We start from the raw sequence: 115343 nt of genomic DNA on the forward strand, positions 1-115343 counted from the left end.
CTGGCGGTGATCGCTGACCTCGGTGATGTCGGTGTCCTGCGACATGGGCGTTGCTCCTCGGCCGGCGATCTACAGGGGGATGTTGCCGTGCTTCTTGGGTGGCGTCTGGGTGATCTTGCGCTCGAGCAGTCGCAGCGCGGTGGCGATGTAACCGCGGGTGTGCGACGGCGGGATCACCGCGTCGACGTAGCCGCGCTCGGCCGCGATGTACGGGTTGACCAGCGTGTCCTCGTACTCCTGCTGAAGCTGCAGGCGCAGCGCGTCGACGTCGTGACCCTCTTTGGCCGCTTCCTTGAGCTGCTGGCGGTAGACGAAGCCGACCGCACCCGAGGCGCCCATGACCGCGATCTGCGCGGTCGGCCACGCGACGTTGACGTCGCAGCCCATGTCCTTGGAGCCCATGACGCAGTACGCGCCGCCGTAGGCCTTGCGGGTGATGACGGTGATCTTGGCGACCGTGGCCTCGCCGTAGGCGTACAGCAGCTTCGCCCCGCGGCGGATGATGCCGTTGTACTCCTGCTCGGTGCCGGGCAGGAAGCCCGGGACGTCGACGAGCATGACGATCGGGATGTTGAAGCAGTCGCAGGTCCGGACGAACCGCGCGGCCTTCTCGGAGGCGTTGATGTCCAGGCAGCCGGCGAACTGGGTCGGTTGGTTGGCGACGATGCCCACCGGGCGGCCGTCGATGCGCCCGAAGCCGACGACGATGTTGCTCGCGTAGCCCTCCTGGATCTCCAGGAACTCGTCGTCGTCGAGGATGCGCGTGATGACCTCGTGCATGTCGTACGGCTGGTTCGGCGAGTCCGGGATCAGCGTGTCCAGCTCGAGGTCCTCGTCGGTGAGGGTCTCCTCGATCGGGCCGACCGGTCCGGGCGCCGGGTAGCGGGGCGGATCGGCGTAGTTGTTCGGGGGCAGGTAGCTCAGCAGGTCCCGCACGTAGTCGAACGCGTCCTGCTCGCCGGAGGCGACGTAGTGCGCCAGCCCGGACTTGGCCATGTGGGTGTGGCCGCCGCCGAGCTCCTCCATGGTCACCTCTTCACCGGTGACGGTCTTGATGACGTCGGGTCCGGTGATGAACATCTGGCTGGTCTTGTCGACCATGATCACGAAGTCGGTGAGCGCGGGGGAGTAGACGTGGCCACCCGCCGCGGCGCCCATGATCAGCGAGATCTGCGGGATGACGCCCGAGGCCTTGATGTTGTTGTGGAAGATGCGGCTGTACAGGCCGAGCGAGACGACGCCCTCCTGGATGCGCGCGCCGGCGCCGTCGTTGATGCCGATGAGCGGACGGCCCGTCTTGATGGCCAGCTCCTGCACCTTGACGATCTTCTCGCCGTAGACCTCGCCGAGGCTGCCGCCGAACACCGTGGCGTCCTGGCTGAAGATGCAGACCTCGCGACCGTCGATCGTCCCGTAACCGGTCACGACACCGTCGCCCGACGGGCGGTTGGCCTGCAGGCCGAAGTTGGTGCTGCGGTGCTTGGCCAGGGCGTCGAGTTCGACGAACGAATCCTCGTCGAGCAGCGCGAGGATGCGCTCGCGCGCGGTCAGCTTGCCCTTGGCGTGCACCTTCTCGACGGCGGCCTCGCCGACCGGATGCTGGGCCTCTTCGGTGCGCTTGCGCAGGTCGGCCAGCTTGCCGGCGGTGGTGTGAATGTCGATCTCGTGGGCGCCGGAGGGCGCGGAAGGATCAGTCACGCTCGTCATGGGGGTTGATGCTATGCGACCTGTCTGCAGCGCTTTCACGATCCCCTTAGAAATCGGATCTGGCCGCGTGTCGACGCGCTTCCGCGGCCGGGTGGCGGGCGGCCGGCGGCCAGCAAACCGATCGTCGTGGGGTGGAGCACGGTGGCTGCGCGATGCCGATTTCGGAGAAGTCGCAGAATCGGCCGTTACTTGAATGAATATTCGTAATCGCTCGCGGGTACGGGAAATACATGGCGCGCAGATTTAGCGAACGGGCCGTTGACGGGCGCGTCGAATTGTGCCATTGACGGCAGCGTAAGTCAACCTAGGCAGGCCGTCAGTCGGAAATGGCGCAGCGTGAAGGCGTCTTTTGGGCACGTCGCGGCGCCGCTGCGGATCGCGCGCCAAAAAAGAAACATGAATTTACAAATTCACCGGTCGACTGCCGAGCGGTTCCGTGATCATCTTGAGATGATCGTGTGAGGTCGGTTAAAGTCGGGCGGGAGCAATTGAACATCGGGGGGGACCGCATGACCGCGGTGAATGACGATCTTGATCTGACAGCAAAGGTGGTAGCCGAGCCGGGCCGGGTGCCGCTGTGGCAGCGTGGCTACGCGCGCCGTCTGGTCGTGCTGGATTTCATCGCCGTCGCCCTCGCCGTCGGTGCAGCTCAGTGGCTTCGGTTCGGGAGCCTGCCCGGCGAGACCAACACCTATCCGAACTTCGCGTATTCGATCCTGTCGGTCGTCATCGCCGTCGCGTGGATGCTGGCGATGTCGATCAACCGGGCCCGGTCCCCCCGGGTGATCGGATCGGGCGCCGAGGAGTACCGGCGGGTCTGGCTGGCCACCCTCGCGGTCTTCGGCGGCGTGGCGATCGTCTCGATGCTGTTCAAACTGAACATCGCCCGCGGCTACCTGATGATCGCTCTGCCGATCGGCCTCGTGGCGCTGATCCTCTTCCGGTGGATCGCCCGCCGCGTCGTCGGCTCGGTGCGTGAGAAGTACGGCCGGTGCATCACCCGCCTGCTCGTGGTCGGCAACCCGCACGCGATCCGGGACCTCACCAGATCGCTTGCCCGCGAGACGAAGTCGGAGTACCTGGTCGTCGGCGCATGCGTTCCCAGCGGGTTCGCGAAGTCCGAGCTCGAGGTGCCCGGAGTCGGCTCCATCCCCACCTTCGGTGACGAGACGAACGTCGTCGGCGCCGTCACCGCCACCAAGAGCCACGCCGTCGCCGTCACCGCAACCGAACGGCTCGACGGCCGCGGAATGCGCGACCTGTCCTGGGAGCTGGAGAAGCTCGACATCGACCTGCTCGTCGCTCCCGGTGTCGTCGACGTCGCCGGTCCCCGGCTGACCATGCGGCCGGTCGCCGGGCTCCCGCTGATCCACGTGGAGAAGCCGCAATACAACGGCGCCAAGCGGTTCCAGAAGCGGCTGTTCGACATGGTCTTCGCCGGCTCCGTCCTGCTGCTCGGGGCGCCGGTGCTGATCGCCGTCGCGATCGCGGTCAAACTGACCAGCCGGGGTCCGGTCTTCTACCGTTCCGAGCGCATCGGCCTGGACGGCCGGCCGTTCGAGATGATCAAGTTCCGCACCATGGTCCAGGGCGCGGACAAGATGCTGCCCGAGCTGGCCGCGCTGAACGAGAGCGACGGCGGAGTCCTGTTCAAGATCCGCGAGGACCCGCGGGTCACCCCGCTCGGCCGGCTGCTGCGCAAGTACAGCATCGACGAGCTCCCGCAGTTCATCAACGTGCTCACGCGCGATATGAGCGTGGTCGGCCCGCGACCGCCACTGGCCAGCGAGGTCAAGACCTACGACGACCACGTCAAGCGCCGCCTGCTGGTCCGGCCCGGGATCACCGGCCTGTGGCAGGTCAGCGGCCGTTCGGACCTGTCGTGGGAGGACTCCGTCCGGCTCGACCTCTTCTACGTCGAGAACTGGTCGATGATCTCCGACCTGCAGATCGCGTTCAAGACCGTCAAGGCGATGCTGCGCCATTCCGGCGCCTACTGAGCCGAAACCGCCGCCGCGCCTGCGCCGCTGAGTACAGTGCTGCCGTGGGTTATCCGGACAACGTGCTGGCCAGGGACGAGCAGGTGGTCCTGCACCGGCATCCGCACTGGAAGAGGCTGATCGGCGCCGTGCTGGTGCTGCTGTTCACCAGCGCCGCCGCCGCCTTCGTGGCCGGCTACGTCAACACACTCGCGTGGGACGCCTCCGCCAAGAACGTCATCTTCCTCGTCATCGGCGGGATCTGGGTGGTGCTCGTCGGCTGGCTCACGGTGTGGCCGTTCCTGAACTGGTGGACCACGCATTTCGTCATCACCGATCGACGGGTGATGTTCCGGCACGGTCTGGTCACCCGGGCGGGGATCGACATCCCGCTCGCGCGGATCAACAGCGTCGAGTTCCGGCACGGCCTGCTCGACCGGATCCTGCGCACCGGCACGCTCGTCATCGAGTCAGCCGCGCAGGACCCGCTCGAGTTCCACGACATCCCGCGCGTGGAACACGTGCACTCGCTGCTGTATCACGAAGTCTTCGACACCCTGGGGTCCGACGAGTCGCCGAGCTGATCACGGGTGCGCCTGCGGGGACGCCGCAGCGGGGTGACGGTGCCGTCGGTCCGGCCGGCGTGTTCGGCGACGTCCTCCATCGCCTCGGCGATACCGCCGCTGGTGAATGTGGACTCGAGCGCCTTGTCCGGGGCGCGGCCGAACTCGTCCGGGAACACCCAGCGCCGGAACGCCCAGAATCGGAACGCCATCTGCAGCAGATTGCCCAGGATGTAGGCGGAGACGAAGTCGGCGATGTTCTCGATGGTCAGCGACACCTCGGGCACGCGCAGGCCCAGCACGTAGCTCGAGAAGTACAGCGGCAGCATGCTCAGGAGCACGCCGACACCGCTGAACCCGAAGAACAGCAGCGCCTCGTGATGTCGCTCACGTCCACCGCGATCGCGGAAACTCCACTCCCGGTTGAGGATGTAGGAGGCGATCACCGCGACGATTCCGGCGATGATCTTCGCCGTCACCGGCTTGGGCTCCAGGATCGTGAGCTTGAGGGTGAAGAAGATGACCGAGTCGATGACGAACGTGGTCGCGCCGACGATCGCGAACTTGATCAGCTCATGGTGCTGCTCGGCGTACGGCCGGATGGGCCGCGGCAGCCGCTTGATCGTCGCATCGGCGAAAGACACAAAGAGGAAGTCTACGGAACCGAGGGGGCCGCTGTCGTATCGCAGGCGTATCGCCGCTTCGCTCCTGCTCAATGCGGCCGAACCGGCCATGACACGATAGACGGCGTGCCGATTACTACCTCTTCGCCACCCGTGGTGGCCATGATCGGCGGGGGTCAACTCGCCCGGATGACCCACCAGGCGGCGATCGCGCTGGGCCAGAGCCTGCGCGTGCTCGCCACCGGTCCGCAGGAGCCGGCCGCCCAGGTGACCCCCGACGTGGTCATCGGATCACATACCGATCTCGACGCGCTGCGGCGCGCGGCCGCAGGCGCGACGGTGCTGACCTTCGACCACGAACACGTCCCCACCGAGGCCCTCGAGACGCTGGTGGCCGAGGGTGTGAACGTGGCGCCGCCACCTGCGGCGCTCGTGCACGCCCAGGACAAGCTCGTGATGCGCAGGCGACTCGAGGCGATGGGAGCGCCGATTCCGCGCTACACCCCCGTCGACACCGTCGACGACGTGGTCGTCTTCTCCGCCGAAGTCGGTGGGCCCGTGGTGCTCAAGACGATCCGCGGCGGATACGACGGTCGCGGCGTCGTGTTGGCGGCCGATGCCGACGAGGCCCGCGACGTCGCCGCCCGCTATCTCGCCGACGGCGTGCCGATCCTGGCCGAGGAACGCGTCGAGATGCGCCGCGAACTCGCCGCCGTGGTGGCGCGGTCGCCGTTCGGGCAGGGCGCGGCCTGGCCGGTGGTCGAGACCGTGCAGCGCGACGGCATCTGCGTGGTCGTGCTGGCGCCGGCGCCCGAGCTGTCCGACGAGCTCGGGTCGAGCGCGCAACAACTGGCGCTGAAGCTGGCCGCCGAACTCGGCGTGGTCGGGGTGCTCGCCGTCGAACTGTTCGAGACGACCGACGGCCGGTTGCTGGTCAACGAACTCGCGATGCGGCCGCACAACTCGGGGCACTGGAGCATGGACGGTGCGGTCACCGGCCAGTTCGAACAGCACCTCCGCGCGGTGCTGGACTATCCCCTCGGGGACACCGCGTTGCTCGCCCCGGCCACCGTGATGGCCAATGTGCTCGGTGCGCAGCAGATTCCGGCGATGGCGATGGACGAGCGCGTGCACCACCTGTTCGCCCGCATGCCGGACGCCAAGGTGCACCTGTACGGCAAGGGGGAGCGCCCCGGCCGCAAGATCGGCCACGTCAACCTGACCGGTGACGATCCGGAGGTGCTGCGCGAGCGGGCGGAGCGGGCGGCGCACTGGCTGTCTCATGCGGAGTGGACCGACGGGTGGGATCCGCACGGCGAGGCCGGGAAAGGACTCTCGAGGTGAACGCACCCGCCCCACGCGTCGGGGTCATCATGGGCAGCGACAGCGACTGGTCGGTGATGGCCGACGCCGCCGAGGCCCTCGCGGAGTTCGAGGTGGCCTTCGAGGTCGGTGTGGTGTCCGCGCACCGGACCCCCGGCCGCATGCTCGATTACGCGCGCACCGCCGCCGACCGCGGCATCGAGGTCGTCATCGCGGGTGCCGGCGGCGCCGCGCACCTGCCGGGCATGGTCGCCGCGGCGACGCCGCTGCCGGTGATCGGTGTGCCGGTGCCACTGGCCCGGCTCGACGGACTGGACTCGCTGCTGTCGATCGTGCAGATGCCCGCCGGTGTGCCGGTGGCGACCGTGTCGATCGGGGGCGCGCGCAACGCCGGCCTGCTGGCCGTGCGGATCCTCGCATCGGCCGACCCCGCGCTGCGCGCCCGGATGGTCAGGTTCCAGGCGGACCTCGAACAGATGGTGCTCGACAAGGATGAGGCCCTTCGGAACCGGCTAATCGGTGGGGACTGAGCGCAGGTAAAGTTACCGGTGAGTAGCAAGGAGGCCACGATGGCTGGTTGGACCGGGAACCCGTCGTTCGACGTGTTCCAGTTGCCCGAGGAGCACCAGGAGCTGCGCGCGGCGATCCGCGCACTCGCCGAGAAGGAGATCGCCCCGTACGCCGCGGACGTCGACGAGCAGATGCGGTTCCCGCAAGAGGCGCTCGACGCCCTCAACGCCTCCGGCTTCAACGCCGTCCACGTGCCCGAGGAGTACGGCGGACAGGGCGCCGATTCGGTGGCCGCCTGCATCGTCATCGAAGAGGTCGCACGTGTCGACGCGTCGGCGTCGCTGATCCCCGCGGTCAACAAGCTCGGCACCATGGGCCTGATCCTGCGCGGCTCCGACGAGCTCAAGCAGAAGGTGCTGCCCGACCTCGTCGGAGGTCAGCTGGCGTCCTACGCGCTCTCCGAGCGGGAGGCCGGCAGCGATGCGGCCTCGATGCGCACCCGGGCCAAGGCCGACGGCGACGACTGGATCCTCAACGGCGCCAAGGCCTGGATCACCAACGGCGGCAAGTCGTCCTGGTACACCGTGATGGCGGTGACCGATCCCGACAAGGGCGCCAACGGTATCTCGGCGTTCATGGTGCACATCGACGACGAGGGTTTCACCGTCGGACCGAAGGAGCGCAAGCTCGGCATCAAGGGTTCGCCGACCACCGAGTTGTACTTCGAGAACTGCCGCATCCCGGGTGACCGGATCGTCGGCGAACCGGGCACCGGCTTCAAGACCGCGCTCGCGACGCTCGACCACACCCGCCCGACCATCGGGGCCCAGGCCGTCGGCATCGCCCAGGGCGCGGTGGACGCGGCGATCGCCTACACCAAGGACCGCAAGCAGTTCGGCACCTCGATCAGCGACTTCCAGGGTGTGCAGTTCATGCTCGCCGACATGGCCATGAAGGTGGAGGCCGCCCGGCTGATGGTGTACTCGGCCGCAGCGCGCGCCGAGCGCGGTGAGGGCAATCTCGGCTTCATCTCCGCGGCGTCGAAGTGCTTCGCCTCCGACGTGGCGATGGAGGTCACCACCGACGCGGTGCAGCTGTTCGGCGGCGCCGGCTACACCGCTGACTTCCCGGTCGAGCGGTTCATGCGCGACGCCAAGATCACCCAGATCTACGAGGGCACGAATCAGATTCAGCGCGTGGTGATGTCGCGCGCCCTGCTGCGCTGACGCACCGGCTCAGTAGGCGCCCTGGCCGCGGGCGACGGTCAACGCCGTCCTGGCCAGGATCCGCAGATCCTGATCCATCGACCAGTTCTCCACGTAGTACAGGTCGAGGCGGACGCGGTCGTGTTCGCTGATGTCGGAACGTCCGGACACCTGCCACAGCCCGGTCATCCCCGGCTTCACCAGGAGCCGGCGCTGGACGAACCCGGGGAACTCGGCGCCCTCGCCGTCCACCATCGGCCGGGGTCCGATCAGGCTCATCTCGCCGGCGATGACGTTGACGAGCTGGGGCAGTTCGTCGAGGCTGGTGCGGCGGAGCCACCTGCCGACACGGGTGACCCGCGGGTCGCGGGCCCACTTGTAGAACGCGTCGTCGGACTTGCCGGCCAGTGCGCGCACCTCGGCCAGGCGGGCGTCGGCATCGGGGTGCATCGAGCGGAACTTCCACATCCGGAAGGGTTCTCCGTGCCTGCCGACGCGGGAGGGCCGGTAGAACACCGGACCACCGTCCTCCAGTTTGATCAGTGCGGCGACGACCACGAACAGCGGTGCGGCGAGCACGAGCAGGACAACGGACAGGATGCGGTCGAACAGCGCCTTCCCCAACGCGGACAACGACGAGTAGCCCGGCTCGTCCACCCGCAGCAGTGAGAGACCGTTGAGGCGTTCCAAACTCAGTTTCGGCTGGGCGACCGCCGCCACTCCCGGCACCACCATGAGGTCGATACCGTACGGGTGCAGCGCCCAGCGCAGATCGCGCAGGCACTCGTCGCTCAGTCGGTCGGCCGAGGTGATGACCACCGACTGCGCTCGACGCACCCGGGCGAGCTCCGTGATCTCGGCGGTGTCCACCGCCGGCTCGTCGGCGCCGTCCTCGCACACGGATCTGCCTGCGGCGCCCACCAATTCGGCGGTCCGCGCGCCCAGCGGGTGGAACGCGGCCACCTCGTACCCGGCGCGCGCATCACCGGCGACCGCCGCCGCGACACGGTCGGCCTCGGCGCGGGTGCCGACCAGGAGCAGTCGGGTGCGTTGTCCGTGCGGCCGGGTTCGCTGCCGCACCAGCACGACGGTGCTCAGCAGATGCGCCGCGACACATCCGCCGAGCCCGGAGGCGATCGCGATGAGCAGGGTCTGACGCGGCAGCGGGCTGCCGGTGACCAGGAGAACCACCGCGACGAGCCCGAGGAGCTTTCCGGTGGCCACCAGGACGCGTTTGAACTCCTCGAATCCGCGGCCCAGGATCTTGGGGTCGCTGGAGCGCTGCGCGGCCAGCAGCACCGCCCACGCCACCACCATGCCGACTCCGAAGGTGACGCGCACCCAGGTCTCCTGGTGTACGGCCACATCGGAGCTGACCGCGACCGCGAACGCGGTTCCGCCGAGCACGCTGAGGATCTCGGCGGCCTGCACCTTGGCGCTGCTGTCAAGCATTGGCCACCGTCCGGCGCCGGGCGGCGTCACGGGTGTCGATCACCTCACGGACGACGCGGTCGGCGAGTCCCACCGACGAGTTCCAGCTCGTGACATCGGGATAGATCTGCGCGGTGGTGGCCAGGAAGACGTTCGTGCCGTGTACCCGGCTCGGCGGAATTCGTTCGTGGTATCCGAGCGTCGGAATCGGTTCCACGAAGGGCGCTTTGAACACGCGCACCTCTTCGACGGCCGACGCATCGGCCAACCGGTCGGGGTAGAGCGCGCGCAGCTGAGCGGTCCAGCGCCGTGCGATCTCGGTGTCCGATTCGGCGAACAACGCCGAATCCCGCCCGCAATAATGCATCACGTACACCAGCGACCGACCGTGGTAGCGCTCCGTGCCGGTGAGCGCCGACATCTCCACCACTCCGTCGAAGTCGGTGCCGCAGTTGATGACCGGAGCCCAGTAGTGACCGTCGAGCGGTCGGTCGAGCAGGAAGACCGCGTTCACCACGCCCTGGTAGTCGAGCCGGATCTGCGGCAGCGCGTCTCGGAGCGGCCCCTCGGCGAGCGTGCGCAGCAGCGGGATCGGCACCGTCGACAGGACCGACTGCGCGACGATCTCCTCGCCGGTGGCCAGACGGACGGTCGCACCGTCTTCGTCGGCAGCGACGCTGCGCACTTCCACGCCCAGATGTATACGCCCACCGCCCGATTCGATGGCCGCCCGCAGCCGATCGGCGATCGCGCGGTACGTCCCCGTCGGATATCCGCGGGTGGCGACGTTGCTCTCCCGGCCGAGGCGCTGATACAGGTACCGGGCAGGCACCTCGCCGAAGGCGTCACCGAACTTCGCGCCGAACAGCGGTTTGAGCAGACGCTGCCACACCGTGGACCCGTACACGCTGCGGAGCCAGTCCTCGGTTCTGGTGTTGTCCAGGTCTTTTACGCGGCCGAGCCGACGCAGCAGCAGCGAGACGGCCCCGAACCGGATCCGGTGGCGCAACCGAAGCGGAGTGAACCGCAGCAGATCCACCGCGCTGTTGAAGGAGAAGCGGTGACCGTCGATGTTCATGCCCATCGTCGTCTGCTGCCAGCGGATGTCGCGGACGAGCCCGAGTTCCTCGAGCAGGGGCAGCAGATGTTCGTCGGTCGGCATCACACAGTGGTAGAAGCGTTCGATCTCGACACCGCCGATCTCGCCGCCCATACCCAAGCCACCGAGTTGTCCGGCACTTTCGACGAGGTGGACCGGCACCGCCGCGCGGGTCAGCCGGTAGGCCGCCGTCAGCCCCGATATCCCGCCGCCGATGACCACCACCGGTCTCGGCTCGACCGCTGCGGACATCTAGACCTGCCGGTAGGGCGCGGGGGTGAAGGACTCGCGCACCAGCAGTTTGAAGTACTGCTTGAGCGTGCGGGCCAGCTTCAACTTGCTCGCGCCCTGTTTGCGGTCGTACTGCAGGACCAGGGGCACCTCAGCAATCCGCGGATTGCAGTGCCGCAGCTTGAGAAGCAGTTCGACCATGCAGGCGAAGCCCTGCTCGACGACGAGCCGCTCACCCCAGTGGCCGGCGGCCCGGCGCAGCAGCGACACCCGGTACGCGCGGTAACCACTGGTGAAGTCGCGGACCCCGTCGACCTTGGCGACCACGCGGAACATGTGCGCCGCGCCGCGCGACATCACACGCCGCAGGGGCGGGGCCGTGGTGTCGTCACCGCCGTCGGTGAACCGTGAGCAGATCGCGATGTCCGCGCCGTTGTCGATCTCGCGCACCAGCGCGCCGACGAGCATGGGGTCATGGGTGTCGTCGGCGTCCATCACCACCAGGACGTCGTCGTCGGAGGCGACCGCGAGGACCGACCGCAGCCCGGTCTGGATGGCCTGTCCCAGGCCGAGGTTCACCTCGTGGGTGACCACCTTCACGTCGAGCCCCGCGGGACCGCTCGCGGCGACCGTCGCGGTGTCGTCGGCGGATCCGTCGTCGATGACCCAGACGGTAAGTGGCTGAGACGCCGCCAGCCGGTCGATGCGCTCGAGGAGCGGACGCAGGGACCCCTCCTCGTTGTAGGCCGGCAACACGATGTGCACCTGCCCGAGTCGGACCGCGGTGTCGACGTGGTCGCGAACGAGCGTGTCTGTCATGGGAGTCCTTCGGTGTTCGGCGCCACGCGCGGACGTGACGATGCGGGTAGGGTCATCGGCTCACCTGCACCGGTCACGGCAACGGCCCGGCACTGTCAGCAGAGAGCCCCGGTGCCGGTGCCGACAATCGTCCGTCGGCGCAGGCTCCGCCGCCCGCGCCGGAGGGCAACCATGGGTACCGACCGTGTTGGTGCTCGCATTTCGTGTTCGCTCATGCGAATACAGCTAATAAGTACACCAAGCGAACCGTGATCGCACAGTGGTGAGACCCATGTCACAAGGTCACGGGGCGGATCGTTTGCGTGTGAGGTGGCGTGCCTGGCCGTAAAACGCAGTGAAGTGCGCTTTATTGACGGTGGCGATCACATCAGGGATTGCCGAAATCGCACGCATGCGCTAATTCAGGGACGCGATACTCCGGGCTCCAGCCCTTCATGGAGCGCAACGTGCCGCAATTCAGCATCGATGGTTGATGGTGCTGGGTTCGACAAGCCCGCTGCGGCGACTGGAAAGTCATCGGAGAGCTGGGACTTTACATCCGCAAGGGGACAACTCCGGGGGTTCGTCGAAAACATGACACCGAGGTGCGATTTCAGCAAATCGACACGGTGAGGGGGCCGTCAGCCCCCGTGGGCGTCGGGGCTCGGACGCAGATGGGTGATGTCGCCGGCGGCGACGGTGACCGAGTCACCGCCGATGGCGAGCGTCAGCCTGCCGAGACCGTCGATGTCGCCGGCCGTCCCGGTCAGGCGTCGATCGCCCGGCAGGGTGGCGGTCACCTGGCGACCCAGGGTCAGGCTGTGCCGGCGGTAGTCGGCGACCAGGGTCGGGTCGGCGCCTCCGGCGCGGCGCCACCGGGCGATGCGGTCGCCGAGGTGGCGCAGGATCGCCGCGGCGAGCGCAGTGCGGTCGTGATTGCGGGCGCCGAGCATGGCCAATGACGTGGCGCGCGGATCGGGCGCCTCGGCGGCGCTCAACGTGACATTGAGCCCGATGCCCACGATCACCACCTGCTGTGGGGCCGCGACTTCGGCGAGGATGCCGGCCAACTTGCCCTCGCCCACGAGCACGTCGTTGGGCCACTTGAGGCCGGCGTCGACTCCCGACACCTCGGCGACCGCGTCGCGGACCGCCACGCCGGTCAGCAGCGGCAACCACCCCCACGCGTCGGGCGGTACGCCGCCCGCCTCCACCGCGACCGACATCGCCACCTGTGACCGCGGGGGAGCGGTCCACTGGCGACCGTGCCTGCCGCGCCCGGCGCTCTGGTACTCGGTGAGCAGCACGCTCCCGGCGACGTCCTCCCCGGCCGCCGCGCGGGCCAGCAGGTCGGCGTTCGTCGAGCCCGTCTCGTCGACCACGTCGACCGTCCGCCAGCCGGCGCCGAGGGAGGCCCGGAGGATGCCGACGTCGAGCGGCGGTCGAGCGGACTCGATGTCCATGGCGGGAGCCTAGCCGAGCGGGGCGGTCTGCCTCCGCGGCGACGATGCGGTGCCGTCCGCATCCCGGTCCACGGCTGGCCGATGCGGGGACCGCCACGTGCCGGCGACGAGGAGTGCGATTCCCAGGACGACGAGTGCCCGCATGAACCAGATGGTCGAACCGTCCCCGAACAGCAGCTCGAGGCGGTGCCATCGAGACGCCCAGCACGCCAGCGCCAGAGCCGCGAGCCCGGGTGCGGCGAGGGCGGCGGCCCGCCGCCCGCCGGTTCGCAGCATCTCCGTGGCCGCCAGCGCGACCGGTGCGACCAACCACATCGCGTCGTAGCTGATGTGGTAGAAGGCCACCAGGCCGATGCTCAACCCGACCACGACCGCGGTGTGGGGCAGCAGCCGGCGGTGCAGCCGGCCTGCGAGCAGATAGGCCGCCGCCAGACCCGTGAGCAGGACGACGAACGAGGTCCAGCCAGGAACGGGTACGCCGGCGTCCAGCAGTGCCCCCACCAGGTCCACACGTTCGTCGAGGTAGTCGACGGTGCGGACCGCCTCGGCCGAACTCGCGTTACCGACCAGCGTCTCCACCCAAGCACCGACGCCGCCGCCGCGGCGGGCCAGGAGCAGCGCCGTGGCCACCGACACGACCCCGGCCAACGACACTGCGGCCGCGGCGGTGCGCCATCTCCGCTGGGCGAGCAGGATGACGATGACGAACACGCCGATCTGGGGCTTCAGGCAGGTGACCGCGGCGAGCAGGGCGGCCACCCAGGGCCGCCGGGTCAACAATGCCGGCGCGGCCAGCAGCGCATAGACCACCGAGGGTTGGCCGTGGCTCACACCGTCGGCGGCGGTGCGGGCAAGCCAGACCAGGGCGACCCCGAGTGAGCCGGCGCCCAGGAGTTCGGTTCGGGTCGGTGCGACGGGTGCGGACCACAGGCGCCTCACCCGGACACCGGCCCAGGCGCCCACCGCGGCGACGACGGCGACGTTGAGGAGGACGTCGGCGGCGGCCGCGACGTCCCAGGGCAGACCGCCGAACGGTGACCAGAGCGCCAGGTGGGCCGGCGCGTACGTCGGATAGTCCTGCGCGTAAGGGAACTGCGCCGAGTAGAGCGCGGTGTTGTAGGGGTCGTGACCGGTGAGCAACCATCGGGTGGGCAACCACACCGTGTCGCGGAAGTCCACCAGGGTCCCGTCCAGGCAGCCTGGCATCCGGCACGGTGCGGGAGTGGTCGCGGTGATGCGTCCCGTCCACAACTTCGCCGCGTAGAACACACTCAGTGCGATCGCCAGGGAAATGCCGACCACCGCCGTGAGGGTGCCCGGTGGCGGGCGGCGGAGCACGTGGGGCACTGTCGGGGTCCTTCGCACTTCGGGCGCCGGCGGTTGACGGTGCCTCGTTCGACATGGGCAGCTGCCGTGCGCTGTTCGCTCCTGCCAGTGACGGCAAAAGCTTGGATCGGTGATGCAGTCCGTGAACAGCGGCACCAGCGCCTCGCGGCGGACAGCAGCTTACCAATGATATTTTGCTCGAATGGCCGAAGAGTCCCACACCGGCGGCGGGCCGCTCATCTCGCTGATCTGTTCCACCATCGGACGCCCGGACGCTCTGCGCCGGCTGCTCACGTCCGTGGCGGCCGCCGATCTCGCCGAGCGCGTCGAGTTCATCCTCGTCGACCAGAGCCCGCAGCAGTCCTGCGCGGCCCTCGTCGACGGCTTCGGGCTGCCGGGCCCGCACCGCGTGGCCAGGAGCGGTCCCGGCGTGTCGACCGGTCGCAACGCCGGCACACCGCTCGCGCAGGCACCGATCGTCGCCTACCCCGACGACAACTGCTGGTACCCGCCGGACACCTTCCGGGCGGTCATCGAAAGACTCGGCGGACGAACGGATCTCAGCGGTGTCAGCGGTATGCAGGTGACACAGGCAGGTGTTCCGTCGATGCTGCGATGGCTGCCGGGACCGACGACGGTGACCCGGCGGAACTTCCTGCGGACATCGGTCAGCTCGACGATCTTCCTGCGTCGTGACGCCCTGCCGTCGCCCACTCCGTTCGACGAGGGCGTCGGTGTCGGATCGCCCGGTCGCCGTGGCGCCGGTGAGGAGTCCGATCTGCTGCTGCGGTTGATCGCGTCCGGGCACACGGTCGAATACCGTCCGGAGATCCGGGTCCTCCAGGACGACGACCGCGACCAGATCACTCCCGCATTCGTCGACAAGATGGCGAAATACGGTGTCGGACAGGGCTATCTGTGGCGGCGTCACTCGCTGCCGGTCAGTGGCCTGGTCTACTACTCCGCGCGCAAGATCGCCGGGGCCGGCCTGCGCGCCGCCCGCGGGCAGACGCTGCACGCCCGCGCGGACCTGGCCTTCGTCCGCGGTCAGGCCGCCGGCTGGCTGGGTGTCGAGGGGTGACCGTCGCCGTCGGCGGCGCCACGTCGGAGATGCGCCGCAGTTTCGGATGGCGTACCGCCGCCGCCGGGGCGGGTCTGCTGTCGACGCTGCTGTTGACCGTGGTCGTCTACCGCATGCTCGACGCCCGGGATGCCGCGGTGTTCTTCGCGATCCTGGCCGCGCTGTCGATCGGCCCCTTGGTCGGACGATTGGGTCTCGGCCCCAATGTCATCCGACTCGTCGCGGCGGAGCCGAGCGGACTCGCACGCCGGGCGATCGCGTCATCGCACCTGGGCGCCACCGGCGCGCTGTCGGTGATCAGTGCGCCGGTGGTCGCGGTGTTGGCCACCTGGGCGTTGCGCGACGCGGCGCACTACCTGCCCGTGGTGCTCCTCACGACCGCGGCGATCGTCGCGGAGTCGCTGCGCCTGACGCTCAGTGACATCTTCGCCGCCACCGGCCGCGTCGGTGCGTCGGTCGCCACCACCCACCACCTCCGGAGCCTGCTCGTGCTGCCGGTGGTCGGCGCGATCGCTCTGACGGTGTCCGACCCGACGCTGCTGGAGGTGATGGTCTGCTACGCCGCCGTATCGTGCCTGCAACTGGGCGTGGCGTTGATCTTCGCCCGCCGCGACATCGCCCTGCGGGCCGGAGGGAGCGCGGCGACGGTGCGGCAGGCGTTGTCCGCGGGGTCGAGGCTCTTCACGCTCGACCTCGCGGCGTTCCTGTGTCTGCCGGGCACCGTCTGGTTGGCCAACGTCGTGTTCGTGCCACAGACTGCCGCGCTCTACTCCGCCGCGGCGACATTGGCGCTGCAGGTGACCATCGTCGAGAGCCTGGCCGCGCTGGCCGTGACGCCGGCGGCCGCGCGCCTATGGGCCGCCGGCGAACGGGAGCAGGTGGTGCGCGTGCTGTCGGCGCTTGCCACCCTCAGCACGGCGGTGACCGTCGTCGCGGTCGGCGTGCTGGCCGTGGCCGGCGCGCCCCTTCTCGGCTTCGCCTACGGGCCCTCGATGCGCGAGGCCGCCGTCCTGCTCGTGATCATGGCGGCCGGCGGTATCGCCAAGACCGCGTTCGGCGTGAACATCACCCTCCTGATCGTCAGCGGCCACATCACCGAGGCCGCCCGGACGGCGGTGCTCGTGCTGGCGGCGTCGGTGCCGGTCGCCGTCGCGGCCGCAGTGGCCGGCGGACCGGTGTGGCTGGCGGCCGCTTCCGCGGCGGCGACGATCGCGGTGGCCGTGGCGCAATGGTGGTCGGCCCGCAGGGCGGTCGGCATCGGCCCGCGGGCGGGATGGCGCGTCGGTGTCGCATGGCAAAGTATCCGACATTCGCCGTGACGACATATGAGTGCACATGACGGCGCAGTTCTCGACTGATTGACGGCTGATAAAGCCAGTTTCGAGGGCAAAGTAGCCAGCCAGTTGCCAGTGGCATAGTATGCGGAGCAATACACCAGCAATGACCCGAGCACCGTGGGGTCGACGCATGCCGATCCGTTGAGGAGCGCGAACCCGTGGCTGTCCAGCTTTCCCCGATCCAGTCGTCAGTCCTCTCGGCGATCACCCGAAGGTCCTCCAGGACGTGGCTTGTGGTGCTCGCGGTGGGCACGTCGATCGGCGTCGTGCTGGGTGCGTTCGCCGGAGGCGCGGTGTACCTCAACCGCAACGCGGACCCGACGTCGAGCGCGCAGATCAGGGTGACGCCACCGGTCGACCTGGTCGCCATGGTGACCGGTGCGCCCATCGACTTCACGCAGAGCCACATCAGCGACTACGTGTCCGGTGAGGTGGCCTATCTCGACGGCGCAGGATTCGCCAGGGCGGTGAACGACCGCCTCCGGCGCCCGGGGGCCGCGCAGCTGACGATCACCCAGAACGGCACATCCCAGGTGCTGACGATCTCGTCGACGGGGGCGACCGCCCTCGAATCGACCAACACGGTGCGGACCGCGCTGAACCTCTACGAACAACGGCTCCGCCAGCTCACCGACCTGCAGTTGGACAGCGCGCTCGGCGCGATCGACGAGCGCATCAGGGCGGTGAGGGCGACCCGCGACATCGGTCGGCTCAACGACCTGACGCAACTGCGGTCCAACGTCGAATTGCAGGCCGCGCAGCCGACCGGGCTGCAGATCCTCAACGCCCCGCTGACCGATTCCTCGGTCGGGTCGGACCGTTGGCCGCTCGGAGCGCTGTTCGGCGGACTCCTCGGCGGGCTGCTCGCGCTGGTCGCCTTGGGCCTGTACCGAAGCCGCTCGGGCCGGGTGGTCGCCGTCACCGACATCGTCGACGCGGTCGACGGCATCCTCACCCCCGAGGTCGCCCTGCGCGGCAACCAGGGCGCGAGTACCGCAGGCGCGCAACGACACTTGGCGCGGACGCTGTTCGCGCAGTGCCCCGGCACGGCCCCCAACCGGATCATCGCCGTCATCGGGGCGTCCCGGTCCTCGGGCTCCGCACTGGTCGCGGCGCTGCTGGAGACGGCGGCAGCGGAACAGGGGCCGACGGTGCTGGCCACGTTGGCCGAAGGTTCGGTCACGCTCCCGACCGGATCCGAGCACGATCACACGCTGATCCTCGACATCGGCGCGCTCGGCGACTCGCCTTTGGCCACCCAGGCGATCGCCGCGGCAACGGATCTGATCCTGGTGACCCGCCTGAACGTCGACTCCGTGGCGGCGGTGTCCGCGGTGCGCGCCGCGACCGCGTCGAGCGCGGTGCCGCTGCGAGCGGTGGTCACCTACCGGCCGCTGTTCACCGTCGGCGGTGCGACCACGCCGCCGCGCGCCACCGGACACGCGACCACACCCGACCGCGGCGCGGCCGATCCCGCCGTCGAGTCGGCCGCGGCAACCGCCCCGTGAGGCACGACGTCACCGCCCGCCGCACCAGGGTCTGGTGGGTCGGGCCCACACCGGTGATCCTCATGGTGGCGACGATGTCGATCCTGTTGACCGCGGCGGTCGGTGACGAGCGGTTCCGTGCGCTGTGGAACACCCCCAAGTCGGTGACCGGGCATGTCCTGCTCCTGATGTTCTGCGGGGCGCTTGCGCTGGCCGTCGGCGCCAGCGCGATCGGGGCGATGCGTCCGGTGCGGATCCCCGCGCAGCGGTGGCCGAATCTGGCCCCCGGGGCGGTCGTGCTGCTCTGCCGGGCCAGTTCGGTTCTGGTCGCCCTGACGGTCCTCGGTTACCTGGGGTTCGGGTATCTCCTGGCGCGGGCAGGCATCGGTTGGTCACAGATCGCCGGTGCCTCGGGCTACTCCGGTTCCGCCCCGATCAAGACTCTCGTCGGCACCATCCCCGGGGTGACCACCATGACGCAGTTCGGCATCGCCGCGGTGATCGTCTCCAGTATCGTCCTGGCGCAGCAGAATTCGCGGACCGAGCTGCTGAAGATCGTCGCCGTCGTGGGGATGTCCGTCCCGCGGGCCTTCATCTTCGCCGAACGGCTGGCCATCCTCGAACTCGTGGTCCCGATCGCGATCGTGGCGTGCTACCGCGCCGCCGAGACGCCCAGGATGCGGTCCGCCGTGCGACTGGTGCCCGTGGTGGCGCTGCCCGCGGTGGTCGTCGTCTTCTCGGTCTTCGAGTACTTCCGCAGCTGGGAGTTCTTCCGCGGCAGCGGGCAGAGCTTCTGGCAGTTCTCCTTCGAACGGGTCGCCGGCTACTACGCCACCGCGGTGAACAACGGCTATCTCGAGCTGAACCACCTCAACGTGGCCGGCAGGGAACCGCTGACCACACTCGAATTCCTCTGGGACGCACCGGGTGTGCGCCAACTACAGCTCTACGACCAGCTGGCCGGGAACTTCCCGGGGCGCAACGGTGTGGTGACCGACGCCGACTACGTCGCGATGCTCGCCGACTACGGAAACCCGGAGTTCAACAACGCCACGGGCTTCTCGATCCCGTATCTCGACTACGGCACGGTTGGCGGGCTGGTGTTCTTCCTGGTCGCCGGGGTGATCGCCGGCCTGCTGTACCGGTCCTTCCGCGAGGCGTCACCGGCCGGCCTGCTGATGTATCCGCTGTTCTTCGTCGGGCTGATCGAACTCCCGCGCTACATGCACTGGACGCAGGGACGGTCGCTGCCGTCGTGGGTGGCGTTGGGTGTGATCGTCCTGCTGGTCGCCCGCGTCGACCGTCGGTGGCACAGCACCCGACGAGACGATGGTCAGGAACCGGTCGCCGCGCTGAGCGCAGCGGCGGGCACGCCCAACACCCGGGTCAGCACCGTCTCGGCCGAGCGCTCCCACGAGTAGCGCTGCGCATTGACGAGCCCCCGCTCCCGCAGGTCGGCCGCCAGTGCGTCGTCGCGCTCGAGTTCGTCGAGTCGGTCGAGCAGGGCGGCGCTGTCGTCGGGATCGAAGTACAGGGCGCCGTTGCCGCCGACCTCCGGTAGGGAGGCCGCCGACGAGCTGACGACCGGGCACCCCAGCACCTGCGCCTCGAGCACCGGCAGTCCGAAGCCCTCGTACCTCGAGGGGAACACCAGCGCGCGCGAATTCCGGTACAGCCACACCAGTTCGGCGTCGGTGAGGCGGCCGGCCACGGTCGCCGCCGATCCCAGATCGGACATCGCGGAGAACACCTGGTCGTTGCCTGCGGCCCCGACGACCACCACCTCACGCCCGGAGCCGGTGAGCGCGGCCACGGCGCCGGTGAGGTTCTTGTGTCTGGCCAGGGTGCCGACGACGAGATACTGCCCGCCTGCGACGTCGAGGTCGGGGCGCACGGGTGCGATCTGCGCCAAACCGTCTGCGGCGCAGGGGACCACCAGGAACCGCCGCCTGTCGACCCGCAGCACCGTGGCCAGTTCGCCCGCGCTGAACTCGGATACGGTGAGCAGCCGCCGTGCCGTGTGGGCCAACAACAGATACATCACGAAGTAGAACGCGACGAACGCGCGCCGGAAGGTGCGCGGGTACCGGAACGCGGTCGCATCGTGCATCGTCACCAACTGCCTGCGTTTGAGAAGCGGTGCGGGACCGGCGAAGTTGAGCAGCATCCGGCCCAGCGTCACCACCGGCAGGTACAGCTGTTCGAACACCACGCCGCCGACCGGGGCGGGGCGGATCTCCACGCGCGGCGCCGTCGCCCACTCGGGGGCGTCGGCGCCCTTGGGCACATGGAGCACCAGGTCCACGGCGTCCGCCGCGACGAGGCGGCGCACCATCTCGGTGGCGTACCGCTGCGTGCCGGTCAGCGGTTGAGCCAACCACTTGCCGTTGACGTGCACCGGATCCATCAGCGCGCCCCGGCGTACGGGCCGTAGAGCTCCTTGAGCGCGACCTGCTGGCTGCCGTCGCAGTTGTCGGCGAAGGCGACCCTGGTCGCGTCGCGGGCGGCGGCCCGCGCGGACGCGGTGCCGAGCGAGGTCAGCACGTCGGCGAACTGGGAGGGCGCCGCGACGGTCAACGGCAGCCGCAGTCCCTCGAGGTAGGGCCGCGCGCGGGCGACGACCGGGAGACCGGCCGCGTCGGCCTCGAGGATCGAGATCGGGAGCCCCTCCCACACCGCGGTGTGCAGATACACGTCCCCGCGGGCGAGTTCGGCGAGCGCCTGCGATCGGGGTAGCCAGCCCGTCACCTCGATCTGGCGGTCGGTGAGGTACCGGACGTACTCGGCGTCACCGTCGCCGATCCACACCGCCCGCAGGTCCGGGTGCGTCGATCTGGCGTGCGCCACGGCGTCGGCGAAGAAGCCGGGGTCCTTCTGCGGTCCCAGCCTGCCGTTGCCGACGACGCACAGACCCTGTGTGGGAGCGGATCTCGTGCCCGACGGGACCGTGCAGGGTCCGGCGACGTTGGGCACCGTCACCACCCTGGTCCTGGCCAACGGCCAGCGGGACAGGGCCGCTTCGCGCGGCGAGCAGACGCCGAAGCCGCTGGTGTTCAGCGACAGCGCCCATTCGGCGGCCCGGAATGCCGCGCGCACCGGCGTGCCGACGTCGCGGCGTTCGAACGCGTAGCAGTGGGGGGAGTAGACGATCGGACGCCTCGCGGAGCGGCGCAGCGCGACGCGCGCGTACACCCCGCCCTTGCTGGAGTGGGCGTGGATCACCACCGGCCCGCGAAGGCCCCTGGCGTAGCGGCGGAGGAACCGCAGCCGGGCGACGTGCCCGTCGGGCAGTTCGGCCACCCCGGCGAAGCCGACGAATTCCGCGGGGCTGACCGACGCCTCCGCGCGGCGGGCGTACACCAGACGGTGTTCGGCCGAGGGATAGTTGCGCGCGAAGTCGCGGATCGCCGCGGCGGTGCCGCTGGCGAACGACTCGGTCACATGCACGACGGTGAATGCGGTGGTCACGGTGCTCCTCTGAGTCGGCTGGTCATCGGACGTCGACCGGTGTGCCGTCGACGGTGAAGTCAGAGGCCTGGACGGCTCCGGCGGGCGCTTCGACGAGAAGGGGGCGCAGTGCGGTGTCGCGCAGCTCGATTCGGTGCAATGCGATGGCGTCGACGGTTCCCGGCCGGGCGATCACGCCGACGTTGCGTTCTGCGCCGGGCGGCGTCGCGGCGATGGTCAGGCCGGAGATCGAGACATCGCTCACCGACCGCCCGGCGTTGCCCGAGTAGACGAGCACGGCGCCGTGGATCACCGAGGGGTCGGTGTTCGCACCGGTGATGGTGCCGCCGGTGACGCGGACCCCGGCGACGCTGTCGGTGAAGTACGGGGCGCCCTCGGAGGCGACGTAGAGCCCGGCGCCGCTGGTGCCCGACACCGTGAGATCACGCACCGACACGTCGCGGCCGCCGACGACGGAGATGCCGCGCCCCCAGCGGGTTCCGGCCACCACGGGGGCGGTGATGGTGATGCCCGCACACGGGGCGTCGGTGCCGTAGGAGACCACGGCCACCCCGTCGTCGCCGGTGCGTTCGGTCCTCGGGTTGTCGAGCCTGCCGTTGGTGGCGCCGTCGGTCATGTGGATGCCGTCGGCGAGGGTGTCGCGCACGGTGACGCGGGTGAGGCGGAAGTCGTGGGCGCCGTCGACGAACACCCCGGCGGCCGCCGAACCGTCGATCGTCACGTCGGTGAGCGAGACCCCGTCACCGCTGACCACGAGCTTGTGCTGCTCGAGGCCCGTGAGGCGGGGGCCGTCGGTGGGTGCGGTCAGCGTGACGTCGGCGACGCTCACCCCGGGTGCGTCGATCTGCAGCGCCGAGGCCGGGGCGTTCGTGGCGGCCAGCGTCGCCCCGTTGCCCTCGATGCGCACTCCCGGCACCGCGACGCGGATGACCCCGGCGTGGGAGTACGTGCGTCGGTCCAGTCGGATGGTGTCCCCTGGCCGAAGCTGGTCGAATCGCGTTTGCAGCGCGGCGGTCTCATCCGGTGGAGCGCTGTGGGCGGCCTGGACACCCGCGATGACGAGGACGGCCGCCACCGCCGCGGCGACGAGCGCGGCGGGCACCGATGCGCTCGGTGTCCGGCGGCGCCGCGGGGGATCACGCCACTGAGGCATGAGGATGTCCCGCATCGAGCGCGTGCATGACGTGGTCCCGGGTCCCGAGCACGGTGAAGTGGCGTTGCATCGTCGCCAGCACCCACTGCATGAACGCGTACTTCTCGCGGGCGGGCACCGACATGCCGGGAAAGAAGTCGAGTGCGGGCGCGTCGCGGCGGTCGAGCAGGTCGGTGGGGTGCAGGAGCATGGTCAGCCCGATGCGGCGCGCGCGACACAGCCGCACGGCGGTGCCGAAGTAGATCCGCGCCACTCTCGGTGAGATCGAGTACAGCTGCATCAGATAGGACCCGTGGATCGGAATCCGCAGCAGCGGCATGGTGGTGACCGGCAGTTCGGCGATCCCGCTCGCCGCCCGGTGCGGACGCAGGGGCAGCAACGCCTGGTCGAGTCCGCCGAACAGGTGCGCGCGCTCCTCGCGCTGCGCGGTGCTCAGGTGCGCGGTGCGGAAGTGATGGGCGCGTGCCAGCGGCCCGATCCAGGTGGGAAAGGTGCTGGCGTCATAGGTGTATCCGCGTTCCACGAGCAGTCGTTCCAGCGTGGGGCTGGTGCTGTAGCCGGGTCCGCGGAACCCGGTGGGCGCCGGTGCGCCTGCGGCCACGATCGCGGCGTGGGTGCGGTCGACCTCCGCGGCGAGGTCCTCGGCGCGGTAGCGCTGCAGCCACGGTTCGTGCTCGTAGGAGTGGTTGCCGATCTCGTGCCCGGCGGCGGCGAACGCACGCACCGCCTCGGCGCCGTCGTCACGGTCGGCATCCGCACCGATCACGAAAATCGTTGACCGCGAGTTCATCTCACCGAGGAATTCGACGATCCGTGGTGTCGCGACCTCGAGGTAGCTGGGCCGGGACTCCCAGGACGGATCACCGTGGGTCTTGAGGAACGACCACACGTTGTCGAGATCGAACGACAGACTGGCGACGGGGAGTGGAGGGGTCATCGGGTTCCCTGCGTGATCGGTTGGGCTGACGGTGCGAGATCCGGGCGGCCCTCGGTGACGACCGTGCCGACCCGGCCCATGACGAGCACGCCGGCGACGATGAGGATCAGACCGGCGATCAGCCACGCCGCCCGGCCTTCCGCGATCTGATCGCCCACCAGCGCGATACCGGCCACGGACGCCACCACCATGGTCACGGCGTCCATCGCCGCGCCGGCCGAGGTCGTCGACCCGCGCTGCAGGGCCGCGGCAAGCAGGACCTGCCCGACGGCCGCGGACGCCAGCGTCAGATACGCCAGCGGATGCAGCAGCAGGGCCGTCCACTCGAGGGACGGCAGCGGGCGACTCGCCACCGCCAGGACGGCGAAGGCCGCACCGGCGAGTCCGGCCAGAGGCACCGCCCCCCTGGCCCGCCAGGCCGCGGGCGCGAGGACGACACAGGCTGCCAGCACCGCGGCGAGCGCCCAACCCGTCGCCGGCGGCACCGAGGTGATCCGCGACGGTTCGGCGGCCCCGGCGAGCAGGACCAACGCCAGGGTCAGCACCGCGAGCACGGCCAGTTCGGGGCGGGTGACCCGCCAACCCAGGACGACCGCGCCCAGCACCGCCGCGACGCCGACTGCGGCGCAGGCGGCGGCCTGCACGAGGTAGACCGGCAGCGTTTCGCGGGCGAAGAAGGCCAGCAGGAAGCCGGCCACCTGGGCGGCCAGCCCGGCGGCATAGCACCGGTCGGTGACGAGGCGCCTCACCAGGCCGAGGTCCATGGTGTTGCTGATGCTGATTCGGCGAGCAGCGGTGCTTTGCAGAATCAACCCGGCAGCGTACGAAAACATCGACAAGACGAGCAGGAAGTAGGCAAACACCGGTTTTACCTGCCATTTCTGGTCGTCGGGTTGGGTGGCGGGCGATGTCCGACGACATCGGCCCGCTCTTTGCTAAGCGAATTTACAACACTTCACTGAATCAGGCATAGTGGGCGGCGTGACCGAAGTCCACCTGGTGGCGGGGACCCGCCCCGAAGCCATCAAGCTGGCGCCGCTGGTGCCCGCCCTGCGGGCGCAGGGCATGACGCCGGTGTTCGTCGCCAGCGGCCAACATCCGACGATGGTTCATCAAGCTCTCGATGCGTTCGGCCTGGAACCGGACGTCACGCTGAGCATCGACCGCGGCAGCGGCAGTCAGGCCGAACTCATGGCCGCGCTGACGGTGCAGCTCGAAAACCATTGGCGGCAGCGAACTCCCGCGGCCGTCGTGGTTCAGGGGGACACCACGACGGTGTTGGCGGCGGCGATGGTGGCCTTCTGGGCGAAGGTGCCCATCGCCCACGTCGAGGCAGGTCTGCGCTCACACGATCTGGCGGCGCCGTTCCCCGAGGAGGGCAACCGCAGACTGGTCGGGCAGATCAGCCGCCTGCATCTGGCGCCCACCGTCGAGGCGCGGGCGAACCTCGAACGGGAGGGCACCCGGTCGGGGGACATCGTCGTCACCGGCAACACCGTGATCGACGCGGTGCTCGGCATCGCCGCACGAAGCGGGCCGGTCGCAGACGCCCGCGTGGCCGAGTTCGTCGAACGGGCCGGATCCGGCCGCAGCAGGCTGGTGCTGGTGACGGCGCACCGCCGTGAATCGTGGGGTGAGCCGCTCGACCGCGTGCTCACCGCGGTCGCGCTGCTGCTCGACAAGTACTCCGACGTCGAGGTCGTGCTCCCCGCTCATCCAAATCCCGCTGTCGCGGCCCAGGTCCGGTCCGTACTCGGCGCGCATCCGCGGGTGCTGGTGACCGAACCCCTGGCGTATCCGGTGCTGGTCGCGACGCTCGCCGCGGCCACGCTGGTGCTGTCGGACTCCGGGGGGATCCAGGAGGAGGCGCCCAGTTTCGGCGTCCCCGTCATCGTCCTGCGGGAGGTCACCGAGCGGATGGAGGCCGTCGACGCGGGGTGCGCGGTGCTCGTCGGAACCGACCGCGATGCGGTGCTGGCCAACGCCTGCCGTCTTCTCGACGACCCCGACGAGCGGGCGGCGATGGTCTCGAAGGGAAACCCGTTCGGAGACGGGCGAGCAGCCGAACGGTCCGCCGCAGCGATCTCCTGGATGCTCGGGCGGACCGATCGGCCGCCGGCGGAATTCCGGTTCTGACCGCCGCCTCAGACCGTGCGGTCGGCGGCCGGGGAGAGGGTCTCGATCGCCGCCGACACCGATTGCTGACTGCGCGGCACCGCGTCGAGCGCGTTGAATCCGTAGACGAAACACCCCATCGACACGACGGTCCAGGCGTTGCCGAGCGCCCACTCCCAGGCGGTGTTGCTCGGGGCGGTGGTGAGCCAGTACAGGGCGATGATCAGCGCGGGATATCCGGAGAGAACGAAGAACCTGCCGTCGGGGCTCACCCGCCAGCCGGGGTGGCGGCGGTTGTGCAGATGCCAGAGCGCGAGCGCCACCATGGTGGCCACTGCGGTGACGGGTCCGGTCATCGAACCACCTCCGCTCTCGACGGCATCGCGCGACGGCCGGCCGTGTCGCCGACGAATTCACCATTCAGCCGGCGCTACTCTATTTGGCCACGTTGAGAAAAGGCTTAGAACTCCGGGGCCGTTGCTGGGGTCGACCGCCGGAACTCAGTTCAGTTCGCGAGTGACCTTTTCCATCGCCCGGCGGCGTTCCAGCGCAGCCGGATCCGGATGTGCGACCTGGACCAGGGAACCGCCCACCGCGTAGACCGCCAGCAGCCGCTCGACCACATCGTCGGCCGTGGCCCAGGCGGCGGTGGACAGCACCCGGTCCCGCGGCTGCAGTGCGGCGGCGGTGGCGGCGCCTGCGGCCGCGGCGAGCACCTCGTCGACCGAGCGTCCGTTCAGCGCCGGGCCCGGTGTGCGTTCGGGGGTGATCTGGTCGCCGTGCACGCGCACCGCGGTGGCGTAGTCGGTGAGGCCGACCGGCAGATCGGGGACCGGCCTGCCGAACGCATCCAGCGACAGCACCGCGATCTCGCCCATCCCCGCCGCCGCGTCGGCCTCGTCGATGCGTTCGGCTGTGCACAGCGCGATGTCGGCCCCCTGCAGATCGGAGGCGGTGCCCACCAGCGCGTCCGCGCCGATCCACCAGAGACCGAACAGCACCGCCGCGGTCTGCCAGTGCGCGGGCAGCAGGATCGCCACCCGGCTCGCCGGCCCGGCTCCGAGCTCGTCACGAAGGAGGTTGCCGGTCTTGGCCGCCCAGTTCGCCAGCGTCACGTGGGAGACCTCGATGCGTTCGCCGGTCGCGTCGTCGTAGTAGGTGATGCTCGGCCCGGCGGGGTCGGTGTCCAGCTGCGGTCCGAGCAGTGCCCCGGTGACAGTCAGTTCACACACTCCGGATCGTCGGAGCCGGCGGTGATGATCTGCGGGGGCGGCGGCGGCGCGGCCGGATCGGTGGCGCCCGCCGCGACCGGGTCGGCGGTGAGCATCGTCGGATCGGTGCCGTCGAGCCCGGAGCCTGGGCCGGTGTAGTCGTCGGCGAGCACCACCCGCACCGTGCCCGGCGCCACGGAACCGTCCGCCACGACGGTGAGTCCACCCAGATCCTTCGAAACCGCTTGTGCACCCAGGTCTTCGGCCTTGGCGGCCTGCACCTGGCTGCTGGTGACGGCGCCGCCCTCGAAGTTGCCCGTCGCGCCGGGGGTGAAGCCCTTCTGCGACAGCACCGCCGAGACCGAGGCGGCCAGACCGTTGATGTCGGTGGCGTTGACGACCTCGACGGTCGTCTTGTCCGGGGTGTACGCGAGTTCCTCGGTCTTGCCCTCGTCCTGGTCGTCCAGCAGGCCCGTCACCCACTCCTGAACGGCCGTGGGATCGACGCGCACCACACTCTGCATGCCGTCGTCGCTCCAGCCGTCCTCCCGCAGCACCGGAATCGTGGCGAATGCGACGTTGCCTGCGGCCAGCTTCTGCAGCTGGTCCACGAAATCCATGATGTCCCAGCCGTCGGAGAGCACCACCGACCGCTGCACGGCCGCCTCCAGCCGGCTCAGCGTCGCCGGACTGGACAACGTCTTGCTGGAGATCACCTCGTGGGCCAGCGACGCCATCACCGCCTGCTGGCGGGTCACCCGGTCGAGATCGCCGCGCGGCAGATCGTGCCGCTGACGCACGAAGCTCAACGCCTGCGGCCCGTTGAGCTTCTGCCATCCTGCCGGGAAGTCCGCACCCGAAAGGGGTTCGTAGACAGGCTCTTTGAGGCAGACATCGACACCGCCGAGGGCGTCGGTGATCAACGCGAAGCCCAGCAGTCCGATCTCGGCGTAGTGATCGACGGTGACCCCGGTCAGGTTCGCCACCGTCTTGATCAACGCCTCCCGGCCGTCTTCGATCGCGAGCGGTTCGGCCTCGGCCGGATCCATCCCCTGTTCCTCGACGAGCGCCTTGAGCTTCTCGAGGTGTACCGACCCGTAGACACCGTTGATCTTCATCTTGCCCAGACCGGGAGCCTCGACGTACGAGTCGCGCGGAATCGAGATGGCCGTGGCCGACTGCCCGTTGTTGGGGATGCGGATCAAGATGATCGTGTCGGTGTTGGTGGAGACGTCGTTGCCGGCGCGCAGCGTCGCCAGCTCCTCCTGGGACAGCGGATTGCCGTGGGCGTCGGTCCTGCTGTCGGATCCCACCAGCAGAACGTCGATCGCACCGTCCTCGCCGCCTTCGCCGAGCGCCGGAGAGCTGATGTGGTTGATGCCCTCTTCGAAGGACCGGATCCGGCTCCAGGCCACACCGGTCCCGAGCACCACGGCGAGGGCCACCGTCACAGCGACGGCACGAAGGACTCGAGCGGGCATCAGCCCAGGCTACTGGCGAGGGCAGCGCAGACGGGGTAGCGATCGTCGGCGCGCCAGGTCGCGTGTCACACTCACTTTCATGCCGCAACGCCTCGTGATCACCGGTGCCGGCGGCATGGTCGGGCGCATCCTGGCTGCTCAGGCCCGCCGCCAGGGGCGCGACGTGCTGGCGCTCACCTCGGCCGACTGTGACATCACCGATCCCGGCGCGGTCGCGCGGCGGGTCGCCGGAGGCGACGTGGTGATCAACTGCGCGGCCTTCACCGACGTCGACCGCGCCGAATCCGAGCCGGACCGGGCGCACGCCGTCAACGCCGTCGGCCCGGGCAACCTCGCGACCGTCTGTGCGCGAGTCGGCGCCGGCCTGATCCACGTGTCGACGGACTACGTGTTCAGCGGCGTGTTCGGCGGCGATGGCGCCGGGGCGCCGCCGCATCCGTACGAGATCGACGATGCGCCGGACCCGCTGAGCGTGTACGGGCGGACCAAGCTCGCCGGCGAACGGGCGGTGCTCGACGCGCTTCCGCAGGGTCACGTGGTGCGCACCGCGTGGGTCTACGAGGGCGCCGACGGCAGCGACTTCGTCGCCGCGATGCGCCGCAAGGCCCTCGGTACCGAGACCGTCGAGGTCGTGGCCGACCAGATCGGTTCGCCCACCAGCGCGCTCGACCTCGCCGCGGCGCTGCTCGAGGTCGCCGACGGGGGGGTGCGCGGCCGGATGCTGCATGCCGCCAACGACGGCGAGGCGAGCCGCTTCGACCAGGCCCGCGCGGTCTTCGAGATCGTGGGCGCCGACCCCGAACGGGTGCGGCCGGTCGGCGGTGACCGCTTTCCGCGACCGGCGCGCCGGCCCGCGTATTCGGCGCTGTCGGGCTCCGGGTCGGCGGCGTGTGGCCTGACCCCGCTGCGGCCGTGGCGTGAGGCGCTGGTCTCGGCCCTGCACGAGGGCCGGTGACGGGCGGCTACCCTCTACGCCGTGCTGCGTGAACGGGTGGTCGCCGGATGAGTGACCGATTGGTCGTCATCACGGTGACGTACTCACCGGGTCCGCACCTCGACCGGTTCCTGGCCACGCTGGCACATGCCACCGATCGGCCGGTCTCGGTCGTGATGGCCGACAACGGGTCCACCGACGGCGCGCCGGAGCAGGCCCTGCAGCGCTATCCGAACATCCGGCTGCTGCGCACCGGCGGCAATCTCGGGTACGGCACCGCGGTCAACCGGGCGGTCGCCTCGATCGACACGGACCCCGGTGGTGACGCCCTGGACCCTGAGTTCCTGATCGTCGCCAACCCCGATGTGCAATGGGGGCCGCGCTCCATCGACCTGCTGCTGGAGGCCGCGGGCCGGTGGCCGCGCGCCGGCGCGCTCGGACCGCTGATCCGCGACCCCGACGGCTCGGTGTATCCGTCCGCGCGCCACCTCCCCAGCCTCATCCGCGGGGGGATGCACGCGGTGGTGGGCCCGTTCTGGCGGTCCAACCCGTGGACCGCGGCCTACCGCCAGGACCGCGCCGAGCCCAGTGAACGACCGGTGGGCTGGCTGTCGGGAAGTTGCCTGCTGCTGCGCCGCTCGGCCTTCGCGCAGATCGGCGGATTCGACGAGCGGTACTTCATGTACATGGAGGACGTCGACCTCGGTGATCGACTCGGCAGGGCCGGGTGGCTCAACGTGTACGTGCCGTCGGCGGAGATCCTGCACGACAAGGGGCATTCGACCGGCCGGGACCCGGCCCGCAACCTGGCCGCCCATCACCGCAGCACCTACACTTTCTTGTCTGATCGATACCCTCGCCGGTGGCAGGCGCCGCTGCGGGGAGCGATGAAGGGCGCGCTGGCCGTGCGAGCGGGTCTGGTGGTGCGCAAAGCTCGGCGAGCTCAGGCCAAAGGGGGGTAGGTCATGGTGGATCCGGCGCAGGTCGACGCCGTCGTGCTGGTGGGTGGGCAGGGCACCCGCCTACGCCCGCTGACGCTGTCGGCGCCCAAACCGATGCTGCCGACGGCCGGGTTGGCGTTCCTGACCCATCTGCTGTCCCGCATCGCCGCGGCAGGCATCGAACACGTGGTGCTCGGGACGTCGTACAAGGCGGACGTCTTCGAGGCCGAGTTCGGCGACGGGTCGAAGCTGGGCCTGCAGATCGAGTACGTCTTCGAAGCCGAGCCGATGGGCACCGGCGGCGCGATCGCCAACGTCGCCGAGAAACTGCGCTACGACACCGCGATGGTGTTCAACGGCGACGTGCTCTCGGGGTGCGACCTGCGCGCGCTGTTGGACAGCCACGTGAGCAAGGACGCCGACGTCACGCTGCACCTGGTGCGGGTGGGTGACCCGCGGGCGTTCGGGTGCGTGCCGACCGACGGCGACGGTGTGGTGACCGCGTTCCTGGAGAAGACGCAGGATCCGCCGACCGATCAGATCAACGCCGGCTGCTACGTCTTCAAGCGCTCGGTGATCGACCGGATCCCGCGCGAGCGCGCCGTGTCGGTGGAGCGTGAGGTGTTCCCCAATCTGCTCTCCGACGGGCTGCGCGTCTGCGGTTACGTCGACGCGACGTACTGGCGCGACATGGGCACCCCCGAGGACTTCGTGCGCGGGTCGGCAGATCTGGTGCGCGGTATCGCGCCGTCGCCGGCCCTGCAGGGGCACCGCGGCGAGGAACTCGTGCACGACGGCGCGGCAGTCGGACCCGGCGCGCTGCTGATCGGCGGCACCGTGGTGGGTCGCGGCGCGGAGGTCGGCGCGGGTGCGCGCCTCGACGGTGCGGTGATCTTCGACGGTGTGCGGGTGGGCGCCGGTGCGGTGATCGAGCGGTCCATCATCGGGTTCGGCGCGCGGATCGGCCCGCGCGCCCTCATCCGCGACGCCGTGATCGGCGACGGCGCCGACATCGGTGCGCGCTGTGAGTTGCTGCGCGGGGCGCGGGTGTGGCCGGGCGTGAAGATCCCCGACGGCGGCATCCGCTACTCCACCGACGTCTGACCCCGCCGTCGCGCCTCGTCGGCCAACTGCGCCAGCCCGAAGTCGGTGTCCGGCGGCAGCCCGTCGAGGGGCCACCACCGCAGGTCCAGGGACTCCTCCGAGCGGGCGATGCGCGCGCCCTCCGGTGCGCGCACCAGGAACTGCAGGTCGAGGTGCCGGGTGGGCACGCCCAGTGAGCAGGTCACCGGATGCACATGGACGGCCGCGAGCCGCGGATCGATGGTCAGCCCGGTGATACCGGATTCCTCGGCGGCCTCGCGCAGCGCGGCGGCGATGATGTCCGGGTCGTCGGGCTCACAGTGTCCGCCCAACTGCAGCCAGCGGCCGAAGCGCGGGTGCAGGGTCAGCACCGCATGGGTACCGGTGTGGTCGAGCACGAGCGCGGAGGCGGTGACATGGCCGGGGACACACGAACGCAGGCACCCGTCGGGGCGCGCGGCCAGGAACGCGATCACCGCGTGGCGCAACGAATCCTGCGCCGGGTCGGGAGCGGCCCAGTCGGTCAGGATGTCGACCGCCGACGCGTGCAGACTCACCGGCGCACCAGAAGTCCCTCTGGGAGAACAGGATCACGCGGGCCCTGCGGCTCGGCGGGATAGCCGACCGCCACGGCGCCCAGCGGTTCCCACTCCGCGGGCAGGTCCAGCTCCGCACGCACCACATCGGCGGCGAAGATCGTCGAGCCGACCCAGCAGCTGCCCACGTCCCGCACCGCCAGGGCGACGAGGAACGCCTGGACGGCGGCACCCACCGCCACGGTGAACATCGTGTGCTCGGCGGCGGTCCTGGCCGCGTCGGGGTAGTCGTGCGCGCCGTCGGGCACCAGGAACGGGATGACGACTTCCGGTGCGTCGTAAAGGATCTGACCACGGGCCAGCCGGCGCTCGACGGCGTCGGCGGACAGGCCGTCGGCGAGCAGATCGCCGCGCCAGCGCTCCTTCATCCGGTCGAGCAGCCGGGCCCGCACGCTGTGGTCGGCCACCCAGACGAAGCGAACGGGCCGGGTGTGGTGCGGGGCGGGGGCGGTGAGCGCCTCGGCGACCGCGTCGGTGACGATCTGCGCGGGAACGGGATCGGTGCTGAACCGGCGCACCGAGCGCCGCAGGAGCTGCGCCTCGGCGCGCCCGAGTGACATCGCCTCCTCGGTGCCCAGCCAGAAGAGGTCGTCCTCTCCGGGGCGCAGCAGGTCGCGGGCGGTGGATCCGTTGTCCGCCAACGTGAGTCCGCGGACAACGGCCACGGGGATGCCGGTGAGCTTGCCCTTGACCAGGTCCGCGGCGGCGGCGATCTCGTCGGCGACGGCGACTTCGGTGACCAGCAACTCGTTGCCGTGGGCGTCACGCGCGCCGGCGTATCCGTGCAGCACGCTCAGGCCGGCGGCGCCGATCGCCGCATCGATCTGGCCGTTGCGCCACGCGCGTCCCATGGTGTCGGTGATGACGATCCCGACCGTGACGCCGAGTCGTTCGGCGAGACCGGCCCGCAGGCGCGCGGCACTCCCGTCGGGGTCGACCGGCAGCAGGGCCAGTTCGGTCGTGTCGACGTTGGACCCGTCCACCCCGGCCGCCGCCTGGATGAGGCCGATGGCGTTCTCCGTGATCAAGGTGCGTCCCTTGCGCGCCAGCACACGCACCGCCTCCTGATCGACGAGTCTGCGGCGCAACGCATCCCGCTCTTCGGGATCGTCCGGTGCGGTGACGATGCGCCCCTCGCACTTGGACACCACCTTGCTGGTGACCACCACGACGTCACCGTCGCGCAGCCACGGTGCGGCGGCCGCCAGCGCCGCGGACAGGTCGTCGCCGGGCCGGAACTCCGGCAACCCGGGCACCGGCAGGAGTTCGACCGCCGCCGCCGAGCCGTGATCGGTCGCCGAGGCGGAGCCGTGATCGGTCACAGCGGCACCCCGGCCAGTCGCACCCCGGCGCGCACCATGTCGGCGGTGGTCTCCGGATCCGTCATCAGCAGTGGTATCGCGGCGACCTCCACACCGTCGATCTGCGCGGTGTCGCCCTCGTGCACCAGCCATCCGTCGAGGATCCCGGTGCCCGACCGGGCTCCGTAGTGACGGCCGACGCCTTCGGAGGTCGACGCGACGCCGATCACCGACAGGCACTCATCGGCCATGCCGCGCAAGGGTTTTCCGGCGACGATGGGTGAATAGCCGATGACCTTGGCCGGCGCCGACCGCAGCGCGCCGCGGATGCCGGGGATGGCGAGGATCGAGCCGATGCTGACCACGGGGTTCGAGGGTGCCAGCAGGACGACGTCGGCGTCGGCGATGGCCTCGGTCACGCCGGGCGCGGTGGTCGCCTTCTCCGCGCCGACGAAGGCGAAGCTGTGGGTCGGCACCTTCGCCCGGTACCGCACCCACCACTCCTGGAAGTGGACGGCGCGCCGCTCGCCGGTGTCGGGGTCGGTGATCACCACGTGGGTCTCGCTGCGGTCGTCACTGGCGGGCAGCAACCGGGCACCCGGCTTCCATCGGTCACACAACGCCTCGGTGACCTGGGACAGCGGATACCCGGCGCGCAGCATCTGGCTGCGCACCAGATGGGTGGCCAGGTCGCGGTCGCCGAGTCCGAACCAGTCCGGCTGGACGCCGTAGGCGGCGAGTTCCTCCTTGGCGTGCCAGGTTTCGTCGCGGTGTCCCCACCCGCGCTCGGGGTCGATGCCACCGCCCAGGGTGTACATGCAGGTGTCGAGGTCCGGACAGATCCGCACCCCGAACATCCAGGTGTCGTCACCGACGTTGACCACCGCGGTCAACTCGTGGTCGGCGGAGTCCTGCGCACCGTCCGGGGCGAACCGTCCCAGACCGAGCAGATGCTGCACGCCGAGCAGGAAGCGTGCCCCACCGACGCCGCCGACCAGAACCGTCACCTTCACATCGAACGAGACTAGGCGCTCGCCCGCGGCGAGGTCGCACCGCTCCGGCAGATGGGCAACGTCACGCGCGGGACACGCCGAGATTTCCGACGCGCCGCAGAAGTGTCACGAGGTGGTATGAATTCCTGTTCCAGCGCTTGACCGCAGCCCCCCACCCGTGTGTAATCACACCAGTGTCATTTCCCGGTTGGCCAGCCGATTTTGGTGTCGCAGACCGAGATTCGATCACTTGTTCGAATTGAACCGGCCCTTCAGCACCGAGTGGGGCCACGTGGATCTACGACACCGAGTGAGGAGGGGCGGGAAATGTCTTTTGAGCAAAGCGAATTCGATCGCGTGGTCCGGTTCGACGGCCGGCTGCTCGGCTCCGTCGGCGGGGCGCCACACACCGACACCGGAGCCGCACCGATCGAGGCCATGGGGCGGCCTCAGCTGAGTCTGGTTCCGGAACGCGTGGAAGCCGAACCCGAGGACGCCGACGATCTGTGGCAGGAGCGCGCGCTGTGCGCCCAGACCGATCCGGAGGCGTTCTTCCCCGAGAAGGGTGGTTCGACTCGCGAGGCGAAGCGGATCTGCATGGGCTGCGAGGTCCGGGACGAGTGCCTCGACTACGCGCTGGCCCACGACGAGCGCTTCGGCATCTGGGGCGGGCTCTCCGAGCGCGAGCGCCGTCGCCTCAAGCGCGGCATCATCTGACCCCTCCTGCCGGGGGCTCGCCCTAATCGTCGTCGATCGTCGGGTCGATGACGGAGGGTTCGACCCCCAGATATGTGGCCACCTGAGCCACGAGCACCTCATGCAACAGCTCGGCCAGTTCGTCGGAGTCCTTGGCCCGACGCTCGATCGGCTTCCTGAACAACACGATTCGCGCCCGCGTGGAGTTACCGCGGACATCGACGCCGGCCGGTATCAACCGGGCCAGCGCCACCGGCCCATCGGCCACCACCTCGGGTGGCCACTGCACACTCTCGGGATCCTTCGGCGCCATGCGCGGGATCTCGTCCACCGCGACGTCCAATCCGGACACCCGTTCTTGCCACCGCCGCTCGATCGGTTCGTAGGCCTCCAGCACCGCCATGTCGAACCGCTCGGCCCGGCTGCGCCACCCGGGCACCGTCGGCGGGAGAAGCGGGCCGCGCATCTCGCGCCCGCGGCGTGATCTCCAGCGGTTGCGCTCGGCCACGGTCACCGATCGTAACGGTTGGCTATCGGCGGGTCCGCCGCTGCGCGTGTCCGGCACCACGCGGCGTTTGTCCCGCGATAGCCTTCCGTTCGTGAATGTTCCCCGTCGCTGCTGCAGGCCCGGGTGCCCCCACTATGCGGTGGCGACGCTGACGTTCGTCTACTCCGACTCCACCGCTGTCGTCGGCCCGCTGGCCACCGTGTCCGAACCGCACTCCTGGGATCTGTGCGTGAGCCACGCCGGCCGGATCACCGCGCCGCGCGGATGGGAACTGGTCCGCCACGCCGGACCGTTGCCCTCCCACTCCGACGACGACGACCTCGTCGCCCTGGCCGACGCGGTCCGCGAGGGCCGCGAGTCGGCGGCACCCGCCCGCGGGGGAGTCGTCCCCGGATTCTCCGACCCCACGGGCGGCGCCCAGAGCGGGGCGTTGCTGGCGCCGCCTGTGCGGCGGCCCGAGCCGACCGGACGCCGGCGCGGCCATCTGCGCGTGCTCCCCGACCCGGCTGAATGACTCCGGACAGTCCCGCCTAGGGCGTCATAGCTTCGCGAACGATCCCTCCGGTGCGGATAGGCTGACGGAAACGTCCCCGACTCCAAGGAGTTGTATGTCTAGGCCGGCTGCGGCGGTGCATCGCGTCATCAAGGCGTATGACGTACGTGGCCTGGTCGGCGAGGAACTCGACGCGGCGTTCGTGGCCGACGTCGGCGGAGCGTTCGCACGGCTGGTCGCCGACAGCGCCGGCCAGGTCGTGATCGGCCACGACATGCGGTCGAGTTCACCCGCGCTGTCGGAGGCCTTCGCCGAGGGCGTGCTGGCCCAGGGCCTCGATGTCGTCCGGATCGGGCTGGCGTCCACCGATCAGCTGTACTTCGCCTCGGGGTTGCTGGACTGCCCCGGGGCCATGTTCACCGCCAGCCACAACCCGGCCGCCTACAACGGCATCAAGCTGTGCCGCGCCGGGGCCAAACCGGTCGGCCGCGACACCGGGCTCACCCAGATCGCCGAGCAGGTCATCGACGGCGTGCCCGCCCATGACGGACCTCGCGGCACTGCATCCGACCGCGACGTGCTGACCGACTACGGCGCATTCCTGCGGTCGCTGGTGCCGATCTCCGGGCGGCGTCCCCTGCGCGTCGCCGTCGACGCCGGGAACGGGATGGCCGGGCACACGACGCCGGCGGTCCTCGGCCCCATCGACGCGGTCACCCTGCTGCCGCTGTTCTTCGAACTCGACGGCACCTTCCCCAACCACGAGGCCAACCCCCTGGACCCGGCCAACCTGATCGACCTGCAGGCCTTCGTGCTCGAGACCCGTGCTGATATCGGGCTGGCCTTCGACGGGGACGCCGACCGCTGCTTCGTCGTCGACGAGAAGGGTCGGGCGGTGTCGCCCTCGGCGGTGACCGCGCTGGTGGCCGCGCGCGAACTCGGCCGGGAGATCGGCGCGACGATCATCCACAACCTGATCACCTCGCGCGCGGTGCCCGAACTGGTCGCCGAACGCGGCGGCACGGCGGTGCGTTCGCGGGTCGGGCACTCCTACATCAAGGGATTGATGGCCGAGACCGGGGCGATCTTCGGGGGCGAACATTCCGCGCACTACTACTTCCGCGACTTCTGGGGTGCCGACTCCGGGATGCTCGCCGCGCTGCACGTGCTGGCCGCACTCGGCGAACAGGATCGTCCGCTGTCGGATTTCATGGCCGACTACCAGCGTTACGAGGCGTCCGGCGAGATCAACTTCACCGTCGCCGACGCGCCCGCGTGCGTGGAGGCGGTGCTCAAGTCCTTCGGCACCCGCATCCACTCGATCGACCACCTCGACGGGGTGACGGTCGACCTCGGTGGCGGCCAGTGGTTCAACCTGCGCACCTCCAACACCGAACCGTTGCTGCGCCTCAACGTCGAGGCGCGCACGGGCGAGGAGGTCGACGAGGTGGTCGGGCAGGTCTCCGAGACCGTTCACGCCCAGAACGCAGAACCAGGCGGGACATCGACGTGACCGGATCATCGGCTGCCCTGGTAGACCTCGACGACGGTGAGGCCCTGCTGGCCGCCGACCGCGACGGTCTGCTGAGGGCGGCCGCGATGGCCGGCGCGCAGGTGCGCGCCACGGCGGCCGCGCTCGACGAGGGCCTGCTCGAGTCGCTGCGTTCGGGTCAGCCGCCGCGCACCGTGATCTGGGTGGCGGGTCGCGGCGCGGCCGAGACCGCCGGTGCGGTGCTGGCCGCCGCGTTCGGCGCCGTCGTCGCCGCCCCGATCGTGACGGTCGGCGCGGCGCCGCCCTGGATCGGCGCGCTCGACGTGATCGTGGTCGCCGGTGACGACCCCGGCGATCCCGCGCTGGTGTCGGCGGCCGCGACAGGCGTGCGCCGCGGTGCCCGCGGCGTGGTGGTCGCCCCGTACGAGGGGCCATTGCGTGATGCGACGGCCGGGCGCGCGGTCGCGCTCGCGCCCCGCCTGTGGGTGCCCGACGATTTCGGGTTGTCGCGTTACCTCGCGGCGGGGCTGGCCGTCCTGCAGGTCGTCGATCCCGGGCTGCGGGTGGATCTCGGCGAACTCGCCGACCAACTCGACGCCGAGGCGCTGCGCAACAGCGCGGGCCGTGACCTGTTCACCAACCCCGCGAAGGCGTTGGCCGAACGCATCTCGGGACGTGACGTCGTGCTGGCGGGCGACAATGCGAGCACGCTGGCGCTCGCCCGGCACGGCGCGGCGGTGCTCCTGCGGGTCGCGCAGGAGACGGTGGCCGCGGTCGGCCTCGGCGACGTGCTGGTGGCGTTGCGGAACGGGTTCGGCGCAGCCGGGGCGGGCTCGGCCGGCGCCTCGCTGTTCCACGACGAGGAACTCGACGGTCCACTGCCACGACGCGTGCGCACGGTCGTGCTGACGACCGACGCGGAGCGCCCGACGGTGGCGGCGCGGGTCAGTGGATACGACGACGTCGACGTGATCGACGCCGAAGACGTACCCGACGGACCGGAGCCAGGAGGGGCTGCGGCCAGCGGCAGGGGGATGGAACAGGAATTGGCGACACTGGCGGTGCGGTTGGAGATGACCGCGGTCTACCTGCGACTGGTTCGAGGTTGATCGGGTGCATCTGCTGAGGGGAGCGGTGCGGACCTATGCCTGGGGTTCGCGGACGGCGATCGCCGATTTCACCGGAAGGCCAAGTCCGACAGCGCATCCGGAGGCCGAATTGTGGTTCGGCGCCCACCCCGGGGATCCGGCCTATCTTCAGGACGGGGACGGCGAGGTCTCGCTGCTCGAGGCGCTGCACGACGACCCCGACGGCCAGCTGGGCGCCGCGGTCGTCGACCGGTTCGGCGAGACGCTGCCGTTCCTGGTGAAGGTGCTCGCCGCCGACGAGCCGTTGTCGCTGCAGGCCCACCCGAGCGCCCAGCAGGCCGCCGAGGGCTACGACCGCGAGGAGCGGCTCGGTATCCCCGTGTCGGCGCCGATGCGCAACTACCGCGACCGCAGCCACAAACCCGAGCTGTTGGTCGCGCTCGACCGGTTCGAGGCGCTGGCCGGGTTCCGTCCGGTCCCGCGCACCGTCGAGCTGATGCGGGCACTCGAGGTGCCCGAGCTGGACCCGTTCGTCAACCTGCTGCACGGACAGTCCGAACCCGACGGTCTTCGTGCCCTGTTCACCACCTGGATCACCGCCCCGCAGCCGCACCTGGACGTGCTGGTGCCCGCGGTGCTCGACGGGGCGATCGACTACATCCGCGCCGGGCAGACCGAGTTCGCGGCCGAGGTCAAGACGGTGCTCGAACTCGGCGAACGATATCCGGGGGACGCCGGAGTGCTGGCCGCGATGCTGCTCAACCGCATTACGCTGAGCCCGGGGGAGGGGATCTACCTGCCCGCCGGGAACCTGCACGCCTATCTGCACGGTGTGGGTGTGGAGGTGATGGCCAACTCCGACAACGTGTTGCGCGGTGGGCTGACGCCCAAGCACGTCGACGTCCCGGAACTGCTGCGGGTCCTCGACTTCACCCCGACCCCCGATCTCGTGCTGCGGCCCGAGATCGCCAGGGACGGAATCGAATACGAATACCGGACGCCGGCGCCGGAGTTCGCGGTGTCGGTGCTGCGCCTGCACGGCGACAACGTCGGCCACGAGGTGGACGCACCGTCGCCGCACGACGGCCCCCAGGTGCTGGTGTGCACGGAAGGGTGTGCGGAGGTGCACGCCAAGGGCGGCGACGTCCTGGCCCTGCCGCGGGGTGCGGCCGCCTGGGTGACCGCCGACGACGGCCCCGTCCGGTTGCTCGCGGCGACGCCGACGACCGTCTTCCGGGTCACCGTCGGGATCTAGCGGGTTGCGACGAGGTCGCGCTCACGCGTGCGCCGCGTGGCGGCCCGCTTCTCCGCCAGCCACAGTCGCATGTTGTGGCCGATGGTGCGTCCCACCAGGCGCGGCGAGGGAACCATGTAGAGGCTGTCGAGCAGGCTGAACCGCCGCAGGAACCACTCCGCAAGCACCGGATCGGTCTCCGCGGCGCCGAGGAACTGGTCGAACAGGGCGCCGACCGGTCCGTACCACTTGGGCATGGGGCCGCTCGCCCGGTGCAGTGTGAGATCGCCGATCGCGTTCATCTGCCATACCGGGAACGTGGTCTTGGCCGTCGCCTTGCTCAGTGCACGCGCCAACTCCGGTTCGGGGTGCTGCAGCGCCCTGCGCAGATGCCCCGCCTGCAGCGAGGTCATCGTCATGCCCTGACCGAAGGTGGGGTTGAAGCTCACGACCGCGTCACCGAAGGGCACGATGCCCGCCGGGAACCGGTCGATTTTGTCGTAGCGGCGCCAGCGACTGGTCGGGTATTTGTGAAAGGCCATGTCGCCCAAGGGAGTTCCGGCTCGCACGGCGGAGGCGACGTGGGCGGGCAGGATCGTGTCGACCAGATCGCAGATCTCGGCGAAGTTCTGCGGGGGCGCCACCTTGCCGACACCGAAGGTCGTGATGTTCCAGTTGCCGTCCTCGTAGAGCAGCATCCCGACGCCCACCGGCCGTTCCACCGACGCGCCTGCGACCACCACCTTCTCGGCCAGCAGCCCCTCGGGGATGTGGACCTGCTGGGTGGCGTAGGCGATGCCGACGTCGACGGTGTCCTCGGGTGGGCGTTCGAAACCCCACTGCGTCAACCACACCGGGAGCCGGGTGCCGCGACCGGTGGCGTCGACGACGAGGTCGGCCGCCACCGTCTCCGGCTCGCGCTCGGCGTCGAGGAGCACACCGGTGACGCGCCGGGCGACGGGATCGAAGACCGGTTCGCCGACCGAACGCTGTTCGACGGTCACGTTCGGGATCGCCATGGTGCGCCGACGGATCTGCCATTCCAGCTGCGGCCGGCTGGGGACGTAGGCGGTGAACTCGTCGCGCAGCGTGTGCTTGGTCCCCAACACATGCCCGGCCGCGCCGAAGTGGATACAGTCCGGTCGGTTCTCCAGGATCGGCACGCCCTCGGCGACCATGCCGTCGAGCAGGCCCGGATACAGGCTCTCGAACTCCTGGGCGCCGCGCGCCATGAGCAGGTGGACGTGGCGACCCTGCGGCACCGCGGCCCGGTTGACCGGCCGGTCGGGCAGGTCGTCGCGCTCGTATACGGTCACCCGGTCGTAGAAATCGGACAGCACGCGCGCTGCGCACATTCCCGCGATGCTGCCCCCGACGACGATCGCGTGTTTAGTACTCCGCCCCATCGGTGCACAGTACTCGGTACTGTCCCCGAATCCAGGCCCTCAACTCGCATCGCGACCCATCCGAAAGGGAAACGTCATGGCCGGTAGATGGCGCACGAAATCCGTCGAGCAGTCGATCGCCGACACCGACGAACCGGGGACCAGGCTTCGCAAGGATCTGAGCTGGTGGGATCTGACGGTGTTCGGTGTATCGGTCGTGATCGGCGCAGGCATCTTCACCATCACCGCGTCGACGGCAGGCAACCTCACCGGTCCGGCGATCTCGATCTCGTTCGTGATCGCCGCGATCGCATGCGGTCTGGCGGCGTTGTGCTACGCCGAGTTCGCCTCGACGGTGCCCGTCGCGGGCAGCGCATACACGTTCTCCTACGCCACCTTCGGCGAATTCATGGCCTGGATCATCGGATGGGACCTGATCCTGGAGTTCGCCGTGGCCGCCGCGGTGGTGGCCAAGGGCTGGTCGAGCTACCTCGGGACGGTGTTCGGCTTCGGCGGCGGGGTCGCGAACTTCGGCGGGTTCGAGGTGGACTGGGGAGCGCTGGTGATCATCGCCGTGGTCACCCTGTTGCTGGCCCGCGGGACCAAGCTCTCCGCGGAGGTCAGCCTCATCATCACCGTCATCAAGGTCGCGGTGGTGCTGCTGGTGGTCGTCGTCGGCTCGTTCTTCATCAAGGCCGCCAACTACTCGCCGTTCATCCCGCCCGCCGAATCCGGTGAGGGTGGTACCGGCTCGGAGCAGTCGTTGTTCTCGCTGATCACCGGCGCGGAGGGCAGCGCCTACGGCTGGTACGGCCTGCTCGCCGGCGCGTCGATCGTGTTCTTCGCGTTCATCGGTTTCGACATCGTGGCCACCACCGCCGAGGAGACCAAGAATCCGCAGCGCGATGTGCCGCGCGGCATCCTCGCGTCGCTGGGCATCGTCACCGTCCTGTACGTGGCCGTCGCCGTGGTCCTGTCCGGGATGGTGTCCTACACGCAGTTGCGCGACGCGGGCAGCGGGGCGAACCTCGCGACCGCGTTCGAGGCGAACGGGGTGAACTGGGCGGCGACCGTCATCTCCATCGGCGCGCTGGCCGGTCTCACCACCGTGGTCATCGTGCTGATGCTCGGGCAGACGCGGGTGCTGTTCGCGATGTCGCGCGACGGTCTGCTGCCCCGTCAGCTGGCCCAGACCGGTGAGCACGGCACGCCGGTGCGCATCACGGTGATCGTCGGTGTGGTCGTGGCGGTCGCCGCGACGGTCTTCCCGATCGGCAAGCTCGAGGAGATGGTCAACATCGGCACGCTGTTCGCGTTCGTGCTGGTGTCCGCCGGGGTGATCGTGCTGCGGCGCACCCGACCGGACCTCGAGCGCGGTTTCAAGGCGCCGTTCGTGCCGTTGCTGCCGATCGCCGCGATCATCGCCTGCCTGTGGCTGATGCTGAACCTGACCGGGCTGACCTGGATGCGATTCCTCATCTGGATGGCGATCGGCGTGGTCGTCTACTTCCTCTACGGCCGTCGGCACTCGCTGCTCGGCCGGCGGGAACGCGAGGCCGTTTCGGAGTAATTTACAAAACCATGCTCTGTGTCTAGACAGCGGACAAACACGCTTCTATAGTCAAGTCATCGTCGTGATGACTCACTTGGAGGTGGCTGTGACCGCAGAACCGGAAGCCCTCGACATCGCCCAGTGGCGTGACCGCAAGCGCTATCTGTGGCTGATGGGCCTGATCGCCCCGACCGCGCTGTTCGTGATGCTGCCGGTCGTGTGGGCGCTCAACCAGCAGGGATGGCACGCGGCCGCCGCGGCGCCGTTCTGGATCGGGCCGATCCTGCTGTACATCCTGTTGCCCGCCCTCGACCTGCGGTTCGGGCCCGACGGGCAGAATCCGCCCGACGAGGTGATGGAGCGGCTCGAGAACGACAGGTACTACCGCTACTGCACCTACCTCTACCTGCCGTTCCAGTGCGCCAGCGTCGTCCTCGGCGCCTACCTGTTCACCGCCTCGGACCTCGGGTGGCTGGGGTTCGACGGTGGCCTGAGCTGGCCGGCGAAGATCGGCCTGGCGCTGTCGGTCGGCCTGCTCGGCGGCGTCGGCATCAACACCGCACACGAACTCGGCCACAAGAAGGACTCGCTGGAGCGCTGGCTGTCGAAGATCACGCTGGCGCAGACCTGCTACGGCCACTTCTACATCGAGCACAACCGCGGCCACCACGTCCGGGTCGCGACTCCCGAGGACCCCGCGTCGGCGCGGTTCGGTGAGACGTTCTGGGAATTCCTGCCGCGCAGCGTGTTCGGCAGCCTGAGATCTGCGTGGGAGCTGGAAGCCAAGCGGCTCGAGCGCGCAGGCAAGACGAAGTGGCACTGGTCCAACGACGTGCTCAACGCATGGGCGATGTCGGTGGTGTTCTACGGCGTGCTGGTCGCGGTGTTCGGTTGGGCGGTGCTCCCGTACATCGTCATCTCGGCGGTGTTCGGCTTCACGCTGCTCGAGACGGTCAACTACCTCGAGCACTACGGGCTGCTGCGGCAGAAGACCACGAGCGGCCGCTACGAGCGTTGCGCACCGGTGCACAGCTGGAACTCCGACCACATCGTGACCAACCTGTTCCTCTACCACCTGCAGCGGCACAGCGATCACCACGCCAACCCCACTCGCCGCTACCAGACGCTGCGCAGCATGGAAGGCGCGCCGAACCTGCCGAGCGGATACGCCTCGATGATCGCGCTGACCTACTTCCCGCCGCTGTGGCGCCGCGTGATGGACCATCGGGTGCTCGAGCACTACGGCGGCGACATCACCCGGGTCAACGTCCATCCCCGCGTGCGCGACAAGGTGATGGCCCGCTACGGCGCGGACGCGCCGGCATGAGCGCCTACCGCTGCCCGGGCTGCGGTTACGTCTACGACGAGGTGAGAGGCGCTCCCCGGGAGGGCTTTGCGGCGGGGACGCCGTGGAGCGAGATCCCCGACGACTGGGGCTGCCCGGACTGCGCCGTGCTCGAGAAAGTCGACTTCGAACCCGTCTGAACACCCGTCAACGAGCCGATACGAGAGGAAATACCATGGACTACAAGCTGTTCGTCTGCGTGCAGTGCGGATTCGAGTACGACGAGGCCAAGGGGTGGCCGGAGGACGGCATCGCCCCGGGCACCCGTTGGGACGAGATCCCCGACGACTGGAGCTGCCCGGACTGCGGCGCGGCGAAGTCGGATTTCGAGATGGTGGAGGTCGCCCGGGGATGACCGCTAGGGTCGCGCGTGTGGTTTCCCGCGCACGCGTGCCCTACGCCGAGGCGTCGAGGGTGCTGCTGCGCGACTCGATCCTCGACGGCATGCGCGAACTGCTGGACACCCGCGACTGGTCGGCGATCACGCTGACCGACGTGGCCAAGGCTGCCGGGATCAGCCGCCAGACCATCTACAACGAGTTCGGCTCCCGGCAGGGGCTGGCCCAGGGATACGCGCTGCGGCTGGCCGACCGCCTCGTCGACGCGGTCGACGACGCCATCGAGAGCAATGTCGGCGAGGTGTACGCCGCCTTCCTCGAGGGTTTCCGCGCCTTCTTCACCGAGTCGGCCGCCGATCCGCTGGTGATCTCGCTGCTGTCGGGAGACTCGAAGCCGGACCTGTTGCAGATCATCACCACCGACAGCGGGCCGATCATCACCCGGTGTTCGGACCGGTTGACGTCGACCTTCCAGCACAGCTGGGTCAAGGCCAGCGACGAGGACGCCGGAATCCTGGCCCGCGCGATCGTGCGCCTGGCCATGAGCTACGTCTCCATGCCTCCGGAGGCCGACCACGACGTGGCCGGTGACCTGGCCCGGCTCATGACACCCTTCGCGGAGCGCTACGGTGTTATCGAGCAGGATCCGCGGCCGGCGAAGACGCACCGCCCCGATGGCTAATCTGACACTCAGCTGAGTAATTGCGACGCGCGCACGAGAAGGAAGCACATGACCACGACTGAGCAGCGACTGACGGTCGAGAGCCGCAACGGCATCGACTACAAGGTCGCCGACCTGTCCCTGGCCGAATTCGGCCGTAAAGAGATCCGCCTGGCCGAGCACGAGATGCCGGGCCTGATGGCGTTGCGGCGCGAATACGCCGAGGTGGCGCCGCTCAAGGGCGCCCGCATCTCCGGATCGCTGCACATGACGGTGCAGACCGCGGTGCTCATCGAGACCCTGGTCGCCCTCGGTGCCGAGGTCCGCTGGGCGTCGTGCAACATCTTCTCGACCCAGGACCACGCGGCCGCGGCGGTCGTCGTCGGCCCGCACGGCACCCCCGAGGAGCCCAAGGGCACCCCGGTCTTCGCCTGGAAGGGCGAGACGCTGGAGGAGTACTGGTGGGCCGCCGAGCAGATGCTGACCTGGCCGGGCGAGCCGGCCAACATGATCCTCGACGACGGCGGCGACGCCACCATGCTGGTGCTGCGCGGCGCGCAGTTCGAGAAGGCCGGCGTGGTCCCGCCCGCCGAGGACGACGACTCCGCCGAGTACCGGGTCTTCCTCAACCTGCTGCGTGAGCGGTTCGAGACCGACAAGACCAAGTGGACGAAGATCGCCGAGGCGGTCAAGGGTGTCACCGAGGAGACCACGACCGGTGTGCTGCGGCTCTACCAGTTCGCCGCCGCAGGCGAGCTGGCGTTCCCCGCGATCAACGTCAACGACTCGGTCACCAAGAGCAAGTTCGACAACAAGTACGGCACCCGCCACTCGCTGATCGACGGCATCAACCGCGGCACGGACGTGCTGATCGGCGGCAAGAAGGTGCTGATCTGCGGCTACGGCGACGTGGGCAAGGGTTGCGCGGAGTCGCTCGCCGGCCAGGGCGCCCGGGTCCAGGTCACCGAGATCGATCCGATCAACGCGCTGCAGGCGCTGATGGACGGCTTCGACGTGGTGACCGTCGAGCAGGCGATCGGCAGCGCCGACATCGTCATCACCTCGACGGGCAACAAGGACATCATCACCCTCGACCACATGAAGGCGATGAAGGACAAGGCCATCCTCGGCAACATCGGCCACTTCGACAACGAGATCGACATGGCGGCCCTCGAGCGGTCCGGCGCGACGCGGATCAACATCAAGCCGCAGGTCGACGAGTGGACCTTCGACGACGGCCACGCGATCATCGTGCTGTCCGAGGGCCGCCTGCTGAACCTGGGCAACGCGACCGGCCACCCGTCGTTCGTGATGAGCAACAGCTTCTCCAACCAGGTGATCGCGCAGATCGAGCTGTGGACCAAGAACGACGAGTACGACAACGAGGTCTACCGGCTCGCCAAGCACCTCGACGAGAAGGTCGCCCGCATCCACGTCGAGGCGCTCGGTGGCACGCTGACCAAGCTCACCAAGGAGCAGGCGGAGTACATCAACGTCGACGTCGAGGGCCCGTACAAGCCGGAGCACTACCGGTACTAGATCACCCCGCGCCGAACGTGCGCTCACGGCGAGAAATCTCGACTTTTCTCGCGGTGGGCGCACGTTCGCCGTTAGGGTCGGACCATGGGGCGGGGGATCCGGGCTTTTCTTGTCATGCTGTGCCTGTTCACCGTCGCGGTGACCACGGCCGGCCCCGCGCACGGCGACGATCCGACGATCGACGACCATCACCCGTACTTCAACGAGGACGAGTATCAGGCGTTCTACACCCCTCCTGACCCGTTGCCGCCGGGCGGTCCCGGCGACCTGATCCGGACCGAGCCGTCGCGGTTGGTGCTCGAACCGTCGGGCGCGCTCGGCATGATCATGGCGAACGGCACGCGAATCATGTACCGCAGCAACGACGCTCGCGGCAATCCGGTGGCCGTCACGGGAACATACTTCGAACCGCACAACCCATGGCCGTTCGGTGGGCCGAGACCGCTGATCGTCTACGGGCCGGGCACCCAGGGCCAGGGTGACCAGTGCGCGCCGTCGCGCCAGTTCAACCAGGGCATCCACTGGTCGCCGTATCTGGACATCGCGTTCAACTACGAGGAGTTGTTCGTCGCGACCATGGTGGCGCGCGGGTTCGCGATCGTGATGACGGACTACGAGGGCCTCGGCACACCGGGTCTGCACACCTACGTCAGCCGCGTCTCGCAGGGTCACGCGATGCTCGACGCGGCCCGCGCGGCGAAGCGACTACCGGACACCTCGCTGAATCCCGAAGGGCCGGTGGCCTTCTGGGGCTATTCGCAGGGCGGGGGAGCGGCCGCATCCGCCGCCGAGATGGCGCAGGGATACGCACCGGAGGTCGACGTCGTCGGAACCTATGCGGGTGCGCCGCCGGCCGACCTCAAGGCGCTGTTCCCGTTCGCCGACGGCAGCATGCTGGTCGGCGTCGTCGGCTACGCGCTGAACTCGGTGATCACCGCCTATCCCGAACACGAGGCGGCGATCCGGGCCACGCTCACACCGCGTGGCGCGGACATGCTGTTCAAGGTGCAGGATCAGTGCATCGCCGAGACGATCACCAAATTCATGTTCAGGCACCTGCAGCCCTACTTCAACCAGGACATCCACCAGTTGGTCGAGCAGGAGCCGTTCCGGTCGCTGTTCGAGGAGCAGAAGTTGGGGCGGTCCAAGCCCAACGCGCCGGTGTTGATCAACGCCAACAGGTTCGACCCGCTGGTGCCCTGGGCGCCGGCGATGCAGCTCGGCCGTGACTGGTGTGCGCAGGGCGCCGACGTGGAAGCCCGTACGAACGAGCAGCCGCCGTTCCTCAACAAGGCGGTGGTCAACCACGGGCTGCCGATGTTCGTCGACGGTGAGCCCGCGATGCAGTGGATCGCCGACCGGTTCAAAGGCGTGCCGACGGCGCCGAACTGCGGGCGGATCTGAACCCGCGAACTGACGCGGATCTTACGAGTGGCTGAACGCCGTTTCGTGCCGATACCCCTGGGGTACTGAGAGCTCACATTCACTTGAGGAGAGGGCGTGGGATGGCCGACGTGCATATCGGTGACGAGCAGACGTTCGACGAGTCGGCGCTGGTGGCGCCGATCAACCTGATCTCGCACGCCGTCGTGCGCAACGCCGTCACCCGGTTGCAGGACGACCACCGAATCACCGACGCCGACACGGCTTTTCGTGCGCTGTTGACCGTCTCGAAGCGCTACGACGTCAAGCTCCGGCATCTGTCGGCAGCGGTCGTCAACGCGGACGCGGGCACCCCCGGCGCCACGAGCGCCCCTGCGCTGTCGTTCTCGCTGAGGGGCCGCGGTAGGGCGCCGAGGCGGTCCGACGTGCTCGCCGATCTCGTCACCACCGCGGTCGAGCTGTTCTCCGCCGGCTCGGCGGCCGTCCAGCTGCGCGACGCCGCGTTCGGCGGGGTGTGCATCGAGAGCCATGAGGGCCTGCCCGAGCAGTTCCGGCACCACTTCAGCTACGTGGAGGACGAGGGCTCGGCCGCCGCATACGCGACGGCGCACTGCGAGGTCGTGCGGGTGGACGACGTCGCGGTCTCGCCGCTGTACAGCTTCACCGACATGGAAGTCCTTGCGCAGTCCGGCGTGCAGGCGGAGATCGCCGTCCCGATGTGCGACGAGGACGGCCGCAACTGGGGCGCGGTGACGGTCATGTTCGACACCCGCAAGCCGCGGATCGACCCATTTGCCATCGAGATGCTGCACGGGCACGCAGATTCCTGCGCACAGTGGCTGCGCTGGTACGACCAGACCGTCATGCCGGAGCTCGTGGCCGCCGTCCACGACGTCGCGGCGTCGCTGGCCGACGCCGGCAGCACGGCGGTGTCGGCGTAGGGCATCGTTCGGCTGCTCTGCGGCGAACGGCAGTGGTGAGACGACGCTAGACCGGTGTGCCGCGGTTCCACCCGGGCTTTTGGATCAGAAGGTTGTCTCGCTCACGGCGACGGCATGATTCGGCGAAGTCGATCGCCGCGGACGCGTCGGCCAGGAATTGTTCGAACTCCTGGGATGTGAGCTCGTAGTACTCCTCGTAGTCCAACGGTCCGTTGCTGACAGGGATGGACAGGTATCGACGGTTCGACTTGTCCTCGATACCGATCGAGTACCGGTGCTCCCTGGAGAAGTAGTGGTCTATGAAAGCCATTCGCACGCCCATCTACTCGGTGATCTCGGTGATCGTGTAATCGTCGGGTGTCACGCCGGCACCATCGATCACGGCTTCGGAGTTGCCGTCCGGAAGAAGACCTCCCGGCAGCCACAGGTCATTCGCGCCCGCTTCGTTGCCAGATGGTACGCGCACGTTGTGGTCGTGTGGGTCTGCGATGTCGATACGAAGAACGTTGTGCTCGCCCAGGAAACCCTCCGGCCAGCCGAGCATTCGTTCCATCGCCCTCGGTTCGCCACCGGTGGACTCCAGCAACGCGTCGACCTCGCTCTTGGCCATGACGAAGGCGGTTCCGTCCCGCTGTGCCAATCCGTACTTCTCGAAGTTGCTCTCCGGCATGAACCGCGTCGCGCCTTCGCGGAACTTCTCGAGGTGATCGTGGATGTACTCCGGCGACAGATACTCGGACGGATCCGGCCTCGTCCCCTTCTCCATCGCCAGCAATTCGTCGCGCTTCTCGTCGGTCACGGGGGGTTGTTCGTCACCCGGGTTCGATTCCCCTGCCGGCTGCGACTCGACTGAGGTAGGCGCTGACGCCGGTTCGGCTGATCCCGCATCCAGTGGTCTCGGCAAGGGCTTCGGGGTCGGTGCGTTCTCCGTCGTCGGGCCGCCGGCGGCCGTAGGCTGTTGTGCGCGTGAGCCTTCGGGCGACGTCGCCTGTGGCGATCGTCCGTCCGGTGTGCGCGCGTCCGGTGTCCGCGTCTCGGGGCCGTGTGTTGCGCCCGGAGCGTGCGCCGCACCCGGGGTGTGTGGCGCCATCGGTCCCATCGGCGCGTCGACACCGCCTGGACTTGTCGGGTCGAGCAGCGATTCGGGGATCGCCGGCGGCCGGACATCCGGCACACGCGTGGGTCCGGGCCCGACGCTGTCGAGGTCGGGGACTCTGTCCACATCCGTTGTGCCGTACCGCGACCCGAGGCCGCGCAACCCGGGAATCCGCCCGTCCTCCAGCAGGCCCCTGGCCGTCTTCAGCCCCTTGGCGACGGATCCCGTCTTCGAGAGTGCGCCGCCGGGAACGAACAACGACCCGATGTTGAACGCGGCTTCGCCCGCCGCGCGCCCGGGGTGGTCACTCGACCACTTGTCGAGCGCGATGAACTGGGCGCCCATGTCGGCCAGGACGCCGGGCAGCTTCGCCGGATCCTGCGCCACCGACAGCGCCACCTCCGCCATGCCCTTCCAGGTGTCGGGGTCGGCCATCGCGACGGTGCCCGCCACGGTGCTGATCAGCCCCGTGGTCAGACCGACCTGGAAGTCGGTGTACAGGGTGAACGCATCTGCGAGTCTCCCGCCCACCTCCTCGCCCAGGAGCGATTCCAGATGCGGCCGAACCCATTTCTGCAGGGAGCTCACCGCGTCGCCGATGGCGGTGGCGAGTTGTTCGAGGAGGCCGACGACACCTTTGACCTGGTTCTGGAAGTTCTCCAGCACGGTGCCCACATCGCGGGCCACCTCGCGCAGGATGTCGTCGGCCTCTCCGGTGAAAATCCCCTTCACCGTGTCCCACACGCCGTCGAGGGAGATCCTGTCCAGCAGTCGGCGGATGGCGTCCTGGGTCTCCTGCACACCGTCGGCGAAGTCGTCGATCGACGATCCCACGTCGGCGGCCAGGCCCGACAGATCGGTCACTGCCTGGCCCAACGTGTCGAGCGTGTCGCCGATCTTCTCGCCCTCGGGGATCTGTTGCACGGACACAACGGTTTTCACCGGTGCCATGGCCTGGTCGAACAACGACAGTCCTTGACCGAGGTTGCGCCATTGCGCGGCGGTGAGGCGCATCACGCCCGAGTTGCCCGACGGCCAGGTCAGCGCCGCGCCCGCGAACATCCCACCGGGCAAGGCATTGAGGAAGGGGGCGATCACATGCCACTTGGCAGGAGGGGGAACGGTGTTCGAGTTCGGGCCCGTGGCCGCGTCCCCGGCTTTCGTCTCACTCGGCTCGCCGCCCAGGCCACCGGTCGGACCCGCACCGCCGACGGTCGACACCGCGTCGGCGTTCTCGTAGTTGAACCCCGTCGCCTCGATCATGTAGCCGACGGATTTGAATGCGTTCGCGGCTTCGGCCAAACCGTTGGTGAATTCCTGCGCCTGGTCGCCGTACCTCAGTCCGAACTCCAGGCCGGCGGGGTCGGTGCCCGAGGCGATGCCGCCCGACACCACCGAACCCAGCGCGTCCGACAGCATTCCGAGCTGAGTTCCCAGCGCGCCCAGCTCGCCACCAGCCCGGATCAGCGCCTGCGGTTCGACCTCGATGCGCACACCAGAGGCAGCAAATCCGCCGACTACTCCCACATCCGGCCGTTCTTGTCGACGGCATCGGCGTAGTTCCTGCGCGCCATCTCGGCGATGGTCTTCAGTTGCGAGAGCGCCTGTTTCATCTGCTCGGCGCCGTCCTCCCACTGCTGTTGAGCCTGCGCCTGCGCATCCGACGCGTCGCCGTGCCACGTGGCCCGCAGTGCGGCCATCGTCCCGTTGACGTCTTCCAGACACTCCGCGACGTCACGTTCGAAGTCCCGCATGTGATCGATCGCCGACTGCATCTGCGGAAAACTCACCACCAACCGGCTCATCGCGGACCGGCCCCCGGGATTCGCGCCCCTTCGGTTGCCGGCGAGGCTGGCGGCGCCGCCAGATTCATCCGGTGGGCCAGCTCGCGCACCGCGCCTTGACCGCCCGCGTTCAACTGGGCGGCGGCACCCCCGGGACCGCCGCCCGGAGTCCGCATCGCCGAGCCCACCGCCCCGGCCGCGTCCTCGTCGGTCTTCGCGTACTCCCTGCCGGCGATCGTCAGCATCTGCGACATGGTCTGCAGGCCGCGGACGACCTGTCCCGCACCGTTGTGCCAGGTGTCCCACTCGGTCTGGAAGGCCGAAGCGGCCCCGCCCTCCCACCCGGCACCGAGAAGCTGTCCGACTTCGAGGTCGACCGCCGACAACCGGTCCTGCAGGCGCTGCCCGGCGTCGGCCAGCCGGGAGGCCGCCGAAGTCAGTTCGGAGACGACCACTTCAACCGATTGCCCCATTCGGCGAACCTCCAGTCACGTGCGGCGAGCGTCGGTGTCGAGGTCCGGGGGTCATCGCGGCTGCGCAGCGGTGGCCAGCAAACTCCCCGGCGGACGAATCGAGCTTATCGGCGGTCGAGTCGGGCCCGATGCACCAAATTGCCGCCCGACGGAACACCGCGTTTCCTCCGGTGCGGATGAGGAACACCCAGGGAGGTCCACTGCCGCCGAGGAGAGCCATGACCATGCCGAACACCGCCGCCGACGCCGTGCTCACCGGTCTGCCAGGGATCCGCGAGTGGCAGCGGGACTGTTACCGCGACCTGCACCGGCATCCCGAACTCTCCCATCGCGAGTTCGAGACGTCCCGCAAGGTTGCCGAGCGCCTCCGGGCCCTGGGCTACCAGGTCCACGATGCGGTCGGAGGAACCGGCGTGGTGGGCGTGTTCGCCAACGGTCCGGGCCCCGCCGTGTTGCTACGCGCCGACATGGACGCGCTGCCGGTTGCCGAGGACACCGGGCTCGACTATGCGAGCACCGTCCGGGGCGTCGACCGGGACGGCAACGAGGTGCCGGTGATGCACGCCTGCGGACACGACATCCATGTGACGGCGTTGCTCGGAGCCGCGCAACTGCTGGCCGACGGAGCCGATCACTGGCACGGCACGGCGGTGGCGCTGTTCCAGCCCGCCGAGGAGACGGCCGACGGCGCCCGCGCCATGGTCGACGACGGTCTCGCGGACGTCCTGCCGACGGTCGACGTCGCACTCGGCCAGCATGTGCTGCCGTTACCGGCGGGAATGGTCGGCACGCACTCGGGGCCGTTCCTGGCCGCGGCGGACAGCATGCGCATCACGGTGCACGGCAGGGGAGCGCACGGCTCGATGCCGCAGTCGTCCGTCGATCCGGTGGTGCTCGCGGCGATGATCGTGGTGCGCCTGCAGACGGTCGTCTCCCGCGAGGTCGCACCGGTCGAACCCGCCGTGCTCACCGTCGGCAGCATCCAGGCCGGGAGCAAGAGCAACGTCATCCCCGACCGGGCCGTGCTGCAGCTGAACATCCGCACCTACAGCGATCAGACCCGGACCACGATCCTCGACGCCATCCGGCGGATCGTCGCCGCCGAATGTGCGGCCTCGGGTTCGCCGCGCGAGCCGGAATTCGAGTTGTCGGACCGGTTCCCGCTGACCGACAACGACCCCGACACCACGACCCGTGTCCACGACGCGTTCGGCGCGTTCTTCGGGGACAACTGCCGGGAGATGCCGCAGGGAGCCGCCAGCGAGGACTTCAGCGAGATCCCGTCCGCGCTCGGCATGCCCTACACCTATTGGGGTGTCGGCGGCATCGATCCGACGGCCTTCCGGCGGGCCGCTGAGGCCGGGCGGGTGGCTCAGGACATCCCCGTGAACCACGCGCCGAACTTCGCACCGGTCATCCAACCGACCCTAGACACCGCCACCCAGGCGCTCGTCGTCGCCGCGCTGGCCTGGCTCGCACCCACCGGCTGACACGGCCGACGGCGCCTTCACCGCTACGCTCGGCGCGTGCTCATCGCGATCGAAGGTGTCGACGGCGCAGGCAAGCGGACACTCACCAACGGCATGCGGGCCGCTTTCGAGGGGGCGGGGCAGTCGGTGGCCACGCTGGCCTTCCCGCGGTACCACCGCTCGGTGACCGCCGACCTGGCCGCCGAGGCGCTGCACGGCCGACACGGCGACCTCGCCGAGTCGGTCTACGCGATGGCGGTGCTGTTCGCGCTCGACCGCGCCGACGCCCGCGACGAGATCGAGCACCTCGCCGCGGCCTACGACGTGGTGATCCTGGACCGCTACGTCGCCTCCAACGCGGCCTACAGCGCGGCGCGCCTGCACCAGTCCGCCGACGGGGAGGCGGTCGAGTGGGTGCGCGCGCTCGAGTACGACCGGCTGGGCCTGCCCGCGGTCGACCGGCAGATCCTGCTCGACGTGCCGACCGCACTGGCCGCCGAACGTGCCGAACGCCGCGCCGAGCAGGAGGCCGACCGTGCCCGCGACGCCTACGAACGGGACGACGGTCTGCAGCGGCGCACCAGTGAGGTGTACAGCGCCCTGGCCGCGGCCCACTGGTGCGGGCGCTGGATCGTGGCCGGACCCGATGTCGACGCGGCGGCCCTGGCCGACACGCTGACCGCCTCCTGAGGTCGACAGGAGAAACGCCCTGCGTGGTAGCCGGGTTTTATCGCGATCTGGTGACACCATGGACTCCATGAGGCAAAGGATTCTGGTCGTCGACGACGATCCCTCGCTGGCCGAGATGCTCACCATCGTGCTGCGCGGGGAAGGATTCGACACCGCCGTCGTCGGCGACGGCACCCAGGCGCTCAGCGCCGTGCGGGAACTCCGCCCGGATCTGGTGTTGCTGGATCTGATGCTGCCGGGCATGAACGGCATCGATGTCTGCCGCGTGCTGCGCGCGGATTCCGGTGTGCCCATCGTCATGCTCACCGCGAAGACCGACACCGTCGACGTCGTCCTCGGCCTGGAGTCCGGCGCCGACGACTACGTGATGAAACCGTTCAAACCCAAGGAGCTCGTCGCCCGCGTGCGAGCCCGGTTGCGCCGCAACGAGGACGAGCCCGCGGAGTTGCTGTCGATCGGTGACGTGGAGATCGACGTGCCCGCCCACAAGGTCACCCGGCAGGGTGAGCAGATTTCGCTGACTCCTCTGGAGTTCGACCTGCTGGTGGCGCTGGCACGCAAACCACGCCAGGTGTTTACTCGAGATGTGCTGCTCGAACAGGTGTGGGGATACCGTCACCCCGCTGACACCCGTTTGGTGAACGTGCATGTCCAGCGGTTGCGGGCCAAGGTCGAGAAAGACCCGGAGAACCCGCAGGTGGTGTTGACCGTTCGAGGAGTGGGATACAAGGCCGGACCTCCGTGATCTGGGGCGCGCGACGGCGTATCCGGGGCGGCTTCTGGCGTTCGGGACCGCTGATCCGCGGCCTCGCCGCGCTCGGGCGAGCGCTGAGCCTGGTGTGGCGCCGCTCGCTGCAACTGCGGGTGGTCAGCCTGACGCTGGGGCTCTCGCTCGCCGTCATCCTGGTACTCGGCTTCGTGCTGACCAGTCAGATCACCGACCGCATCCTCGAGGTCAAGGTGAAAGCCGCGACCGAGGAGATCGAACAGGCCCGCAACACCGTGGGCGGCATCGTCGGCGGTGAGGAATCCCGCTCGCTCGACAGCAGCCTCCAGCTGGCGCGCAACACCTTGATCGACCGCAAGGCCGACGCGGGCAGCGGGCTGGCCGGCGCCTACGACGCCGTGCTCGTCGTGCCGGGTGACGGCCCCCGTGCCGCGACCGCCGCGGGACCCGTCAGCCAGGTTCCGGAGGCGTTGCGCGACTTCGTCAAGGCCGGACAGGTCAGCTACCAGTACGCCACCGTGAACGCCGACGGCTTCTCCGGCCCCGCGCTGATCGTCGGCAGCCCGACGGCCTCGGAGGTCACCAACCTCGAGCTCTACCTGATCTTCCCGTTGAACAACGAGGAGTCGACGATCGCGCTGGTGCGCGGGACGATGGCCACCGGCGGTGTCGTGCTGCTGGGCCTGCTGGCCGCGATCGACGTCCTCGTCGCCCGGCAGATCGTGCTGCCGGTGCGGTCTGCGTCGCGGATCGCCGAGCGGTTCGCCGAGGGACACCTGTCCGAACGCATGCCGGTGCGCGGTGAGGACGACATGGCCCGCCTGGCGGTGTCGTTCAACGACATGGCCGAGAGCCTGCAACGCCAGATCACCCAACTCGAGGAGTTCGGAAACCTGCAGCGCCGGTTCACCTCCGACGTCTCCCATGAGCTGCGGACACCGCTGACCACGGTGCGGATGGCCGCCGACCTCATCCACGACCACAGCGACGACCTCGATCCCGCGCTGCGGCGGTCGACCGAGCTGATGGTCAGCGAACTCGACCGGTTCGAGACCCTGCTCAGCGATCTGCTCGAGATCTCCCGTCACGACGCCGGTGTCGCCGAACTGTCGGTGGAGTCGGTCGATCTGCGCAGCACCGTGAGAAGCGCCCTCGACAACGTCGGCCACCTCGCCCAGGAGGCCGACATCGAGTTGATCGTGGACCAGCCCGCCGAGGAGGTCATCGCCGAGGTGGACCCGCGGCGGGTGGAACGCATCCTGCGCAACCTCATCGCCAACGCGATCGACCACGCCGAACACAAGCCGGTGCGGATCCGGATGGCCGCCGACGAGGACACGGTCGCGGTGACGGTGCGCGACTACGGTGTCGGGTTGCGGCCCGGCGAGGAGAAATTGGTGTTCAGCCGGTTCTGGCGGTCCGACCCGTCACGCGTACGCCGTTCCGGCGGAACGGGTCTCGGGCTGGCGATCAGCATCGAGGATGCCCGGCTGCACCAGGGTCGCCTCGAGGCGTGGGGCGAGCCCGGCAACGGGGCCTGCTTCCGGCTGACGCTGCCGCTGGTCCGCGGTCACAAGGTGACGACGAGCCCGCTGCCGCTCAAGCCGGTACAGCCCGACCGCACCGCGCGCCGGGGTGGCCGCGAACGGCAGCCGGCGGGGGAGACGGTGTGAGGCGACTCGTCGCGGCGGTGTGGCTGCTGGTGTCGGTGGTCGCCGCGTCGGGGTGCGCGGGAGTGCCGAATTCCTCGGCGCCGCAGGCGATCGGGACCGTCGAGCGGCCGGCGCCGCCGAGCCTGCCCAAACCGACGCCCGGCATGGATCCCGATGTGCTGCTGCGCGAATTCCTCAAAGCCACCGCCGATCCGGCGAACCGGCACCTCGCGGCGCGTCAGTTCCTCACCGAATCGGCGTCGCAATCCTGGGACGACGCGGGCAGCGCCCTGCTGATCGACCGAGTGGTGTTCGTCGAAACCCGTGAGCCCGAACGAGTCTCGGTGACGATGCGCGCCGACATCCTCGGCTCGCTCTCGGATATGGGCGTGTTCGAGACCGGTGAGGGCGCGTTGCCGAACCCCGGCCCGATCGAACTGGTGAAGACCTCCGACGGGTGGCGCATCGACCGGCTGCCCAACGGGGTGTTCCTGGACTGGCAGCAGTTCCAGTCCACCTACAAGCGCAACACGCTCTACTTCGTCGACCCGACCGGCACCACCGTCGTCCCCGACCCGCGCTACGTCGCGGTGTCGGACACCGATCAATTGGCCACCGAACTGGTGTCCAAACTGATCTCCGGGCCGCGGCCCGAGATGGCCAACACGGTGCGGAACCTGCTGGGCTCGCCGCTGACCTTGAGCGGCCCGGTCACCCGCGCCGACGGCGGCAAGACCGGCGTGGGGCGCGGGTACGGGGGCGCTCGTATCGAGCTGGAGAACTTGTCCACCACCGATCCGCACAGCAGACAATTGCTTGCCGCACAGATCATCTGGACCCTCAACCGGTCGGGAATCAACGGCCCCTACGTGATCAACGCCGACGGCGCTCCGCTCGACGACCGGTTCACCGACGGGTGGGAGACCTCCGACGTCGCGGCCACGGACCCGGGGGCGTTCGCGGGCGCCGCCGCCGGACTGCACGCGTTGATGAACGGCTCGCTGGTGTCGCTCGACGGCCAGCGGGCCCCCCGGGTTCCCGGATCGTTCGGGCAGGCGCCCAACCAGGCGTCGGCGGCGGTGTCGCGCAGCGGTCAGGACGCCGCCTCGGTGGTCGTGCTGCGGCCCGGCGCGCCCGACATGCAGTCGACGTTGTGGATCGGACCGCTGGGCGGGCGTGCGGGTCAGGCGCTGGAGGGCAGGAGCCTGACGCGGCCCAGCTGGTCCCTGGACAACGCCGTGTGGGTGGTGGTCGACGGGGCCAACGTGGTGCGGGTGATCCAGGACGCGTCCGGTCAGCCGGCGCGCATCCCGGTCGACGCCGGACCGGTGGCTCTGAAGTACCCCGGCCCGATCACCGAACTGCAACTGTCGCGCGACGGCACCCGGGCGGCCATGGTGATCGGCGGGCAGGTCATCCTCGCGTCGGTGGAGCAGACCGAGGGCGGGCAGTACGCGCTGACCTACCCTCGGCGCCTCGGCTTCGGGCTGGGCGAAACCGTGGTGTCGTTGGGGTGGCGCACCGGCGACGACATCGTGGTCAGCCGCAAGGATCCCCAGCATCCGGTGTCCTACGTCAACCTCGATGGTGTGAACTCCGACGGGCCGAGCCGCAACCTCGCCATGCCGGTGACCACCGTCGCGGCCAACCCGTCGACGGTGTACGTCGCCGATGCGCGCGGAGTGGTCCAGCTGTCGCCCTCGACCGCCGAGGGCGACCCCACCTGGACCGAGGTGCGCCCGCTCATGGTCGCCGGAACGGTCCCGGTCCTCCCTGGTTGACCCTCGGCTTTCGAAAACCCCCCGCCGACAGGACTATTCGGGCTCCTCGTCGTTGTCGCGGTCGGTGAGGTAGCGGTGGGGGTGGAAGTGGTTGTTGATTCTCGGTTGGCCGGTGTCGAGGTGTTCGGGTGGGATCCAGTGGGTGCGGCCGTTGCCGGGGCGCACGGTGGTCCACCCGGTTCTCTCGATGAGCAGGTTGGCGGGTTGGCAGGCCAGGGTTTGGGTGTCGATATCGGTGCGGCCGCCTTGGGCGAAGTCGTCGGTGTGGTGGGCTTCGGTCCAGTAGAACGGCACGGTGCAGTGGGGGTGGGTGCAGCCCCGATCGCGGGCGAACAGGGCGAGGCGTTGGGCGGTGGTGGCGGTGCGTTTGGCGCGGCCGAGGTAAAGGATTTCTTCGGTGTGGTCGTCGAACACCGCCAAGTAGTGCCGGGAGTGGGCGGCCAGGCGGATGAGGTCGCGCACCGGGAGGCGGTTGCCGCCGCCGGTGTGGGCCCAGCCGGCGGCGCGTTCGAGTTCGTTGAGGGTGGTGTTGGCGACGATGCCGGCGGGTGCGCCGGCGACCCGGCCGAGGGCACCGGAGGCGATGGCGTCGCCGAGGGCGCGGGTCAGGGCGTCGTGGTGGCGTTGGCCGGGGGTGCGGTCGTCGCGGCCGGTGACCGCGTCGTCGTGGGGCACGTTGTGGCCGGGGGCGGCGTACTTGGCGGCGATGACATCCCAGTAGGCGCGGGCTTCGGGGGTGAGCCAGCCTTCGATGCGGCTCATCCCGTCGGCCTGCTGACGGCCCACCCGGAGGTGGCGGCGGCGGCGCAGGGTCTGGTGGTCGGGTTCGGTGCCGTCCTGGTCGATGTACCCCAGCAGGGTGTCGGCGACCTGCTTGAACTGATCCGGACGCAACTCGATCGCGTGGGTGACCAGATCGCGTTCGTAGTCGTCACGGCGCGCGGCTGACACCCACACCGGCAGCTTCCGGATGAAGTCCTGGATGACCCGCACATGCGCGACCCCGATCTCGCCACGGGCCACCGCGGCGGCGGTATGCGCCCAACTCGGTCTGCACGCGTTCCCCGTGAATCGTGTAGCGCGGGCCGAGTTGGGTGGCGTCGGTGATCCGGTTCCGGGCGTCGGTGGGGGTGATGCGGAGGTGGTTGGCCAACACCTCCCGGATCGAGGTGGCGCCGAGGGCGTGGGGGTCGGCGCCGATCAGGCGCGCGGTCAGGGCGTGGTCGACGGCGAGGTCGCGGCGGTGGCCGCGTTCGCGCATCTCGATGACCGTGAGTAGCTCGGCGACGGTGAGAGTTTCCAGCGGCAGGGCGGCCAGGGCGTCGCGGGCGGCTTCGAACTCCGCGAACGCCGTGAGAACCGCTGCCCCATCCATGACTCGAACACTAGTTCGAGAGTCTGACAAATCACCGCCGCGATGTGACGGCTGAAACCAGTGTGGCGCAATGTGTTTCGAGCCTGCCGCGAGCGTGCGCACACTGCTGTGACATCGGCGGCGTGTCTTGTGCAAACACGCACGCTCGCGGTGAAAGGGGAGTGGAAAGGAGGAGGGGTGTACCCGGGTTCAGCGCTCGCTCGTCGAGGTGACCCCCGGGATGCGTCCGTCGCGGAACGCGTCGACGAACAGCCGGTGGTCGTCGCGGACCTGCGCCCCGTACTCCAGGCCGAAGGTGACGATGTCGTCGACGAACTCGTCGGCGCGGTCGCCGATGACCGACACGATCGCCTCTTCCGTCTGGAACTGCACCAGCGACTGGTCACTGTCGCTGTCGCCGACGCAGTGCACCTTGGCCACCGCCCGGCCGAGCTGTTCGATCACCTCGCCCAGCTCGTCCGGCTCGGTCAGCTCATCCCACTCCAGATCCGCCTCGTAGGGCGACAACTCGCTGACCACGAAGCCCACGCCGTCGATGTCGGTGTAGCCGAGCAGCGGGTCGGCATGCGCCTGTAGGGCGCGCTGCGACACCGCGGTGCGGTGTCCGTGGTGCTCGAAGTAGTCGTGCACCTCGTGGTCGCCGACGACCCGGCTCGGGGCGGCGACGTTGCCCTGCTTCATCGACAGCACCGCGTCGTTGTCGAGCGCCTGATTGAACCCCTCGATGAGGATCGTGTACGTCGGCAACCCGGCACTGCCGATACCGTGTCCGGTCTTGCCGACCACGTCCTTGATGTCATAGGCGATGCCGTGGAACCGTTTGGCTCCCGGGATCGTGGTGAGGTAGCGGTCGAAGGCGGCCTGCACCTTCTCGCGCTCGGCGTCGTCGAGCCGGCGCACCCCGCCGCCGTCGCGGAACGTGCGTTCCCAGTCGTCCACCTTCGTCATCCGGTCGAGCATCTCCGAGCGGGTGGACAGCAGCGCCGATCGCAGCGCCAACAGCACCGCGCCGCGGGCGGTCTCGAGGTTCAGCGAATACGACGAGTCGTCCTCGGACTGCAGGAACCATTGCACCTGCTCGAGATAGGCGCGCACGAACGTCTCGATCAACCTCGCGATCTCCCCGTCCGAGAGCGCCTTCTGCCAGCACATCAGGGCCACGCTCGCCGCGAACCGCTTCAGGTCCCACGTGAAGTGCCCGACATAGGCTTCGTCGAAGTCGTTGACGTCGAAGATCAGTTTCCCCGCACCGTCCATGTAGGTGCCGAAGTTCTCCGCGTGCAGATCGCCCTGGATCCAGACCCGGCTGGTGCGCTCGTCGGCCCACCGGTCCTCGGCGGCGGCGACGTCGGCATAGAACAGGCATGCGCTGCCGCGGTAGAACGCGAACGGTTCGGCCGCCATCTTGCGGAACTTGGTGCGGAAGGCGTCCGGGTCGGCCTTCATCAGCTCTTCGAAGGCCTGCACCAGGCAGTCGACGATGGTCGACTGCCGCTCGTTGTCCGCCATGGGTCCATCCAACGCCGGATGTCGGATCGGCGCACCGGACTGGGCAGATCCGGACTGTCACACCCCGCGCCGACACTGCGGACATGCTCGACCTCGTGCTCCCGCTCGAATGCGGCGGCTGCGGCCGCCCGTCGACGCGGTGGTGTGGGCAGTGCGCCGCGGCGCTGACCGTCCGGGCCGACGAACCGCACCTGGTCGGCCCGCGCCTCGATCCGGGCGTTCCCGTGTTCTCGCTCGGCCGCTACGCCGGATCGCGGCGACGGGCGATCCTCGGCCTGAAGGAACGCGGCCGCGCCGATTTGATCGCCCCGCTCGCCCACGCCCTGGGCGAGGGCCTGGCGCACCTGACCGAGTGGGGCATCCTCGACCGGCGCGCCACCCTCGTCCCCGCTCCCACGCGCCGGATCGCGGCCCGGCGCCGCGGCGGCGACCCGGTGACCCGGATCGCGCGCGGCGCCTCGCCCCACGTCGTCCAGGCGCTGCGCTCCAGAGCGCTCACGCGGGATTCGGTCGGCCTGTCGGTGCCGGACCGGCAGCGCAACGTCGCCGACCGGATCCGGCTCGTCCGGCCCGTCGACGGGCCCGTGGTGCTCGTCGACGACATCGTCACCACCGGCGCCACCGCCTCGGAATCGGTCCGTGTGCTGCAAACGGCCGGCGCCTCGGTGTCCGCCGTACTCACCCTGGCCCACGCCTGATCTTGGCGACGTCCGTCGCGGCCGCGTCAAACCACTGTGAAGAACTTGAAACAGTCTCGGGAACCACTGGCCGACCGGGTGAACAACGACTACCGTCGGCCTTAACCACCCGTGAATTCACGGCCGGCGCTCAGAACGAAGCGCCACTTCGCCGCACAACGGTAGGAGGTGACAGTCGACACCTTGCGCCGGTGGGCTGCGGCAATCTCGGAGAAGATGCAACTGCTCGGCGCGATCGTGACAACCCCCGGCACGCACCTCGCGTGCGACGCGACAGAGAAACGAGTTGCCAAGTATGTCAACGCATTCCACGGAAACTGACCGCACGATGGTGATCGAGGAGGAAGCGCCCGCGGAGGCGCCGAACGCCGAGGTCGTCGTCAAGGGCCGCAACGTCGAGATCCCCGATCACTACCGAACCTACGTCTCCGAGAAACTCACGCGCCTGGAACGGTTCGATCGCAGCATCTACCTCTTCGACGTCGAACTGGACCACGAGAAGAACCGCCGCCAGCGCAAGAACTGCCAGCACGTGGAGATCACCGCGCGCGGACGTGGTCCCGTGGTCCGCGGTGAGGCTTGCGCGGACAGCTTCTACGGCGCCTTCGAGGCGGCCGTGAGCAAACTCGAGAACCGGCTGCGCCGGAGCAAAGACCGTCGCAAGATCCACTACGGGGACAAGCGGCCGGTATCGGTCGCCGAGGCCACCGCGGCGACCGCCGCGATCGAGGAGGAGGCGCCTGCGCCCGCCGAGGACACCGGCCTGCTCGACAACCTGACGCTCGACGATCACGAACCGGGGCGCATCGTCCGCGTCAAGGAGCATCCCGCCACGCCGATGACCGTGGACGATGCGCTGTCGCAGATGGAACTCGTCGGTCACGACTTCTTCCTCTTCCATGACAAGGAGACCGACAAGGCCACGGTCGTGTACCGCAGGCACGCCTACGACTACGGGTTGATCCGGCTGGCCTGACCCTCCTACGACAGCCCCACGACGCCGCGCCGTCGTGGGGCTCGTCGTGCTGACACGCATCGGGACGGCCACGAAGGCGGAGTTGCCAGCTCGGACCTCTACCATGGGACAGGTCTGATACCTCAACCCACAGGGGAAAAAGCGTGCTCGATAAGTTGCTCCGTCTCGGTGAAGGCCGCATGGTCAAGCGCCTCAAGAAGGTGGCCGACTATGTCAACACCTTGTCCGACGACGTCGAGAAGCTGTCTGACGCCGAATTGCGAGCCAAGACCGACGAGTTCCGCAAGCGCATCGACGGCGGCGAAGACCTCGACGACCTGTTGCCCGAGGCGTTCGCGGTGGCCCGCGAGGCCGCCTGGCGGGTGCTGAGCCAGCGCCACTTCGACGTCCAGGTGATGGGCGGTGCGGCGCTGCACTTCGGCAACGTCGCCGAGATGAAGACCGGTGAGGGCAAGACCCTGACCTGTGTGCTGCCCGCGTACCTCAACGCCCTGTCGGGCAAGGGCGTCCACGTCGTCACCGTCAACGACTACCTGGCCAAACGCGACAGCGAGTGGATGGGCCGCGTCCACCGCTTCCTCGGCCTCAACGTCGGCGTCATCCTTTCGGGCCTGACCCCTGATGAACGCCGGGCGGCGTACGCCGCCGACATCACCTACGGCACGAACAATGAGTTCGGCTTCGACTACCTGCGCGACAACATGGCCCACCGGCTCGAGGACCGCGTGCAGCGGGGGCACAACTTCGCCGTCGTCGACGAGGTCGACTCGATCCTCATCGACGAGGCCAGGACGCCGCTGATCATCTCCGGCCCGGCCGATGCCGCGTCGAACTGGTACAGCGAGTTCGCCCGCCTCGCGCCGCTGATGGAGAAGGACGTCCACTATGAGGTCGACCTGCGCAAGCGCACGGTCGGCGTGCACGAGGTCGGGGTGGAGTTCGTCGAGGATCAGCTCGGCATCGAGAACCTCTACGAGGCCGCCAACTCACCGCTGGTCAGCTACCTGAACAACGCGCTGAAGGCCAAGGAGCTGTTCCAGCGCGACAAGGACTACATCGTCCGCAACGGCGAGGTCCTCATCGTCGACGAGTTCACCGGCCGCGTACTGCTCGGCCGCCGCTACAACGAAGGCATGCACCAGGCCATCGAGGCCAAGGAGCACGTCGAGATCAAGGCCGAGAACCAGACCCTGGCCACGATCACCCTGCAGAACTACTTCCGGCTCTACGACAAGCTCGCCGGCATGACCGGTACCGCCCAGACCGAGGCGGCCGAGCTGCACGAGATCTACAAACTCGGCGTCGTGCCCATCCCGACGAACCGCGACATGATCCGTCAGGACCAGACCGACCTCATCTACAAGACCGAAGAGGCCAAGTTCATCGCGGTCGTCGACGACGTCGAGGAGCGCTACGAGAAGGGTCAGCCGGTCCTGATCGGCACCACCAGCGTCGAACGCTCGGAGTACCTGTCAAAGCAGTTCACCAAGCGCAAGATCCCGCACAACGTCCTCAACGCCAAGTACCACGAGCAGGAGGCGAACATCATCGCCGAGGCCGGCCGGCTCGGCGCGATCACCGTCGCCACCAACATGGCCGGTCGCGGTACCGACATCGTGCTCGGCGGCAACGTCGACTTCCTCGCCGACAAGCGCCTGCGTGAACAGGGCCTCGACCCCGTGGAGACCCCCGACGAGTACGAAGCCGCCTGGGAGGCCACCCTCAACCAGATCAAGGCCGAGGCCGAAGAGGAAGCCCGTGACGTGCGCGACGTGGGCGGGCTCTACGTGCTGGGCACCGAACGCCACGAGTCCCGCCGCATCGACAACCAGCTGCGCGGCCGCTCCGGCCGCCAGGGCGACCCGGGCGAGTCCAGGTTCTACCTGTCACTCGGTGACGAGCTCATGCGGCGATTCAACGGCGCCACGCTCGAAGCGCTGCTGACCCGCCTGAACCTCCCTGACGACGTGCCGATCGAGGCGAAGATGGTCACCCGCGCGATCAAGAGCGCGCAGACCCAGGTCGAGCAGCAGAACTTCGAGGTCCGCAAGAACGTCCTCAAGTACGACGAGGTGATGAACCAGCAGCGCAAGGTCATCTACGAGGAGCGCCGCCGCATCCTCGAGGGCGAGGACCTCGCCGAGCAGGCCCACAAGATGCTCGTCGACGTCGTCACCGCCTACGTCGACGGCGCCACCGCCGAGGGCTATTCGGAGGACTGGGACCTCGAACAGCTGTGGACCGCGCTCAAGCAGCTCTACCCGGTCGGTCTCGACTACCACGACCTGGTCGACTCCGACGCGGTCGGCGAGGCCGGCGAGCTCACCCGTGAAGAACTGCTCGACCTGCTGATCAAGGACGCCGAACGCGCATACGCCGAACGCGAGCGGGAGCTCGAGGAACTCGCCGGCGAAGGCGCCATGCGCCAGCTCGAGCGCAACGTGCTGCTCAACGTCATCGACCGCAAGTGGCGTGAGCACCTCTACGAGATGGATTACCTCAAGGAGGGCATCGGCCTGCGCGCCATGGCGCAGCGCGATCCGCTCGTGGAGTACCAGCGCGAGGGCTACGACATGTTCGTCGGCATGCTCGAGGCGCTCAAAGAGGAGTCGGTCGGCTTCCTGTTCAACGTCACCGTCGAGGCGGCGCCCGCCGCGCCGTCGAACCGGGTGGCGCCCGTTGCGGCACCTCCGGGGCTGTCGGAGTTCGCGGCCGCGGCGGCGCAGGCCCAGGCGCAGACGGGCCAGGGCGGTCAGGGCGGCGTGGCCACCAAGGAGCGGGAGACCCCCGCACCGACGTTGCGCGCCAAGGGAATCGACAACGACGACTCGCCACCGCTGACCTACGTCGGACCGGGCGAGGACGGCACCGCGGAGGTGCAGCGGTCCAACGGCGGTCCGCGCCACGCCGCGCCAAGCGGCACCACCCGCCGGGAGCGCCGGGAGGCGGCCCGCAAGCAGGCCAAGTCCGCCAAGCCCACCCGGCGCCGCGGCTGAGTCAGCCGATCTGCAGCGCCACCAGCTGCCAGCGGCGGTCACCGACGATCTCCACGCGCGCGGCGATCGCGCGGACGCGGTCGCCGCGGGTGTAGGTCGCGCACACCTCCGCGGCCACCGGGCCCGCGCTGCGCAACCGCACGCGCCGCAGCCTGGCGGGCTGTCCGTGGCGCTCCCGGCACAGCGTGCCGACGGTGTCGAGAAGCGGCGGCGCGAGCAGCGGTTTGAGGTGCCCCACGGGCCTGCGGCGGTCGAGGACCTCGAGAACCCGGCGCAGCGCCACGTCGGCGAACACCGCTGCAGCGGGCGGCGGCACGGGTTCGGCCGCTCGTGGGGCCGGGCGCAACATGCGTGGGGTGTGCCGGTGCAGGGCCGCGGGCGACGGCGCCGGGCACGCCGCGGCCGCGCCGTCGGTGGGGGCGGGTTCGTAGTCGACGACCGGTGCGGTGAACGACGGACGCTCGGCGTCGGCGGGTGATGACGGCGTTGACTGGGTCACGGCACACTCCAGCTCGGCGGGGCGGGGACGACCGTCTGCTGGAGAGGAACAGACTCTCAGACATCGTCGCACGATTCGCGGCAGGTCCTGAGCACCCGTGATGCGGGTGCACAGACCGGGCCGCTACCGTGACGTGGACATTGCGGGATTCGACGAAAGGGGAGGCGTCGGATGGTGACCCGACTGTCGGCGTCGGATGCGGAGTTCTTCCGGTTGGAGGACACCTCGACGCCGATGTACGTCGGCACGCTGTCGATCCTGCGGAAACCGCGTAGCGGGCTGAGCTACGAGACCCTGCTGCACACCGTGGAGCAGCGGCTACCCCAGATCCCGCGGTACCGGCAGAAGGTCCGCGAAGTCACGATGGGCCTCGCGCGGCCGGTCTGGATCGACGACCGCGACTTCGACATCACCTACCACATCCGCCGCTCGGCGCTGCCGTCGCCGGGCAGCGATGCCCAGCTGCACGACCTGGTCGCCCGACTCGGCTCCCGGCCGCTCGACAAGACCCGGCCGCTGTGGGAGATGTACCTGGTCGAGGGGTTGGCGAAGAACCGCGTCGCGATTTACACCAAGACTCATCAGGCGCTGGTCAACGGGATGACCGCGCTCGAGATCGGCCATGTCGTCGCCGACCGCACCCAGAAACCGCCCGACTTCGGTGAGGACATCTGGATCCCCGCGCGCGAGCCCAGCGACCGGGCGCTGCTGCTCGGGGCCGTCGGCGAGTGGATCACCCGCCCCGCCGAACAACTCGCGGCGGTCCGGTCCGCGGTGACCGACCTCGCCAACACCGAACAGCTCGCCGCCGCCGGCCACCGCGTCGCCGACGTCGCCCGCACGTTCGCCCGCGGCACCGCACCCAGCAGCCCGTTGAACACCACCGTCTCCCGCAACCGGCGGTTCACGGTGGCCGGGCACCGTCTCGAGGACTACCGCAGCGTGCGGGCGCGCTACGACTGCGACATCAACGACGTCGTCCTCGCCGTCGTCGCCGGCGCACTGCGGAACTGGCTGCTCTCGCGTGGGGAACCGGTCAGCCCGACCGCCACCGTGCGGGCGATGGCGCCGATGTCGGTGTACCCCGACGCCGACATCGACTCCTCGAGTCCGGGGCAGGCGATCAGCCAGGTCTCGCCGTTCCTGGTCGACCTGCCGGTGGGTGAGAGCAATGCGGTCGTGCGCCTGTCGCAGATCGCCCACGCCACCGAGTCACATCCGACCGCGCCCAGCCTGGTGGATGCCCGCACGATCGTCACCCTGTCCGGGTTCGCGCCGCCCACGTTGCACGCGATGGGCATCCGCGTCGCGACCACGTTCCCCGCCCGGCAGTTCAACCTGCTCATCACCAACGTGCCCGGCGCCCAGAAACAGATGTTCGTCGCGGGAACGAAGCTGCTGGAGACCTACGCCGTTCCGCCGCTGCTGCACAACCAGGTGCTTGCGCTCGGCGTCACCTCCTACAACGGCGAGCTGTACTTCGGCATCAACGCCGACCGCGACGCGATGAGCGACGTCGACGTCCTGCCCGGTCTGCTGTCGGAGTCGCTCGACGAACTCAAGGCTGCCGCTCGGTGACCGGATCGTGGCCGGCGGGGGATTGACGCGACAACGTCGGCAGGTTCTCATGGTCTGACCATGACGGTCAGCTCCGAGAAGGACAACGAAAAGCCCCGGCGGCACAACATCGACGCGATCAAGTCGCCCACCGACGAGGCGATCCCGCACCCCGTCCTCGACATCCCGGTCCGCCACGAGGCCTACACCGGCTCCCGGGGTCTGGACTGGATCGTCTTCGGCGTCACCGCCGTGATCGCCGTGGCGTTCCTGGTCTGGGGTTTCATCAGCACGGATTCGCTGGCGACGGCCTCGGGCAACGCGTTGACCTGGGTGATGGACAACACCGGGTGGCTGTTCGTGCTCACCGCGTCGGGGTTCGTGGTCTTCGTGCTGTGGCTGGCACTCGGACGCTATGGCAACATCCCGCTCGGCCGCGACGACGAGGAACCCGAATTCCGCAGCGTGTCGTGGGTCGCGATGATGTTCAGCGCCGGGATGGGCATCGGGCTGATGTTCTTCGGTGTGGCCGAACCGCTGACCCATTTCGCCACGCCGCCGCCCGGCGTCGGGCCGGAGGGCGGCTCGGAGGCGGTCCAGTCCGCGATGGCGACGACGCTGTTCCACTGGACGTTGCATCCGTGGGCCATCTACGCCGTCGTCGGCCTGGCCATCGCGTACGGCGTCTACCGCAAGGGCCGGCTGCAGCTGATCAGCGCGGCCTTCGAACCCCTGATCGGGTCCCGGGCCAACGGGCCGTGGGGCAAGGTCATCGACATGCTGGCGATCTTCGCCACGCTGTTCGGGTCGGCGGCCTCGCTGGGTCTGGGAGCGTTGCAGATCCGCAGCGGCCTACAGATCGTCGGCGGCATCGGCGAGACCGGCAACGCCGTCCTGATCGTCATCATCACGGCCCTGACGGTCGCGTTCGTGCTGTCGGCCGTCTCCGGGGTGGCGCGCGGCATCCAGTGGCTGTCGAACATCAACATGGTGCTGGCCCTGCTGCTGGCGTTGTTCATCTTCGTCGTCGGCCCGACGGTCTTCATCCTCAACCTGTTGCCGACGTCGATGGGCAGCTACCTGGCCGACCTGGCGATGATGTCCGCCCGCACCGGCGCCGAGGGTTCCGACGTGGACACCTGGCTGCAGTCGTGGACGATCTTCTACTGGGCGTGGTGGATCTCCTGGACGCCGTTCGTCGGTATGTTCATCGCGCGCATCTCGCGCGGACGGACGATCCGGCAGTTCGTCACGGGCGTGCTGCTCGTGCCGAGCCTGGTCTCGCTGGTGTGGTTCTGCATCCTGGGCGGCGCGGCGATCGACACCCAGGAGGGTGGGGTGGACCTGGCCGGTCAGGGTAGCAACGAGGAACAGCTGTTCGCCCTGCTCGAGCAGTTTCCGATCGCGACCGTCGCCAGCGTCCTGGTGATGGTGCTGGTGGCGATCTTCTTCGTGTCCGGTGCCGACGCCGCGTCGATCGTCATGGGTTCGCTGTCCGAACGCGGCACCATCAGACCCACCCGCGGTGTGGTGATCTTCTGGGGTGTGACCACCGGTGCGGTGGCGTTGGTGATGCTGCTCGTCGGCGGTGCGGACGCGCTGACGGGCCTGCAGACCATCACGATCATCGCCGCGCTGCCCTTCGTGCTCGTGATGGTGGGCCTGGCGGTGGCGCTGGTCAAGGACCTGCGGCACGATCCGTTGGTGGTGCGCAAGAAGTACGCCGCGGAGGCGGTCGACAGTGCGGTCATCCACGGCGTCACCGAACACGGCGACGACTTCATCATCTCGGTGGAGAAGGATCCCGACGCCAGGTAGCTAGTCTCGCGGGATGCGCGTCTACATCCCGGTGACCCTCGCCATGCTCGCCCAGCTCGTCGCCGACCGGTCGTTGCGCGCGGTCAACGGCACCGCCTTCGCGGTCACACCGACCCTGCGCGAGTCCTACGCCGAGGGGGACGACGACGAACTGGCCGAGGTCGCCCTGCGCGATGCGGCGCTGGCCTCCCTGCGGCTGCTGGCCGCCGACGACGGCGCCTCGAGCCTGCCGCCACGGCGGGCGGTGCTCGTGGCCGACGTCGAGGGTGCGGCGGCGCGGCCGGATCTCGACGACGCCGTGGTGCGGTTGACCGGTGCGGTGGAGTATTCGGACGTGATCGCGGCCTATGTGGACAACGCCGACGCGGAGAGTGCTGTCCGGCTGGCCATCGACGCCGTGGACGTCGCCGACTTCGGTGACGAGGACGCCGAGCTGACCGTCGGCGATGCGCAGGACCACGACCTGGCCTGGTACGCCCCGCAGGAACTGCCCTTCCTGCTCGACCTGCTCTGAAACTGGATACGGAACCGTAAGTTACGGTACCGTAGGTTTATGGCCAAGAGTCAGATCAAAGTCTCTGCCAAAGTCGTCGACACCGTGCGCCCCCACGTCGCTGCGAAGCATCCCGCTCTCAACGCGCTGCGCAACATCGCCGCCCGGATCACGACGCCGCTGCTGCCCGACGACTACCTGCAGCTCGCCAACCCGCTGTGGTCGGCGCGCGAGCTGCGCGGTCGTGTCCTCGAGGTCCGCCGCGAGACCGAGGACTCCGCCACGCTGGTGATCAAGCCGGGGTGGGGTTTCACGTTCGACTACCAGCCCGGTCAGTACGTCGGCATCGGCCTGCTGGTCGACGGCCGCTGGCGCTGGCGCAGCTATTCGCTGACGTCCAGCCCGCGCAGCGGGGGCCGCACCATCACCATCACGGTCAAGGCCATGCCCGAGGGGTTCCTGTCGACGCACCTCGTCGGCGGGGTGGCGCCCGGCATGATCGTGCGGTTGGCGGCTCCGCAGGGCAACTTCGTCATGCCCGACCCGGCGCCGGCCAAGGTGCTGTTCCTCACCGCCGGCTCCGGCATCACGCCGGTGATGTCGATGCTGCGCACCCTGCAGCGCCGCGATCAGATCACCGACGTCGTCCACGTGCACTCCGCGCCGACCGACGCCGACGTCATGTTCGGTGCGGAGTTGGCGACTCTGGAGGACAGTCACGACGGCTACCGCCTCCATCTGCGGACCACGCGCACGCAGGGGCGTCTGGACCTGTCCCGGCTCGACGAGATCGTGCCCGACTGGCGGGAACGTCAGACGTGGGCATGCGGGCCCGAGGGCATGCTCGACGCCGCCGAGAAGGTGTGGAAGCAGGCCGGGATCGCCGACGAGCTGCACCTGGAGCGGTTCGCGGTCACCAGGGCGGCGCCGCACGGCGAGGGCGGCACGGTGTCGTTCGCCCGCAGCGGCAAGACCGTCGACGCGGATGCGGCCACCTCGCTCATGGATGCGGGGGAGAAGGTCGGCGTGCAGATGCCGTTCGGCTGCCGGATGGGTATCTGTCAGTCGTGTGTGGTCGGTCTGGTCGACGGCCACGTGCGCGACCTGCGCACCGGTGTGGAGCACGAGGCGGGCACCCGGATCCAGACCTGTGTGTCGGCCGCGTCCGGTGATTGCGTTCTGGACGTTTAGTAGTTACCCACTGGTAACCTACGACTTCGTAGGTTACGCTACCGTAGGTAGAGGAAGGAGGCGCCAAGATGGCAATCACAGACGTTCCTGAATTCGCACATCTCACCGACGCCGACATCGAGAGCCTGGGTGTCGAACTCGACACGATCAGGCAGGACATCGAAGACTCCCTCGGTGAGCGCGACGCGCGCTACATCCGCCGCACCATCGCGGCGCAGCGCGCACTCGAGGTGGCTGGCCGGCTGATGCTGGCCGCGAGCTCCCGACGGTCGGCATGGTGGGCCGGCACCACGACGCTGGGCGTGGCCAAGATCATCGAGAACATGGAGATCGGCCACAACGTCATGCACGGTCAGTGGGATTGGATGAACGATCCCGAGATCCACTCCTCCTCGTGGGAGTGGGACATGGGCGGCTCCTCCAAGCACTGGCGGTTCACCCACAACTTCATGCACCACAAGTACACCAACATCCTCGGGATGGACGACGACGTGGGCTACGGCCTGCTGCGCGTCACCCGCGATGCCAAGTGGAAGCCGTTCAACCTCGGCAACCTGCTGTACAACGCGATCCTCGCCATCGGGTTCGAGTGGGGCGTCGCGCTGCAGCACGTCGAGCTGGGCAAGGTCTTCAAGGGCCGCGACAACCGGGACGAGAGCAAGGTCCGGGCACGCGAATTCGCCGCCAAGGCGGGCACGCAGCTGGTGAAGGACTACGTGGCCTGGCCGGCGGTGACGTCGCTGTCGCCAGGTGCGACCTACCGGTCGACGCTGACGGCCAACGCGGTGGCCAACGTCATCCGCAACGTGTGGTCCAACGCGGTGATCTTCTGCGGTCACTTCCCCGACGGCGCCGAGAAGTTCACCAAGACCGACATGGTCGGCGAGTCGAAGGGCCAGTGGTACCTGCGCCAGATGCTCGGCAGCGCCAACTTCGAAGGCAGCTGGCTGCTGCGTTTCATGAGCGGCAACCTGTGCCACCAGATCGAGCATCACCTGTACCCGGACCTGCCCAGCAACCGGTTGCACGAGATCTCCAAGCGCGTGCAGCAGATCTGCGACAAGTACGACCTGCCCTACACGACGGGCGCGTTCCTGGTGCAGTACGGCAAGACCTGGCGCACGATCGCCAAGCTGTCCCTGCCGGACAAGTACCTGCGCGACACCGCCGACAATGCGCCCGAGACCCGCAGCGAGCGGATGTTCGCCGAACTCGAGCCGAACGAGCGGCGCGGTCTGCGCTCGTCGATCGCCGCGGTGCGGGCCCGCCGTCGCGAGAAGCGCGAGTCCCGCGGGACACTGGCCGCGTAGAGGCCGGAACCGAACGCACCGACACTGCGGGGAGATCGCGATTCCATCGAAATCGTGGATCTCCCCGCAGTTTCGGCGTCGGGGGTCAGTCGGGGATGTAGTCGAACGTGTCCGGATTCGGCCCGATGCGGCCCTGCTCGCCTTTGTCCAGTCCGGACAGCGCGTCGACGTCGGCATCACCGAGCTCGAAGTCGAACAGGTCGAAGTTCTCCTGAATGCGTTGCGGCGTAACCGATTTCGGAAAGATGATGTCACCACGCTGAATGTGCCAGCGCAGCACCACCTGTGCGGGTGACTTGCCGCTCGCCTCGGCGATGCGGGTGACCGTCGAATCGTCGAGCACCTGTCCCTGGGCGATCGGCGACCACGCCTCGGTGGCGATTCCGTGTTCGGTGCCGTAGGAGCGGACGGCGTCGTTGACGAAGTACGGGTGCACCTCGATCTGGTTGACCGCGGGTACCGTCTCCGTCTCGCGGGCGAGGCGCTCGAGGTGGTCGACCTGGAAGTTCGACACGCCGATGCTGCGGGCGCGGCCGTCCTTCTTGAACTCCTCGAGCGTCTTCCACGTCGAGACGAAGTCGCCGTCGTACAGGGTCGGCAGCGGCCAGTGGATGAGGAACAGATCGACATACCCGTCGGAACCGTCGAAACCCAGCTCGCTCAACGTCCTGTCGAAGGCACGGCGGGCGTCGTCGGGACGGTGGAACCCGTTGTTCAGCTTGCTGGTGATGAAGATCTCGCCGCGGTCGACACCGGAGTCGCGGATGCCCTCGCCGACCCCGCGTTCGTTCTGGTACATCTGCGCGGTGTCGATGTGGCGGTAGCCGATGTCCAGCGCCGTCTTCACCGCGCTCGCCGTCTCGTCGGGTTTGATCTGGTAGACGCCGAACCCCAACTGGGGGATCGAGGCGCCGTCGTTCAGGGTGACTGTGGGAACGGTGCTCAAGGTCGAGCCTCCTTCTGACGTAGTTGCATCGACGTGATGTGTGTGCCCGGTTGACACAACCCCACACCCGCCTCGTGACTTCCGTTACGCACCTGTCAGGACGCTGTGGATTTGTCCGACGTCACGCCTCGTTGAGCGCACCGAGCAGGTGACGGGCCGCGCTCACCCGGCCGGCGGCCGCGCCGGTGAGGTGGTCGAGCGCGCACTCGGGGTCGGCGGGCGGACCCATGTGCCCGCAGCCACGCGGACATTCGGCGATGGCCTCGGCCAGGTCGGAGAACGCCAGCAGCACGTCGTCGGGTGCGATGTGGGCGAGGCCGAAGGAGCGGATGCCGGGCGTGTCGACCACCCAGCCGTCGCCGGCCAGCGGCAGCGCGACCGACTGGGTCGAGGTGTGTCGCCCCTTTCCGACGCCGCTCACCTCGCCGATGGCCCGATGTGCCTGCGGCACAAGACGATTGACCAATGTCGACTTGCCGACACCGGAGTGGCCGAGCAGCACGGTGACCCGATCGGTCAGCAGCGGCACGACGTCGTCGAGCGCGTCGTCGCGGCCCGCGGTGATCACGGTGAGGTCGAGGTCGGCGAACTGGGCGGCGAACGGTTCGGCCGGGGCGAGATCGCTCTTGGTCAGGCACAGGATCGGCGTCAGCCCGCCGGCGTAGGCCGCGATCAGCGAGCGTTCGACGAACCCGGTCCGCGGCGGCGGATCCGCCAGTGCGACGACGACGAGCAGTTGATCGGCGTTGGCGACCACCACCCGTTCGGTCGGATCGGTGTCGTCTGCGGTGCGCCGCAACACGCTTCGGCGTTCGCCGCGGCGCACGATGCGCGCCAGCGTGTCCGGTCGTCCGGTCAGGTCACCGACCACCTCGACGTCGTCGCCGACCACGATCGGGGTGCGGCCCAACTCGCGGGCCCGCATGGCGGTCACCACGTGCTCGGGGTCGCGGTCGAGCGCACACCCCCAGCGCCCACGGTCCACGGTCACCACCATGGCGCTGCGGGCGTCGGCGTGCTCCGGCCGGGTCTTCGTCCGCGGACGCGAGCCCCGACCCGGCCGCACCCGGACGTCGGACTCGTCGTACTCGCGAGGGCTCAAGCGCCTGCCTCGGGGTCGGTGGTCGTCTGTCCGGCCAGCATGTCCGCCCACATCTGCGGGAACTCGGGCAGGGTCTTGGCGGTGGTGCCGATGTCCTCGATCTCGACACCCGGGGTGCGCAATCCGACGATGGCGCCGGCCATCGCCATCCGGTGGTCGGCGTAGGAGTGCCAGACGCCGCCGTGCAGGGGCGCGGCGGTGATCACCAGTCCGTCGTCGGTCTCCTCGCACTGTCCGCCGAGGCCGTTGATCTCGGCGCTCAGCGCGGCGAGCCGGTCGGTTTCGTGTCCGCGCAGGTGCGCGACGCCCCGTAGTCGGGAGACCGCGCCCGGGACGGCCACCGCGGCCAGCGCCGCCACCGCCGGGGTGAGCTCGCCGACATCGTGCAGATCGGCGTCGAACCCCTCGTACAGCCGGGTGCCCTGCACCTCCAGGTACGAGTCGGTCCGGCGCACCGCCGCGCCGACCTTCTCGAGGATCGCCAGGATCGCGTCGGCGGGCTGGGTGCTGACCGCGGGCCAGCCGGTGACCCTGACCGCACCGCCGCTGACGACGCCCGCGGCCAGGAACGGCACCGCGTTGGACAGGTCCGGTTCGATGGTCCAGTGCCGGGTGGCGACGGGGCCGGGCTGCACGGTCCAGCGGTTGGCCTGGGTGTCGTCGACCTCGACGCCGGCGTCGCGCAGCATGCTGACGGTCATCGCCACGTGCGGCGCCGACGGGACCGACTCACCGGTGTGCACGATGGTCAGGCCGTCGCGGAACGCCGCACCCGAGAGCATCAGCCCGGAGACGAACTGCGAGGACGCCGAGGCGTCGATCTCGACGGTGCCGCCGGCGACCGATCCCTCGCCGCGCACGCGGAACGGCAGCCCGTCGCCGTCGATCCGCACGCCGAGGGCCGTCAGCCCGGTCAGCAGCGGGGCGATGGGGCGGGTGCGGGCCTGCTCGTCGCCGTCGAATTCCACCGTCTCGGTGCTCAGGGCCGCCACCGGCGGAAGGAACCGCAGCACCGTGCCCGCGAGCCCGCAGTCGACGCGGGCGCCGGCCGCCGGGGAGAGGCCGCCGCGGACCCGGAACTCACAGTTCGGGGCGTCGACGCATTCGATGTCGAAGCCGAGCGTCCGCAGGGCGCCGATCATCAGGTCGGTGTCGCGGCTGCGCAGTGCGCCGCTGATCGTCGACGTGCCCTGCGGGGTGGCGAGCGCCGCCAGCACCAGGGCGCGGTTGGTCTGGGATTTCGAGCCGGGGATGGTCACGGTCGCGTGCACGGGGGTCGGCGTCGACGGGGCCGGCCAGTTGTTCACGGCACCCATCCTGCCTTGTCGGTTCGGCGTGCCACTATCGGAGGTATGTGTGGACGTTTCGCAGTCACCACCGACCCGGCCCTGCTGGCCGAGAAGATCAAGGCGATCGACGAGACCACCACGGCGCCGAACGAATCCGGCCCCAATTACAACGTCGCGCCGACCACCACCATCAGCACGGTGGTGACGCGGCACAGCGACCCCGACGACGAGGCGACGCGCCGGCTGCGGTCGATGCGGTGGGGGCTCATCCCGCCGTGGGTCAAGAGCGGTGAGGACGGCGCACCGGACAACAAGAGCCCACTGCTCATCAACGCGCGTGCCGAGAAGGTCACCACATCGCCGGCATTCCGCAGCTCGGCGAAGGCCAAACGCTGTCTGGTGCCGATGGACGGCTGGTACGAGTGGCGGCCCAACCCGGCCGACGGCGGGAAGAAGCCGGCGAAGACCCCGTTCTTCATGTACGGCGCCGACGGTGAACCGTTGTTCATGGCCGGCCTGTGGACCACCTGGCGGCCGAAGGACGCGCCCAAGGATGCGCCGCCGCTGGTGAGTTGCACCATCATCACCACCGACGCCGCGGGGCCGCTCGCGCAGATCCACGACCGGATGCCGCTGACCATCAGCGCCGAGGACTGGGACCGCTGGCTCGACCCTGACGCCCCGATCGACGAAGGGCTGCTGCGCGGCCACGGGGACCTCGACCGCATCGAGGTCCGCGAGGTGTCCCGGCTGGTGAACAGCGTGCGCAACAACGGTCCGGAGCTGATCGCGCCGGCCGAGCCGGAGCCCGAACAGGCCACGCTGCTTTGAGCGGGCCGTCGGGGCCGGCGCCGTTGCACGCCACCTCCGTCGTCGACGCCCTCGGCGCCGACCTGCGGGCCGCCGGGTACACCACCGACGGGGTGGCGGAGCTGTTCGGATCCGACGCCGACGCGGCGTTCGCCCAGGGTGTGTGGTGGCCCGCGCTGCGGGCGACCGAGCGGGCCGCGCCGCAGCAGCAGGCCCTCGCGGTGCTGGTGCGGCTGTTCCTGCTCGGCGTCGACGAGCCGCGGCACCGGGTCGACGCGGCGTTCCCGACCGCCGGCGTCGACACTCTCGTCGCCAACGGTGTCCTGGAGAGCACCTCGCCGACGACGGTGCGGGCCGCTCTCGACATCCGTCCGCACGGTGACGGGCAGCGGGACCTCCTGGTGGTCTCCGATCTCGATTCCGCGTTGCGCCCGGGCGCCGTGCGGCGCGATCACGTCCTGGGCATCGGTGGTGCGTCGGTGTCGCTGGCGCGCGCGGTGGTGCGCGAACCACTAAGCCGCGCACTGGATCTCGGCACCGGTTGTGGTATCCAGGCGCTGCACCTCGATGCGCACTGCGCCGAGATCGTCGCCACCGACACCAACGAGCGGGCGCTGGCAATGGCCGCGGCGACCGCACGGCTCAACGGGATGTCGTGGGATCTGCGATGTGGCAGCCTGTTCGAACCGGTCGCCGGCGAACAGTTCGACCTCATCGTGTCCAATCCGCCGTTCGTGGTGGGCGCCGGGGTCCGCGACTACATCTACCGCGACTCCGGGATGGTCGGGGATGCGTTGTGCCGCAACCTGATCGAGCAGGTCGGTGACCACCTCCAACCGGGCGGCACCGCGCACGTCATGGCCAACTGGATCGTGCGCGACGGCCAGGACTGGCGTGAACGCGTGCGCGGCTGGCTCGCGGAGACGCGTCTGCACGCGTGGGTGGTGCAGCGTGAGCTCGCCGATCCGGTCAGCTACGTCACGCTGTGGACCTCCGACGCAGGCGAATCCGCGGAAGACGCGGCGCGCCGGGGCGGGGAGTGGCTCGACTGGTTCGCCGCCGAGGACATCACCGCGATCGGCATGGGCGTGATCTCCCTGCGCGCCCCGCGGGCCGGCGACCGGCGTCCGCCCGAGCACGTGCTCGAGGAGATCACCGGCGCCGACGAGTTCGTCACCGGGCCGGAGGTCGACGCGTTCTTCGCCCGTCGGGAGTACCTGTTCCACAGCAGCGATGCGGATCTGCTCGCCGCGCGGCTGTCCACCGCGCCGGTCTTCCTCGAGGAGCAGTCACTGCCCGGACCCGACGGCTGGCAGGTGGTCGGCGCGGCGGTCCGCCGTCCGGGCGGGCCGGGAGCGGTGCTCGGTGTCGACGAGGTGTCGCGCGCGCTGCTGGCGGGATGCCGCGGTGAGGTGCCGCTGGGCACGCTGATCGACCTGCTGGCCGCCTACCACGACGTCGACGCCGACGCGTTGGCCACGGCGGCGCTGCCGATGGTGCGGGAGGCGATCGGCCGCGGGATCGTCTACGAAGCGACGTGACTGCGTCCGCGCGTCAGGGCGCGGTGTACCCCGGCGGGTTGGGGGAGTCCACCCACAGGTCGACGCCCAGTTCGGAGCCGGGGATGCAGTCGTAGACCGACAGGTCGGTGACGCCGGATTCGAGGAGGACGTCCTCGCACAGCAGGGTGTGTCCGGTGTACTCGCGCGCCGGTTTCGTCAACACCGCGTACGCGGCGTCGGCGTAGACCTCGGGTTTGCGCGCGCGGGCCATCGCCTCGTCGCCGCCGAGCAGGTTCTGCACCGCGGCGGTGGCCACCATCGTGCGCGGCCACAGGGTGTTCGACGCGATCCCCGCGTCACGGAGCTCTTCGGCGACACCCAACGCGCACAAGGTCATTCCGAATTTGGCCATCATGTAGGCCGTGGGGGTGAGCCACTGCGGCTCCAGGCGGATCGGCGGTGAGAGCGTGAGGATGTGCGGGTTGTCGCGGCCCTTCATGTGTGGGATGCAGGCCTGGGTGACGGCGTAGGTCCCGCGCACCTGGATGCCGTTCATCAGGTCGAAGCGTTTGAGCGGCACCTCCTCGACGGAGCCCAGGTTGATCGCCGAGGCGTTGTTGACGCACATGTCGATGCCGCCGAACTGTTCGACGGTCTTGGCGACCGCCGCGGTGACCGAATCGCCGTCGCGGATGTCCCCCACGATGGGCAGCGCCCGACCGCCGGCCTCCTCGATCTCCTCGGCCGCGGTGTAGATCGTGCCGGGCAGCTTGGGGTGCGGTTCGGCGGTCTTGGCGACCAGCGCGATGTTGGCGCCGTCGGCGGCGACGCGTTTGGCGATGGCCAAACCGATACCGCGGCTGGCGCCGGAGATGAACATGGTCTTTCCGGACAAGGGCTTGTCTGCCATGGCCTCACCCTATGTCGGGCCGCTGCTGGGTTCGGGCGACTCGGCGCAAGACCTCCAGCACGCGTTCGACCAGAGGGGAGTAGGCCCGCGTGGCGTGCGCGGCCAGCAGGTCGACGGTGACGGGCCGGTCGCCGGACAGCGGCCGGTAGCGGACCCCCGTGACGCCCAGCGCCGCGGTGGGTTCGGGTACCACCGCCACGCCCAACCCGGCGGCGACCATCGTGACCAGCGTCGAGGTCTCCTCGACTTCGTGGCGCACGCGTGGAACGTAACCGGCCTCCGCACACAGCGCGTTGACCACGCTGTTCATCACCGAGTGCCCCCCTCCGGCGTGGACGACGAACTCCTCGCCGCGCAGGTCGGCGATGTCGAGGCCGGCCGAGGCCGTCAGCGGGTGGTCCTCCGGGAAGGCCACGAGCAGGCGATCGCTGCGGATCGTCTCGACGTGGACGGCCGGATGCTCGACCGGCGGCCGCAACAGCGCCACGTCGATCTCCCCGGCGACGAGCGCGGTGATCTGCGCGGGCGCGAGCATCTCCCCGCGCACGTTGACGTCGACGCCCGGCAGCGCCTCGCGCAGCGCGCGGACGAGGGCGGGCAACAGCGAATAGGTCGCCGATCCGACGCAGCCGATGACCAACCGGCCCGCCGATCCGCCTGCCACCCGCTGCGCGAGGTCGGTGGCGTCGTCGACGGCGTCGAGGATCGCCACCGCCCGGTCGAGGTAGGCGGCCCCGGCCGGCGTGAGTTCGACCCGGCGGGTCGAGCGCGACAACAGCGCCACCCCGAGTTCGTGCTCGAGTGCCCGGATCTGCTGCGACAGGGGTGGCTGCGCGATGTGCAGACGCTCGGCCGCGCGGCCGAAGTGCAACTCCTCGGCGACCGCGCGGAAGTACCGCAGGTGCCGTAGCTCCATTTCATACCTCGTGTGTCTCAATCGGACGCAAACAGATATTTCTCAATATAAGACCACGTCATTACAGTCGAAGGCATGACTTCGGTGGATGTTCACACACTCGTCAGCGGCCGTGACGACGGGCCGGTCGTGGTGCTGAGCAACTCGCTCGGTTCCACCCACCGGATGTGGGACCCACAGCTCGCCGACCTCGAGGCGCGCTTCCGCGTCGTGCGCTACGACACCCGGGGCCACGGCGCCTCCCCGACGCCCGCGGGCCCGTACCGGATCGACGACCTGGCCGACGACCTCGTCGCCCTGCTGGATCGCCTCGGCATCGAGCACGCCCACCTCGTCGGCCTGTCGCTCGGCGGCATGACGGCGATGCGGGTGGCCGCCCGCAACCCCGAACGCGTCGACCGGCTGGCGGTGCTGTGCACCGGCACCGTGCTGTCACCCGCGTCGACCTGGCTGGAACGCGCCGAGGTCGTGCGCACGCGAGGCAGCGGCGCGGTGGCCGGCGCCGTCGTCGAGCGCTGGTTCACCCCCGCGTACCGGGCGGCGCATCCGGCGGTGCGGGCGGGCTGCGAGGCCATGGTGGCCGCCACCCCCGCCGAGGGTTACGCGGGTTGCTGCGAGGCGATCGCCGCACTCGACCTGCGCGAGGACCTCGCCTCGATCGTCGCGCCGACCCTTGCCGTCGCCGGCAGCCGCGATCCGGCCACACCTGTGGCGAAGCTGCGCGAGATCGCCGACGGCGTCAAGGACGGCCGACTGCTGGTGGTCCCCGACGCGGCGCACCTCGCCAACGCGCAACAGCCCGGCGTCGTCACCCCCGCCCTCATCGAACACCTGGAGCAATCGTGACAATCGACAAAGTCGTGGGCTCGGCCCGTGAAGCGGTCGCCGACATCCCCGCCGGCACCAGCCTGGCCGTGGGCGGGTTCGGGCTCGCCGGCATCCCGTGGTTCCTCATCGAGGCGCTGCTCGACCAGGGCGCCGACGACCTGACCATCGTCTCCAACAACTGCGGGGTCGACGGCACCGGGCTCGGGCTGCTCCTCGAAGCGGGCCGCATCAGCCGTGTCATCGCCTCCTACGTCGGCGAGAACAAGGAGTTCGGCAGGCAGTACCTCGCCGGCGAGCTGACCGTCGAACTCACCCCGCAGGGCACGCTCGCCGAGCGACTGCGCGCGGGCGGCAGCGGGATCGGCGCGTTCTTCACCCCGACCGGGGTCGGCACACTGGTCGCCGAGGGCGGCCTGCCGTGGCGCTACCACCCCGACGGCAGTGTCGCGCTGGCCTCCCCGCCCAAGGAGGTCCGCACGTTCGGCGGTCAGGAAATGGTGCTCGAGGAAGCGATCGTCACCGACTACGCGCTCATCCGGGCCGCCGTCGTCGACCGCGCCGGCAACTGCCGATTCCACGCCGCCGCACGCAATTTCAACCCGCCCGCCGCGATGGCAGGCCGGATCACCCTGGTCGAGGCCGAGAAGGTCGTCGAGGTCGGCGAACTGGCGCCCGACGAGATCCACCTGCCCGGCATCTTCGTGCAGCGCATCGTCGAGCTGACCCCGATCCAGGCGCTGCGCAAGGACATCGAGAAGCGCACCACCCGCGCCCGACCCCAGGAGACGATCCGATGAGCTGGACCCGCGACCAGATGGCCGCCCGCGCGGCCGCCGAACTGCGCGACGGCGACTACGTGAACCTCGGGATCGGGCTGCCCACACTGATTCCCGACCACCTGCCCGACGGTTCACAGGTCACTCTGCACGCCGAGAACGGCATCCTCGGTGTCGGCCCGTTCCCCTACGAGGACGAGGTCGACCCGGACCTGATCAACGCGGGAAAGCAGACGGTCTCCGTCCTGGCCGGGGCGTCCTACTTCGACTCGGCCACCAGTTTCGCGATGATCCGCGGCGGGCACGTCGACGTCGCCGTCCTCGGCGGGATGCAGGTCTCGATGGCCGGCGACCTCGCCAACTGGATGGTCCCGGGTGCGATGGTCAAGGGCATCGGCGGCGCGATGGATCTGGTGAACGGGGCGGGCCGGGTGGTGGTCCTGATGGAGCACGTGACCAAGGGCGGTGCGCCCCGGCTGGTCTCCGCGTGCGACCTCCCTCTGACCGGCCGCCGAGTGGTCAGCCGGGTGATCACCAACCTGGGCGTGCTGGACGTGACCGGCGCGGGATTCGAGCTCGTCGACCTGGCACCGGGTGTGTCCGTCGGCGACGTGACGGCCGCGACCGCCGCGCCGGTCACCGACCGGCGGGCTCAACTGCGCAACGCGGCGAGTTCCGCGCGTGAGCGCACCCCGAGCTTGGCGTAGATGCGAGTCAGGTGATACTGCACGGTCTTCGGTGAGACGTACAGCTCGGCAGCCACCTCGCGGTTCGAAAGACCCTGCGCGACAAGCGTCGTCACCGCATCCTCCTGCGGGGTGAGCTCCGCGTGGCCGCGCGGCCCGCGCACGACGTGCACACCTCCGGCCTTCAGTTCCCGTTCGCAGCGCGCCACGTAGGTCTGGGCGCCGAGGGAAAGGAAGAGGTCGCGCGCCGTGCCGATGACGGCATCGGCGTCGCGGCGCTTACCGGCTCGGCGCAGCGTCTGTCCGTAGGCGAAGTTGACCCGGGCCAGGTCGTAGCGCAGCGGAAGACCGTCGAGCAGTGCGAGCGCCTCGTCGAAGGCGCGCCGGGCGGCGTCGATGTCACCCGCGGCGCCCAGGATCCGCCCGCGGACATACCCGAACCGGGCCCGGGTCGAGCGCTGGGCACGCCGGTCGGCACGCTGGCGGTGCGGATCGATGAACGCCTCGGCGGCGTCGGGGTGCCCGTCGAGGACCATCGCATTCGCCAGCACATCGACCCACGGCCACAACGCGGGTTCGGTCGTGACGTGCCCCGACAACCTGGTCAGCGGCTCGAGCGCCCGGCGCACCCCGGCGTAATCGGCCTCCGCCTCGGCGATCTGCGCCCGCGCGAGACATGTTGCCAGATGCATCATCTCGTATCCCTGGGTGACGGCGTCCGCCGCCCGGACCGCGGCCTGCGCGGCCTCGAAGTCGCCGCGCAGGGCGTGCACCTGCGTGGCCGTCCACTCGAGGAGCGGGGTCACCAGGACGATACCGCTGGTGGCGGCCGTCAGGCGCCCACGTTCGACGGTGCCCAGTGCCTGGTCCCAGTCGCCGGTGAGGAACTGCACCCGGGCCAGCCATCCCAACGCCCACAACGCGATCCGGGCCGAACCGCCCAGCTCGGTGGTCGACACGGCGCCCTCGAGGCTGCTGCGTGCGGCGTCGAGGTCGTCGCCGGCCAACTGCAGCCAACCGCGGCCCATCGCGATGCGCTGGGCCTGTGCGCCGTAGCGGACGCGGGAGCTCAACTCGTCGTAGGCGGCCGAGGCGCGGGCCGAATGGCCGACCGCCGACAGACCGAGCCCACGGATCGCGGCGGCCTCGACGCCGGCGGGGGAGTCGTCGCCGGACAACGCGATCGCCCGATCCGCCCACTGCACGAGTTCGGCTCCGCGGCAACGCATCAACGCGTGCAGGACATACCGGCCGGAGATCAGTGCGGCCGCCTCGGGATCGCGGTCGACGTTGACGATGCCCCACGCCCTGCGCAACCGGACGTCCGCCTCGGCCGCGCGGCCGCGCACGATCGCCAGATATGCCAGCGCGGCGTCGCGCAGCGGCGTCTCGCGCAGGCTCTCGACCGCGGGCACCAGCGCGGCGGCCCCCGCGGTGTCGCCGGCGGCGACGAGAGCGTCCACCGAGCGGGTGAGCCTGTCGTCGCGCACCAGCGGGTCGGGGGTCAACCGGGCGGCCTCGCGGAACAGGGTCGCCGCCTCCGCCCAGGCGCCCTCGGCGCCGCGTTCGCGCGCCAGCGCCTCGACGTCGTCGGCCAGTGCGGCGTCCGGGACGGGGGTGGCCGCCACCAGGTGTCGCAGCCGGCGGACCCGGTCGGTGACGATCTCGGCCGCACGCCGGTGCGCCACGCCCGCCGCCCGCACGCCCATCGCCTCGAGCACCGCCGCCCGGATCAGGCTCGAGCCCACGGCGACGCCGAAACCGGTTGTCGTGGTGACCAGTTCGGTGCTCACGGCTTCGTCGACCGCGCTCAGCGGATCGTCGAGACCGGCCAGTTGCGCCGCCTCGCCGAGCGATCCGCCGTCCCCGAGCACCGCCAGCGCCTCCACCAGCGCCCGGCCGTGCGGGCCGCAGGCCTCGAGACGCCCGCGCACCGCCGCCACGGTGCGCGCCGGTGCGGGCAACTGCGCGTCGTGGCGCGACCACACCGGCGCCGGCACCTCGTCGAGCAGGGCCAGGGCGTCGCGGGGGTTCCCGCCGGTGTGCCTGGTGAGCGCCGCCACCATGGTCGGATGCAGAATCCGCCCGCGCCGCGACGCCAGTTCCGCGACGCCCGCGGTGTCCAGGCCGGTCAACCGCATCTCCGCCGAGACGAACCGCGTCAGTGCGGGTTTCGGGTAGGCCATCGCGAGCACCACCAGCAGGGGGTGGGCGCGGTGGCGGCGCACCGCGGTCTCGAGCACCTGCAGCGACAGCGCGTCGGAATGCTCGGCGTCGTCGACGATCACCAACGCCGGCCGGTGCGCCGCGACGCGATCGAGGAACCGGCTGACCGGGTCGGCGGGCACGTCGTCCTGCAGCAACTGGGCCAGCACCGCGCCCGGGGTCTCGGTCTCCCACGGCAGCGCCCGAGCGGTGTGGGCGTCGGGGTGGTCGGCGGCCAACCGGGCGAGCAGCGCCGTCTTCCCGATGCCGGGCGGTCCGAGCACCGCGACGACGTCGGCGCCCGACGTCACGGTCGCCGTGCAGCGGCCGGCGAGTTCGGCCAGTTCGCGGTCGCGCCCGACGCATGCCCCGGACACGATCATCACGCCCACATCGTAGGCGCGCGCCGTCCGTCGCTAGCCCTGATCGCCGCCGGCGACCGGCAGGACCGAACCCGTGATGTAGGACGCCTCGTCGGAGGCGAGGAAACAGATGGCCGCGGCCTGTTCGTCGAGGGTGCCGTACCGCTTCATCAGTGACGAGCCGACGGTCTGGTCGATGTGGGCCTGGAACCAGGCGCGCTCGGTGTCGGTGCCGAAGTCCGGTGTGCCACGAGAGATCCGGCGCGGCGGTGCGTCGGTCCCACCCGGCGCGGCGGCGACCACGCGGATGCCGTCGCCGGCGTACTCGACGGCCAGCGACGCGGTGATCGCGTTGATACCGCCCTTGGCCGCGGAATACGGGATGCGATGGATACCTCGGGTCGCAGCCGACGAGACGTTAACGATCACGCCTGCGCTGCGCGTCACCATCGACGGCAACGCCGCCCGGCTGGCGTACAGGGTCGTCATCAACGACCGGTCGACCTCGGCGCGGATCTCACGGTCGGTGAACTCGATGAACGGTTTGAAGTTGATGGCGCCGCCGACGTTGTTGATCAGCACGTCGATGCGCCCGAACGCCGACAACGCCTGCGCCACCATGTTTTCGGCGCCTTCGGCGTGTTCGAGGTCTGTCGTGACCGCCAGCGCATCCGGTCCGCAGGCGGCCAGTTCGTCGGCCAGTTCCTTGACCAGCTCCGAACGGTCGGCGAGCACCAGACGGCCGCCTTCGGCGCTGATGCGGCGGGCGGTCTGCTCGCCGATGCCCTGCGCGGCGCCGGTGACCAGCACGATCTTGCCGGCGAACCGGCCGGGTGTGACGAACCGCGGGCGCCGCGCCGCCTGGGCGTCGGCCATGGCGCGTCGCATCGTCTGTTTGGAGCGCTCGGCGTGCGCGGAGATCAGGGACCGTGCCGCATCCCGGTCACCGGCGTCGAACGCCGCGACGATGTCGACGTGGTCTCGCGCGCACAGCGGATGACACCATGTGGCATTGCGGAGCACGTCGTCCATGCGCGCCTTCACGCCCAGAGCCTGATAGGCCTGCAACAGGTGGTCGTTGCCGGTCAGGGTGAACAGGTGGTCGTGGAACGCCGCGTTGGTCTCGGTGTACCGGGCCGCGTCGACGAATCGGTCGCCGTCGACGTGGGGCAGCGTGGCTTCGGCGAGCAGCCGGTATCCGGTCAGCTGCGATGCGCTCAAGCGGCCGATCGTCAGCTCGAGGGCACCCAGTTCCAGCGCCTCACGGGCCTGGAAGATCGCGTCCGATTCGTGCACCTCGGGGTGCTCCTCGCCGATCTGATAGCCGTCGGCGGCGACCTCGGTGGGTTCGGCGGGCGCTGCTGCGGTCCGGGTGGGGGACGTCCGGGCGGGGAAGAGGAGTTGGCCCGCCACCGACCGGTCCGCCCCGGTGATCAGCGCGGTGTCGCCGTCATCGGTCGCGGCGACGCGCCCCGGGGCCGCCCCGATCGCGACGTCGGGGAACAGGGCCTGGCCGGCCACCGTCCGGGCATCCGGGCTGAGGGCCGGCTGCTCGCGCGGCGCGGTGACGACCGGCGTGGACGCGGGGGACGGGGCGCCCCCGGACGCGGCGGGCGCGGCCAGCGCGAACTTCTCGTAGTAGAAGCCGAACGGTTCGATGCCCTCCGCGGCGAGGTGCTTGCGCACCGACTCGACCATCGGCGGGGGCCCGCACAGGTAGACCGCGACGTCGCCGTCGTAGAGGTGTTCGGGACGGATCAGGCTGGTGACGTAGGCGCGGTCGGGGCCCTTGTTGGCCGCGGTGCTCGCCGGGTCGGCGACGCAGTACTCCCAGGTGAATCCGGGCAGGTCCGCGGCGATCGCGCGCAGCGTGTCGAGTTCGACGAGGTCGACGTCCGAGCTCACGCCGTAGACGAGGTGCGCCTTGCGGGGGCTGCGCGCCGCCTGCAGGGTGCGCAGCATCGACAGCACGGGCGCCAGGCCGGTGCCGCCGGCCAACAGCAGGATGGGCCGTTCGGTCTCGCGCAGGAAGAACGAGCCGTGCGGGCCGGTGAAGGTGACGGCATCGCCGATCGCGGCCCGTTCGGCCAGATAGGTCGACATCGCGCCGCCGGGGGTGAGCTTCACCAGGAACGTGAGCCGTGATTCATGTGGGGCGTTGCTGAACGAATACGAGCGCACCACGTCGGTCCCGGGTACCGCGACGTTGACGTACTGGCCGGGCAGGAATGCGAGGTCGTCGCGGTCGGGGATCTCGACGCCGAAGGCCACGGTTGTCGGCGACACCCGGTCCAGCTCGACGAGCGTGCCCCGGAATGTCGCGGCGGCCGTCTTGGCCACCTCGGAACTGCTGGCGATCTGCAGCACCAGGTCCGACCGGGGCCGCATGCTGCAGGGCAGCACGTAGCCGGCGGCCGCCTCGTCGGCGGGCAGGGCGTCGTCGATGTAGGTGCCACCGTCGTACGTGCCGGATTCGCAGAGCGCCTTGCACGTTCCGCACGCTCCGTCACGACAGTCCAGGGGGATGTTGATGCGCTGGCGGTAGGACGCGTCGGCGACGGTCTGATTGTCACGACAACTGATGAACCGGGTGACGCCGTCCTCGAACGACAGCGCGACCTGGTGGGTGCGGGACTCGGTGGATGTCATGGCGGGGCCTTCTAGAAGTGGTAGATGTCCACGACGTGGTGGATGTAGTCGTTCTTCAGCACCACGGTCTTGCGACGGATCAGCGGGGCGTCGCCGGAGAAGTCGATCGTGTAGAACGACGTGCCGTAATACGGGTCGATCGTCTTGTACCGGAAGTACATGGTGTGCCAGTTGAACCGGACGTCCACGAGATCGCCGCGGCGTTCGATGACCTCCACGTTCGAGATGTTGTGGCTGGTGCGTGGTTCGGGAAGCGACGTGGCCGAGGAGCGTTCGGTCCGGATCCGGAAGACCCGGTCCTCGAGGCCACCCTTGTTCGCGTAGTACACCAGCGAGATGTCGCGCTGCGGATCCTCGACCAGGGTGTCGTCGTCGGCCCACGACGGCATCCAGTAGACGACGTCGTCGGCGTAGCACCCCAGCCACTTCTCGAACTCACGGTCGTCGAGGTAGCGGGCCTCGCGGTAGAGGAACTGCTCGATCATGTTCTGGGTGATGAGTTGGGTTGCGCCGGTGACGGTCTCGTTCGTCATGAGCACTTCTCCGATCCAGTGTCGTCCTGGGCGAGGGCCGCGCGCATGGTCTGCAGCCAGTAGGTGTGCTGGACGGGGTAGAGGCCTTCGTCCTCGTTGCGCACGCCGGCGGAGATGACGCCGTGCATGCCCAGCGACTCGGCGACCTCGTCCGGTCCCGACAGCCAGTGCTGGGCGCCGCGGCTCATGTCGTTCCACGGGGCGGCGGCGGCCTGGTAGGTCAGCTGGCAGGAGCGGAACTCCTCGAGGTCGTCGGGGGTCGCCATGCCCGAGGCGTTGAAGAAGTCCTCGTACTGGCGGATGCGGCGGGCGCGGGCGTCGGCGCTCTCGCCCTTCGGGGCGATGCAGTAGATGGTGACCTCGGTCTTGTCCGGCGCGATCGGCCGGAAGTGGCGGATCTGCGTCGAGAACTGGTCCATCAGATAGACATTGGGGTACAGGCACAGGTTGCGCGAACCCTTGACCATGAACTCGCCCTTGGCCTCGCCGTGGACGGCCTTGAGGTCGTCGAGCCGGTCCCACAACGGACGGTCCTCGGGATTGGCCGCCCAGGTCCACAGGCACAGGTGGCCGTTCGGGTAGGACCAGTAGCCGCCGCCGGACTTGCCCCAGCTGCCCGCGTCGAGCGCCTTGGTGTCGTTGGCCGACTCGCCGGTGGTGCGCCGCGACGTGGTCGCGGCGTAGTTCCAGTGCGTCGCGGTGACGTGATAGCCGTCGGCGCCGTTCTCCGCCTGCACTTTCCAGTTGCCGTCGTAGGTGTAGGTCGACGATCCAGGCAGCACCTCCAGCCCGTCGGGGGACTGGTCGACGAGCATGTCGATGACCGTGGTGGTGTCGCCGAGGTGCTCGCCGAGCGGGGCGACGTCCGGGTTGAGGCTGCCGAACAGGAACCCGCGGTAGCTGTCGAAGCGGGCCACCTTGGTCATGTTGTGCGAGCCGTCGACGTCGAAGCCGGCCGGATAGCCGGCGCCCTCCGGGTCCTTCACCTTGAGCAACGTCCCGTCGTTGCGGAACGTCCAGCCGTGAAAGGGGCAGGTCAGCGTCATCCGGTTGTCGGTCTTGCGGCGGCACACCATGGCCCCGCGGTGCGCGCACGCGTTGATGAGACAGTGCAGTACGCCGTCGCGGCCGCGGGTGATGACGACGGGCTGGCGGCCCATGTACGTGGTGAAGTAGTCGCCCGGTTCGGCCACCTGGCTCTCGTGTGCGAGGTAGATCCAGTTGCCCTCGAAGATGTGCGCCATCTCGAGTTCGAAGATGTCCTCGTCGGTGAAGATCCGCCGGTTGGTCCGGTAGACGCCGGCCTCGCGGTCGTCGATCACCGCGTCGGCGAGGACGGTCTCGAGGTGGCCGCGGTGTTCTGCTGTGGGTGCGCTCATCGGTGCCTCCTGTGACGTGTTCCTTGCAGACTGGCACCACGTGTCTGCCGTCACACTAGGGTGATGCCCAGTCCTGGCCCAGGTGCCGATTGATGGATATTGTCGATCAATAAGACGAAAACGAATCCTTGTCCTGTATGTATCGCGGTCCTACTCTGGGCCGTGGCGCCGGTCACACCCGACCGGAGCTGTGACTCAGGAACGAGAGACGCCATGGAGCTGCGCCATCTGCGGTACTTCGCCGCCGTCGCCGACACCTGCCACTTCGGCCGTGCCGCCGAGCAGCTGCATGTGGCACAGCCGGCGCTCTCGTACTCGATCCGGCAGCTCGAGGACGAACTGGGCGTCACGCTGTTCAACCGGACCACCCGCCAGGTGTCGCTGACCGCGGCCGGGGACTTCCTGCAGGCCGAGGCGGCCCGGATCCTCCAGGGGGTCGACGATGCCGTTCGAGGGGTACGACGCATCGCGGCCGGGCGCAGCGGGCTGGTCCGGTTGGGGGTCACCGGCACCGCGGCCTTCTCGCACCTGCCCCGGATCGCCAGGGTGGTCAGGCGGGAACTCCCCGACGTCGCGCTGCAGATCCGGGCGGACCTGCTGACACCCGATCAGTGTGACGGATTACGCAGCGGCGCACTGGATCTCGGCGTCCTCCGACCGCCGGCGGTGGGGCAGGACATCGAACTGAGCACCATCGACATCGAGCCGCTCGTGCTCGCCGTCTCGGTCGACCACCGGCTCGCCGTCGAACCAGTGGTCTCACTGGCCGATCTGCGCACGGAGCCGTTCATCGCCTACGGCAGTCGCGACTCCGCGGTCAACGAGGCCGTGGTCCGCAGCTGCCGCCAGGCCGGATTCGTCCCGCACCGCGAGCACGAGGCGCCCGGTACCGCGGTCCTGCTCTCCCTCGTCGCCGCCGGCCTCGGGGTGGCGGTGGTGCCGCGGTCGGTGCGCGCACTTCCCTTGGAGGGGATCGTGTTCCGCGACCTGCTCGACGCCCAGACCATCGAGTTGGCGCTCGCCTGGCGCAGCGGCGACGACAACCCGCTCGTCGAGGCGGTGGTCGGCGTGCTCGACGCCGCCTTCGCCGCCCACGCGATCCCGAACTCCCTGCCCACCGGAGGAGTGCAGTGAAGATCACGCACCTGGAAGCGATCCCGTTCGCGATCCCCTACGTCAAACCGCTGAAGTTCGCCTCGGGCGAGGTCACCGTCGCCGAGCACGTGTTGGTCCGGGTGCACACCGACGACGGGGTCGTCGGTGTCGCCGAGGCCCCGCCGCGGCCGTTCACCTACGGCGAGACCCAAACCGGCATCGTCGCGGTCATCCAGCAGATCTTCGCGCCGCAGGTCGTCGGGCTCGCGTTGACCGAACGTGAGGTGGTGGGCTCGCGCCTGAGCCGCACCGTCGGCAATCCGACCGCCAAATCCGCTGTGGACATTGCGATCTGGGATGCGCTGGGCCGCACCCTGCAGCTGCCGGTCGGCGATCTGCTCGGCGGGTTCACCGACCGCATGCGCGTCAGCCACATGCTGGGCTTCGACAGCCCGGCGGCGATGGTCGCCGAAGCCGAGCGAATCCGGGACACCTACGGCGTCAACACCTTCAAGGTCAAGGTCGGCCGCCGGCCGGTCTCACTCGACACCGCGGTGGTGCGCGCGCTGCGTGAGCGTTTCGGTGACAGCGTCGAGCTCTACGTCGACGGAAACCGGGGTTGGAGCGCGTCGGAGTCCCTGCGGGCGATGACGCAGATGGCCGACCTCGACCTGTTGTTCGCCGAGGAGCTGTGCCCCGCCGACGACGTGCTGGGCCGGCGCCGCCTCGTCGGGCGCCTCGACATGCCGTTCATCGCCGACGAATCCGTGCCGACCCCGGCCGACGTGACGCGCGAGCTGCTCGGCGGATCGGCCACCGCGATCAGCATCAAGACCGCGCGCACCGGTTTCACCCAGTCGCAGCGGGTCCACCACCTCGCCGAGGGCCTCGGAGTGGAGATGGTGATCGGCAACCAGATCGACGGGCAGATCGGCACGGCCTGCGCCGTCACGTTCGGATCCGCGTTCGCCGCCACCTCCCGCTACGCCGGTGAGCTGTCGAATTTCCTCGACATGGGCGATGACCTGCTCACCGAGGCGCTGCAGATCCGCGACGGCGTCCTGCGGCGTCCCGCGGGCAACGGCCTCGGCATCGAGATCGACCCCGACAAACTCGCCCACTACCGCACCGACGACTGACGCCAGCCCACCTCATCACCATCCAGGAGTACGACATGACCACGTTCGACACCCCCGCCCCGGTCCAGGCCAGCGCCGCCGCCTCCGGCGCCTCGGCGACCGACCGCTTCCGCACCGACAAGTCGCCCTACGACGCGGTCCGCGACACCCCGCGTGAGCGCGTCGACCTGCTGGCCCGAGAAGTGCTCGCCGCGGTGCACGAGACGGTCCGCAAGCACCAGGTCACCTACGACGAGTACAACGCGCTCAAGGCGTGGCTGATCGGCGTGGGCGAGGACGGCGAATGGCCGCTGTTCCTCGACGTCTGGGTCGAGCACGCGGTCGAGGACGTCGCCACCTCCCACCGCAGCGGCAACCGCGGCAGCATCGAGGGTCCCTACTACGTGCCGGGCTCACCCGAACTGGGCGCCGACGGCACCATGCCGATGCGACCCGGCGAGCAGGGCACCCCGCTGGTCTGGAACGGCACCATTACCTCCACCGACGGCACTCCGCTCAACGGCAAGGTCGAGCTGTGGCACGCCGACGCGGACGGCTTCTATTCGCAGTTCGCGCCGGGCCTGCCGCAGTGGAACCTGCGGGGCAGCTTCAGCACCGGATCCGACGGCGCCTTCCGCATCCGCACGATTCGCCCCGCGCCGTACCAGATCCCGACCGACGGGTCGTGCGGCAAGCTGATCGCCGCCGCCGGCTGGCACGCCTGGCGGCCGGCCCACCTGCACGTCAAGGTGTCCGCGCCCGGCCACGAGCTGCTGACCGCCCAGCTGTACTTCCCCGGCGACCCCCACAACGACGACGACATCGCCACCGCCGTCAAACCGGAACTGGTGCTGGCGCCGGTGTCGCAGGCCGACGGCAGTGAGGCCGTCACCTACGACTTCGTCCTCGACCCGGTGCGGGGCTGACCGCCGATGTTGTTCCATGTGCGGATGGACGTGCGAATCCCGCACGATCTGGATCCCGAGGTGCGTTCCGATCTGGTCTCCCGGGAGAAGGCCTACTCACAGGAGCTGCAACGCTCGGGGAAGTGGCCGCAGATCTGGCGCATCGTCGGCGAGTACTCCAACTTCTCGATCTTCGACGTCGCGTCGAACGACGAACTCCACGAACTGATCTCGGCGCTGCCGCTGTTCCCCTTCATGGACATCCACGTGACGCCGCTGGCGAAGCACCCCTCCGACGTCACGTGACGGCGGCCGTCACACCGCGATGTCGGCGGTCACTGCGCCGGTGAGCCGAACGAGATCCGCCGGTGCGACCGCGATCTCGAGCCCGCGCTTACCGGCGCTGCACAGCACGCGGTCCCACTGCAGCGCCGACGCGTCGATCACCGTCGGTAGCCGCTTGCGCTGACCGAGCGGGGAGATGCCGCCGAGGACGTAGCCCGTCGACCGCTCGGCGGCGGCCCGTTCGGCCATCGTCGCCTTCGATTCGCCGAGCGCCGCGGCCGCCGCCTTCAGCGACAACTTGGCCGGCACCGGGAGCACCGCCACCGCGAGGCCCTTCGGAACGGCGATCACGAGTGTCTTGAAGACCTGCTGTGCGTCGACGCCGGTGGCGGCGAGTTCCGCCACGGCCTCGTCACCGTAGGAACCGGCCCGTGGATCGTGCCGGTACTGCAGGACCGCGTGCGGTGCCCCGTCGGAGACGAGAGCCGCGATCGCGGGCGTGGCTGCGCGCACGCCGGTCAGCTTAGAGGCGGTCGGGAACAACGGCGCTCGGTCCCGCTGTTGACACAGGCGACTTCGGCGGCACACGCAGCCGGGAACGTGTCGGTCACTACCACTAGGATCATGGGAGGACTTCGGTGCCAACGGCCTGCCTGCAACGTCCGGTGGATCTGCCGGGCCTGTTCGACGGCGCCGCGACAGAAGGGACGGTGTCGACCACGATGACCGACATCGACGCATCGGCGGCCGACCGACAGGAAACCGACGCCGAGCTGACCGCACGCTTCGAGCGGGACGCGATCCCGCTCCTCGACCAGCTCTACGGCGGTGCGCTGCGGATGACGCGCAATCCCGCCGACGCCGAGGACCTCCTGCAGGAGACGATGGTCAAGGCGTATTCCGGGTTCCGGTCGTTCCGTGAGGGCACCAACCTCAAGGCGTGGCTGTACCGCATCCTGACCAACACCTACATCAACAGCTACCGCAAGAAGCAGCGCCAGCCGTCGGAGTACCCCACCGAGGAGATCACGGACTGGCAGCTCGCCGCGAACGCCGAGCATTCGTCGACGGGTCTGCGGTCTGCCGAGGTGGAGGCGCTCGAAGCGCTGCCGGACACGGAGATCAAGGCGGCGCTGCAGGCTCTGCCGGAGGACTTCCGGATGGCGGTGTACTACGCCGACGTCGAAGGATTCCCGTACAAGGAGATCGCGGAGATCATGGATACGCCCATCGGGACCGTGATGTCCCGGCTGCATCGTGGCCGCAAGCAGCTGCGTGAGTTGCTCGCCGATGTCGCCCGAGACCGCGGCTTCATCCGCGGTACGCAAGCGCCCGAGGAGGTGTCGTCGTGAGTGACGAAGAGCGGTGGACACCGCCGGTCGGCCCGGTCGACCCGGAGCATCCCGAATGCGCCGCCGTCATCGCGGAGGTGTGGACGCTGCTCGATGGCGAGTGCACCGCGGAGACGCGCGACAAGCTCAAGCACCATCTCGAGGAATGCCCCGCCTGCCTGCGCCATTACGGCGTGGAGGAACGGGTCAAGCGGTTGATCGCCGCCAAGTGCGGTGGTGAGAAGGCGCCGGACCGGCTACGCGAGCGGCTGCGCATCGAGATCAGCCGCACCACGATCTACCGCAGCTGACGCAGAGACGACGACACCGCGGCTGTCGACGGGATTCACCTGATCCCCGCCGGCAGCCGCGGTGTCGTGTTGTCTAGAACCTGCTGGTCAGCGCACTGACTTCGAACCGGCGTTGGGTCGCTTGCCGTGGTTCGCCTTCGAGTGCTTGCGGTCGCGCTTCTTGCGGCCTCGCTTGGCCATGGGGATCCTCCATACGGTCTCGGAAAGGGTCTCGGAAATCTCCGACCCGCGTCACGCGGGCGGTCGCCTGCCATTGTCTCACGGCCCGGTGGGTGCTCCGACGACGCGGGGTTGTGGTTCGATAGAGCGGCAACAGCAGACACTGAGTGGGGTGAAGATGGCCGAGGATGTTCGCGCGGAGATCGTGGCCAGTGTGCTCGAGGTCGTGGTCCACGAGGGCGATCGGATCGGCGAGGGTGACACCGTGGTGCTGCTCGAGTCCATGAAGATGGAGATCCCGGTCCTCGCCGAGGTGGCCGGCACGGTGACCAAGGTCAACGTGGCCGAGGGTGATGTGATCCAGGCCGGTGACCTCATCGCGGTGATCAGCTAGCGCGTTCAGCGCCTCCGGGTAGAGCGATATGTCGACCCTCGGTGATCTGCTCGCCGAGCACACCGTGCTGCCCGGCAACGCCGTCGACCATCTGCATGCCGTGGTCGGGGAGTGGCAGCTGCTGGCCGACCTGTCCTTCGCCGACTACCTGATGTGGGTGCGCCGCGACGACGGCGTGCTGGTCTGCGTCGCCCAGGTGCGGCCCAACACCGCTGCCACCGTGCTGCTGGCCGACGCGGTGGGTACCACCGCGATCCCCGAGACCATGCCGTTGGTCACGGCCACCTTCGAGTCGGGCATCATCGGCCGGGAGGGGTCGGCCGCGCAGAACGACGCGCCCGGCCTCAACGTCGAGGCGGTGCCAGTGCGGTACGGCGAGCACGTCGTCGCGGTGCTCACCCATCAGACCGCGCTGGCGGCCCGGCGCACGGCGAGCCCGCTGGAGGTCGCGTACCTGGACTGTGCGGGCGATCTGCTGCTGATGCTCTCCGAGGGCACCTTCCCCAATGTCGGCGATCTGGCCATGTCCCGCTCCAGCCCCCGGGTGGGGGACGGGTTCATCCGCCTCGATGGCGCGGGCACGGTGGTGTTCGCCAGCCCCAACGCGATCTCGGCGTATCACCGGATGGGGCTCAACGCCGATCTCGAGGGCCACAACCTCGTGACGGTCACGCGTCCGCTCATCTCCGATCCGTTCGAGGCGCAGGAACTGGCCAACCACGTGCGTGACTCGCTTGCGGGCGGGTCCAGCATGCGGATGGAGGTCGACGCCGGCGGCGCGGCGGTGCTGCTACGCACGATGCCGCTCGTGGTGCACGGCGCCGCGGTGGGCGCCGCCGTGCTGATCCGCGACGTGACCGAGGTGAAGCGGCGCGACCGCGCGCTCCTGTCGAAGGATGCGACGATCCGCGAGATCCACCACCGGGTGAAGAACAATCTGCAGACGGTGGCGGCGCTGCTGCGCCTGCAGGCCCGGCGCACCAACAACGCCGAGGGCCGCGAGGCGCTGATGGAGTCCGTGCGGCGGGTGTCCTCGATCGCCCAGGTGCACGACGCACTGTCGATGTCGGTGGACGAGGAGGTCAACCTCGACGAGGTCGTCGACCGCATCCTGCCGATCATGAACGACGTGGCCAGCGTCGGCCCGCCGATCCGGATCAAGCGGGAAGGTGACCTCGGCGTGCTCGACGCAGACCGGGCGACGGCGCTGATCATGGTCGTCACCGAACTCGTGCAGAACGCGATCGAGCACGCGTTCGACGTCAACACCGCTCAGGGCAGCATCACGATCCAGGCGGAGCGTTCGGCGCGCTGGCTCGACGTGGTGGTGCACGACGACGGGCGCGGCCTACCGGCCGGGTTCAGCCTGGAGAAGTCCGATCGGCTGGGGTTGCAGATCGTGCGGACGCTGGTGTCGGCGGAGTTGGACGGATCGCTCGGGATGCACGATGTGCCGGGTGGGGGGACGGATGTGGTGTTGAGGGTCCCCATCGGGCGCCGCGGCCGAGCCGCGCAGTAGGGCACAGCGGCCGAAATGGCGATTCACGGAAATGGATCGGCGGCGCCGAATTGTGTTTCCGGACACAGTGAAGGCCCCGGCTTTCGCCGGGGCCTTCACTGATCCTGCGGAGCGGTCAGACTCCGCTGCGGGCCTTGGTGCGGGCATTGCGACGCTTGAGGGCGCGACGCTCGTCCTCGCTCATGCCACCCCACACGCCGGCGTCCTGGCCGGACTCCAATGCCCAGCTCAGGCAATCCGTGGTGACGGGGCAGCGGTTGCATACGAGCTTCGCGTCGGCGATCTGCGCGAGCGCCGGACCGCTGTTCCCCACCGGGAAGAACAGCTCGGGATCCTCGTCGCGACAGACGGCCTTGTGACGCCAATCCATTCTTTAACTCCTCACTATGTGCGCAGCAGGGCGCACGAGCTTTTCTTCGGCTGTTAACGCGTGCACACTAAATGTTTCTGCACTGTTGCATCCGATGTTTTCACAGGCTCGACGGATGTCAAGAGATGCGCGTTCAAGCGTGGGCAATGTCACTGGGTGACCACGTTAGGGGTGCGCTTACCCGTTCGTACTACACTCAACACACCTGCGCTCAAAAATTTTTTGCGGATCCCGCCGTCGCAGGTCAGAGCGGTTCTGCGGCCGGCGCAACCACCCCGAGTGCGTCGGGCACCGAGGTGAAGGTCATGGTTTCGCGCGGGCCGACATAATCTCCGTCGATCTGGCAGGCCACCGGTATGTCCGACGTGATCCGGATCCACGCCACGTCGTCGTCGCGGATCAGGTGGCGGGCCACCGGGTTCGGTACCCGGGCGAACATCTGCCGGGCCAGCCGCAGATTTGCCCAGGCGTTCATGCTGGTCGTGGCGAACACGCCCAGCCCCGTCTCGAACGTGGTGCCCGGGTTGGTCCAGATCGGTCTCGCGTTCGCGTAGGTCCAGGGGCTGGAGTTCGACACGAACGCGAAGTGCACCCCGGGCACCGGTTCCTGGTCGGGCATGTGCAGCGTCAAGGTCGGCTCCTTGCGCACGCTGGCGAGCACCTCGCGCACCGCGACCCGGATGTAGCGCGACGCCGAGACCTTGCGGCCCTTGGCGCGCTGCGCCTCCACGGCGGCCACCACGTCGCCGTCGACGCCCATGCCCGCGGTGAAGACCGCCCAGCGCTCCCCGCAGTCCATCAGCCCGATCCGCCGCCACACCCCGGTGCGGCGGTGTTCGCCGAGGAGGTCGACGAGCTGGTTGGTGGCCTCGATGGGGTCGGGGCTGATGCCCAGCGCGCGCGCGAAGACGTTGGCCGATCCGCCGGGGACGACAGCGACGGCCGGCGCGCCGGCGTCACGCCCGCGTTCGCGCAGGACGCCGTTGACGACCTCGTTCACGGTGCCGTCGCCGCCGTGCACGATGAGCACGTCGACGCTGTCAGCGGCCGCCTCCTGGGCGATCTCGATGGCGTGGCCCCGGTGGTCGGTGTGGACGACCGTGAGCTCTGTGCGGCTCTCCAGGGCGTGGGCGAGCAGGTCGCGCCCGGCCGCGGTCGTCGACGTGGCGTTCGGGTTGACGATCAGCACGGCACGCACGAGGCATGAGCCTAACCGCGAACATCTAGGCTCGACGTCGTGCCCGTTCCCGCGCCGTCAACCGTGCGTCAGGCCGCCGTGCTGGTGGCCCTCGAGGGAGCCACCGGTGTGGTGGCCGCCCTCGTCTATCTCGTCAGCGGCTTCTCGCGCGCCGAGGAGGCCGGGCTGAACAAGTTCGGCACGGCGGCGTGGTTCGCGATCGTCGGCGGCGGGGTGATGGCTGCCGCGTGGGCGCTGTGGACCGGACGGCGGTGGGGCCGGGGCATCGCGGTGTTCGCGCAGCTGCTGTTGCTTCCGGTGACGTGGTACGTGGCGGTCGGATCGCATCAGTGGTTCTTCGGCATCCCGGTCGCCGTGGTCGCGCTCACCGCGCTGCTGCTCTTGTTCAGCCCCTCGGCGTTGCAGTGGCTGGGCGCTCAGGACCCCGCCAGTGCCGACAATTCCGGACCCGACACCCGGTAGGTGATCCAGTCGGTCTGGGGTCTGCCTCCGACGGCGTCGTAGAGCGCGATCGCGTTCTCGTTCCAGTCCAGCACCGCCCACGACAGTCTGCTGTAGCCGTTGGCCACGCATTCGCGGGCCAGGGTCGACAGCAGGGTGCGGGCCAGTCCGTGGCGGCGGTACTGCGGTCGGACGAACAGGTCCTCGAGGTAGATGCCGGCCACGCCGTCCCAGGTCGAGAAGTTGTAGAACCAGAGGGCCCCGGCGGCGGCCCGACCGTCGACCTCGGCGAGGTGACCGTAGACGCGGGGCTGCGCACCGAAAAGCGCTTCGCGCAACTGTTTCTCGGTCACCGTGCACTCCGCGGACGCGCGTTCGAACGCGGCCAGCTCGTGCACCATTGCGGTGAGCTCCACCTCGTCACCGGGCTCCACCCGGCGGATGGTCACAGTCATGGCGTTACCCCCAGTGCGGACAGGATGGTGGTGAATTTCGTTGTGGTCTCGGCTACTTCGTCGTCGGGATCGGATTCGGCGACGATGCCGCCGCCGGAGTGGGCCGCCGCGCCGCGACGGTCCGCGGTCAGTTGCGCGCACCGGATGGACACCACCCAGCGGCCGTCGCCCGCGGCGTCGCACCACCCGACGGCGCCGGCGTAGAAGCCGCGATCGCCCTCGAGGCGCTGGATCAGTGCGGCGGCCAGGTCGGTGGGGACTCCGCCGACCGCCGGGGTGGGGTGTAGCGCGACCGCGAGATCCAGTGCGGTGGTGGACGTCTGGCGTAGGCGTCCGGTGATCTGCGTGCTGAGGTGCCAGACGGCGGCGGTCGCGCTGAGGTGCGGTGTCGGCGCGATCTGCAGATCCACGCAGTAGGGGTCGAGGGCCTTGCGCACCTCGTCGATCACGATCGCGTGCTCGTGGCGGTTCTTGGCCGAATCGGCGAGCGCAGCGCCGCTGGCCCGGTCGGCCGCGGGGTCGGCGAAGCGCGGCGCCGAACCGGCGAACGGCTGGCATGTCACGACGTCCCCGCGCCGGGCCACCAGGAGTTCGGGGCTGGCGCCGATCAGGGCCGCACCGCGGTGGCGCTCGTCGGCGGCGGTGAGGTCGGCCAGGTATGCGTTGGCGCCCGCGTCGTCGGAGAACAGGCGCCGCAGTAGGGTCCTCGCGTCGAGCGGTCCGTCGGCGGTGAGGTGCAACGCCCGTGCGAGGACGACCTTGTGTAGTCCGGTCGCGGGGTCGTTCAGCGCGCTCACCGCCGACGCGACGCGCGCGCGGTGCTCGTGCGGTGCGGGCCGGAACTCGGCGATGTGCACGTGGGGAAGGTCGGCGGTGGGCCAGTCCGGTAGCGCCTCGACGAAGCGGACGTCCTGTGGGCGGAACAGTGCCGTCGGCGCGGTCAGATCGAAGGGCAACGCGCCCAACACGATCGGCGTGTCACCGGCGGCCAGCGCGGCGCGCGCGTCCGGCAGTGCGGGGTACGCGGTGTGGAGGCCGTCGGCCAGGACGACACCGTCGGCGCCGGCCAGGACGAAGGTCGGCTCGGCGTCCGCAGGCCCGGTCACGTCGGCATGCACGGATGCGGGTAACCGGTCAGCGCCAGTGCACTGATCTGGCGTACGCCGTGCTCCCATCCGCACACCGCGATCGATGCCGCCACCATCGCGAACCGGATGCCGTCGGTCAGCGGCAGCTCCGCCCAGCGGGTGATCACCGCCCGGGAGAAGTGGCCGTGCCCGACGAAGATGACGTCGCGGGTCTCGAGGTGCCCGCAGGCCATCTCCACCGCGCGGTCAGCGCGTTCGCGGACCGCCTCGACGCTCTCCCCGCCGGGACAGCCGTGGGTCCAGACCAGCCAGTCCGGGTCGGATTCGCGGATCTCGGGTGTGGTGCGGCCCTCGTAGTCGCCGTAATCCCATTCGACGAGCAGCTCGGAGACCTCGTCCACGGCCAGGCCGGCCAGTTTCGCGGTGTCCAGCGCCCGCCGCCGTGGGCTGCTGATCACCAGCGGGTCGTCCAGCGTGAGCCGGTCCAGGGCCTCGGCGGTGCGGGTGGCCTGGTCACGGCCGGTTTCGGTCAGTTCGAGGTCGGTGCGGCTGGTGTGGCGTCCCGAACGCGACCACTCCGTCTCGCCGTGCCGGATCAGCAGAAGTCGATGGTCGGTCAGGCCCACACCCGCCGATTCTGCCGCACGTCCGTGTGTCTCGGCCCTGCGCGTGTCAGGATGGCACCCGTGACGCGAGTACTTGCGGTCGCCAATCAAAAGGGTGGGGTCGCCAAAACGACGACGGTTGCGTCGCTTGGTGCGGCGATGGCGGAGAGCGGCAAGCGGGTGCTGCTGGTCGATCTGGACCCTCAGGGGTCGCTGACGTTCTCGATGGGCCACGACCCCGACAAGTTGCCGGTCTCGGTGCACGAAGTGCTGCTCGGGGAGGTGGAACCGGATGCGGCGTTGGTGGACACACCGGAGGGGATGACGTTGCTGCCGGCCAACATCGACCTGGCCGGCGCCGAGGCGATGCTGCTGATGCGGGCCGGGCGCGAACATGCGCTCAAACGCGCGCTGGCCAAGGTCACCGGCACGTTCGACGTGGTGCTGATCGACTGCCCGCCGTCGCTGGGCGTGCTCACGCTCAACGGACTCACCGCCGCCGACGAGGTCATCGTGCCGTTGCAGTGCGAGACGCTGGCGCACCGCGGGGTGGGCCAGTTCCTGCGCACGGTGTCCGACGTCCAGGCCATCACCAACCCGGACCTGAGGCTGCTGGGCGCGCTGCCGACGCTGTACGACTCCAGGACCACCCACAGCCGGGACGTGCTCTTCGACGTCGTCGACCGCTACGAGCTGCCGGTGCTGGCGCCGCCGATCCCCCGGACCGTGCGGTTCGCCGAGGCCAGCGCGTCGGGCTCGTCGGTGCTGGCGGGCCGCAAGAACAAGGGTGCGCTGGCCTACCGGGATCTGGCCGCAGCGCTGCTCAAGCACTGGAAGAACGGTAAGGACCTGCCCACCTACGCCCCGGAGTTCTAGCCCAGTCCGGCCAGTTCGCCGCCGCGCAGTTCCACGAGGTGGTCACCGACCACCGCGGGGACGACCGCGCCGTCGACCGGGGGACGGGCCAGGGGGATGTGCCGTTCGCCGGTGCCCGAACCCGGGTCGAAGACGTCATACCCGTCGGTGACCGGCACCAGCAACCGATCGGCCATCTCGGCCGCCGGCCCGAGCGGCAGGCTCGGTCCCGACGGTGTGACCGTGTACTTGTACCGGAGGCCGGAGCCGTCGAACACCATCACCGAGTCCCCGGTCCACCACGTGATCACGTCACCCGCGCGCGTCGCGACGGCGTCCGGGGACGCGGGCGTCGTCATCAAGGTGCTGGCCACCGTCGTCCCGGTCTCGTCGATGACGTTGACGGTCGGCTTCGGCGTCGGCAGGTACACCGCCGTGGTGGTGTCCGAGACGGCGATGACGCGGGCGTCGGAGTCGGCGGCCACATCCGGCAGTTCCACGTACTTGATGTCCGGCACGTCCTCTTCGTCGGACGGCCGCAGCAGCGTCAAGCGCAGGTCGGGCTCGTTCGGGCAGGCCTCGAGCACCGAGACCGCGGAGGAACTGGCGGCCGCCGACGTCAGGCGGCACAGGGGCGCGACGGGCACGTCGGGTTTGATCCGGGCGTCGAGCGCGCCGTAGCTGAGCATGCGAACCATGTCCGAACGCCACACCTCGAGTCGGCTCTCGCCGAACGACAGCACCGTGGTGCCGTCGGTGCTCAAGGTCACCTTCGGGTCGGCGAACCCGGTGCGCGCATTGCCGCGCTTACCCGTTCTGCCGTTGATCGTGCTGACCTGACCGCACCCCCGCGAGTCCGGGTACACGGCCACCGCGTAGTGGTAGACCGAGGTGACGCCGCACAGGTCGACACCGCGGGCGTAGCTCCACACCGTGTCCCCGCTGGCGGGATCACGACCCTGCACCGTCTGACCGTCACCAGTCACGACGCTGCCGCCGACGACGACCGGCAGCCGTGTCTTCGGGCTGGCGGCGCTCCACAGTTCCCGCAGGGTCCGCGGCACCTCGGTCGCGGGGTCGGGATCGGCCACCGCCTGCGCGGCGGGCCGGCTGATGGTGGCTCTGGCGTCGCTGGTCCACCAGACCACGGCCGCGGCCACCGCGGCCACGGCGGCGATCGCGACGGCGGCGATCACGTCACCGCGGGTGCGGCGCTCCGGTTTGACCACTGATGCGGCTGGCCGTCGGTCAGCTGGTGGTGGACGCGGCCTTGCGCGGACGCCGACGGCGGCGCCGACGCCCGGCCTGGCCGGACTCGCCGCCAGAATCGGCGTCCGACTCCGTCTGACCGGCTGTGGCCTCGGTGGCCGGCTGCTCGGCCGAGCCCTCGACGTGGCCGGTGACCGGCTTGCCGGCGCGGGTGCGGCGACGGTTGCGCGACCGGCTGCGCGTGGGCTTGTCGTCCCCGTCGCGGTCACCGTCACGCTCGCCACGGGCGGCGCGTTCGGGGCGCTTCGCGGCCCTGGCCTTCGGCTCACCCACCGAACCGCCGGCGTCGGTGGGGATGCTCAGCTCCTCGTAGAGATGGGGCGAGCTGGAGTACGTCTCGGCCGGATCGGGGGTGTTCAGGCCGAGCGCCTTGTCGATCATCGACCAGCGGGGGAGTTCGTCCCAGTCGACCAGCGTCACCGCGACACCGGTCTTGCCCGCGCGGCCGGTCCGGCCGATGCGGTGCACGTAGGCCTGCTCGTCCTCGGGGATCTGGAAGTTGATGACGTGGGTGATGTCGTCGATGTCGATGCCGCGCGCCGCGACGTCGGTGGCGACCAGCACGTCGACCTCGCCGGTGCGGAAGCTCTTGAGCGCCTTCTCGCGCGCGCCCTGGCCGAGGTCACCGTGGACGGCGCCGACCTTGAAGCCGCGCTCGGCGAGTTCGTCGGCCACCTTCTGCGCGGTGCGCTTGGTGCGGGTGAAGATCATCGTCGCGCCGCGGCCGTCGGCCTGCAGGATGCGGCTGACCATCTCGACCTTGTCCAGCGCGTGGGCCCGGTAGGCGAACTGGGCGGTGGTGTCGTGCGTGGCGGCCGAATGCGGCGCCTCAGCCCGGATGTGGGTGGGCTGATTCATGAAGGTGCGGGCCAGCGTGATGATCGGATCCGGCATCGTGGCGGAGAACAGCATCGCCTGGCGGGTGTCGGGGGTCTGGCGCAGGATCCGCTCGATGTCGGGCAGGAAGCCCAGGTCGAGCATCTCGTCGGCCTCGTCGAGCACCAGCACGTTCAGGCCGCCGAGCTGCAGGTGACCCTGCTGGGCCAGGTCGAGCAGGCGGCCCGGGGTTCCCACCACGACGTCGGCGCCCTTGCGCAGCGACTCGATCTGGGGCTCGTAGGGGCGGCCGCCGTAGATCGACACGACGGACAGTTTCCGGTCGCCGGCGGTCAGGTACTTGGCGGCCAGCGACAGGTCGCTGTGGACCTGCAGGCACAGCTCGCGGGTCGGCACCACGATCAGGGCGCGCGGGATACCGGTGAGGGTCTTCTCGGTGTCGGTGGTGACCCGTTGCAGCAGCGGGACGCCGAAGGCGTAGGTCTTGCCCATCCCGGTGCGGGCCTGACCGATCAGGTCGTCGCCGGCCAACGCCATGGGCAGCGTCAGTTCCTGGATGGCGAACGGCTGGTGGATGCCTTCCTCGGCGAGTGCGCGACAGATCTCGTCGCGTACGCCGAGGCTGGCGAATGTCATGTCAACAGGAGTTGTCAAAGGAGTCATGCGAAGTGAACGTGGCCTTTCATAGTCGACTCAAAGTCGGACCTCGTGGTTTTCCACGCGCACACGAGTCTGACGATGAAGCGGCCTCGTCGCCCGTCACGGGCGGTGCCGATCCGTTGGGCCCTGCACTTTCGGAGGCGGGCCAACGCGTGCACGCACATTTCTTTAGGGAGCGGCCCGTCTCGAATGAGCCGCCGCCTGGAGCCATCATACCCTGGATGGCTTTGCCGACGTGGAGCGGCGCTCGTCGGCCATTACAGTTGGGCCATGAATTCGACGCCGCCTGCTGCCTCGGGAGAACAGACCGTCACCCCGCAAACGGCAGGTGTGTCGGCCGATCATCCCGGCGTCGACAAGCTGTTCGCGCTGCTCGCCTACGGTGAGGTGGCCGCGTTCTACCGGCTGACCGACGAGGCGCGGATGGCCCCCAACCTGCGCGGACGCATCAACATGGCGTGTATGGCGGCCGCGGAGATGAACCACTACGAGTTGCTGCGGGAGGCGATGGAGCGCCGCGGCGTCGACGTGGTGCCCGCGATGACGAACTATGCCTCGGCGCTGGAGAACTATCACCGTCTGACCACGCCGAGCACCTGGCTCGAGGCGCTGGTCAAGACCTACGTCGGCGATGCGCTCGCCGCGGACTTCTACAACGAGATCGCCGCTGCCCTGCCCGACGAGGTGGCCGCGGTGGTGCGCGGCGTGCTGGCCGAGACCGGGCACTCGCAGTTCGTGGTCGCCGAGGTGCGCGCCGCGGTGACCGCCAGCGACCGGCAGCGGCACCGCTTGGCGCTGTGGTCGCGGCGGCTGCTGGGCGAGGCGATCACGCAGGCGCAGTACGTCCTGGCCGATCACGACGAACTCGTCGACCTCGTGATGGCCGGCGGTGAGGGGTTGACGCAGGTGGCCGGATTCTTCGACCGGTTACAGCAGACCCACCACGCCCGGATGCAGGAACTCGGCCTGGCCTGAGGCGCTACTGCGTGCAGGTGGCGATCATCGAGTTGTTGTTTTGCGAGACCAGCGCCGTGCCCGCGGCGTCGGTGATCGCGCAGTTGAGCTGACCTCCGACGCTGGTGGCGGTGACCGATTTGAGTTCCACGCCGGGGTCGAGCACGACGGTCTTCGACCACGGCAGCGTCACGTTGACGTCGGTCTGCAGTGCGCCCTGCTGGTCGGTGTAGATGACGGTCACGAAGTCGATGAGCTGGCGGTTGCCGGTGACCGTGTAGGTGATCGCGCGAGGGGTCGCCGCGGGCGGCGGCGGGGGAGCGACCGCGCTCGGGGCCGGACCCGGGGTGGCGCTCGCCGTCGGCGACGGAGGAGCGGTCGGAGTCACGGTCGTGATGGTCTCGGGGGCCAGCGAGGCGACCGGGGGCGGTGCGGGCGCCGAGGTGTCCTGCGGCGCGGCGGTGGCCGGTGGCGGGCTCTGCATCGAGGAGTCGACCGTCGCGGAGACCGATCCGCTGTCGCCGCCGCCGAGGATCACCACCGTGCAGATCACCGCGACGAGCAGGACCGCGCCCGCGACGCCGGCGATCCACTTCCAGCGGGTGTCGAGGGTCGTCGCGTACGCATACGCGTCGTAGTCCTCGTAATCCTCGTAATCGGCGTCCTCGAGCTCCGTTGCGCCGTACGGTGCGGAGTCCCAGCTCTGCCCGTGGCCGGTGTGGGCGCGGTAGGTGCCGGTTCCGACGGCGGTGTCGGCGTACTGGCGGTACCCCGGGTGATCGGCGCCGGTGTACGGCTCGTGACTCGGGCGGTCCACGCGTTCGGTCCGCGCGGATGTGTACGGCGAATGCGGCGAATAATGCCTGGTCATGGCGGCTTTCCGGTAGCGTGCAGCGGCTCTGCGTCCGATGCTAGCGGGGTAGAAGTGACAGATGAGGCCTGGGCGGCATTCGATTCGGTCACGGTCCGGCGTCGGTTCGGTCGCTATGCGCTTCTGCGCGAAACAGCATTCCCTGTCGCCAAGTCGCACGCCTGACCGCAGGGAATGCTGTTTCGCGGCACCACGCCGCACCGCTTCGCGCAGCGCGTAATCACCAGGGCGGCGACGGGGACGCGGCGTCCACTAGCCTTTCCGGTGAGCGACAGGAGTGAGCGACTCCTACGACGAAAGGGTGCAGCGTGGAGGTCAAGATCGGTGTCTCGGACAGCCCACGCGAGCTCGTCCTCAACAGCGCGCAGACGCCCGGTGAGGTCGAGAAGCTGGTGACCGACGCCCTCGCCGAGGGCGCGGGCGGCGTGCTGGCGCTGTCGGACGAGAAGGGGCGGCGCTACCTGGTGCAGACCAGCCGGATCGCCTACGTGGAGATCGGCGCAGCCGATGTGCGGCGGGTCGGCTTCGGTGTCGTCGGCGCGGAGGCCATCAAGAACGGGTGAGCGGCACGTGTGACAGCCCGCCCCAGGCGAAGTGCACCGTGCCGTCGACGGCGTCGTCCTTCGAGATCGGCCGCTCGGCGTCCAGCCAGTAGCGGGCACAGTCCACGCTGATGGCCACGAGGCCCACCGCGATCATCCTGGCCCGGTGGGCCTCCAGGCCGGAGTCCCGGCTGATCAGGTCGAACACCGCATCGGTGCAGGCCTCGGTCGCCACTTTCACCTGTGCGGCGACCTGCGGTTCGGTGGTGTAGTCGTTCTCGAAGATCAGCCGGTAGCCCTGGCTGTCGTGTTCGATGAAATCGAAGAAGGCCTGTACGGCCGCGCGCAGCCGCTGCCGGTTGTCGGTGGTGGTGCGCAGCGCCTGGCGCACGCCGGAGACCATGTTGTCGACGTGGCGTTGCAGCACGGCGAGATACAGCTCGAGCTTCGACGAGAAGTGTTGGTACAGAACCGGTTTGCTGACACCGGCGCGATCCGCGATCTCGTCCATGCCTGCGGCGTGGTAACCCCGGTCGACGAAAACCTCACTGGCGGCGATCAGTAACTGCCCGCGGCGCTCGTCGCGAGGAAGTCGATTGCCGCGCCGGTTGTTCTTCGGCAGCCCGGTGCCGTTGGCCGGCTTGTCGCCACTCCTCTCAGCGGTGTTGGTGAGATCGCTCATCAAGTCCTCAATCTGGATTCGGCTGGCGCGCTTGGCGGTGATGGCCCGAGGCGCTCATCGCTCCGACATTACTACCGATCGCCTGGCCCACGCGTCCCGACACCTAACCGGCGGCGGTGGCGCGCCGGAAACTCAAGTCCAGCGGACTGTGCCATTCTGTTTTGGTGACCTACGACTCCCGCTCGCGTGGAGGACACATGGGTCCAGAGCGTCGCGGCGACGGTCGGGTCCCGGCCGTGCGCACCGACTGGCAGGATTCGCAACGCGGCAGGCGCGATCCGCTGCGCGCCCAACGCGACCCGCTGGCCGCCGAGAGTGGGCGCGTCCGGTCCAACCGGGACGACCGGCGGCAGTGGCGCAAACAGACCTGGCTCGGCCGTTTCGTGTCGACCTACGGCTGGCGCGCCTACGCGCTGCCGGTGCTCGCCGTGCTCACCGTCGTCGTCATCTATCAGACCGTGACCGGGACGAGCGCGCCCCAACAGGTGGCCGACGAGGAAGGGCCGGTGCAGGGCCCGCCCACGATCGGCGTGGCCAGCACCGCGATCGTCGGCGCACCGCCCAAGGGGCTCACCCAGTTCGACGCGAATCTGCCGACCGGCATCCTGCCCGCGGGCGGCCCCTTCACCGAGGCGGGCGCCCGAACCTGGCACGTCGTGCCCGGGACCACGCCGCAGGTCGGCCAGGGAACCACCAAGAACTTCACCTACACCGTCGAGGTCGAGGACGGCCTCGACACCACCGGGTTCGGCGGTGACGAGGGTTTCGCCCGCATGGTCGACGAGACGCTGGCCAACCCGAAGAGCTGGACCCACAACCCGCAGTTCGCGTTCACCCGCATCGATGCCGGTGCCGGCGTCCCCGACTTCCGGGTATCGCTGACCTCACCGCTGACCATCCGCGAGGGCTGCGGCTACGACATCCAGCTCGAGGCGTCCTGCTACAACCCGGCCTACCTCGGCGACCAACCGCGGGTGTTCATCAACGAGGCGCGCTGGGTGCGCGGGGCCGTGCCGTTCCAGGGCGACATCGGGTCCTACCGGCAGTACCTCGTCAACCACGAAGTGGGCCACGCGATCGGCTACCAGCGCCACGAATCCTGCATCGAGAACGGCGCGCTCGCGCCGATCATGATGCAGCAGACGTTCTCCACCTCCAACGACGACGCCTCCCGGTTCGACCCCGAGACCGTGCGGTCCGACGGGCTGACGTGCCGCTTCAACCCCTGGCCGTATCCGATCGCCTGACGGGAAGCCTGCGGGGCTCTGCGCTGTTGTGTCAGGTGCCTATTGTGAAGGTGACTCGACTGCCGACCGTGGTCGACGCACCGCAGACTTGAGGAGATACCGGTGTCCGGGAATGTGGGAACGCTCCCTCAACAATCATTGCCTCCGCTGGTGGAACCGGTTGGCGAACTGACCCGTGAAGAGGTCGCCCGTTACAGCCGCCACCTGATCATCCCCGACCTCGGACTCGACGGTCAGAAGCGCCTCAAGAACGCCAAGGTGCTGGTCATCGGCGCCGGCGGGCTGGGTTCGCCGACGCTGCTGTACCTGGCGGCCGCCGGGGTGGGCACCATCGGGATCGTCGAATTCGATGTCGTCGACGAATCCAACCTGCAGCGGCAGATCATCCACGGCCAGTCCGACATCGGCCGGTCCAAGGCGCAAAGCGCGCGCGACTCCATCCTGGAGGTCAACCCGCTGGTGACCGTCCGCCTCCACGAGGACCGCCTCGAGCCGGAGAACGCCGTCGAGTTGTTCGAGCAGTACGACCTCATCCTCGACGGCACCGACAACTTCGCGACCCGCTATCTGGTCAACGACGCCGCGGTGCTGGCGCACAAGCCGTACGTGTGGGGCTCGATCTACCGCTTCGAAGGCCAGGTGTCGGTGTTCTGGGAGGACGCGCCGCACGGTCTGGGCCTGAACTACCGCGATCTGTACCCCGAACCGCCGCCTCCGGGCATGGTCCCGTCCTGCGCCGAGGGCGGGGTCCTGGGCATCCTGTGCGCGTCGATCGCGTCGGTGATGGGGACCGAGGCCATCAAGCTGATCACCGGTATCGGCGATCCGCTGCTCGGCCGGTTGATGGTCTACGACGCACTCGACATGACCTATCGCACGATCAAGATCCGCAAGGATCCGGAGACGCCGAAGATCACCGAGCTCATCGACTACGAGGCGTTCTGCGGTGTGGTCTCCGACGCGGCCGCCGCGGCCGCCGCCGATTCCACGGTCACGCCCCGGGAACTGCGCGACCTGATCGACGCGGGGAAGCCGGTGGCCCTGATCGATGTGCGCGAGCAGGTCGAATGGGACATCAACCGGATCGAGGGCGCCGAGCTCATCCCGAAGTCGGCCATCGAGGCCGGCGACGGGCTGGCCCGGCTGCCGCACGACCGGATCCCGGTGCTCTATTGCAAGACCGGCGTTCGCTCGGCCGAGGCGCTCGCGGCGGTGAAGAAGGCCGGGTTCGCCGACGCGCTGCATCTACAGGGCGGCATCGTGGCATGGGCGAGGCAACTCGAGCCCGACATGGTGATGTACTGACCGACCCGTAGGTCTCAGCACGGCAACGGCTCGGCGACACAGCAGGTCAGCGCGTCAATTGTCGGCACTGTCACCGGTAGCCTGACCTGGTGAGCACCGAGCGACCGCCCGATCATGTCCTGGCGGCGTTCGGGCTGGTCGGCGTGCGTCCGGTCCCGCTCGGGACGAGCTGGGAGGGCGGCTGGCGCTGCGGCGAGGTGGTGCTGTCCATGGTTGCCGACCACGCCCGCGCGGCCTGGTCGGCGAAGGTCCGGGAGACGTTGTTCGTCGACGGGGTGCGCCTGGCCCGGCCCGTGCGGTCCACCGACGGGCGGTACGTGGTGGCCGGTTGGCGGGCCGACACGTTCGTCGCGGGCACCCCCGAACCGCGGCACGACGAGGTGGTGTCCGCGGCGGTGCGCCTGCACGAGGCGACCGCCAAGCTCGAACGGCCACGTTTCCTCACCCAGCCGCCTGTCGCTCCGTGGGCCGACGTCGACGTGTTCATCGCCGCGGACCGCGCCGCCTGGGAGGAGCGCCCGCTGCACTCGCTGCCGCCGGGCGCGCGGGTGGCGCCCGGTTCCTCCGACGGTCAACGCTCCGTCGAGCTGATCAACCAGCTCGCGACCCTGCGCCGGGCCACCAAGAGCCCGAGTCAGCTGGTGCACGGCGACCTCTACGGCACGGTGCTGTTCGCGGGCGCGGCCGCCCCCGGGATCACCGACATCACGCCGTACTGGCGGCCGGCGTCCTGGGCGGCCGGGGTGGTCGTCGTCGACGCACTGTCCTGGGGAGAGGCCGACGACGGGCTGATCGAGCGTTGGGCCTCGCTGCCCGAATGGCCGCAGATGTTGTTGCGCGCCTTGATGTTCCGGCTTGCCGTCCATGCGCTGCACCCACGGTCGACGGCGGCCGCGTTCCCCGGCCTGGCCCGCACCGCGGCGCTGGTGCGGTTGGTGCTCTAGTCGAAGCTGTACCGGACCTCGCGCAGCCGCACCCGGCCGTCGAGCGCGAGCACTCCTTCGGCGCGCAGCAGTTCGAGTTGCCGGGTGGCCAGATGCGGTGCCGGGCGGCCGGATGCGCCGATCACGCGGTGCCACGGCAGATCCGACGAGTCGGTGCGCATGATCCAGCCCACGATCCGGGGACTCGACAACCCTGCCGCATCCGCGATGTCACCGTACGTGGCGACCCGGCCCGGCGGGATTCGGCTGACCAGGGCACGCACGGCCTCCACCTGTCGGTCGGTGATGGCCGCCACGGTCAGCGCCGTTCGAGGTGTTCGCGGATGACCGCAGCGGTCTCGGCGGGTTTTGCCTGACCCACCATGTGGTCACAATCCCACTGCAGCACAGTCAGATCCGACCCGAGCGCCGCGTCGAGCGCGGCGAGCAGCTCATCCGTGGCGTACGGCGGGTCGGTGCGCGCGGCTCGGACCAGCGTGGTGGGCGTGCCGTCGCGGGGGACGGTGACGGGCCGGGCCAGCTCACTCCAGTACGACATCATCGCCGGAATGCTGATCCGCCACCCACTGCGGCCGTTGGGCAGGGTGACCAGGTGCTCGTCGAGTTCGCGGTCCAGTTCGGCGGATTCCACCTCGCCCCACGACCCCGACACCTTCTCGTCCCGCGCTTCCGCCCGGTCGGTGTAGTCGGGCGAGGCGAACATGTCGTCGGCGATCTCCCGCATCCACTCGCCGTCCAGGCCGACCGCGGGGTCGAGCAGCACGAGCCCGGACACGAGGTCCGGCCGCGCCGCCGCCAGCGACAGCGCGACCGCCCCACCGAAGGAGTGCCCGACCACGACGGCCGGACCGCCCCCGCCGGCGTCGAGCAGGGCGGCGAGCGCGTCGGTGTTGGCGTCCAGCGTCCACGGCGCCGCCCAGGAGGACCGGCCGTGACCGATCAAGTCCGGTGCGGCGACGGAGAACTCGGGCAGATACCGGGTCGCCAGCGTCTGCCAGCGCTGACCGTGGCCGGTCAGCCCGTGCACAGCCAGCAGCTGGGTGGGTTCCGGCGGACCGTAGCGGTGCACATGCAGGCTCACGTCGACGATGGTGCCAGCCCGCACCGACGGTGACGTGTCGGACCCCCGTGGTCTCATGCACTCATGACCGCACCGGACGTCGAATCGACCACCGCCGAGCACACCGAGCCGCGCCCGCTGCTCGCGCCCGGGCGGCGCGGCGTGGTGCGCCTGCTCGGGGGCCCGGGGACCGGGAAGTCGACGCTGCTGGTCGACACCGCGGCCGCGCACATCGCCGCCGGGGTCGATCCGGAATCGATTCTGCTGCTGACCGGTTCGGCGTCGCTGCGGTCTGCGGCCCGCGCCGCGGTGACCCGCAGGCTGCTCGAGGGCGGCGCCCGGAAAGTGGTGCGCGAACCGCTGGTCCGCACCGTCCACTCGTATGCGTTCGCGGTGTTGCGGCTGGCCGCCCAGCGCAACGGCGACGCCCCGCCGCGGCTGATCACCAGCGCCGAACAGGACGGCATCATCCGCGAACTGCTCGCCGGTGATCTCGAGGACGGTGACCGATCGGCGGTGGCCTGGCCCGCTGCCCTGCTTCCCGCGCTCACCACCACCGGGTTCGCCACCGAACTGCGCGACCTGATGGCCCGGTGCACCGAGCGCGGGGTCGATCCCGTTGCGCTGCAACGCCTCGGCCGCCTGTCCCGTCGTCCGGAGTGGGCGGCCGCCGGCCGGTTCGCGCAGGCCTACGAGCAGATCATGCTGCTGCGCTCGGCGGTGGGTATGGCCGCGCCGCAGGCGACCACGCCCGCGCTCGGGGCGGCCGAACTCGTCGGAGCCGCCCTCGAGGCGTTCGCCACGGACGCCGATCTGCTGGCGGCCGAGCGCAACCGCATCGGCCTGCTCCTGGTCGACGACGCCCAGCACCTCGACCCGCAGGCCGCCCGCCTGGTGCGGGTCCTGGCCGCAGGCGCAGACCTGACGGTGCTCGCCGGCGACCCGGACCAGTCGGTGTTCGGCTACCGCGGGGCCGACCCGGCGCTGCTGCGGGGCGAGGAGGGCGCCGCGATCGCGCTGACCCGCTCGCACCGGTGCGCACCCGCGGTGGCGCGCGCGATCTCCGGTATCGCGCGGCGCCTGCCGGGGCAGCGCCCCGAATTCGCCGGCGCCGCCGAGGGCGACGGCTCGGTCGCCGTGCGGATCGCCGCCACGGCACATGCCGAATCCGCGCTCATCGCCGACGCGCTGCGGCGGGCCCATCTCGTCGACGGCGTGCCGTGGTCGGAGATGGCCGTGATCGTGCGTTCGCTGCCGCGCGCCGGGGCCCCGCTGGCGCGAGCGCTGGCCGCCGCCGGCGTGCCCGTCGACCTGCCCGCGGCGGCGCCGCTGGTCGACGAGCCCGCAGTGCGCGCCCTGCTGACGGTGCTCGAGGCGACCGCCGACGGTGTGACCGGCGCTCAGGCCGAGGCGCTGCTGGCCGGCCCGGTCGGCCGGGTCGATCCGGTCACCATGCGCCGGCTGCGCCGGGCACTGCGCCGCGCCGACGGCAGCCGGCCGCCGCGCGAGTTCGCGGACCTGCTCGTCGACGCGCTCACCGGGCCGCCGCCCGAGGTGTCGGCGGAGTTGCAGCGGCCGCTGCGCCGGGTGCGGTCCGTGCTGGCGGCGGCGCTCGGCAGCGTCGACGACGGCCTCGACCCGCGGCACACGCTGTGGCAGGCCTGGCACCGCAGCGGTCTGCAGCGGCGTTGGCTCTCGGCCGGCGAACGCGGCGGCGCCGCCGGCGCGCAGGCCGACCGCGATCTCGACGCCGTCACCGCCCTGTTCGACGTCGCCGATCAGTACGTCACCCGCACCGCGGGTGCCTCGCTTCGGGGCTTCCTCGATCACGTCGCCGCGCTCGGCCTGCCTCCGGGCCGCCGCGGCGAGCGACGGGACCCGCAGGCCGTCGCGGTGCTCAGCGCCCACGCCGCACTCGCCGGCGAATGGGACGTCGTCGTCATCGCCGGCCTGCAGGAAGCGTTGTGGCCCAACACGACTCCCCGCGGCGGCGTGCTGGGCACCCAACGCCTCGTCGACATCCTCGACGGCGTGACCGATTCCGCCTCGGACACGGTGTCGACGCGTGCACCACTGCTCGCCGAGGAACGCCGGCTGTTGATCGCCGCGCTCGGCCGCGCCCGCCGCCGGGTCGTGGTGACCGCCGTCGACAGCGACTCCGGCGCCGAGGCGATGTTGCCGTCGCCGTTCTGCCAGGAACTGGCCGCGCTGGCCACCGATACCGGTGACGGTCCGCAGGCCCCCGTGCGGGCGCCGCGCGTCCTGGCACCGTCCGCGCTGGTCGGCCGGCTACGCGCGGTGGTGTGCGCACCCGACGGCGCGGTCGACGACGCGGCCCGCGACTGTGCGGCCGCCCAGCTCGCGCGGCTCGCCGCGGCGGGCGTTCCCGGAGCGGATCCCGGCCAGTGGCACGCCATGACGGCCCTGTCCACGGAAGAACCGCTGTGGAGCGACGAGCAGCAGGTGATCACGCTGTCGCCGTCGACGCTGCAGACCCTGACCGACTGCCCGCTGCGCTGGTTGCTCGAACGCCACGGCGGCCGCGACGGGCGCGATGTGCGGTCCGCGGTCGGATCGCTGCTGCACGCGCTGGTGTCCGAATCGGGTCGGACGGAGAGCCAGCTGCTCAACGACCTCGAGCGGGTGTGGGACGACCTGCCGTACGAGGCGCAGTGGCACGCCGCCAACGAGCTGACCCGCCACCAGGCCATGCTGTCGGCGTTCGAGCAGTGGCGCGTCCAGACGCGCCGCGAGCTGACCGAGGTCGGCACCGAGGTCGACGTCGACGGCGTGATCTGCGACGCCGACGGCGGCCGGCCCGCGGTG

General features: G+C 69.6%; 109 protein-coding genes and 1 pseudogene (2 of these 110 only partly in view). 60 read left to right on the plus strand and 50 right to left on the minus strand.

Annotated elements, in window-relative coordinates; all coding sequences use genetic code 11:
* Both AU196_RS24280 and AU196_RS24285 read right to left on the minus strand, forming a co-directional pair.
* Positions 1-45, minus strand: the start of a protein-coding gene (locus AU196_RS24280) for an acyl-CoA carboxylase epsilon subunit (RefSeq protein ID WP_059097647.1). The gene continues 234 nt to the left of window position 1, outside the view; only the first 45 of its 279 coding nucleotides appear in the window; it begins with the start codon at positions 43-45; its stop codon lies beyond the left edge, outside the window.
* 24 nt (positions 46-69) lie between these two features.
* Positions 70-1707 (minus strand): acyl-CoA carboxylase subunit beta, encoded by a 1638-nt coding sequence (locus AU196_RS24285; protein ID WP_059097648.1) that lies wholly within the window; start codon positions 1705-1707, stop codon positions 70-72.
* A 509-nt stretch (positions 1708-2216) separates the two neighbouring features.
* Between AU196_RS24285 and AU196_RS24290 the strand changes: the two genes are divergently transcribed.
* Positions 2217-3707 (plus strand): sugar transferase, encoded by a 1491-nt coding sequence (locus tag AU196_RS24290; protein WP_059097649.1) that lies wholly within the window; start codon positions 2217-2219, stop codon positions 3705-3707.
* A 44-nt stretch (positions 3708-3751) separates the two neighbouring features.
* Positions 3752-4270, plus strand: coding sequence for a PH domain-containing protein (locus AU196_RS24295; protein WP_059097650.1), 519 nt, complete (start codon positions 3752-3754; stop codon positions 4268-4270).
* Here the strand turns inward: AU196_RS24295 and AU196_RS24300 are convergent.
* Positions 4225-4893, minus strand: a complete 669-nt coding sequence (locus AU196_RS24300; protein ID WP_059097651.1) for a GtrA family protein — start codon at positions 4891-4893, stop codon at positions 4225-4227. The genes AU196_RS24295 and AU196_RS24300 overlap by 46 nt on opposite strands.
* Before the next feature lie 105 nt (positions 4894-4998).
* Here AU196_RS24300 and AU196_RS24305 point away from each other — a divergent pair, with 105 nt between their 5' ends.
* From AU196_RS24305 to AU196_RS24315, 3 genes are read left to right on the plus strand one after another with little or no spacing between them, the layout of a single operon-like run.
* On the plus strand, positions 4999-6216 hold the full coding sequence (locus tag AU196_RS24305) for a 5-(carboxyamino)imidazole ribonucleotide synthase (RefSeq protein WP_286141258.1): 1218 nt from the start codon (positions 4999-5001) through the stop codon (positions 6214-6216).
* On the plus strand, positions 6213-6725 hold the full coding sequence (gene purE, locus AU196_RS24310) for a 5-(carboxyamino)imidazole ribonucleotide mutase (RefSeq protein WP_286141259.1): 513 nt from the start codon (positions 6213-6215) through the stop codon (positions 6723-6725). The genes AU196_RS24305 and purE overlap by 4 nt, the downstream gene beginning before the upstream one ends.
* 39 nt (positions 6726-6764) lie before the next feature.
* Complete coding sequence (locus AU196_RS24315) at positions 6765-7931, plus strand: acyl-CoA dehydrogenase (protein ID WP_059097754.1); 1167 nt, start codon at positions 6765-6767, stop codon at positions 7929-7931.
* A 9-nt stretch (positions 7932-7940) separates the two neighbouring features.
* On the opposite strand, the gene AU196_RS24320 is transcribed toward AU196_RS24315, so the two are convergent.
* From AU196_RS24320 to AU196_RS24340, 5 genes are all read right to left on the minus strand, one after another.
* Positions 7941-9362 (minus strand): sugar transferase, encoded by a 1422-nt coding sequence (locus AU196_RS24320; protein WP_059097652.1) that lies wholly within the window; start codon positions 9360-9362, stop codon positions 7941-7943.
* Positions 9355-10692, minus strand: coding sequence for an FAD-dependent oxidoreductase (locus tag AU196_RS24325; RefSeq protein WP_059097653.1), 1338 nt, complete (start codon positions 10690-10692; stop codon positions 9355-9357). Before AU196_RS24325 ends, AU196_RS24320 begins: the two co-directional genes overlap by 8 nt.
* Positions 10693-11490: a glycosyltransferase gene (locus AU196_RS24330; RefSeq protein ID WP_059097654.1), complete on the minus strand. Its 798-nt coding sequence runs from the start codon at positions 11488-11490 to the stop codon at positions 10693-10695.
* A gap of 620 nt (positions 11491-12110) precedes the next feature.
* Entirely contained in the window at positions 12111-12932 is an 822-nt protein-coding gene (locus tag AU196_RS24335; protein WP_059097655.1) for a biotin--[acetyl-CoA-carboxylase] ligase, read from the minus strand.
* A gap of 9 nt (positions 12933-12941) precedes the next feature.
* Positions 12942-14279, minus strand: coding sequence for a glycosyltransferase family 87 protein (locus tag AU196_RS24340; protein ID WP_157546643.1), 1338 nt, complete (start codon positions 14277-14279; stop codon positions 12942-12944).
* Between the two features lie 181 nt (positions 14280-14460).
* Between AU196_RS24340 and AU196_RS24345 the strand changes: the two genes are divergently transcribed.
* The 4 genes from AU196_RS24345 (at position 14461) to AU196_RS24360 (ending at position 19584) form a co-directional block, all read left to right on the plus strand.
* Positions 14461-15339 (plus strand): glycosyltransferase family 2 protein, encoded by an 879-nt coding sequence (locus tag AU196_RS24345; protein ID WP_082695858.1) that lies wholly within the window; start codon positions 14461-14463, stop codon positions 15337-15339.
* Complete coding sequence (locus tag AU196_RS24350) at positions 15336-16658, plus strand: polysaccharide biosynthesis protein (RefSeq protein ID WP_231737705.1); 1323 nt, start codon at positions 15336-15338, stop codon at positions 16656-16658. The genes AU196_RS24345 and AU196_RS24350 overlap by 4 nt, the downstream gene beginning before the upstream one ends.
* A 176-nt stretch (positions 16659-16834) precedes the next feature.
* Positions 16835-18184, plus strand: coding sequence for a hypothetical protein (locus AU196_RS24355; protein ID WP_157546645.1), 1350 nt, complete (start codon positions 16835-16837; stop codon positions 18182-18184).
* Positions 18181-19584, plus strand: coding sequence for an O-antigen polymerase (locus tag AU196_RS24360; protein ID WP_231737706.1), 1404 nt, complete (start codon positions 18181-18183; stop codon positions 19582-19584). The genes AU196_RS24355 and AU196_RS24360 overlap by 4 nt, the downstream gene beginning before the upstream one ends.
* Here the strand turns inward: AU196_RS24360 and AU196_RS24365 are convergent.
* The 5 genes from AU196_RS24365 to AU196_RS24385 are packed head-to-tail and all read right to left on the minus strand — an operon-like array spanning position 19497 to position 24533.
* Complete coding sequence (locus AU196_RS24365) at positions 19497-20570, minus strand: glycosyltransferase family 4 protein (protein ID WP_231737707.1); 1074 nt, start codon at positions 20568-20570, stop codon at positions 19497-19499. The two genes, AU196_RS24360 and AU196_RS24365, sit on opposite strands and share 88 nt — an antisense overlap.
* Positions 20570-21631, minus strand: coding sequence for a glycosyltransferase (locus tag AU196_RS24370; RefSeq protein WP_059097657.1), 1062 nt, complete (start codon positions 21629-21631; stop codon positions 20570-20572). The genes AU196_RS24365 and AU196_RS24370 overlap by 1 nt, the downstream gene beginning before the upstream one ends.
* 22 nt (positions 21632-21653) lie before the next feature.
* Complete coding sequence (locus tag AU196_RS24375) at positions 21654-22784, minus strand: right-handed parallel beta-helix repeat-containing protein (protein ID WP_059097658.1); 1131 nt, start codon at positions 22782-22784, stop codon at positions 21654-21656.
* A complete protein-coding gene (locus AU196_RS24380; protein ID WP_059097659.1) occupies positions 22768-23721 on the minus strand; it encodes a polysaccharide deacetylase family protein in 954 nt (317 codons plus the stop codon). The genes AU196_RS24375 and AU196_RS24380 overlap by 17 nt, the downstream gene beginning before the upstream one ends.
* Positions 23718-24533, minus strand: coding sequence for a hypothetical protein (locus AU196_RS24385; protein WP_231737708.1), 816 nt, complete (start codon positions 24531-24533; stop codon positions 23718-23720). Before AU196_RS24385 ends, AU196_RS24380 begins: the two co-directional genes overlap by 4 nt.
* Before the next feature lie 169 nt (positions 24534-24702).
* Here AU196_RS24385 and wecB point away from each other — a divergent pair, with 169 nt between their 5' ends.
* Positions 24703-25857 (plus strand): non-hydrolyzing UDP-N-acetylglucosamine 2-epimerase, encoded by a 1155-nt coding sequence (gene wecB / locus AU196_RS24390; protein WP_231737709.1) that lies wholly within the window; start codon positions 24703-24705, stop codon positions 25855-25857.
* An 8-nt stretch (positions 25858-25865) separates the two neighbouring features.
* On the opposite strand, the gene AU196_RS24395 is transcribed toward wecB, so the two are convergent.
* From AU196_RS24395 to AU196_RS24405, 3 genes are all read right to left on the minus strand, one after another.
* Positions 25866-26192, minus strand: coding sequence for a hypothetical protein (locus AU196_RS24395; RefSeq protein ID WP_059097662.1), 327 nt, complete (start codon positions 26190-26192; stop codon positions 25866-25868).
* A 144-nt stretch (positions 26193-26336) separates the two neighbouring features.
* Positions 26337-27068, minus strand: coding sequence for a TIGR03089 family protein (locus AU196_RS24400; protein ID WP_059097663.1), 732 nt, complete (start codon positions 27066-27068; stop codon positions 26337-26339).
* Positions 27056-28528, minus strand: a complete 1473-nt coding sequence (locus AU196_RS24405) for an LCP family protein (protein ID WP_059097664.1) — start codon at positions 28526-28528, stop codon at positions 27056-27058. Before AU196_RS24405 ends, AU196_RS24400 begins: the two co-directional genes overlap by 13 nt.
* Before the next feature lie 79 nt (positions 28529-28607).
* Between AU196_RS24405 and rfbD the strand changes: the two genes are divergently transcribed.
* From rfbD to manB, 3 genes are read left to right on the plus strand one after another with little or no spacing between them, the layout of a single operon-like run.
* Entirely contained in the window at positions 28608-29483 is an 876-nt protein-coding gene (rfbD, locus tag AU196_RS24410) for a dTDP-4-dehydrorhamnose reductase (protein ID WP_059097665.1), read from the plus strand.
* Positions 29484-29530: 47 nt separating this feature from the next.
* On the plus strand, positions 29531-30424 hold the full coding sequence (locus AU196_RS24415; protein ID WP_059097666.1) for a glycosyltransferase family 2 protein: 894 nt from the start codon (positions 29531-29533) through the stop codon (positions 30422-30424).
* 3 nt (positions 30425-30427) lie between these two features.
* Positions 30428-31507 (plus strand): mannose-1-phosphate guanylyltransferase, encoded by a 1080-nt coding sequence (gene manB, locus AU196_RS24420; protein WP_059097667.1) that lies wholly within the window; start codon positions 30428-30430, stop codon positions 31505-31507.
* Here manB and AU196_RS24425 read toward each other — a convergent pair.
* From AU196_RS24425 to cofD, 3 genes are read right to left on the minus strand one after another with little or no spacing between them, the layout of a single operon-like run.
* Positions 31489-32043: an NUDIX domain-containing protein gene (locus AU196_RS24425; protein WP_059097668.1), complete on the minus strand. Its 555-nt coding sequence runs from the start codon at positions 32041-32043 to the stop codon at positions 31489-31491. The genes manB and AU196_RS24425 overlap by 19 nt on opposite strands.
* Positions 32040-33404 carry a coenzyme F420-0:L-glutamate ligase gene (locus AU196_RS24430; RefSeq protein ID WP_059097669.1) on the minus strand — a complete coding sequence of 455 codons (1365 nt, stop codon included), beginning with the start codon at positions 33402-33404 and terminating at the stop codon, positions 32040-32042. The genes AU196_RS24425 and AU196_RS24430 overlap by 4 nt, the downstream gene beginning before the upstream one ends.
* Entirely contained in the window at positions 33401-34396 is a 996-nt protein-coding gene (cofD, locus tag AU196_RS24435; protein ID WP_059097670.1) for a 2-phospho-L-lactate transferase, read from the minus strand. Before cofD ends, AU196_RS24430 begins: the two co-directional genes overlap by 4 nt.
* Positions 34397-34813: 417 nt before the next feature.
* Here cofD and AU196_RS24440 point away from each other — a divergent pair, with 417 nt between their 5' ends.
* The gene (locus AU196_RS24440; RefSeq protein ID WP_172800576.1) at positions 34814-35092 is read left to right on the plus strand and encodes a WhiB family transcriptional regulator; all 279 of its coding nucleotides are present in this window, start codon (positions 34814-34816) and stop codon (positions 35090-35092) included.
* 22 nt (positions 35093-35114) lie between these two features.
* Here the strand turns inward: AU196_RS24440 and AU196_RS24445 are convergent, their stop codons facing one another.
* Positions 35115-35537, minus strand: coding sequence for a metallopeptidase family protein (locus AU196_RS24445; RefSeq protein ID WP_059097760.1), 423 nt, complete (start codon positions 35535-35537; stop codon positions 35115-35117).
* Between the two features lie 133 nt (positions 35538-35670).
* Between AU196_RS24445 and AU196_RS24450 the strand changes: the two genes are divergently transcribed.
* The 4 genes from AU196_RS24450 (at position 35671) to manA (ending at position 39907) form a co-directional block, all read left to right on the plus strand.
* Positions 35671-36093 carry a DUF3499 domain-containing protein gene (locus AU196_RS24450; protein WP_059097672.1) on the plus strand — a complete coding sequence of 141 codons (423 nt, stop codon included), beginning with the start codon at positions 35671-35673 and terminating at the stop codon, positions 36091-36093.
* Between the two features lie 94 nt (positions 36094-36187).
* Complete coding sequence (locus tag AU196_RS24455) at positions 36188-37585, plus strand: phosphomannomutase/phosphoglucomutase (protein ID WP_059097673.1); 1398 nt, start codon at positions 36188-36190, stop codon at positions 37583-37585.
* A complete protein-coding gene (locus AU196_RS24460) occupies positions 37582-38673 on the plus strand; it encodes a hypothetical protein (protein ID WP_059097674.1) in 1092 nt (363 codons plus the stop codon). Before AU196_RS24455 ends, AU196_RS24460 begins: the two co-directional genes overlap by 4 nt.
* A 4-nt stretch (positions 38674-38677) precedes the next feature.
* Positions 38678-39907 carry a mannose-6-phosphate isomerase, class I gene (manA, locus tag AU196_RS24465; RefSeq protein ID WP_059097675.1) on the plus strand — a complete coding sequence of 410 codons (1230 nt, stop codon included), beginning with the start codon at positions 38678-38680 and terminating at the stop codon, positions 39905-39907.
* Here manA and AU196_RS24470 read toward each other — a convergent pair.
* Positions 39904-41292 (minus strand): FAD-dependent oxidoreductase, encoded by a 1389-nt coding sequence (locus AU196_RS24470; RefSeq protein WP_059097676.1) that lies wholly within the window; start codon positions 41290-41292, stop codon positions 39904-39906. The genes manA and AU196_RS24470 overlap by 4 nt on opposite strands.
* 76 nt (positions 41293-41368) lie before the next feature.
* Here AU196_RS24470 and AU196_RS24475 point away from each other — a divergent pair, with 76 nt between their 5' ends.
* The 8 genes from AU196_RS24475 to AU196_RS24510 all read left to right on the plus strand — a co-directional run bounded on the left by AU196_RS24475 (position 41369) and on the right by AU196_RS24510 (position 49030).
* Positions 41369-42841, plus strand: a complete 1473-nt coding sequence (locus AU196_RS24475; RefSeq protein WP_059097677.1) for an amino acid permease — start codon at positions 41369-41371, stop codon at positions 42839-42841.
* Between the two features lie 67 nt (positions 42842-42908).
* The gene (locus AU196_RS24480) at positions 42909-44150 is read left to right on the plus strand and encodes an alkane 1-monooxygenase (RefSeq protein ID WP_059097678.1); all 1242 of its coding nucleotides are present in this window, start codon (positions 42909-42911) and stop codon (positions 44148-44150) included.
* On the plus strand, positions 44147-44308 hold the full coding sequence (locus tag AU196_RS24485) for a rubredoxin (protein ID WP_059097679.1): 162 nt from the start codon (positions 44147-44149) through the stop codon (positions 44306-44308). Before AU196_RS24480 ends, AU196_RS24485 begins: the two co-directional genes overlap by 4 nt.
* Positions 44309-44343: 35 nt before the next feature.
* Positions 44344-44523, plus strand: a complete 180-nt coding sequence (locus tag AU196_RS24490) for a rubredoxin (RefSeq protein ID WP_059097680.1) — start codon at positions 44344-44346, stop codon at positions 44521-44523.
* Entirely contained in the window at positions 44520-45188 is a 669-nt protein-coding gene (gene alkX, locus AU196_RS24495) for a TetR family transcriptional regulator AlkX (protein WP_059097681.1), read from the plus strand. The genes AU196_RS24490 and alkX overlap by 4 nt, the downstream gene beginning before the upstream one ends.
* Positions 45189-45236: 48 nt before the next feature.
* On the plus strand, positions 45237-46706 hold the full coding sequence (gene ahcY, locus AU196_RS24500; protein WP_059097682.1) for an adenosylhomocysteinase: 1470 nt from the start codon (positions 45237-45239) through the stop codon (positions 46704-46706).
* An 84-nt stretch (positions 46707-46790) separates the two neighbouring features.
* Positions 46791-48110 (plus strand): lipase family protein, encoded by a 1320-nt coding sequence (locus tag AU196_RS24505; protein WP_059097683.1) that lies wholly within the window; start codon positions 46791-46793, stop codon positions 48108-48110.
* A 101-nt stretch (positions 48111-48211) separates the two neighbouring features.
* Complete coding sequence (locus AU196_RS24510) at positions 48212-49030, plus strand: GAF domain-containing protein (protein WP_059097684.1); 819 nt, start codon at positions 48212-48214, stop codon at positions 49028-49030.
* 46 nt (positions 49031-49076) lie between these two features.
* Here the strand turns inward: AU196_RS24510 and AU196_RS24515 are convergent, their stop codons facing one another.
* The 4 genes from AU196_RS24515 to AU196_RS24530 are packed head-to-tail and all read right to left on the minus strand — an operon-like array spanning position 49077 to position 52383.
* A complete protein-coding gene (locus AU196_RS24515; RefSeq protein ID WP_059097761.1) occupies positions 49077-49340 on the minus strand; it encodes a hypothetical protein in 264 nt (87 codons plus the stop codon).
* Between the two features lie 12 nt (positions 49341-49352).
* A complete protein-coding gene (locus AU196_RS24520; protein WP_231737710.1) occupies positions 49353-51620 on the minus strand; it encodes a hypothetical protein in 2268 nt (755 codons plus the stop codon).
* Positions 51621-51643: 23 nt separating this feature from the next.
* Positions 51644-51931 carry a WXG100 family type VII secretion target gene (locus AU196_RS24525; RefSeq protein ID WP_082695859.1) on the minus strand — a complete coding sequence of 96 codons (288 nt, stop codon included), beginning with the start codon at positions 51929-51931 and terminating at the stop codon, positions 51644-51646.
* Positions 51928-52383, minus strand: coding sequence for a WXG100 family type VII secretion target (locus AU196_RS24530; RefSeq protein WP_082695860.1), 456 nt, complete (start codon positions 52381-52383; stop codon positions 51928-51930). Before AU196_RS24530 ends, AU196_RS24525 begins: the two co-directional genes overlap by 4 nt.
* A gap of 218 nt (positions 52384-52601) precedes the next feature.
* On the opposite strand from AU196_RS24530, the gene AU196_RS24535 reads away from it, so the two are divergent.
* The 5 genes from AU196_RS24535 to lpqB are packed head-to-tail and all read left to right on the plus strand — an operon-like array spanning position 52602 to position 58702.
* Positions 52602-53873 carry an amidohydrolase gene (locus AU196_RS24535; protein WP_059097685.1) on the plus strand — a complete coding sequence of 424 codons (1272 nt, stop codon included), beginning with the start codon at positions 52602-52604 and terminating at the stop codon, positions 53871-53873.
* Positions 53874-53909: 36 nt separating this feature from the next.
* Positions 53910-54542, plus strand: coding sequence for a dTMP kinase (locus tag AU196_RS24540; RefSeq protein WP_059097686.1), 633 nt, complete (start codon positions 53910-53912; stop codon positions 54540-54542).
* A gap of 58 nt (positions 54543-54600) precedes the next feature.
* Positions 54601-55287, plus strand: a complete 687-nt coding sequence (mtrA, locus tag AU196_RS24545; RefSeq protein WP_011558758.1) for a two-component system response regulator MtrA — start codon at positions 54601-54603, stop codon at positions 55285-55287.
* Positions 55284-56942: an MtrAB system histidine kinase MtrB gene (gene mtrB, locus AU196_RS24550; protein ID WP_059097687.1), complete on the plus strand. Its 1659-nt coding sequence runs from the start codon at positions 55284-55286 to the stop codon at positions 56940-56942. Before mtrA ends, mtrB begins: the two co-directional genes overlap by 4 nt.
* A 17-nt stretch (positions 56943-56959) precedes the next feature.
* Positions 56960-58702, plus strand: a complete 1743-nt coding sequence (gene lpqB, locus AU196_RS24555; protein ID WP_502687289.1) for an MtrAB system accessory lipoprotein LpqB — start codon at positions 56960-56962, stop codon at positions 58700-58702.
* 33 nt (positions 58703-58735) lie between these two features.
* On the opposite strand, the pseudogene AU196_RS24560 reads toward lpqB, so the two are convergent.
* Both AU196_RS24560 and AU196_RS24565 read right to left on the minus strand, forming a co-directional pair.
* Positions 58736-60077: pseudogene (locus tag AU196_RS24560) on the minus strand (DUF222 domain-containing protein).
* Between the two features lie 189 nt (positions 60078-60266).
* Positions 60267-61586 (minus strand): DUF2252 domain-containing protein, encoded by a 1320-nt coding sequence (locus AU196_RS24565; protein WP_059097689.1) that lies wholly within the window; start codon positions 61584-61586, stop codon positions 60267-60269.
* Between the two features lie 83 nt (positions 61587-61669).
* On the opposite strand from AU196_RS24565, the gene AU196_RS24570 reads away from it, so the two are divergent.
* From AU196_RS24570 to secA, 3 genes are all read left to right on the plus strand, one after another.
* A complete protein-coding gene (locus AU196_RS24570; protein WP_059097690.1) occupies positions 61670-62284 on the plus strand; it encodes a ComF family protein in 615 nt (204 codons plus the stop codon).
* Between the two features lie 328 nt (positions 62285-62612).
* The gene (hpf, locus tag AU196_RS24575; protein WP_197415888.1) at positions 62613-63260 is read left to right on the plus strand and encodes a ribosome hibernation-promoting factor, HPF/YfiA family; all 648 of its coding nucleotides are present in this window, start codon (positions 62613-62615) and stop codon (positions 63258-63260) included.
* Between the two features lie 143 nt (positions 63261-63403).
* Entirely contained in the window at positions 63404-66256 is a 2853-nt protein-coding gene (gene secA, locus AU196_RS24580; protein ID WP_059097692.1) for a preprotein translocase subunit SecA, read from the plus strand.
* Between the two features lies 1 nt (position 66257).
* On the opposite strand, the gene AU196_RS24585 is transcribed toward secA, so the two are convergent.
* Entirely contained in the window at positions 66258-66755 is a 498-nt protein-coding gene (locus AU196_RS24585; RefSeq protein ID WP_059097693.1) for an Rv3235 family protein, read from the minus strand.
* A gap of 171 nt (positions 66756-66926) precedes the next feature.
* Between AU196_RS24585 and AU196_RS24590 the strand changes: the two genes are divergently transcribed.
* The 5 genes from AU196_RS24590 (at position 66927) to AU196_RS24610 (ending at position 73124) form a co-directional block, all read left to right on the plus strand.
* The gene (locus AU196_RS24590; RefSeq protein WP_059097694.1) at positions 66927-68333 is read left to right on the plus strand and encodes a WS/DGAT/MGAT family O-acyltransferase; all 1407 of its coding nucleotides are present in this window, start codon (positions 66927-66929) and stop codon (positions 68331-68333) included.
* 60 nt (positions 68334-68393) lie between these two features.
* Positions 68394-70130: a BCCT family transporter gene (locus tag AU196_RS24595; protein ID WP_059097695.1), complete on the plus strand. Its 1737-nt coding sequence runs from the start codon at positions 68394-68396 to the stop codon at positions 70128-70130.
* Between the two features lie 13 nt (positions 70131-70143).
* Positions 70144-70644, plus strand: coding sequence for a DUF6912 family protein (locus AU196_RS24600; RefSeq protein WP_059097696.1), 501 nt, complete (start codon positions 70144-70146; stop codon positions 70642-70644).
* Between the two features lie 39 nt (positions 70645-70683).
* Positions 70684-71814 carry a ferredoxin reductase gene (locus tag AU196_RS24605; RefSeq protein WP_059097697.1) on the plus strand — a complete coding sequence of 377 codons (1131 nt, stop codon included), beginning with the start codon at positions 70684-70686 and terminating at the stop codon, positions 71812-71814.
* A gap of 68 nt (positions 71815-71882) precedes the next feature.
* The gene (locus AU196_RS24610; protein ID WP_059097698.1) at positions 71883-73124 is read left to right on the plus strand and encodes a fatty acid desaturase family protein; all 1242 of its coding nucleotides are present in this window, start codon (positions 71883-71885) and stop codon (positions 73122-73124) included.
* 85 nt (positions 73125-73209) lie between these two features.
* Here AU196_RS24610 and AU196_RS24615 read toward each other — a convergent pair whose 3' ends face one another.
* The 3 genes from AU196_RS24615 to aroA form a co-directional block, all read right to left on the minus strand.
* The gene (locus tag AU196_RS24615) at positions 73210-74070 is read right to left on the minus strand and encodes an aldo/keto reductase (RefSeq protein ID WP_059097699.1); all 861 of its coding nucleotides are present in this window, start codon (positions 74068-74070) and stop codon (positions 73210-73212) included.
* A 121-nt stretch (positions 74071-74191) separates the two neighbouring features.
* Entirely contained in the window at positions 74192-75172 is a 981-nt protein-coding gene (rsgA, locus tag AU196_RS24620; RefSeq protein ID WP_059097700.1) for a ribosome small subunit-dependent GTPase A, read from the minus strand.
* Positions 75169-76488 carry a 3-phosphoshikimate 1-carboxyvinyltransferase gene (gene aroA, locus AU196_RS24625; protein ID WP_059097701.1) on the minus strand — a complete coding sequence of 440 codons (1320 nt, stop codon included), beginning with the start codon at positions 76486-76488 and terminating at the stop codon, positions 75169-75171. Before aroA ends, rsgA begins: the two co-directional genes overlap by 4 nt.
* Positions 76489-76524: 36 nt before the next feature.
* On the opposite strand from aroA, the gene AU196_RS24630 reads away from it, so the two are divergent.
* The gene (locus AU196_RS24630) at positions 76525-77292 is read left to right on the plus strand and encodes an SOS response-associated peptidase (RefSeq protein WP_059097702.1); all 768 of its coding nucleotides are present in this window, start codon (positions 76525-76527) and stop codon (positions 77290-77292) included.
* On the plus strand, positions 77289-78812 hold the full coding sequence (locus AU196_RS24635) for a DUF7782 domain-containing protein (RefSeq protein WP_059097703.1): 1524 nt from the start codon (positions 77289-77291) through the stop codon (positions 78810-78812). Before AU196_RS24630 ends, AU196_RS24635 begins: the two co-directional genes overlap by 4 nt.
* Positions 78813-78825: 13 nt before the next feature.
* Here AU196_RS24635 and AU196_RS24640 read toward each other — a convergent pair whose 3' ends face one another.
* Both AU196_RS24640 and AU196_RS24645 read right to left on the minus strand, forming a co-directional pair.
* Positions 78826-79683 carry an SDR family oxidoreductase gene (locus AU196_RS24640; protein ID WP_059097704.1) on the minus strand — a complete coding sequence of 286 codons (858 nt, stop codon included), beginning with the start codon at positions 79681-79683 and terminating at the stop codon, positions 78826-78828.
* Positions 79684-79687: 4 nt separating this feature from the next.
* On the minus strand, positions 79688-80599 hold the full coding sequence (locus AU196_RS24645) for a LysR substrate-binding domain-containing protein (protein WP_059097705.1): 912 nt from the start codon (positions 80597-80599) through the stop codon (positions 79688-79690).
* A gap of 75 nt (positions 80600-80674) precedes the next feature.
* Between AU196_RS24645 and pcaD the strand changes: the two genes are divergently transcribed.
* From pcaD to AU196_RS24660, 3 genes are read left to right on the plus strand one after another with little or no spacing between them, the layout of a single operon-like run.
* Positions 80675-81445, plus strand: coding sequence for a 3-oxoadipate enol-lactonase (gene pcaD, locus AU196_RS24650; protein ID WP_059097706.1), 771 nt, complete (start codon positions 80675-80677; stop codon positions 81443-81445).
* The gene (locus tag AU196_RS24655; protein ID WP_059097707.1) at positions 81442-82224 is read left to right on the plus strand and encodes a CoA transferase subunit A; all 783 of its coding nucleotides are present in this window, start codon (positions 81442-81444) and stop codon (positions 82222-82224) included. Before pcaD ends, AU196_RS24655 begins: the two co-directional genes overlap by 4 nt.
* Entirely contained in the window at positions 82221-82910 is a 690-nt protein-coding gene (locus tag AU196_RS24660; protein WP_059097708.1) for a 3-oxoacid CoA-transferase subunit B, read from the plus strand. Before AU196_RS24655 ends, AU196_RS24660 begins: the two co-directional genes overlap by 4 nt.
* Here AU196_RS24660 and AU196_RS24665 read toward each other — a convergent pair.
* From AU196_RS24665 to benA, 4 genes are read right to left on the minus strand one after another with little or no spacing between them, the layout of a single operon-like run.
* Positions 82856-85477 (minus strand): helix-turn-helix transcriptional regulator, encoded by a 2622-nt coding sequence (locus AU196_RS24665; RefSeq protein ID WP_059097763.1) that lies wholly within the window; start codon positions 85475-85477, stop codon positions 82856-82858. The genes AU196_RS24660 and AU196_RS24665 overlap by 55 nt on opposite strands.
* Before the next feature lie 33 nt (positions 85478-85510).
* Entirely contained in the window at positions 85511-88105 is a 2595-nt protein-coding gene (gene benC / locus AU196_RS24670; protein WP_059097709.1) for a benzoate 1,2-dioxygenase electron transfer component BenC, read from the minus strand.
* An 11-nt stretch (positions 88106-88116) separates the two neighbouring features.
* Positions 88117-88638, minus strand: a complete 522-nt coding sequence (gene benB, locus AU196_RS24675) for a benzoate 1,2-dioxygenase small subunit (protein WP_059097764.1) — start codon at positions 88636-88638, stop codon at positions 88117-88119.
* Complete coding sequence (benA, locus tag AU196_RS24680; protein WP_059097710.1) at positions 88635-90017, minus strand: benzoate 1,2-dioxygenase large subunit; 1383 nt, start codon at positions 90015-90017, stop codon at positions 88635-88637. The genes benB and benA overlap by 4 nt, the downstream gene beginning before the upstream one ends.
* A 213-nt stretch (positions 90018-90230) precedes the next feature.
* On the opposite strand from benA, the gene AU196_RS24685 reads away from it, so the two are divergent.
* The 4 genes from AU196_RS24685 to catC are packed head-to-tail and all read left to right on the plus strand — an operon-like array spanning position 90231 to position 93441.
* Complete coding sequence (locus AU196_RS24685; RefSeq protein ID WP_059097711.1) at positions 90231-91151, plus strand: LysR family transcriptional regulator; 921 nt, start codon at positions 90231-90233, stop codon at positions 91149-91151.
* The gene (locus AU196_RS24690) at positions 91148-92251 is read left to right on the plus strand and encodes a mandelate racemase/muconate lactonizing enzyme family protein (RefSeq protein ID WP_059097712.1); all 1104 of its coding nucleotides are present in this window, start codon (positions 91148-91150) and stop codon (positions 92249-92251) included. Before AU196_RS24685 ends, AU196_RS24690 begins: the two co-directional genes overlap by 4 nt.
* A gap of 35 nt (positions 92252-92286) precedes the next feature.
* A complete protein-coding gene (catA, locus tag AU196_RS24695) occupies positions 92287-93156 on the plus strand; it encodes a catechol 1,2-dioxygenase (RefSeq protein ID WP_059097713.1) in 870 nt (289 codons plus the stop codon).
* 6 nt (positions 93157-93162) lie between these two features.
* Positions 93163-93441 (plus strand): muconolactone Delta-isomerase, encoded by a 279-nt coding sequence (gene catC, locus AU196_RS24700; protein WP_059097714.1) that lies wholly within the window; start codon positions 93163-93165, stop codon positions 93439-93441.
* A gap of 9 nt (positions 93442-93450) precedes the next feature.
* Here catC and AU196_RS24705 read toward each other — a convergent pair whose 3' ends face one another.
* A complete protein-coding gene (locus AU196_RS24705; RefSeq protein ID WP_231737719.1) occupies positions 93451-93942 on the minus strand; it encodes an aminoacyl-tRNA deacylase in 492 nt (163 codons plus the stop codon).
* Positions 93943-94142: 200 nt separating this feature from the next.
* On the opposite strand from AU196_RS24705, the gene AU196_RS24710 reads away from it, so the two are divergent.
* The gene (locus AU196_RS24710) at positions 94143-94772 is read left to right on the plus strand and encodes a sigma-70 family RNA polymerase sigma factor (RefSeq protein ID WP_197415896.1); all 630 of its coding nucleotides are present in this window, start codon (positions 94143-94145) and stop codon (positions 94770-94772) included.
* A complete protein-coding gene (gene rsrA, locus AU196_RS24715; RefSeq protein WP_059097717.1) occupies positions 94769-95062 on the plus strand; it encodes a mycothiol system anti-sigma-R factor in 294 nt (97 codons plus the stop codon). Before AU196_RS24710 ends, rsrA begins: the two co-directional genes overlap by 4 nt.
* A gap of 87 nt (positions 95063-95149) precedes the next feature.
* Here rsrA and AU196_RS26455 read toward each other — a convergent pair whose 3' ends face one another.
* The gene (locus AU196_RS26455; protein WP_003882799.1) at positions 95150-95242 is read right to left on the minus strand and encodes a 50S ribosomal protein bL37; all 93 of its coding nucleotides are present in this window, start codon (positions 95240-95242) and stop codon (positions 95150-95152) included.
* A gap of 157 nt (positions 95243-95399) precedes the next feature.
* Between AU196_RS26455 and AU196_RS24720 the strand changes: the two genes are divergently transcribed.
* Both AU196_RS24720 and AU196_RS24725 read left to right on the plus strand, forming a co-directional pair.
* Positions 95400-95615, plus strand: a complete 216-nt coding sequence (locus tag AU196_RS24720) for a biotin/lipoyl-binding carrier protein (RefSeq protein WP_059097765.1) — start codon at positions 95400-95402, stop codon at positions 95613-95615.
* Positions 95616-95643: 28 nt separating this feature from the next.
* A complete protein-coding gene (locus AU196_RS24725) occupies positions 95644-97134 on the plus strand; it encodes a sensor histidine kinase (RefSeq protein ID WP_059097718.1) in 1491 nt (496 codons plus the stop codon).
* A 115-nt stretch (positions 97135-97249) separates the two neighbouring features.
* Here the strand turns inward: AU196_RS24725 and whiB1 are convergent, their stop codons facing one another.
* Positions 97250-97504, minus strand: coding sequence for a transcriptional regulator WhiB1 (gene whiB1, locus AU196_RS24730; protein ID WP_059097719.1), 255 nt, complete (start codon positions 97502-97504; stop codon positions 97250-97252).
* A gap of 244 nt (positions 97505-97748) precedes the next feature.
* Positions 97749-98702 carry a diacylglycerol/lipid kinase family protein gene (locus AU196_RS24735; RefSeq protein ID WP_059097720.1) on the minus strand — a complete coding sequence of 318 codons (954 nt, stop codon included), beginning with the start codon at positions 98700-98702 and terminating at the stop codon, positions 97749-97751.
* 39 nt (positions 98703-98741) lie between these two features.
* Between AU196_RS24735 and AU196_RS24740 the strand changes: the two genes are divergently transcribed.
* Complete coding sequence (locus AU196_RS24740; RefSeq protein ID WP_059097721.1) at positions 98742-99164, plus strand: hypothetical protein; 423 nt, start codon at positions 98742-98744, stop codon at positions 99162-99164.
* Here the strand turns inward: AU196_RS24740 and AU196_RS24745 are convergent.
* The 3 genes from AU196_RS24745 to AU196_RS24755 are packed head-to-tail and all read right to left on the minus strand — an operon-like array spanning position 99119 to position 101312.
* Positions 99119-99598: a GNAT family N-acetyltransferase gene (locus tag AU196_RS24745; protein ID WP_059097722.1), complete on the minus strand. Its 480-nt coding sequence runs from the start codon at positions 99596-99598 to the stop codon at positions 99119-99121. The two genes, AU196_RS24740 and AU196_RS24745, sit on opposite strands and share 46 nt — an antisense overlap.
* A complete protein-coding gene (locus AU196_RS24750) occupies positions 99595-100704 on the minus strand; it encodes an isochorismate synthase (RefSeq protein ID WP_059097766.1) in 1110 nt (369 codons plus the stop codon). Before AU196_RS24750 ends, AU196_RS24745 begins: the two co-directional genes overlap by 4 nt.
* The gene (locus AU196_RS24755) at positions 100701-101312 is read right to left on the minus strand and encodes an acid phosphatase (protein WP_059097723.1); all 612 of its coding nucleotides are present in this window, start codon (positions 101310-101312) and stop codon (positions 100701-100703) included. Before AU196_RS24755 ends, AU196_RS24750 begins: the two co-directional genes overlap by 4 nt.
* Before the next feature lie 51 nt (positions 101313-101363).
* Between AU196_RS24755 and AU196_RS24760 the strand changes: the two genes are divergently transcribed.
* The gene (locus AU196_RS24760; protein WP_197415889.1) at positions 101364-102167 is read left to right on the plus strand and encodes a ParA family protein; all 804 of its coding nucleotides are present in this window, start codon (positions 101364-101366) and stop codon (positions 102165-102167) included.
* On the opposite strand, the gene AU196_RS24765 is transcribed toward AU196_RS24760, so the two are convergent.
* Together AU196_RS24765 and AU196_RS24770 are read right to left on the minus strand one after the other, a co-directional pair.
* A complete protein-coding gene (locus AU196_RS24765; protein ID WP_059097724.1) occupies positions 102164-103375 on the minus strand; it encodes an Rv3212 family protein in 1212 nt (403 codons plus the stop codon). The two genes, AU196_RS24760 and AU196_RS24765, sit on opposite strands and share 4 nt — an antisense overlap.
* Before the next feature lie 19 nt (positions 103376-103394).
* Positions 103395-104915, minus strand: coding sequence for a DEAD/DEAH box helicase (locus AU196_RS24770; RefSeq protein ID WP_059097725.1), 1521 nt, complete (start codon positions 104913-104915; stop codon positions 103395-103397).
* Positions 104916-105182: 267 nt separating this feature from the next.
* On the opposite strand from AU196_RS24770, the gene AU196_RS24775 reads away from it, so the two are divergent.
* On the plus strand, positions 105183-105887 hold the full coding sequence (locus tag AU196_RS24775) for a ferritin-like fold-containing protein (protein ID WP_059097726.1): 705 nt from the start codon (positions 105183-105185) through the stop codon (positions 105885-105887).
* 4 nt (positions 105888-105891) lie between these two features.
* On the opposite strand, the gene AU196_RS24780 is transcribed toward AU196_RS24775, so the two are convergent.
* Positions 105892-106737, minus strand: coding sequence for a hypothetical protein (locus tag AU196_RS24780; RefSeq protein WP_059097727.1), 846 nt, complete (start codon positions 106735-106737; stop codon positions 105892-105894).
* A gap of 308 nt (positions 106738-107045) precedes the next feature.
* Between AU196_RS24780 and AU196_RS24785 the strand changes: the two genes are divergently transcribed.
* Positions 107046-107300 (plus strand): DUF3107 domain-containing protein, encoded by a 255-nt coding sequence (locus AU196_RS24785; protein ID WP_059097728.1) that lies wholly within the window; start codon positions 107046-107048, stop codon positions 107298-107300.
* On the opposite strand, the gene fasR is transcribed toward AU196_RS24785, so the two are convergent.
* Positions 107287-107961, minus strand: a complete 675-nt coding sequence (gene fasR / locus AU196_RS24790; protein ID WP_059097729.1) for an HTH-type transcriptional activator FasR — start codon at positions 107959-107961, stop codon at positions 107287-107289. The two genes, AU196_RS24785 and fasR, sit on opposite strands and share 14 nt — an antisense overlap.
* 197 nt (positions 107962-108158) lie before the next feature.
* On the opposite strand from fasR, the gene AU196_RS24795 reads away from it, so the two are divergent.
* From AU196_RS24795 to AU196_RS24805, 3 genes are all read left to right on the plus strand, one after another.
* Complete coding sequence (locus AU196_RS24795) at positions 108159-109208, plus strand: DUF3152 domain-containing protein (RefSeq protein WP_059097730.1); 1050 nt, start codon at positions 108159-108161, stop codon at positions 109206-109208.
* Positions 109209-109346: 138 nt separating this feature from the next.
* Entirely contained in the window at positions 109347-110513 is a 1167-nt protein-coding gene (moeZ, locus tag AU196_RS24800; protein WP_197415898.1) for an adenylyltransferase/sulfurtransferase MoeZ, read from the plus strand.
* Positions 110514-110602: 89 nt separating this feature from the next.
* A complete protein-coding gene (locus AU196_RS24805; protein WP_059097732.1) occupies positions 110603-111457 on the plus strand; it encodes a TIGR02569 family protein in 855 nt (284 codons plus the stop codon).
* On the opposite strand, the gene AU196_RS24810 is transcribed toward AU196_RS24805, so the two are convergent.
* On the minus strand, positions 111454-111753 hold the full coding sequence (locus AU196_RS24810; RefSeq protein WP_059097733.1) for an MGMT family protein: 300 nt from the start codon (positions 111751-111753) through the stop codon (positions 111454-111456). The genes AU196_RS24805 and AU196_RS24810 overlap by 4 nt on opposite strands.
* Before the next feature lie 2 nt (positions 111754-111755).
* Complete coding sequence (locus AU196_RS24815) at positions 111756-112595, minus strand: alpha/beta fold hydrolase (protein WP_059097734.1); 840 nt, start codon at positions 112593-112595, stop codon at positions 111756-111758.
* Between the two features lie 6 nt (positions 112596-112601).
* Between AU196_RS24815 and AU196_RS24820 the strand changes: the two genes are divergently transcribed.
* On the plus strand, positions 112602-115343 hold the 5' portion of the coding sequence (locus AU196_RS24820) for an ATP-dependent helicase (protein WP_059097735.1). The gene runs 399 nt beyond the window's last position; 2742 of the gene's 3141 nt are visible here — the first part of the coding sequence; the start codon lies at positions 112602-112604; the stop codon falls past the right edge of the window.

Source organism: Mycobacterium sp. IS-1742, from assembly GCF_001500125.1.
Lineage (GTDB): Bacteria > Actinomycetota > Actinomycetes > Mycobacteriales > Mycobacteriaceae > Mycobacterium.

Coding starts and splice junctions, on each gene's coding strand:
- AU196_RS24285 (WP_059097648.1), bottom strand. CDS start 1,707: ATGACGAGCGTGACTGATCCTTCCGCGCCCTCCGGCGCCCACGAGATC.
- AU196_RS24290 (WP_059097649.1), top strand. CDS start 2,217: ATGACCGCGGTGAATGACGATCTTGATCTGACAGCAAAGGTGGTAGCC.
- AU196_RS24315 (WP_059097754.1), top strand. CDS start 6,765: ATGGCTGGTTGGACCGGGAACCCGTCGTTCGACGTGTTCCAGTTGCCC.
- AU196_RS24320 (WP_059097652.1), bottom strand. CDS start 9,362: ATGCTTGACAGCAGCGCCAAGGTGCAGGCCGCCGAGATCCTCAGCGTG.
- AU196_RS24325 (WP_059097653.1), bottom strand. CDS start 10,692: ATGTCCGCAGCGGTCGAGCCGAGACCGGTGGTGGTCATCGGCGGCGGG.
- AU196_RS24330 (WP_059097654.1), bottom strand. CDS start 11,490: ATGACAGACACGCTCGTTCGCGACCACGTCGACACCGCGGTCCGACTC.
- AU196_RS24335 (WP_059097655.1), bottom strand. CDS start 12,932: ATGGACATCGAGTCCGCTCGACCGCCGCTCGACGTCGGCATCCTCCGG.
- AU196_RS24345 (WP_082695858.1), top strand. CDS start 14,461: ATGGCCGAAGAGTCCCACACCGGCGGCGGGCCGCTCATCTCGCTGATC.
- AU196_RS24365 (WP_231737707.1), bottom strand. CDS start 20,570: ATGGATCCGGTGCACGTCAACGGCAAGTGGTTGGCTCAACCGCTGACC.
- AU196_RS24375 (WP_059097658.1), bottom strand. CDS start 22,784: ATGCCTCAGTGGCGTGATCCCCCGCGGCGCCGCCGGACACCGAGCGCA.
- AU196_RS24380 (WP_059097659.1), bottom strand. CDS start 23,721: ATGACCCCTCCACTCCCCGTCGCCAGTCTGTCGTTCGATCTCGACAAC.
- AU196_RS24395 (WP_059097662.1), bottom strand. CDS start 26,192: ATGACCGGACCCGTCACCGCAGTGGCCACCATGGTGGCGCTCGCGCTC.
- AU196_RS24405 (WP_059097664.1), bottom strand. CDS start 28,528: ATGCCCGCTCGAGTCCTTCGTGCCGTCGCTGTGACGGTGGCCCTCGCC.
- rfbD (WP_059097665.1), top strand. CDS start 28,608: ATGCCGCAACGCCTCGTGATCACCGGTGCCGGCGGCATGGTCGGGCGC.
- AU196_RS24415 (WP_059097666.1), top strand. CDS start 29,531: ATGAGTGACCGATTGGTCGTCATCACGGTGACGTACTCACCGGGTCCG.
- manB (WP_059097667.1), top strand. CDS start 30,428: ATGGTGGATCCGGCGCAGGTCGACGCCGTCGTGCTGGTGGGTGGGCAG.
- AU196_RS24440 (WP_172800576.1), top strand. CDS start 34,814: ATGGGGCGGCCTCAGCTGAGTCTGGTTCCGGAACGCGTGGAAGCCGAA.
- AU196_RS24445 (WP_059097760.1), bottom strand. CDS start 35,537: ATGCGCGGCCCGCTTCTCCCGCCGACGGTGCCCGGGTGGCGCAGCCGG.
- AU196_RS24455 (WP_059097673.1), top strand. CDS start 36,188: ATGTCTAGGCCGGCTGCGGCGGTGCATCGCGTCATCAAGGCGTATGAC.
- AU196_RS24470 (WP_059097676.1), bottom strand. CDS start 41,292: ATGGGGCGGAGTACTAAACACGCGATCGTCGTCGGGGGCAGCATCGCG.
- AU196_RS24475 (WP_059097677.1), top strand. CDS start 41,369: ATGGCCGGTAGATGGCGCACGAAATCCGTCGAGCAGTCGATCGCCGAC.
- AU196_RS24480 (WP_059097678.1), top strand. CDS start 42,909: ATGACTCACTTGGAGGTGGCTGTGACCGCAGAACCGGAAGCCCTCGAC.
- AU196_RS24485 (WP_059097679.1), top strand. CDS start 44,147: ATGAGCGCCTACCGCTGCCCGGGCTGCGGTTACGTCTACGACGAGGTG.
- AU196_RS24490 (WP_059097680.1), top strand. CDS start 44,344: ATGGACTACAAGCTGTTCGTCTGCGTGCAGTGCGGATTCGAGTACGAC.
- alkX (WP_059097681.1), top strand. CDS start 44,520: ATGACCGCTAGGGTCGCGCGTGTGGTTTCCCGCGCACGCGTGCCCTAC.
- ahcY (WP_059097682.1), top strand. CDS start 45,237: ATGACCACGACTGAGCAGCGACTGACGGTCGAGAGCCGCAACGGCATC.
- AU196_RS24505 (WP_059097683.1), top strand. CDS start 46,791: ATGGGGCGGGGGATCCGGGCTTTTCTTGTCATGCTGTGCCTGTTCACC.
- AU196_RS24510 (WP_059097684.1), top strand. CDS start 48,212: ATGGCCGACGTGCATATCGGTGACGAGCAGACGTTCGACGAGTCGGCG.
- AU196_RS24515 (WP_059097761.1), bottom strand. CDS start 49,340: ATGGCTTTCATAGACCACTACTTCTCCAGGGAGCACCGGTACTCGATC.
- AU196_RS24525 (WP_082695859.1), bottom strand. CDS start 51,931: ATGAGCCGGTTGGTGGTGAGTTTTCCGCAGATGCAGTCGGCGATCGAT.
- AU196_RS24530 (WP_082695860.1), bottom strand. CDS start 52,383: ATGGGGCAATCGGTTGAAGTGGTCGTCTCCGAACTGACTTCGGCGGCC.
- AU196_RS24535 (WP_059097685.1), top strand. CDS start 52,602: ATGACCATGCCGAACACCGCCGCCGACGCCGTGCTCACCGGTCTGCCA.
- mtrA (WP_011558758.1), top strand. CDS start 54,601: ATGGACTCCATGAGGCAAAGGATTCTGGTCGTCGACGACGATCCCTCG.
- AU196_RS24565 (WP_059097689.1), bottom strand. CDS start 61,586: ATGGCGGACAACGAGCGGCAGTCGACCATCGTCGACTGCCTGGTGCAG.
- AU196_RS24570 (WP_059097690.1), top strand. CDS start 61,670: ATGCTCGACCTCGTGCTCCCGCTCGAATGCGGCGGCTGCGGCCGCCCG.
- hpf (WP_197415888.1), top strand. CDS start 62,613: ATGGTGATCGAGGAGGAAGCGCCCGCGGAGGCGCCGAACGCCGAGGTC.
- AU196_RS24590 (WP_059097694.1), top strand. CDS start 66,927: ATGGTGACCCGACTGTCGGCGTCGGATGCGGAGTTCTTCCGGTTGGAG.
- AU196_RS24595 (WP_059097695.1), top strand. CDS start 68,394: ATGACGGTCAGCTCCGAGAAGGACAACGAAAAGCCCCGGCGGCACAAC.
- AU196_RS24600 (WP_059097696.1), top strand. CDS start 70,144: ATGCGCGTCTACATCCCGGTGACCCTCGCCATGCTCGCCCAGCTCGTC.
- AU196_RS24605 (WP_059097697.1), top strand. CDS start 70,684: ATGGCCAAGAGTCAGATCAAAGTCTCTGCCAAAGTCGTCGACACCGTG.
- AU196_RS24610 (WP_059097698.1), top strand. CDS start 71,883: ATGGCAATCACAGACGTTCCTGAATTCGCACATCTCACCGACGCCGAC.
- aroA (WP_059097701.1), bottom strand. CDS start 76,488: ATGGGTGCCGTGAACAACTGGCCGGCCCCGTCGACGCCGACCCCCGTG.
- AU196_RS24630 (WP_059097702.1), top strand. CDS start 76,525: ATGTGTGGACGTTTCGCAGTCACCACCGACCCGGCCCTGCTGGCCGAG.
- AU196_RS24640 (WP_059097704.1), bottom strand. CDS start 79,683: ATGGCAGACAAGCCCTTGTCCGGAAAGACCATGTTCATCTCCGGCGCC.
- AU196_RS24645 (WP_059097705.1), bottom strand. CDS start 80,599: ATGGAGCTACGGCACCTGCGGTACTTCCGCGCGGTCGCCGAGGAGTTG.
- pcaD (WP_059097706.1), top strand. CDS start 80,675: ATGACTTCGGTGGATGTTCACACACTCGTCAGCGGCCGTGACGACGGG.
- AU196_RS24660 (WP_059097708.1), top strand. CDS start 82,221: ATGAGCTGGACCCGCGACCAGATGGCCGCCCGCGCGGCCGCCGAACTG.
- AU196_RS24665 (WP_059097763.1), bottom strand. CDS start 85,477: ATGATCGTGTCCGGGGCATGCGTCGGGCGCGACCGCGAACTGGCCGAA.
- benC (WP_059097709.1), bottom strand. CDS start 88,105: ATGACATCCACCGAGTCCCGCACCCACCAGGTCGCGCTGTCGTTCGAG.
- benB (WP_059097764.1), bottom strand. CDS start 88,638: ATGACGAACGAGACCGTCACCGGCGCAACCCAACTCATCACCCAGAAC.
- benA (WP_059097710.1), bottom strand. CDS start 90,017: ATGAGCGCACCCACAGCAGAACACCGCGGCCACCTCGAGACCGTCCTC.
- AU196_RS24685 (WP_059097711.1), top strand. CDS start 90,231: ATGGAGCTGCGCCATCTGCGGTACTTCGCCGCCGTCGCCGACACCTGC.
- catA (WP_059097713.1), top strand. CDS start 92,287: ATGACCACGTTCGACACCCCCGCCCCGGTCCAGGCCAGCGCCGCCGCC.
- catC (WP_059097714.1), top strand. CDS start 93,163: ATGTTGTTCCATGTGCGGATGGACGTGCGAATCCCGCACGATCTGGAT.
- AU196_RS24710 (WP_197415896.1), top strand. CDS start 94,143: ATGACCGACATCGACGCATCGGCGGCCGACCGACAGGAAACCGACGCC.
- AU196_RS26455 (WP_003882799.1), bottom strand. CDS start 95,242: ATGGCCAAGCGAGGCCGCAAGAAGCGCGACCGCAAGCACTCGAAGGCG.
- AU196_RS24720 (WP_059097765.1), top strand. CDS start 95,400: ATGGCCGAGGATGTTCGCGCGGAGATCGTGGCCAGTGTGCTCGAGGTC.
- AU196_RS24725 (WP_059097718.1), top strand. CDS start 95,644: ATGTCGACCCTCGGTGATCTGCTCGCCGAGCACACCGTGCTGCCCGGC.
- whiB1 (WP_059097719.1), bottom strand. CDS start 97,504: ATGGATTGGCGTCACAAGGCCGTCTGTCGCGACGAGGATCCCGAGCTG.
- AU196_RS24745 (WP_059097722.1), bottom strand. CDS start 99,598: ATGACTGTGACCATCCGCCGGGTGGAGCCCGGTGACGAGGTGGAGCTC.
- AU196_RS24760 (WP_197415889.1), top strand. CDS start 101,364: ATGGCACCCGTGACGCGAGTACTTGCGGTCGCCAATCAAAAGGGTGGG.
- AU196_RS24770 (WP_059097725.1), bottom strand. CDS start 104,915: ATGACTCCTTTGACAACTCCTGTTGACATGACATTCGCCAGCCTCGGC.
- AU196_RS24775 (WP_059097726.1), top strand. CDS start 105,183: ATGAATTCGACGCCGCCTGCTGCCTCGGGAGAACAGACCGTCACCCCG.
- AU196_RS24780 (WP_059097727.1), bottom strand. CDS start 106,737: ATGACCAGGCATTATTCGCCGCATTCGCCGTACACATCCGCGCGGACC.
- fasR (WP_059097729.1), bottom strand. CDS start 107,961: ATGAGCGATCTCACCAACACCGCTGAGAGGAGTGGCGACAAGCCGGCC.
- AU196_RS24795 (WP_059097730.1), top strand. CDS start 108,159: ATGGGTCCAGAGCGTCGCGGCGACGGTCGGGTCCCGGCCGTGCGCACC.
- AU196_RS24815 (WP_059097734.1), bottom strand. CDS start 112,595: ATGAGACCACGGGGGTCCGACACGTCACCGTCGGTGCGGGCTGGCACC.